Source organism: Pseudodesulfovibrio senegalensis (assembly GCF_008830225.1).
GTDB classification, from domain to species: Bacteria; Desulfobacterota; Desulfovibrionia; order Desulfovibrionales; family Desulfovibrionaceae; genus Pseudodesulfovibrio; species Pseudodesulfovibrio senegalensis.
In genome coordinates, this window is sequence record NZ_WAIE01000004.1 from 172,317 (window position 1) to 287,659 (window position 115,343).

Consider the following 115,343-nt stretch of genomic DNA (forward strand, 5'->3'; position numbering starts at 1 on the left):
TGCATTGTCCCGCGTGCGCGGATTGAAAGGGGTGTTGGAAAAGCATTTTGATTGCCGTGTGCGCCTGTGGGCCGAGGAGTGCGCGCCTGCCGGAGCCTATGATTCCGTGGCCGAAAGGTGCGGATACATGCGTGCGCACGGTCTGGCCAACAGTCTGGGGCGCTCAGGGCAGAGCTTTGATTTTTGCCGGGGCGAATTTGCGCGCTCCGCGGGCGTGACTCTGGGGAGTTCCGCCGTGCGGCGGGCCGCGGTTTTCGGCGGCGGGATGGCGCTGGCCTTTCTGGCGCTGGCACTGGCCACGGCCCATTCGCGGTCCCGGCGTGCGGACGAATTGCAGCAGCAGGTGGCGCTTGTGTACAAAAAAGCGCTGGGCAGCGTGCGCGCCGGCCTTTCCCCCATGCAGTATGAGAGCATTGTGCGCCAGCGCATGGCTGCGTTGAATGCCAGCCGCAATGCGGACGGGCAGGGTTCGGTACTGGATGTGCTGGCTGCGGTGCATGGTGCGGCCGGTGCGGCTCCTGCCGTGCAGTTGGGTGAATTGACGCTGGACCGGCGGCGGGTGGCCTTCAAGGGCACGGCTCCGGGATTTGACGCGGTGGAGCGTTTGCGCGCGGCCCTGCAGGAAAGTGACCTGTTTGCGGTGGCGGCCATCAAGGAAAGCACGGCCGTGAACAAGGGCGAGGGCATTCGTTTTGCCATGGAACTGGAGCGTGTCCGATGATTGCACGCCTGTTTACCGGCGAGCACGGGCGGGCCGTGACTCTGGGCGCAATCGGCATAGGTCTGCTTTTGCTGGTGCAGTTTGTTGTTCTGCCGCTGGCCCGCAGTGTGTCGGATTCGGAAAAGCGGCTGCGTAGTGCACACAAGGCCCTTGTCCGGGCCGAGCGTCTTGCCGGCGAGTACGTGCAGCTTCGCAGCGTGGCTTTGCCTGACGACGATATCGGCGCCGGGTCGGAGGGTACGTTGTTCGCGCGCATGGAAGCGGCCGGACGCCGGTTGAAGCTCGACTCCATGGTGGAATCCATGCGTCCGGAAAACAGGACTCTGCCGGACGGATCCAGGCTGCAGCAGGTGCGTGTGCGTCTGGGCGGGTTGGGCATGCGGGAGCTGCTGGACTACCTGTACGAGTGCGAAACCTCCGTGGGCGGACGGGTGGACAGCCTGAGCCTGCGGCGCAACCGCGACAAACTGCTGGACGTGGACATGGTCATTGCCCGGCCGGAGGGATCATGAGCGGCCTTGAACAAACTCGAACCGGGGCCATGCGACCCGGAACAGCAGATCCCGGCCGGATGCGACTTGGAGACGGGGCCAACCCGTTCAGCGATTCTTCCAAATCCTTTCATTTCTATCCCTCCCCGAGCCACCGCAAGGGGGTCCACCGCATCACCCGCGGTCTGCGTTCCGGTTGCGGCCTGATTCTGCTCATCGGCGAGATCGGCATCGGCAAGACCACGCTGGCCCGGCATATCCAGTCCACCTGCCGCCGGGAGTACGCCTTTGCCGAGCTGGCCAATCCCTATCTCACACCCAACGAGCAACTGCATTTTTTGTGCTCGCGTTTCAGGGTGGGCACGGACGGGCTGGCCTCCACGGACGACTACGTGCAGGCCCTGAGCCGTTGTTTCGCGCGTCTGGTTGAGCAGGGACGGCCCCCGGTTGTGGTGCTGGATGAAAGCCATCTGCTGGACCGCGCCCATTTCGGGCTGCTGCTCATCCTGTCCAACCTGCGCCACAAGGGGCGGCCTCTGGTGCAGATTCTGCTTGTGGGGCAGGTGGAGCTGCTCAAGCGGCTGGCCGAGCCCGGACTGGAAGCCATGAATCAGCGCATCGGGGTGCGTTGCGAACTGGCCCCTCTGAGCCGGGAGGATACCGGTCGTTATATCGAGTTCAAGCTTCGCAAGGCCGGGCATGAGGGACGTTCGCCGTTCACGGACCGGGCCGTGCGCCGCATTTGGGATATTTCCGGCGGCCTGCCGAGGCTTATCAATCACGCCTGCTCGCACGCCCTGGATCATGCGGGCTTTTCCCGCAAATCACGCATCACCCCGGACTGCATCGAGCGCGTGTATCGCGATCCCCTGTATTCCGGGCTTTTTCGCATTCGTACGCGACCCGACCGCACGGGCCGCAGGCGCATGTTCATGCTGGCGGCAGCCGGCGTGTTGCTGCTCGTTGGCGTGGCTGTGTTTCTTGTGGTGCATCAGGGGCTTCTTTTTCAGGAACGGACCAATGCCGTGTCGCGCAATGCCGTGCGCATGGTCCCGGCCCCGGTTCCCGTTGCCGAAGATGCGGCCGCCCGGCCGTCGGCCGAGCCCGGGCTTGGCGGACAGGACTCGGTAACCTTGTCCGAGCCGGTGGAGGTTGTGGAGCCCGGATTATCCAGCGGTTCACAATCCGTGCGAACTGATATAGGTTCACGAATGGATGAACCCGCTGATTTCGATGGTGATTCGGATGGAACAACAGGGAACGGCCTTTTTGCCGAACCGGCCCCGGATTCACCCGTGGCCGCCCTGAGCGTGGCCGCCGTGGCCTGGGATGAAAATCCGGACAAGCGCATGGCCATCATCAACGGCACAATCCTGCATGCCGGAGACTCCATTCTCGGCATCCGTTTGCAGGCCATCGAGCCGGACGGGCTTGTGCTTGAGCACGGCGGCATATTGTATGAGAGAAGAATGCCCGCAAACGAAGGGCAGTGACAACGGAGGAACAATGAACGGCAGAAAGGGTGCTCGCAGCGGTTTCACGCTTATCGAACTGATGGTCGTGGTGGTCATTCTCGGCGTTCTGGCCGGGTTGATCGTGCCGCAGTTCATGGACGAACCGCAAAAGGCGCGGGTGGTCAAGACGCAGCTGCAGATGGAAAACGTTTCCACGGCGCTCAAGAAGTTCTATCTGGACAACGGGTTCTATCCCACGACCGAGCAGGGGCTGGAAGCCTTGGTGCAAAAGCCGACTTCCGGTAGGATTCCCAAGAATTTCGCAGCCAACGGGTATCTTTCCAAGGTTCCCAAGGACGCGTGGGGCACGGATTTCGTGTATATTTCTCCGGGCAGCCACGGCCCGTTCGACATCATCAGCCTTGGTGGCGACGGCGAAGAGGGCGGCTCAGAATATGACGGCGACATCAATAGCTGGGAATTGGAATAGGCGCGGCTTCACGCTGTTTGAGCTGCTGGTGGTCATAGCCGTGGCCGGGATCATGCTGGCCGTGGCCATCCCCTACCTCGGGCAGGACCGGGGCGGTTCGCAGCAGGCCATGGACGAGGCCCGCAAGACGGTTTCCCTTGCCGTGGGCAGCGCCCGAAGCCGGGCCATGCTTTCCCGCACGACCGCGGAACTGGCAATGAATGAGCACTCCCTTGTGCTTTCCGGAAAAAAAAGCTTTGACCTGCCGGACGGGGTTGGCGTGAACGGATACGAGGTGCAGGGACGCGATTCGGAAGCGGCCGGGCAGCCGCTGCTTTTTTCGCCGCGCGGCCGCACTGACTGGGCCGTGCTCTGGCTGGAAAGCGGTGATTTGCGCAAGAGCCTGCTCATACGGCCTTTCGGTGGAAAGGTGGTCATGGTCGACGATTTTATCCCGTTGTCCGAGCTTCTGGACGAGGGGTTTGCCCGCGTGCAATAAAGGTGGAGTTATGCAACGTACCACGGCTTTTCTGATCATGCTTCTGCTCGCGCTTTCCGGATGTTCTGCCCGGCAGCAGTCTGCTGCGATGACGGCGGAATCCGGTTCCGCATCCGTTTCCGGTGCGGATGCCTACGAGCAGGGGCAGTACGCCAGCAGCGTGGCCTCCTTTTCCGCCCGGATTCGCGAGAACAGTGCCGACCACAAGGCGTTCAACGGCCGGGGCGCGGCCCTGCTGGCCATGGACCGCGCTGGGCAGGCGCTGGCCGATTTCAATCGTGCGCTGAGCATTGCTCCGCGCATGCCCGGCTACCATCTCAACGCGGCCATTGCCCTGTTGCGGCTCAATCGTCCGGAAGACGCGCTGGATCAGGCCGGGGAGGCTTTGCGCCTCCAGCCGGATTTTGCGGACGCCCTGCTTGCCCAGGGGATCGCCTTCATGCATCTGCAGGAATATGAAGTGGCATTGGGCCGCATCAACCGGGCTCTTGTGCTTGCGGAAAAAGCACCCGAACAGAATGCGCAGTCGCCGGAGTCGGCCCTGCGCCGTTCCCTTTTGTATTACCGGGGCATGGCGCAGCAGCATGTGGGCCTGTTTGACGATGCCATTGATGATTACACCGACTATATTGCGCTGGTGAAATCGGATCAGCGCAAGGCCTCGGCCCATGCCAACCGGGGGTTGTGCTTTCTGGAAAAGGGCGACACGGGCAGGGCGCTGGACGATTTGGACGCTGCCGTGGTTCTGAATCCGCACGACGCCATGGTTTATTATGACCGGGCCATCGTGCGGCAGCGGCGCCATGAATTGGAAATGGCCGTGCAGGATTACACGCGGGCCATTTCACGAGAACCGGAATTTCCCGAGGCCTATCTCGGACGGGGCGAGGCCCGGCTCGTGCTGGAGCAGAATCCGCAGGCGTGCCACGATTTCGGGCGGGCCTGTTCCATGGGATTTTGCGACCGGCTTGAGACGCTGCAAGACAAGGGCACGTGCGAGTAGCGCGCTGCGTTTTTTTACAGGGAAAATGAATGGTATATTTGAGCAAGAAATCGGAAAAGAATATTTGCAAATTTCGCGGGCAGGTGAGCCGTGAACAACGGGAAGCCCTGAACGGGCATCGTTCGGCGGTGTTCTGGTTCACCGGACTGTCCGGTTCCGGCAAATCCACCATTGCGCACGCCGTGGAAAAACATCTGCACGACCGGGGTATCCGTTCCTATGTTTTTGACGGCGACAACGTGCGCCATGGCCTGTGCGGAGACCTGAGCTTTTCCCCAGTGGCCCGTTCGGAAAACAATCGGCGCATTGCCGAGGTCTGCAAGCTGTTTGCGGATAGCGGCACGGCCTGCCTGTGCGCCTTTATTTCGCCCTACGCGGAAGACAGACAGCATGTGCGCGACATCGTGGGCGAGGACGATTTTCACGAGATATATATTGCCTGCCCCGTGGAAACCTGCGAGGAGCGGGACTGCAAGGGCTATTACAAGTTGGCAAGGGAAGGAAAAATCAAGAATTACACGGGGATCTCCGCGCCCTACGAGGAGCCGGAAGCGCCGCAGTTGCGGGTGAATACTGCGGGGCAGTCCGTGGAACAGTCCGTTGGTGTTGTTCTGGAATACGTTTTGGGCGTTTTGCAGCCCACTGCGTAGCGTGCATGCGGGTAATCCGAAAAAGGCAGTAGCGACATGGCAAGATTCGATCGCAAGCGGGTTGTGGTGACCGGAGGGGCCGGTTTTCTCGGTTCGCATTTGTGCCGGGTTCTTCTGGAAGACGGCTGCGAAGTTGTCTGCGTGGACAACTATTATACGGGCAACAAGGGCAATATCGTTGATTTGCTGGGCAATCCCTATTTCGAGCTCATGCGTCACGACGTGACCTTTCCGTTGTACGTGGAGGTGGACGAAATCTATAATCTCGCCTGTCCTGCCTCGCCCATCCATTATCAGCACGACCCGGTGCAGACCCTGAAGACCAGCGTGCACGGGGCTATCAACATGCTGGGCCTTGCCAAGCGCATCGGCGCCAAGATCATGCAGGCCTCCACGTCCGAGGTTTACGGCGATCCGGAGGTGCATCCCCAGACCGAGGATTACTGGGGCCATGTGAACCCCAAAGGCACGCGCTCCTGCTACGACGAGGGCAAGCGGTGTGCCGAGACCCTGTTTTTCGACTACCGCCGGCAGCACGGGCTGGTCATCAAGGTGGCCCGCATCTTCAATACCTACGGCCCCAACATGCTTCCCGGTGACGGGCGGGTGGTCTCCAATTTCATCGTCAAGGCCTTGCGAAACGAGCCGGTCACCGTGTACGGCGACGGCTCCCAGACCCGGTCCTTCTGTTATGTGGACGACCTCATTCGCGGATTCAAGATTCTCATGGACGATACGCCGGACGAATTTTCCGGGCCGGTCAATCTTGGGAATCCAATGGAATTTACCATTCTGGAACTGGCGGAAAAGGTCATTGAAATGACCGGTTCCAGATCGCGGATCGAGTTTCTGGATTTGCCCTCGGATGATCCACGGCAACGTCAACCCGACATATCTCTCGCCAAAAGGGAGCTTGGCTGGCAGCCGGAGACGACCCTGGAACAGGGGCTGGTCAAAACCATCGAATACTTCAGGAAGATGTTGGAACAATGAGCAGGAAGATATTGATCACCGGCGGCGCGGGATACATCGGTTCCCACGCCAACCTTGAACTGGCGGCCAAAGGCTACGAGACCGTGGTGCTGGACAACCTCGTGTACGGCCACCGGGAGTTCGTGCAAAAAGGCGAATTCGTGCTGGGTGACATCAGCGACCCCGCCTGTCTGGACCTCGTATTTGCAAATCATGACATTGATGCGGTCATGCATTTTGCCGCATATACCTATGTGGGTGAATCCGTTCAGGATCCGGGCAAGTATTACGCCAACAACATGGGCGGCACCCTGAATCTGCTGGCGGCCATGCGTCGGGCCGGAGTGAACCGGTTCATTTTCTCCTCCACCTGTGCCACCTATGGTGTGCCGCAGGAAATGCCCCTGACCGAGTCACATCCGCAAAAACCCATCAATCCTTATGGCTGGACCAAGTTCATGATCGAACAGGCCCTGGCTGATTACTCCGCGGCCTACGGCATGCAGTACGTTGCCCTGCGCTATTTCAACGCGGCCGGAGCCGACCCGCAGGGCCGGGTGGGCGAGGATCACGACCCGGAAACCCATCTGATTCCGCTGGCCATCGAGGCGGCCGTTGATCCCAAGCGGGAGCTTTCCATTTTCGGCACGGACTATGACACTCCGGACGGCACCTGCGTCCGGGACTATATCCATGTTACCGACTTGGCTCAGGCGCATATTCTGGCCTATGAGTATCTGCGCGATGGCGGGGAAAGCCAGTATTTCAATCTGGGTAACGGCCTGGGCTTTTCCGTGCGCGAGGTCATCGACTGCGTGAGCCGGGTTTCGGGTCGCGCCGTGCGTGCCAAGGAAGCGCCGCGCCGGGAGGGGGATCCGGCCCAGCTGGTGGGTTCGTCCGAGCGTATTCGGTCCGTGCTGGGCTGGGAGCCGCAGTATGCGGAACTCGAGACCATTGTCGAGCATGCCTGGAACTGGCGCATGAAGCGGGCGTAGGCGCCGATGGTCGAACGCAACCGTACAAACGGCAGGGAATCCTGAAGTGCCAAGCGAAGAATCCTGTTTCAAGGCCAACGATATTCGCGGCCAATACCCGGACCCGCTGCATGAAGACATGGCCCGGCGCATCGGCTCGGCATATGCCCGTGTGCTGCGTCCTCAAACCGTTGTTGTGGGGCGCGACATGCGCCTGAGCAGTCCGGCCTTGTCGCGATCCGTGGCAGAAGGACTGGCCGCTGCCGGGGCCAATGTGGTGGACATCGGCCTGTGCGGCACCGAAGAAGTCTATTTTGCCACGTCGCACGGGGGGTTTGACGGGGGCGTCATGATCACGGCCAGCCACAATCCCGCCGAATATAACGGCATGAAGTTCGTGGGGCCGGACGCGCGGCCGATCCACGGCGAAAACGGACTTGCCGACATTCGGGACCATGCCCTGTCCGGAGATGCTTTTCGTGCCGACTCCCCGGGAACCGTGATACAACAATCCTTTCGCGAGGCGTATGTTCGCCATGTGCTCGGGTACGTGGACACGGAATCGCTTGCCCCTCTGAAGATCGCCTGCAATGCGGGCAATGGTTGTGCATCCCTGGCGCTGGATGCCTTGCGGCCGCATTTGCCGTTTTCCTTTGTGACCATGCACCACCAGCCGGACGGCAGCTTTCCCAACGGCGTGCCCAACCCGCTTTTGCCCCACAACCGGGAAGAGACCGCAGCATTGGTGCGGGAGCATGGCTGCGACATGGGTGTTGCCTGGGACGGGGATTTTGATCGTTGTTTCTTTTTCGACGAAACCGGCATGTTCGTGGAAGGGTATTATCTGGTGGCCCTCATTGCCCGTGCCATGCTGGCCAAAAGTCCGGGCAGCGCCATCGTGTACGAACCCCGGCTGGTGTGGAACACCCGGGAGGTGGTGAGGGCCTGCGGCGGCCGTGCCGTACAGTCGCGCACCGGCCATGCCTTTATCAAGGAAATCATGCGGCGCGAGGATGCAGCCTATGGCGGGGAGATGAGCGGACATCATTATTTCCGTGATTTCGCCTACTGCGACAGCGGCATGATCCCATGGTTGCTGGTGGCGGAGCTGATCGGCAGGGAAGGTCGGCCGCTTTCCGCAATGGTGCGGGAATACGCGGCGCGGTATCCGGTCAGCGGGGAGATCAATTTCCGGGCCGACCCGGACACGGTCTTGGCCGCGGCCCTGGAAAAGTATGGCGACGAGGCCTTGTCCGTGGACAGGACGGACGGCATCGGGCTGGAATTCGAGGATTGGCGGTTCAACCTGAGGGCTTCCAACACCGAGCCTCTGGTGCGGCTGAACGTTGAGACGCGTGGCGATGCGGTCTTGATGGCGGAGAAAACGTCTGAACTTTCGGAGTTGGTCAAACGATGAAATCGGAGACAGGCATGGTTGATGTTGAAGCGGTCGAGTATGGCAATGTCGTGCCCGTGGTACTGTGCGGTGGAAATGGGACACGCCTGTGGCCGCTTTCGCGCAAGGCGCTTCCCAAGCAGTTCATGGAAATTTCTCCGGGCAGAACGTTTTTGGGAGATACGCTGCTACGCACAAAGACCATGAAGGTCAGGAAATACATGGTGGTGTGCAATGAGGCGCATCGGTTCATGGCCGCCAAGATCATGCAGGAGCATGACTGCATCGGGGACATCCTTCTTGAGCCGCAAGGAAGGAATACGGCTCCGGCGGTAACGTGTGCGGCGCTGAATGCAGAAGAGTCGGATATTCTTCTGGTGCTTCCTGCTGATCATGATTTGAGAGATTCCGCCGTATTTGCGGACGCGGTGAAAAAAGGAATGCAGGCGGCGGCGGCCGGTAATCTGGTGTGCTTCGGAATTGTTCCCGAACGGCCTGAAACCGGATACGGCTACATGCGTGCCGGTGCGAAAAACGATGTCGGTTTTGACGTGGATTGTTTCGTGGAAAAACCGGACCTGGCAAAAGCCAGGGAGTACTGCGATGCAGGTGACTTCTACTGGAACAGCGGCATGTTCATGTTTCGGGCCGACGTGTTTCTTCAGGAGATGGCTGAACACGCCCCCGAGATTCTCGCAACCTGTACTGACGCCGTGGATACGGCAGTTGAAGACCTCGATTTCATGCGACTTTCGCCCGAAGTCTTTTTGAAATGCCCGTCCGACTCCATCGATTATGCCGTGATGGAAAAGACCGCCAACATCTGCATGGTCCCCCTTGATACTCCGTGGACGGATATGGGTTCATGGAATGCGTTCCACGATTTTTCGCAACAGGATGAACGAGGCAACGGAAGCGTGGGTGATGTTTTCCTTTCGGATGTGGACAATTCCTATGTTCATTCGTCTAAACGTCTTGTGTCCGTTCTCGGAGTGCGCGATCTTGTGGTTGTCGAGACGGCGGACGCCGTGATGGTCAGCTCCAAAGAGCAGGTACAGAGTGTTGGTGGCATTGTAAAAGCGTTGACCGACATGGGAAGGCGCGAGGCCAGCCAGCATCAGGTTGAATACAGGCCGTGGGGAAGCTTTGAGTCGCTGGTGGTCGGCGATCGTTTTCAGGTCAAGCGGATAACCGTGAAACCGGGGGAAGTGCTGTCATTGCAAATGCACCACCATCGGGCCGAGCATTGGGTCGTGGTGCGCGGCATGGCTTTGATTGTGAACGGTGAGGAACAGATGCTTCTGCATGAGGATCAGTCCACGTATATTCCTGTGGGCCAAGTGCACCGACTGGAAAACCCCGGCAAGATCCCGCTCGAAATCATCGAGATTCAGACCGGGAGCTACCTTGGCGAAGACGACATCGTTCGCCTTGAAGACAAATACCGGCGTTAGGGATTCATGGTTGGTGGACTGAAACGTTTTTTGTGGCACAATGTGCCGATACCCGGTTGCTTGCGCCGCCGGGTGGAAGAATATTATTTATACCCGCGCCTGCCTCGCCCCAAAGCTTCTCTGCGCACAGGACGAGGGAACGTGTTCGTGGCCGGGTGCCTCCAGTCCGGATTGGGGCTTGGAGAGGCCGCGCGTCTGTCTGTTCAGGCGCTTCGTGAGCAAGGGGTTTCCTTGCAGTGTCACGATTTGAGTCGATTTTTTGGTATTCTTGACCTGCCGAACCCTGACTTTGCGGACACGGATTCAGGTGAGGGCGACGGGGTGTTGCTGTTGCACATGAATGCGCCCGAGACCGGCAGGGCATTGAAGCACCTGGGGACCGACACGTATGACCGTCGCCATGTGATCGGTTACTGGGCCTGGGAATTGGAAAATGCCCAGCCCCACTGGCGCCGGGCATACCAGTATTTGGATGAGCTGTGGGTGCCCACCGCACATGCGGCAAAGGCTTTCTCCGATTGCCCCGTTCCGGTGAACGTCGTTCCGTATCCGGTTCGTGAACCGGCGTCCAAGGGGCTGGGTCGGGAGGCGTTCGGCCTTGATGATCGCGAGGTCGTGTTTTTGTGCATGGGAGATTCCCGCTCCGATTTCGAGCGCAAGAACCTGCCCGGTACCATCCGGGCATTCAAAAAGGCCTTTGCCGGGAATGATTCTGTACGGCTTGTGGTCAAGGTGCATCACGAGCAGGAAGACAGCCCGGCCATGCAGAGGATGCGTGCTGAGTCTGTGGGTTGCAACGTGTCATTCATGGCGGAGATGCTTGAGCGGGGCGCCGTGGGCGATCTGTTGCGTGCCTGTGATGTTTTCGTGTCCCTGCACCGGGCCGAAGGGTTCGGATTGCCCATGGCCGAGGCCATGTGGCTGGGCAAGCCGGTGGTGGCTACCAATTACTCGGGCAATGTGGATTTCATGACCACGGCATGCTCCATGCCCGTTGAGTATCGGCTTGTGCCTGTGCAGAATTGCAGCAGGAATTATGCGGAAGTACCGGATGCCCACTGGGCCGAACCCGACATCGATCATGCCGCACGTTGCATGCAGAAATTGGCTGAATCGGACGATATGCGCCGAAGCATGGGAGAAGCCGGCAGGCAGCAGGCCGCCAGCTTTTTTTCTCCGGCCAGGTTTGCGGAAAATTTCACTCAGTTTTTCGAGTACGAGCACTTTTGATGAAAAAAGCACTGATTACCGGCGGGACCGGACAGGACGGAGCATATCTGGCTCGCCATCTGCTGAAGCGTGGGTATGCGGTTACGGTATCCACCCGTCGCAGGAATCCCGGCAACGAGGTCAATCTTTCTGCACTGGGCATTGCCGCTCAGGTCGCGTTTGTCGAGCTTGATCCCTGCTGTCGCGACCACGTTTCCGATTGTGTGGAAGAGGGCGGGTTTACCGAGATATATCATTTGTCGGGTCAGTCTTCGGTGGGTTTTTCATTCGAGGACCCCGCAGGCACGGCCGAGAGCATAACGCAGAGCACACAGAACGTGCTTGAGACTGTCAGGCGAAAATCACCGGACACGCGCGTTTTCATTGCCGGTTCCGGAGAAATGTATGGCGATACCGGCGGCGAACCTGTGCATGAGGGCATGTTGCCGAATCCTGTGAATCCATATGCCTGCGCCAAGGCTGCAGCCTATTTCATGACCCGTTCCTATCGCACGTGTTTCGGGATTCATGCCTGCACAGGGATACTTTTTAACCACGAATCCCCGTTGCGCCCGGACCGGTACGTAACCCGGAAAATTGTGAAAACAGCTTGCCGGATAGCCAAAGGGCAGGAAAAAGAATTGGTGCTCGGCAATATCGGGGTCGCACGAGACTGGGGGTGGGCGCCGGAATTCGTGGAGGCCATGCATGTCATGTTGCAGCAGGAGGCTGCAGCGGATTATGTCATTGCTACCGGGCAGGTTCAAAAATTGTCCGACTTTGTTTCGGATGTTTTTTCCGCCCTTGGCCTGGATTGGCGAAAACATACGAAAACAGGCAGTTCAAATTTGCGGCCGACCGATGTCCCGATCTTGTATGGGCGGCCTTCGGCAATTGCACGCGATCTGGGGTGGAAGGCCCGGACGCTTGCGCCTGATGTGGCGCGGAAGATGGTTCGATTCGAGATGCAGGAAAATGGAGAAGGGTAAATGAAAAAGGCTTTGATTACGGGGATAACCGGTCAGGACGGTGTGTATCTGGCTCAGTTGCTGTTGTCCAAGGGGTATGAGGTGCATGGCATGATTCGCATGGCTTCCACGCCGAGCACCACCCGGTTTGATGATATGGATAGCTCTCTGTACGACAGTATACAGTGGCATTATGGGGATCTTACCGATTCGCCGAGCCTTGTTCGGCTGGTTGCCGAGATCAGGCCCGATGAGATTTACAACCTTGCTGCACAGAGCCATGTGAAGGTCTCGTTCGAGGTTCCCGAATATACGGCAGATACCAATGCCTTGGGAACGCTTCGTCTTCTGGAGGCCATCCGGCTGGCCGGACTGGAAAAGCATACCCGTTTTTATCAGGCCTCCACCTCGGAGTTGTTCGGCAAGGTTCGGGAGACCCCCCAGACCGAAGCCACGCCCTTTCATCCGCGTTCCCCGTATGCTGTGGCAAAGCTGTATGCCTATTGGATTACGGTGAACTACCGTGAATCCTACGGCATGTATGCCTGCAACGGCATCCTGTTCAACCATGAATCCCCGTTGCGCGGCCATGAGTTCGTGACCCGCAAGATTACCTTGGCGCTGGCGCGCATCAAGTGCGGACTGCAGGACTGCCTCATGCTCGGCAACCTCGATGCCCGGCGCGATTGGGGGCACGCCCGGGATTATGTCGAGATGCAATGGCGTATGCTGCAACAGGACGAAGCAGACGATTTTGTCATAGCCACAGGGCAGCAGGCCACGGTGCGCGAATTCGTGGAGTTGGTCGCCAAAGCCCTGGACATGGAGATTACCTGGAAGAATCAGGGCCTGGACGAAGAGGGCTTCGACGCCGAGGGCAACCGCATCATTGCCATTTCTCCGGAGTTCTTCAGGCCTGCGGAAGTTCAGAAATTGCTGGGTTCCGCGAAAAAGGCGCATGAAAAGCTCGGCTGGACGGCCAGCACCACCCTTGAGGAACTGGCGCAGGAAATGGCATTGGCCGATTTGGAAAGAGTCCGCAAGGAACAGGCCTGATTCTGTTTTGCGGGCATGAACCGTTGCAGGATTCAGAGGGAGTTTTTGTTGTGAATGCAGTCCGTTTTCAGGCTGATCGGCTTGGTTTTTTCGACTCCCGGCAACCGACGCACAAGGGGATTTCCGCCTTGCTGTTCCCGGCTGCCGGAGCCCGTTTCGTGGTTTCCTGCTTGAAGAAGTCCTTTTTTGGACAGCCCGTATGGGGTGTCCCCGATGAAGATGGGGCGGCGGAACCGGCAGATGCCATGATCCGGATTTCTCTTGCCGCGCAGTCGGCTGCCCCTGCTTTTGATGGTGATCTGCGTGTTGTTCTGCTTCGCAACCCGGTCAACCGGGTCATGGAGTTGTTCATGCGCTTGCAGAAACCGCTCGACAGGAGGATCGAGGTCGTTTTTGGCGCCCATGAATCGGCAGATTTGCTGGAGACAATCCGGGGCATGACCCTGCATGAATTTGCGACAAGCGATGATCCTCGAATCGTCGCGATGGTTCGCGACGTCCAGAGCCGGGCCATGGCTGCATGGATGGGTGCGGAGTACGGGAGTTTTGACAATCCCGGACAGTCGATTCCGGAGTTGCTTGAAACGGGGCCGGATTTTGTCGGCGTCTATGAACATATGCCGCTTTCCCTGCATTTGCTGCATTTGCAGTTGGGGTCGAAGCTTTCGGAAGGATTTTCGCTGCCGCCGCGGGACCGTTTCTGGACGGACATTCCCGCTTCCAAGAAAGTCCGTGCGGATATCGAGGCCTGCAATCCCGTGGACATGGCTTTGTGGAACAAGGCCACGGCCCTGTTCATGGACCGTTTCGATAAGTTCTACAAGCAGATGATCGAAGACGAGTACATTCGCATCAGAGAGGAAGAGATTCGTGCCTCATAGCAAACGGAAGGCGGCTGCATTTCCCGCTTTTGTGCGGACATTGGACAACCCGCACGGCGTCCGGCTCAAGCCCGGGGATCGCCGCATGGCGTTTTATCATATCCAGAAGACGGCGGGGTCAACGTTTCGCACCATGTTGAACGATCTCTTCGAGCCGGAGGCCATATGTCCGGCCCTGACTCCCATCGACCTGATGGATTATTCCGAAGAGCAGCGGGACGGCTTTCGTTTGTTCATGGGGCATTTCCTGCCGGAGACATTGGACGAGCATTTTTCCGGCATGCAGTGGGTGACCTTTTTGCGCGATCCGGTGCAGCGTTTTCTTTCCGAATTCTACATGGACAGAAACCCCGGGCGCCTTGCCTCGGAGTGGGTGGAGCTTGCCAAACGCAGCAACAATCAGGCGCCGTGGCTGTGCCGTTACACCGAACGGGTGCACGGCATGGAACTGGAGGAATATCTGAACTGGAACAACCCTGCTGCCAATGCCCGGCTTGTGAACCGCCAGACCCGCTGGCTGGCCGGGCCTTCGGAGTTGGCCTTTTCCTCTCCGGACTGGGATGACGACATCTATGAGGCGGCCAAGAAGAATCTTCGGGAGCGGTTTACCTTTTGCGGGGTTGTGGAGCATTTCGACCTGTCCATCAACCTGTTCTGCCTGACCTTCGGAATCATGCCCTATGCTTCCACGCGGGCTTATATCCAGAACATCAACCCGGCCAAGAAGATCGGCAACAAATATGAGGTTGACCCCGAGTTGCGCTCCTACATCGAAGATCGCAACCGCATGGACATGGCCCTGCACAATTACGCCAAAAAGTTGCTGTTTGAACGCATGAGCGCCTTTGGCGAAGCCGTGCTGGAAGAGCGGGGCATGGACCCCAAGGCCCTTGACGCCCTGCGCCCGGAGCCTGAGGACGAAAGCTTCGAACTGAAAGCCGACGCCATGTACGGGATGCGGGGGCTGCATCTGCTGGAACACGACGGGCTCGGACGTTCTTTCCGTTGGACAGGGGCGGCGAGTTCGGTCTGCATCGAGCTGCTTTTGCCGCGTACGCCCGATACCGCCGCGTTTGAGGTTGAAATACGGGCAGTTGCCGTGATTTCGAAAAATGTTGCGGATGCGTTGACCTTCACGCTGGACGGCATGGAGCCGGAGTCCGTGAAGTGTTCAAAAAAAATCAACGGCATAACCGTGTTCAAGGGCACTGTCCCGGTTTGCCCGGAACGGAAAGCGGGAAGCGTGCGGGTGTTGAAGGTGTTCGCGCCGGTGGAGCCTGTGCCCAATGACGACCGCAAGCTCGGTGTGGGTCTCCATGCCGTTCGCATCCACCGCAAGGGCAAATGAGCTAGGGCAGATCAAAGGTTTTCCGGGGAGTTGCGCAAGGGGCAATCATGGTATTCAGTTCCGTAGTATTTTTAGACTTTTTTTGCATTTGATCCAATTCTGTCCATTTCGTCTATGCGGAATTGAATGGCGAGATCGAGTTTAGAATTTATATCTGAAAAACATTTTCCCGATGTATATGAACGAGTTATAACTTTTGCGCACGGAGTGAACATGAATCCAAGAGGCGATTTTTGCAGCATTGACCTAACTCAATATGGGCATGTTTATTTAGATACGAATAGGCATAGGTATGCGCGAATGGTGCATGATGTCTCGTTGATTGTTAGCAGTAATGCCATTGCCCTTGATGTTGCTGGTGTCCAGGGTGAGCAAAATCCGTTAGTCAAATCAGGGCTTTTCAAACGTGTTGACGTGCTTGGCGATTTTGATTGCGAAAGAGATGAATGGTCTGCTCGTAGCGATTCATTATATGATGTAGTGGTGATGACAGAGGTTATAGAGCATCTTTCCTATCATCCAGCTCATGCATTGGTGCAATGCAATAAATCGCTCAAGATGGGTGGCTTTCTCTATCTTACGACACAGAATATTGCAAAATTAAAATCAATATATGCGTTGACGGAAGGTCTAACGCCCTACAATTTCGGTGAATACGCTTTGGAGAAGGAAGGGGCTATTCGTCACCATAGAGAGTATGCTTTAAAAGAGTTGGCCCGCTTTATTGCCGCGCACGGGTTTCAGCTTGTTGCCTATACAACAGATTGTTTCGAGCGTTTTACTTATGATGATGGGTGGATTGCGGAACTGACTGGATTACATCTTGATATGCGCTTTCATGGGCATGATAATGTGATCATGGCAAAAAAGACTGAAGAAGTGACCGAAGGTGTGATGTTGCCTCCCATTTATACGAATCACGCCGGTAGAGTGTATGATTTTGAGGCGATAGACAGAAAAATTAATTATGTCGAATATTTTAAGGGCGTCAGTCAGATACCCAAATAAACGAGCCCTTTCGACATTTTGTATGAAGTTGGTTGTGGGCAAGAAATCAGGTGGTTCTTGCGTGTGGATGTTCTGTCATGATTGTCCACTAGTTCCAGTTTTTTTGGAGTATGTTTTTTGATCAGGCCTGATGTTCGGAACGTACTTTTGCACTCAGTCATCCAGTTTGTAGTAGAAATATATAAAAATATGTTTATATTTTTATTTTGGCAAGATTATACGACATAAATTTAAAGTATGCTTGCTGCACTTTTGTTCTTATAAAAGTCTTTAAGAAATTTTACGCATGGAGCAAATATGAATCCAAAGGGTGATTTTTGCAGTGTTGATTTAACTCAATATGGGCAATTTTATTTAGATAAGAATAAGCATAGGTTTGCACGAATGGTGCATGATGTCTCGTTGCTTGGTGTCAATAATACCATTGCCCTTGATGTTGCTGGTATTCAGGGAGAGCAAAATCCGCTAGTCAAATCAGGAATTTTCAAACGTGTTGACGTGCTTGGCGATTTTGACTGCGAAAGAGATGAATGGTCTGCTCGTAGCGATTCATTGTATGATGTAGTGGTGATGACAGAGGTTATAGAGCATCTTTCCGACCATCCAGCTCATGCATTGGTGCAATGCAATAAATCGCTTAAGAAGGGTGGATTTCTCTATCTTACGACACAGAATATTGCAAAATTAAAATCAATATACGCCTTGACGAAAGGACTGACCCCCTACAATTTTGGCGGGTATTATCCAGATACAGATGATATTCGCCATCATAGAGAATACACATTGAAAGAGTTGGCCCGTTTTGTTGCAGCTCACGGATTCAAGCTTGTTGCCTACACAACAGATTGTTTTGAGTACTATGCTTATGACGATGAATGGGTTTCTGAACTGGATAATTTGCAGCTTGATATGCGTTTTCATGGGCATGATAATGTGATCATGGCTAGAAAGATTGAAGAAGTGACCGATTGTGTGATGATGCCTCCTATTTATACGCATCATGTTGCTAAAGAATATGATTTTGAAAAAATTGGTAAAAAAATCAAATTTGTAGATTATTTTAGGCACGTCAGCCAGATTCCCGAGTAGCCGTGTTTTTCTGACCTTTTTGTTGCATCGGTTGGAAGCATGAATTTGGGGGCCCTTCTGTGTTGACCCTCTTGTCGTGATTATTGAGTTGTGCTTCTTGAGCATGCTTTCAAGACATTTTTTACATCCGGATCGTGTGCCAAAGAATATGTCCCCGGTTCGCTTGCATGGCCTTGGAACGAAGGTGATAATGGAGATGTTGTCATGAGTGAAGCTGGCATATTTGGCCTTCCGGCTTTTGTGTATCACCATCTGCCCAAAACCGCCGGGTCCACTTTTCGCACGGTCATGGAGAGTTACTGGGAACCGGAGGCGGTTTGTCGTTTCGAGGTTGAGGACGAGTTTGCGGGCAGGGATGAATCGTGGCGTGCGGCCCGTTTTTTTGCCGGGCATTTTTCCTATGGCTTTGTGCGGGATTTTCCGTTGGATGTGCAGCGGGTGGTTTTTTTGCGCAATCCTGTTGAGCGGGTTGTCTCGCAGTATTACAATTTTCACGATGCCTCGCGCAGGCCGCAGCATTGGGATGACCGGACCAGGGAACATCCGGAGATGCGTTTGCTGCTTGATGCAGTGCGCACGATGAGCCTTTCCGATTTTATCGGGAGCAGGGAACCCTTTATACAGAACGTGGTCCGCAATTATCAGACCCGGTATTTGACGGACCATTCAACAGACCCCGCCCGGATGTTGCCGCAGGATTGCGTGCTTGAGGACTCGCCGCACATGCTGGAAGAGGCAAAAGGGAATCTGCTGCATTCCTTTGATTTCTTCGGGGTTCAGGAATTGTTCGGCATGTCAATGAATTTGTTTTGCGCCCAGTATGGGCTGCCTCCCCTTGGCACATTCGGCGCCATGACCCGAAACATCAACCCGCGCAAGCACGGGTTGGGCAGGTACGAACTCTCGGAAGCGGTTTTGGAGCGTTTGCACGCACTGAACAGCCTGGACATGGAGCTTTGGCGGTTTGCGCAGAACGTATTGCTGGAACGGGTGGAGCAGAGCGTGCGTTCTCTTACGGCTTCTCGGAGCCGGGAAAAAACTGTGGCTCCGGATGTCCCTTGTTGCTCGTGGCCGGTGGTGTTTCCCGTGGAAACGTTGAAGCGGTTCCGGGGACTGTATTGGCTGGAAGAAGACGGGCTCGGGCGCAAGTTTCGCTGGACCGGCTATGAGACCCCGGCCGTGCTGGAGCTGGAATTTCCCGTGAACGGTAATGATGCATTGATGATTGCGCTGGACATATTGAGCGACGCGCCCCCGGAAAAGTTCACGGCTCCGTCCCTTGCGTTCGATTCGTTGGAGTGCCGGCTGCTGCGTGCCGATCGTGTTGGGCCGATGCAGTATTCTGTAAAATATTCAGTAACGGTTGCAGATTATCATTGGCCTAGACGAATTCATTTGCTTAAGGTAAATGAACATTTGTTTACGGAGCCGTATAAGGCTGCCGGAAGGCTGCTGGGATCGTGTGTCCACCGGGTGGCCGTTGATAGGGTTGTTTGAATTTTTGGTGGTGGGGAAAATGTGAGGGAGGCCTGCATCGGCCTGCTGAATTTTCAGGATTATCAGGAGAATACAATGAAGAAAATGTTGATTGCCATGGTTGTGTGCGCTTTTCTTGCCGTGTCTGTAGCGCCTTCGCAGGCCGCTTGGTTGTGGAATCAGTCAATATTGAAAGTGCAGGCAGGTGCTACCAGCACAATTCTTACCCTCAAGAATTCTGACGGGTCCGGTGCAAACAGGAATTACGCCATTGATAGCAATTTTGAAAAGAACGCCCTTGCCGTTGCCTTGACGGCCATTTCTCTGGGCAAGAACGTCCATGCCAACGTCAACGGCAGCGGTGAACTGGATCAGCTGATTCTTTCCGACGAGTAAGGGGCAGCTGAAGACAGGGGCGGCGCAGGCCGCCCTTGACCATTATACAGGGTTTATTTATGCCTTTGAACATACGCCTTTGCGGCGTATGTTTTTTTGTCCTGACCTTGATCCTGCAACGGGGAAACGTGAATGCGATCCGGCAGTTTTTGGAGTTTGGTGTTGGTCAAGACCCGCGCCAACCTGCGGGCGGAGGTTTCCCGGTATTATCTCAACTACCTGTGGTGGGGCGGCGAGCCGGTCCTGACCATGCTGGTTTTTTACGTTGTGTTCGGCATTTTCCTGAACAGGGGAACCGAGCACTTCGTGGCCTTTCTGCTTGTGGGCCTCACCGCGTGGAACTGGTTTGCCAAAAGCGTCCTGCACGCCGCTTCCAGCATCATGAACGGGCGCGGCCTGATGCATCAGGTGGACATTCCCAAGATATTTTTTCCGGTGGAAGTGCTGATGCAGGATTTGACGAAAACACTGTTTTCCTTTTCCCTGCTCGTTGTTTTTCTGCTTGCGTATCCCACTCCCGTAACCGCGACATGGGCGGCCCTGCCCGTGCTGTTTTTCGTGCAGTTGCTCCTTGTGGCGGCCGTTGCCGTGTGGTGCGCCGCGCTTGTGCCGTTTGTTCCTGATCTGCGGATTGTTCTTGATACCCTCATGGTGCTGGCCTTTTTCGGCTCGGGAGTCTTTTACCGCATCGATGAAGTGGTTCTGCCGGATCACCGGTTCATCATGTATCTGAACCCCATGGCCGGATTGATCCGGGGCTATCGGGAGGCGTTGATATGGAATCAGTGGCCCGATTGGCAGTATCTTTTCTGGGTGCTTGCCGCATCCCTGTTTCTGCTTTGGTCCGGTATTCTGTTCATCCGGCGGATTGATCGCGTTTACCCGAGGATTTGCCAATGAGTACGGCGGAAACGCTCATTTCAATGCAGGATGTGGGCTGCAGCTACAACGTTCGTGAAGGATTGTTCCGTACCGGCGAATACACCGTGCTGAGCGGCGTGAATCTGGATGTCTTTCAGGGCGAGACCCTGGGAATCATCGGCAGAAACGGCGTGGGCAAGTCCACGTTGCTGCGCCTGATGGCGCGGATAATCCTGCCGGATCAGGGGCGCATCGTTGCCGATGATGCGCTGACCATTTCCCTGCTTACGCTGCAGTTGGGTTTTTCCACCGAGCTTTCGGGATATGAAAACGCGATCCTGAGCGCCATGCTGCTTGGGCATTCACGCAAGCAGACTTTGGAGATGCTGCCGGCCATTACCGAGTTCGCCGGGCTTGAGGAATGGATGGACAAGCCGCTGAAGGTGTATTCCACGGGTATGCGTGCCCGGCTTGGTTTTTCCGTGGCCATACAGATGAGCCCGGACGTTTTGCTCGTGGACGAGATGCTGGGCGTGGGGGATCAGGATTTTCGCAAGAAGTCCACGTGGGCCATGAAGCACAAGATGCGTTCCGACCAGACCGTTGTCTTTGTCTCACACAATCAGCCCGTGCTGCGCGAGCTTTGTTCCCGGCTTGTGTGGCTGGATCAGGGTCGGGTGCGCATGATCGATTCCGTGGACACGGTTCTGGAAGAGTACAACAAGTGACAGCCTGTGTATCCTGTTCCTGTTTGCCGGGATGCTCCCGGACAGGACGTTCGCATACCTGCAACCGGTGGACCGAGCATGAGTGAAAACAAATATTACGACAAGTCTGCGGAAGATATTTTGAACGAGCTGGAGCACGAGCTGCGCGCCAGAGATACCAGAACGCAGGGCGAACAGCCCGTTTACGAGATGCAGACCCGCGCCTTCCCCCGGCTTCAGGCCGTGGCTCCGCTGGAATTGGGTAGGGACGAATACCATCTCAATGAATTTCTGGTTTTTTGGGACCGGGATTTTTTGGTCAACGCCTACGGAGTCATTCTGGGCAGGTGTCCGGATCAGGCTGGGCTGGGGTACTATCTGGAGCGCTTGCGCTCCGGCGGGCTTTCACGCGTGGAGGTTGCCGGACGGTTGCGTTACAGCCGCGAGGGGCGCAAACGCGGCGTCACAGTGAAGGGGTTGCTGCGCAGTTTTGCGGCGGCCACGGTTTTCCGGATTCCGCTGTTGGGTCCCGTGCTCCGGCTCCCGTTTTATTTGCTGCCGCAGTCGCCGAGGACGCGGCGTCTGGATCGCACGGTGGGTGGAGCTTTTTCGAACATGGACCATCTGTGCGGCGTTATTGCCCACGAGGGGCGTTATTTGCGGGAGCTGCACCATGATCAGGCCGCGACGATATCCGGGATCGAAGCGTTGAGAGCGGAGGTGGGGTCCCTGCAACAGGAGGTCGGCCACCTGCGTGAGGCTGTTCAGGATAAATTCGAGCAGGTGGACGTGCAAATTTCCGAGCAGCGTTCCTCCTTTGAGCAGTTGGGCGATTCCGTCAGAAAAGACGGGCAGGCCCTGCTTGATGAAGCTCGCCGGAGTATCTCGGATCAGCAGGGCGCGGTGGAGCAGTTTGTGGAGCAGTTCCGGGTGGAGCGGCAAAAGACTCTGGACGGCATCATGCGTCAGTTCACGGATCAGCAGTCTGCCCTGGACGAATTTGCAAGCTCCTGCGAGCGTCGGCTTGGAAAGGCCGAACAGGTCGCAACGTTGCTGGATAGACGCCTGCAGGCCCGGGATTTCGTGACTTCGGACCAGTTTGACGCGGACGCGTTCTATCGGAATTTCGAAGAGGAATTCAGGGGCAGCAGGGAATCCGTCATGCAACGCATGGCCGATTACCCCGCCGTGTTCGAGCCTGTGCGGACTGTTTCGCAGGAAAAGCCCATCGTTGATTTGGGTTGCGGACGCGGCGAACTGGTCGAGGTGTTGCGTTCAAGCGGTTTCGGTGTGCGCGGTGTGGACGGCAATCCGCACATGGTTCGGACCGGGACCGACCGCGGACTGCCCGTGATGCAGGGTGACATTTTCGAATATCTGGAAAATGCCGAGCCCGAAAGTGCCGCCGGGATTTCCCTTATCCATGTTGCGGAGCATTTCCCGTTTGAAGAATTGACGCACCTTTTGGGGCTGTGTTTCCGGGTTCTGGACAAGGGCGGGGTTCTGGTGCTGGAAACGCCGAACCCGGACAACATCGTCATGGGCGGGGCATGGTTTTATACGGACTTTTCCCATGTGCACCCCTTGCGCAGTTGTGCGGTGTCGAATCTGCTTTCGTTCTTGGGCTTTGATGTGCAAAAGCCGACCCTCCGACAACCATATCAGGATGTTGTGGGCGAGGTGGATTCTCCGTCCGAGCTGGAAAAGAAGTGGTTCTTGACCGGACTTGATTATTGCCTTGTGGCCGTGAAGGCGGGGCAGGATCAATGAGCGTACGCATAGCCACCATTTGTCCCTGGCCAGAGCAGCCGAGCGGCATTGCCGACAGCGCCTATGCCCACGTCAAGGCTCTGGTGGACCATTGTCCCTGCGAGGTGGTCATTTATACGGAGAACCCAAACCCCGTCGCCATGGACGGGGTGACCATTCACGCGCTTGAAGATTTTCATGCGCATGAACAGCAAAGCCCTTACGACGCAATCGTCGTACACATGGGCAACAACGAGTTTCACGTCAATTATCTGGAATATCTGGAACGCTACACGTGTATCGTACATCTTCACGACATGGTGCTGCACCATTTGGTCACCAAGATGACGCTGGTCGAGAACAAGACGCAAGAATACTTTTCCATCCTTGAAAAGCACTATGGCACCAATGTTCGCGAAATGGTCGAAGCCTTGGTGGCCAAGGGCTGCGGGGTTTGGGATTTGCCGTGCGTGATCGACATGCCCCTGTTCGAACCTTTTCTGGAGCACGCTTCGGCCTGCCTCGTGAGTTCGGATTTTGTGGCCGGGCGGGTCAGGGCGGCCATGCCCGAACTTCCGGTGCATAGAATCGATCTTTTGCTGCATACGTCGGAACGTATCGCAGCGAGCTGCCGCAAGCACGCCGATGTTGACGATACCTGTTTCAATATCGGCGTCTTCGGGATCGTTTCCCCTTTCAAGAAGGTCGATGTCATGGCCCGCGTGGCCGAACGTCTTTTGAGCGAACATGACAATGTGCGTCTTCATGTTGTGGGCAGTGTTTCAGAGCCGTGCAGGGATTTGCTGGAATTTGAACGCAGGACCGATGGTCGCATTCGATTCTACGGCAGGGTGAATGAAGATGATTTCATGTGCCTGCAATCGAGCATGCATGTGAACTGTGCACTGCGGTATCCGACAATGGGGGAGACCTCCGGGGTTGTCGTTGATTCCCTTTCCGTGGGCGTGCCTCTGGTTGTTGTCGATGTGGGGTCCTACTCCGAAACTCCGGAATGTGTGAAAAAACTATCCGTGCAGGACATGGAAGAGGAACTGTATTCGTATCTTCGTAACCTGTTGCGTTTCCCGGAACACTATGCGCATTTGAAGGAATTGTTTTCATTATATTCTTCCTGCATGGATAGCAGGGCGCAAGGGATTGTTTATTTCAAAGCCATAATGAAAGAGATAAGCCTGCAAGCTCCTTTTTAAAAGATGCGCCTGTCTTAGCCCTTCGTTGTTTTTATAGTGTTGGTCAAATACAACGTTTTCGCATACATTTCGTGCGAGGGGTTTGGGGCGAAGTCCATCCGTACATTTGCGAGGAGTCATCATGTTGCGTGTTCTTGTTTGCGCGTGTCTCATGTGGGGCATGGCCGTATCCGCTTTTGCATTTACTGTAACGGTTGGTCCGGTCGATCCGGATTTTTCCGCATGGCGATCCGACATTGCCGAGCGCGCCGCTGCAGGCGCACAAGTCTCCGGCACGGTGTCTGCCGGGCATCCTTTGGGCTACCGACCGTCGCCGCTCAATCTTGAGCATTTGCACGGCACATCCATCGTGCCGACAGCCGAGGCCGCGCAGGACATGGCCTGGAATCCGGTTCCCACGGAAGCGTCCTACAGCCTTGTGGATCTGGGCATGGTCACGCCCATACGCGACCAGAACCCCTACGGCACCTGCTGGACGTTCGCGGCCATGGCCTCGCTGGAGTCCACGCGGCTCATGAGTGACGGCGTCTCCATGGACCTTTCGGAAAAGTACCACGCCTATTTTGGCTACAACGACTTCAACGCCGAATACGTGGCCTATGACAAGCATGTAGTCGATCCTGGCGACGACGAGACCTACGATCAGGGCGGCAACAACGAAATCAGCATGGCGCTGTTTTCCCGCTGGACTGGCCCGGTCAGCGAGGCCGACGTGCCGTACGAGGATTTTTCCACTGCGCCGGGCACGGACGTGCAACCAATGCGCCATCTTTCGGCCGTGTGGATCGTTCCGGGCGGCAGTACGTTCACGGACAACATGAAGTACGCCATCAAGAATATCGGCGCGGTCTCTACCGGCATGTATTGGGATGACGGCAGCTACAACGCCGCCACAGCCTCGTTTTATTACAACGGCGCGGAGGAACCCAACCATCAGGTGACCTTTGTCGGCTGGAACGACGATTATCCGCGCACCAATTTTACCAGCCAGCCCACGGCAAACGGCGCATGGCTGGTGCGCAATTCATGGGGAACAGGCTGGGGCCAGAGCGGCTATTTCTGGATTTCCTATGAGGACGCTGCGATTTCCTTGGAAGACGGCGCGGTTTTCGTTTCCTCGGATACCGACGAGTATGACGCGGTCTATTGTTATGATCCCTTGGGACCCACCGGGGAGATTTCCCTGAGTTCGGACACGAGCTGGATGGCCAACGTGTTTACAGCCTCGGACGACCACGCGCTCGAATGCGTGAGTTTTTTCAATCCGGGCGTGGACAGCACCTATGAAATCTATGTGTATACCGGTGTGAGCGGGGCTCCGAACACCGGAATCTTGGCCATGGGACCCCAGAGCGGCGATGTTTCGGCTCCCGGCTATGTGTCGCTGCCGTTGGATTCCCCTGTTTCCCTGACGCAGGGTGAGGACTTTTCCATCGTGATCAAGCTGGGCACGGCCAACGTGGTTCATCCTGTTATCGTGGAGTGTCCGGAAGCGGACTATTCCTCAAAGGCCACGGCCTCGTCCGGGCAGAGCTATGTGAGCCTGGACGGAACGACCTGGAGCGATCTGGTGGCCGATCAGGGACTGACAAACTACAATCTGTGCATCAAGGGTTTTGCCGCGGAAGAATCCGACATGATCAATCCGGGAATTCCGCTGCTGCTTTTGCAGTAGTTTGATCAAAATGTCATGAACAGGGCCGCGTGCGAAAGCATGCGGCCTTTTTTTTGTCAGCGTTTTTCCAAAAACAGGATTCGGGTTTGGGCCGTGGGCTGGTTGTGCATGGTGCAACGCATGATGCGTGCCGTGTCCATGGGCAGTGATGCGCAGTGGCTTTCCACACTTCGGGCCTCGTCCTCGCCGCCCGGATGCCCGGTGTAGAGCACCGTGGAGATCACGCCGCCCTTGCGCAAAAGCCCCAGCGCCGCGTCAATGGCCGCGCAGGTCGAGGCGGGGCGCGTGATCACGCTCTGGTCGCTGCCCGGAAGGTAGCCGAGGTTGAACATGGCTCCGGCCATTGAGCCGTGAAAACGGGACGGAATGTGTTCGGCCATGGTCTCGTGCCCGGCAAGGAACAAGCGCACGTTATCCGGGGCCGGCTCTGAAGCAAGGCGTTGCGCAGCCTTGTCCAGCGCATGTTGCTGCACGTCGAATCCGAAGACAGTACCCTGCGGTCCCACTGCTTTGGACAGGAACAGGGTGTCCAGCCCGCCGCCCACGGTGGCGTCGATAACGGCGTCGCCCGGGCGGATCACGTTTCCCATGGCGTTTTTCACGAAACTGACGGTATGGCTGATGAACATGGCGGCTCGGGGTTGGGGTTGCCGGACCACGATTGTGTATCCCGACCCCGGAGCCGTGGCAAGTCTGGACGATTCGCGTTTCTTGGGGCATGAAGGGCCGGTCATGCCCGAGAACAACGAATCGTCCTTTGCCCATGTGGCAGATGTGTCCTGCAGCGGCCCGTGCGCACGTTGCGGGGTTGAGCACACCCTGCCGGGGCGCCCGGCCATCCGGGCCGCGCAGCAGCTCATGCGCGATCTGGAAGCCCATGGCCGCATCGATTTCTGCCGCCCTGCGCATGAGGCCGACCCCGCGTACTCCACGGCCCCCCTGTTCGGCGAGGCCCGGGGCCACATGTTCGGGGTCATGGCTTTTCGCAATGCGGACGGGAGCACGGGTTTGGTCAAGGCCTTTTCCGGTCAGTTCAACGGACAGTGGCTGGCACCCGGCTGGGTTGGCCCGCTGGTGGACGTGGACGAGTTCGAGCGCGTGAATACGCCCGGGGAACGCCGCGTCAAGGAACTGGGCCGGATGATGCGGGAACACGAACCGGGCAGTGAAACGTATGCGCGCCTGCGGCGTGAACGCCGGGAGCTTTCCCGCTCGCTCATGGCCGAACTGCACGGACTGTACCGGCTGCGTGATTCCCGGGGCAACGAGCGTTGTCTTGCGCAGGTCTTTGGCCCGGACAGGGGCATTCCCACGGGCACCGGTGACTGCTGCGCGCCCAAGCTGCTGCACCACGCCGCGCGCAACGGTCTGGTGCCGCTGGGCATTGCCGAATTCTACTGGGGCCGCAGCAACCGTTCCGGAACCCGCGAGCATGGCCGGTTGTATCCTTCCTGCCGGGAAAAATGCCGTCCCATCCTCGGGTTCATGCTCTGCGGGCTGGAGGAATTGTATGTCTGACGCCGGACTGGACATCCTGCACCACGACGAATCCGTGGTCGTGCTGGTCAAACCTGCGGGCCTGCTTTCCATCCCGGGGCGCGGTCCGGACAAGCAGGACTGCGTGTCCTCGCGGCTGCGCGCCCTGTTCCCCGCATGCATTGAACAGCCGTCCGTGCACCGGCTGGACATGGCCACCTCAGGGGTCATGGTCTACGCCCTGACCACCGAAGCCCACCGCAATCTTTCCATCCAGTTTCAGAACCGGAAGGTCACCAAGAAATACACCGCCGTGCTGGAAGGCGTGCCCGAGGGCATGATGCCGGGGCAGAGCGGGCAGCTGGAGCTGCCCTTTCGTCTGGACCCGGACGACCGCCCCCGGCAGGTGTTCGACCCGGAGCGCGGCAAGGTCGGCGTCACCCGCTGGCAGTGCCTTGGCGTGGAGCGGGGCCGGGCGCGCATGCGCTTTGTCCCGCTCACCGGGCGCACGCACCAGCTGCGCGTTCATTCGGCCCACGAGCGCGGACTGGGCTGTCCCATCGCCGGAGACGGGCTGTACGGCAACGCGCATTCTGCCGGACGATTGCTGCTGCATGCCGATTTTCTGGAGTTCGCACACCCTCGCGCTGGGAAAACCGTGCGTTTTGCGGCCCCGGTACCCTTTTAAGCGGATTGCGTACACCCCTTGACCGGCGCGGCACAATGATCTACCCAAAAGGATTGCCTGTCCGTGAAACTTTTGTTGTCGGGCAGGCATAATACGACACAAGGTAAGGTACGACCATCATGGAAAGGATTCCCATCTCCGTTCAGGGTTACGAACGGATCGAAAAAGAGCTGGCACAGCTCAAGAAGGAACGGCCTGAAGTCATCAAGGCCATTGCCGAGGCTCGCGAGGAAGGCGACCTCAAGGAAAACGCCGGATACCACGCCGCGCGTGAACGGCAGGGATTTCTCGAGGGCCGCATCAATCTTCTGCAGTCGCGCATGCCCTATTTCAATGTCGTGGATCTCGACACGCTGGAGCAGGACGACGTCATCGGATTCGGCGCTACCGTGGAGCTGGAGGACCTCGATACCGAAGAGGTCAAGAAATACACTCTGCTCGGCGCGGACGAGGCGGATTATGCCCGGGACGGAAGCATTTCGGTGCAGTCTCCCGTGGCCCAGGCCCTGCTGGGCAAGGAAGTGGGCGACGAGATCACCGTGGACGCCCCGCGCGGTCGCATTGAATACGAAATCATCTCCGTGAAATACCTGGGAACCAAGTACTAGGTTTTCACCATACGAGTGAACGCGAGGCGCGGGCTGTTCGGCCCGCGCCTTTTTTCATGTGCATTGCCGTCGTCTAGTTGGAAAGCAGCAGCAGGGTGTTGGCAGCAGTGGGCAATGCCGTGGGAGCGGGGTGCTCGATGCCCGAAGTTCCCAGATAAGTGATGCTCAGGCTGACGGAGCTGTCATGCACCTGTGAATTGGCCACGGGAAGGTGGAACCACGGCCGCGTCATCCAGCCGAGCAGAACCTCGTTTCCCTTGGACAGGATAACCCGCTCATAGGGGATGGCGCCAAAAAAGGAATGGGTGGGGTCCACCTGCACCCATTGTCCGCCGGGGAGCATGAATTCCGCCCAGACGTGCGTGGAAAAGCCGCGGGGGGCCTGCAGGCAGTTCCATGTTCCTTCCCTGAACTGGGTCGCCACGTTGAAATACTGGTCGTGCGCCAGGAATCCGGAGATGTTTCTGGCCGGAATACCTTCGGCGCGGCACAGTGCGACAAAGAGGATGGAAAAGGCCGCACAGTCGCCCTTGCGCTCGCTGAGCACGTTCAGTGCGTCCTGTCGCACGCCGTCCTGATAGCTGATATTGTTCTTCACCCACGTATAGATGTCGTTGGCCTTGTTGTAGGGATTGGTCTCGCTGCCTACAATGCTTGAAGCCTGGTCGATGATCGTCTGGTCGTCACATTGGACCCAGCTGGTTGCCGACGTGTTGAACTGGTATTCCTGCGTACCTGTGGCGTAGCTGCCCCATGTCGCATTGGGGTCCACGGGCAGGGTGACCGGCGCCAGTTCCACATCGAATGTTACCGAGAGGTTGTTGTCCAGTTCCGAATCCGGCCAGCTGACAGGTTTGTTTCCCGATTGCTCGTTGGACCGGGCGCCTGTTGCCGGAGATATTTCCACGATTTCCGCGTCCACGGTTCCCTGTCCGTCCCATTTCACGGGCACGGGAACCCACAGCCTGTTGTCTGTTCCGGTTGTGGGAGTGAAAGAATACACCATTCTGTACGATCGATCGGCACAGGCGTTTTTGGCCTGCAGCAAAGGCAGTATCACCGCAATGACCAGAAGCAGCGCAAGTCCATTACGGTCGAGTCGGACGAAGTTCATGACGAGTTTTCCCTGTGTTGATGTTGAAGCTTTGTGCGCCGTGTAGATCGATGCTTTTGGCATTTTTAAAGCCTTATTTCAAGATGTGTAGTCTGGATAGATGCAGGGTGTCGTTAACTGGCGTTTATCATCTGATACCGCCTGTCATCGATTGAAAGGGGCGGGGATGTCGTCTTTCGGGGCCATGTGTATTCCGGGCTGCGTAGCCAATAAACCGGCCGAAAAGGGGGCATGGGCACGGGACTGTTTTTTGTGTCGACCGGAGGAGCGGCACTGTTTTTTTGGGTATAAAAAAACGCCGCCACTCTCGGAAGAGGGGCGGCGTGGAGTGCCTGCTTTCGCAAACTGTCGAACTACCAGCGGGGGCGTTCGGCGCGGGGCTTGGCGATGTTGACCTTGAGGGTGCGTCCGCCAAAGTCCTTGCCGTCGAAGTTGGCGATGACTTCGTCCGCTCCGGCGTCATCCATTTCCACGAAGCCGAATCCGCGCGGCCGGCCGGTTTCACGGTCTTCGATGAGCTTGATGGAGGTGATTTCACCGTATGCTTCAAAGGCGGTGCGGATGTCAGCTTCAGTCGTTGTCCATGCGAGGTTGCCCACGTATAAGTTTTTAGCCATGATTGTCTCCTGAGTATTGGTTTTGTTGGTCGATGCAGCGCTACAATGGCTGTCCCGACATTATTAATTGCTTTGTAAACGGCCGATTTTCAATGTTCACCGCGGTGCGGCAGGGATGAAAAACGGCAATGCCATTGAACTATTGGTGTTATGCAGCGGCGTTGTTCATCCGTCCGTGGCTGCGTCTTCCGGGGCGCACGGGCCTTTTCCCGGAAGGGGCGGCATGATTCCGGCCCATGCCGGCAGACTTCTTGAAATCTCCGGCCGAATGCTGCTCGATGGTTATTTTCATGACCCGTTCGATGGTCCGAACCTGGGTCTTGTCCTCTCTGGTCACGAAACTGACTGCGTTTCCCGATCTCCCGGCTCTGCCTGTACGGCCGATGCGGTGCGTGTATGTCTCGACGGTATCGGGCATGTCATAGTTGATGACATGGGTGATGCAGTCGCAGTCGATGCCGCGGGCGGCTATGTCCGTTGCAACCATGATGTTGAAGCGTCCCTTTCGGAAACCGTCCAGGGCGCGCTGGCGCTGTCCCTGATTCATGTTGCCTTGCAGGGATGTGCTTTCGTAGCCGCTGTTGAGCAGTTGCTGCGAAAGCTTCTTTGCCTTGTGTTTTGTGCGGGTGAAGATGAGCACGCTTTCATGGGCATTTTTGGCAAGCAGGGTTTCCAGTATGCCGGTCTTGTGGTTGTTCTGCAGCGTATAGAAGGAATGTTCCACACTGGTGACCGGTTCGGTGTTGGACACCTGAACTGTTTCGGGATCCACAAGGATCCTGTCGGCAAACTTGCGAATTGCCGTGGGCATGGTGGCGGAAAAAAGGAGATTCTGTCGTTGTTTCGGCAGCCGGGCGATGATTCGTTTGATGTCCGGCATGAAACCCATGTCGAGCATGCTGTCCGCTTCGTCAAGAACCAGGGTGTCGATGTCGTCGAGACGAACGGCTCCCTTGCTGATAAGCGCGACAAGTCGTCCGGGGCAGGCGACGATGATTTTGGACTGCCAAAACGCCTTGATCTGCGGCCCCATGCCAACGCCGCCCATGACCACGGAACTGCGAATGCCCGTTTGCTTTCCGAGGGAAGCAAAGTTCTCCTGGATTTGCATGGCCAACTCGCGGGTCGGTGCCAGGATCAGTACGCTGGGTGCCTTTTTGGTATTTCCGGCATCCAGCAGGCGCTGCAGGATGGGGAGTGCGAACGCCGCGGTCTTGCCGGTGCCGGTCTGGGCAAGGCCCAAAACGTCGCGGCCCTGAAGGACCTTGGGAATGGCGCGTTGTTGAATGGGAGTGGGGGTCTCGTAGCCGCAGGCCTGGATGCCAGCGACAATGCGCTGATCAAAGGAAAAATTCGTAAAAGTCATAAAACCTTGGGTAAGAATAAAAGCAAACGACGGCGCGTGACAGCTGTCGATCCTGGTGTTGCCAGGACTGGATTAGGATGGCTCTGGTACGGGGGGAGTAAATCTTTTGACTGACGCGAACGTGAGTTGCCCGAATGGGGCGAAGAAGTATTCGTGCGTCCAGTCACGCTGAGTTGTGCCCCCTTGTCTACCAATGCGGAGGCAAAGTAAAGCATTATATTTTTTTTATTGTCTCTTGGTGCTTTTTGTCGGGATCGCGGCGGTTCGGAAGCCATACCCTGTCCCTGCCGGATTGTGTCGGTAATAATTGAAACCGATGTGAAAGTGTTGCCTTATGGTATATTGGGAATGTGAAGTATTCGGTGCGCATGGACAGGAAGGCAATGAAACAGAGCGGCAGCAAATACACAGGACGGCCCGAGGACATGGGACAGGCCATGGAGCGGATTCGGCAACTTGAAGCCGAGCTGGACCAGAGTGAGAAGCGGTTTCGCCTGCTGTTCGACGGCGTGGAGGATGCCGTTTTCGTGTTTCGGGTTCTGCCGGACGGACGCCGCGGCCCGTTCATCGACGTGAATCAGGCCGCGTGCGCGCGCCTCGGCTACGACCGCGAGGAATTGCTGACCATGTCCGTTCGCGACATCGACGCCGCGGACCAGCGCAACCTTGTGCCGGAGATTGCGGAGCGCTTTGCATCCCGTCCCAACGCCGTGTTCGAAATAACGCATACGGCCAGCGACGGCAGGCGCATTCCCGTGGAGGTGAGCGCCCGGAAATTCATGTACGACGGTTATCCCACCATATTGTCCATTGCCCGGGACATTTCTGAGCGCAAGCGCAGGGAAGAGGAGCAGGAACACGCTCTGGCCGGAATGGAAGGGCTTGCCGCCGAGCGTGCCCGGGAACTTTCCGCGGTCAACCAAAGGCTGCGGGACGAGATCGGGGAACGGGCACGGGCACAGGAGGCCCTGCAACACAGCGAGGAGCGGCATCGCAGGTTTTTCGAGAGCAACATGCTCCCCATGCTCATGGTCAACACGGAAGACGGCCGTATCGAATACGCCAACCCCGCGGCCATGCGTTACTACGGGTATCCGCGCGAACAGTTGTTGGCAATGAGCGTGCATGATCTCAATCCTCTGTCGCACCGCCGTGTTGCCGGGTTCATCAGGGAAGTCCTCGACGGCAGGCCGGAGTCGTTTCTGTTCCAGCACCGATTGGCGTCGGGCGAACTGCGCGACGTGGAGGTCTTTTCCTGCCCCATGGAGCTGGACGGGCAGGTCAAGCTGTTTTCCATTATCACGGATGTCACGCAACGCAGGCAGGCCGAGCGGGATCTCACGCTGGCCAAGGAGCAGGCAGAGTCGGCCAACCGCGCCAAGAACGAGTTTTTGGCCACCATGAGTCATGAAATACGCACGCCGCTCAATGGTGTGCTGGGCATGTTGCAGCTGGTTCTGGGCACGGAGCTCACCGATGAGCAGCACGAATTCGTGAACACGGCCATTCTTTCCGGCCGGAGCCTGCTCAGGATTTTTTCCGACCTTCTGGATCTTTCAGCCATCGAGGCAGGCAAGCTGTCCATCGTGGATTCCGAGTTCCGCCTGCGCGACACGGTGTATCCCGTAGTCGGGTCATTTGCCCATGAAGCTTCGGCCAAGGGGCTTGCGGTGGACTGGAATGTTTCCGGCGGCGACGATTTCATGCTGCTTGGCGATGTGACCCGCATCCGGCAACTGCTCTACAACCTCATGGGCAACAGCATCAAATACACCGAAGCCGGGAGCGTTTTCATCGATGCCTCGATTATGCGTACATCGGAGGACGGCCACAGCGCGGAGGTGCTTTTCACCATTTCGGACACCGGAATCGGCATACCGGATGACAAGCTGGAGTACGTGATGCAGAGCTTCACCCAGGTGGACGGCTCCTATGCGCGCAAGTACGGCGGGGCAGGGCTGGGCCTGAGCATTGTGCGGCGGCTGGTGCTCATGATGGGTGGCAGCATGAGCATTGCCACGGAAGAGGGAAAGGGCACTGAGATTTGCGTGTTGCTGCGCCTTGGGATCGGGAGTGCCGTTGCCGCGGGACCGGAGGAGGAAGACAGGGGGCCCGCGCCTGTTCCCACCAACCGCAAGGACGCCCGTATTCTTCTCGTGGAGGACGAACGGGTCAATCGCATGGCGGTTTTGCGCATGCTGGAACGGCTCGGCTATTCCTCGGTTATGTGCGCCACCAACGGCGCCGAGGCGGTGAACATGGCTGACGAACATGATTTCAGTTGCATTTTCATGGATATGCAGATGCCCATCATGACCGGGGAAGAGGCCGTGGCCGTCATTCGGGAATCCGGTAGCCGCAACGAACAAACGCCCATCGTGGCCATGACCGCCCACGCCATGCCCGAAAGCCGGGACCGCTTTATTGCCATGGGCATGGATGCCTACATGGCCAAGCCCGTGGACATGCACGAGCTCGGGGAACTGTTGGACGGCCTTTTTGCCCAAAGGCCCTCTGTTGCCGGGTGCTAGGCTTCAGTGCACGGAGATGGAACCGGACCATCCCATTTCACGCATGCAGCCTGCGGCCCATTGCACGGCCTGCCGGGGCGAGAGTTCCCGGCTCAGGCAACGTGTGATCATGGCCGGGAGTATGCCTTCGGCCGATACCTCGAAAGCCTGTGGCACTATGAGGCCGTTCCTGAGCCCGAATGACTCGATGCTTCCCAGTCCTGCCACGATCTGGCGCATGTGGCTGTGCGTGTAGCGGCGGAACACGCCCTGTGTGTCGCGGTAGAAGTCCTTGCTGTTCGCCACGTCGCGCAGCACGGGCAGCATGCCGCCCGGAACCATGTGCAGCCACGTGATGTAGGCATCCGGCCGGTACAGAAAGCGGACGAAACGCCGCGCCGCCTGCCTTTTCCTCTCGTTGTTCATTGTGGCTATGCCCAGCGCCTGTATCACGCCGTAGCTGGCCGGGCGGGCTCCGGTGATGACCGAAACCATGCCGGTATTGCCCAGCAGGGCCGGGTCGAAGTCGCTGCCTCCGAGTTCCGGAAAATTGTCCGGGGTCAGGGAATCGGCGGCGATGGTGGGCAGGGCCAGGTCGTCCATGATGAATGTGGAATAGAACATCATGGCCAGCTTTCCCTGCAGGTAGAAGTCGCGTCCCCGCCAGTATTGCGGTCCGGGCGGTGAATAATTCGCCAGTTCCCGGTAGAGCCGCAGGGTGTTTACGGCCTCGGGCGAGTCGAACAGCACGCGTCCGTCCGGAGAATATTCTTCCACGCCGTTGGCCAGGGCAAGATGGGTGAAGACCTGTTCGGCATAGACGTCCTCACGCTTGCCCAGGAGGATGCCGTATCTGTCGTTGGCCGGATCGTGCAGGGTCTTTGCCGCGGCCAGGATCCGTTCGGGCGTATCCGGTGCGGCGAGTCCCGCCTTTTCAAACCAGTCCTTGCGGTACCAGATGCCCTGCACCCAACCGCTTATGGGGATGCCGCAGGGCGTGCTCCGGCTGTTGGAAACCCGTTGCAGGATTCCCTTGGAAAAACGGTTGATGCCGATATCGCGGACCATTGTCCCGGTAAGCCGGAGGTCGAATTGCCCCTTGCAGGCCATGGCCATGATCATGCCGGACTCGCAGGCCAGTATGTCCGGTGCCATCTCCTGCCCTGCCATGTCGCCCATGTGGCGCACCGCGTTTTCGTCAATGCCGGTCACATCGATATGTATATCCGGGTTGATGGCGCTAAAGGCCTGCGCAAGGTAGCGAATGGTGGCCATGCGTTCGGGCTGGGTTTCCGTGGTCCACAGGTTGAGGGTGCAGACCGTGTTTTCGGCATGGACGGGACGGGAAACCGCCATGGCCAACAGGCCGAGCATCACGCACGCCATTGCCGTCCTGATCGCGTGGTGTGTGGTCGGCGTTTTGTTTCGAGTGAACATGTTTCCCTCTTACTTGTCGGAAAATTTGAGGATTCCGTTCCAATCCGGTGCGGGCGGCGATTCCATGTATTGCCGGGCCAGATCGCAGTATACGGCGGCCAGGCCGTCGTCCGGGTTTTTCTGCAGCACTGCGCATATGCGCTGTTCGGCTTCCTTGAATTTCCATCGATTGAACAGGTCCAGCGCGCTCTCCCATTGTCCGGCTGTTTGCCGTTTCCTTGTGTCGGCCAGCAGGTCGTCATGCATGTCCGTGTTTGCTTCGTGACCGGGCTGCAACCCCGCCAGTTCGGCGATGGCCACCGGCTGGCTCACGCCCTTGGGCAGCACCTTGCCCGCAGTGCGGAACAGGAACCGGTCTCCGGCCTTTCGGGCCGTGGTCTCGCTCACAAGGATGGTGGTGCCGTAGTACTTGTTCAGCCCTTCAAGGCGTGAAGCAAGGTTCACGGCAGCGCCCATGACCGTGAAATTCATGCGGTCCGATGAGCCCACATTGCCGACCACGGCTTCGTCCGTATGCAGGCCGAAACGGGTGGTCAGCGGCGGCAGGCCGTTTGCCGCGCGTTGTTGATTGAGCCTTTGCGCTGCCCGGCGACAGCGAAGGGCCGTCAGGCATGCCCGTTCCGCGTGGTCTGGCTGGTGTGCCGGGGCGTTCCAGAATGCCATGATCGCGTCGCCCATGTATTTGTCTATGGTGCCGCCGCCATTGCTGATTCTGCTTCCCAGTTTCTGGAAGTATTCGGAAATGGTCGTTGTCAGTTCCTCGGGCGCCATGGTTTCGGCCATGGGGGTAAAGTCTTTGATGTCGCTGAAGAAAATTGTCAGTTCGCGGCGTTCTCCGCCCAGCGTCGGGTGTATGCCCAGGGTGATCATGTTTTTGACCAGCTTGCGGGGAATGTATCTGCCGAACGAGCGCAGGGTTGTGCGCATGGTTTCCATGGCCTTGCCCAGCCGGTGCAGTTCCGAAATATGGGTGCGCACGGCAATGGGCTTGTCCAGCCGGAAATGCCGCACGTCGTCAACGTGGCCCATGAGCGCATTCAGGGGCTTGGTGATCCGCCGCGAGACCCAGATGATCAGCGGTATATAAAGGGCGAGGATGATCAGCGATGCGATCATGCTCTTGCGTCCTGCGGCGGTGATGGGGCCGGTGAACTCCCGCGTGGGTACGGCCATGGCCAGATAGATCGGTTTTCCCAGTGATTCCGGCAGGGCGCGTACGGACCCCATGTAGTGCACGTTGTTCACGGTCAGGGGCAGGGCCGTGGAACTCCCGGCCTCTCGGGATAGAAATGCCATGTAGAGCTTTTCCAGAACCGGGCTGCCCAGCTCGGGGACGGTTGCCGGAACAATGGACGTATTGCCGTTTTTGGTTTTGCTGATCAGCATGGCCTTGGTGTCCGGGTGTACGAAAACCTGGCCGTTCGGTTCAAAGATCGTGAGCTCGCCGAGCTTGCCGACCCGTTGCGAATCCATGAAGTCGGCCAGTTTGGCCAGTGATATGTCCAACGCCACCACGCCGGGAACCTCCGCGTCGAATCTGCGGGCCACGGAAATGCCCGGCTCCCGGGAAAATGAATACATATATATGTCACTCAACATGGGTTGGGCAGAGCCTCTGGCCAAGGTGTACCACGGGCGTTTGCTCGGGTCGTAGGCGGGTTGTTTCTCCACGCTGGAACCCATGAGCGCAAATCCCTTGTCCAGATATTTTGTCAATGAATAGCGAAAACCGTCCGCGCGGTGGAAGATGGCCCGTGTGTACCACATGGCTTTGGCTGGCGCGCCGATGGCCGTGCGAGCGTCCGGCCTGTCCTTGAGCGAGGAAATCAGGAAGAAGTCCCCGTCCGCAAAGCCGATGTAGATGGAGGTCAGCCCGGGATTCTGTTCCAGCGTGCTGAAGAACATGGGCGCAAGCGGATGCGTCAGCAGGTTGGGTTTTTCCCCTATGTCCGTGGCTCTGGAAAAGGTGTCGGCAGCCATCAACGCCGGACCGAATACCGCCTGTGTTCGTTCAAGGATGGTGGTCCCCACCCTGTTCATGAACTGGTCTGCGGATTTCAGGGCGGATTGTGCGTTCATGTGCTGGTTGTAGAGGACGACCACGCCCACGGCGCTGGTGATGAGCAGGAAGAAGATGGTCAGGATGTTGATGTAGAGCGGGATGATGACGGTCTTTCTGCTGCTGGACATTGAGGCTCCTGCACGGAATTGTTCGATTATGCTGCTGTGCGCAAGAGATACGGTATGTATGATTGCTTTTTTTACATATTATAAATGAAAAGGCGGGTGACGTGTTGCATGCATGATTTGTTGCCAAATTGTTGCAAGACGTTTATTGTGACAGATGTTATTTTTGGATTACATTAGTTCGGCTTTACGGCGAGGAGTTCTTACCGTTTTTCAATAAAAAGGGAGTTTTCCGATGAAAAAGTTGATCGTGCTGATGATGCTTGCCGTGTTTGCCGTGGCGGGGACCGCCCAGGCCGACACCCTGAAGCTGCTGACCTGGAAAGGATACGCGCCTCAGGAACTCATGGACAAATTCGAAAAGGAAACCGGAATCAAGGTCGAAGCCACCTATTCCAACAACGAGGAAATGATCTCCAAACTGCGCGCCACGCGCGGCGCCGGATTCGACCTCGCCCAGCCCAGCCAGGACCGCATCTCTTCGGTGCAGGCCAAATTCAAGATCTACCAGCCGCTGGATTACTCCAAGATCAATGCCGACCTGTTCGTGGCCTCCATGCTGGACGCCGTGAAAAAGAATACGCTGGTCAAGGGCGAATCCTACGCCGTGCCGTTCTGCTGGGGCACCTCCGGTCTGGTGGTCAACAGCGAAAAGGCTCCGGGCGCAAAGTCCTACAAGGCCCTGCTCGATCCCAAGTACAAGGGCCGCGTGAGCTACCGCGTCAAGCGCCCCACGCTCATCGCCACCGCATTTGCGCTGGGCTACAATCCCTTTGATCTTTACAATGACACCGCCGCCTACAAGGCCATGCTCGACAAGGTCGAGGCCGCACTCATCGAAGCCAAGCCCGTGGTCAAGAACTACTGGGCCAACGGCGACGCCCTGCTGGAATCCATGCGTTCCGGCGAAGTGTTCGTGGCCATGGCCTGGGACAGCGGCGGATGGAAGCTCCACGCCGACAATCCCGCCATCGATTTCGTGGCTCCCGAAGAGGGCGCGCTGGGCTGGATCGACACCTTTGCCATTCCGGCCAAGGCCAAGAACGTGGATGCCGCCTACAAGTGGATCAATTTCATCATGAAGCCCGAGAACGCCGGTTACTTCACCTCCAAGGAAAAGTACGGCACTGCCTCCAAGGGCGCCAACGAATTTGTGGACCCGGCCGTGGCCGCCAACTTCAAGCGCTCCTTCCCGCAGGCCGACGTGGACAACATCAAGTGGTATCCGCCGGTTCCTTCCGTGCTGGAAAAGCTTGAAGGCAAGGTGCTCGACAGGATCAAGGCAGCGCAGTAGGCTGCATATTTGCTGTTTGAATTGAAGGCAGGGGAACGGCTTTGGCCGTTCCCCTGCAATCCGTGGAATCCCCAACAATGTGGTAACGATGGACAACGATCTTTCGGTTCGTAAGCTGGTCAAGAAATTCGGTGATTTCACCGCCGTGCAAAATGTCGATTTCGATGTGCCCACGGGTTCGTTTTTTTCCATTCTCGGGCCTTCTGGCTGCGGCAAGACAACGCTTTTGCGCATGGTGGCCGGGTTCGAGGAACCTACGTCCGGGCAAATAGCCATTCGCGGAAACGACATGCTGGGTGTGCCGCCCAACCAGCGGCCTGTGAATCTGGTCTTTCAGCATCTGGCGCTTTTTCCCATGATGACCGTGGCCGAGAACATCGCCTTCGGCCTCAAGCGCCGCAAGGTGGACGGCCCGGAAATAGCCCGGCGCACGCAGGCCATGCTGGAACGCGTGGGCCTGCCCGGGTACGGGGACAAGCGCATCGGCCAGCTTTCCGGCGGCCAGAAGCAGCGCGTGGCCATTGCCCGCTGTCTGGTGCTGGAGCCTTCCGTGCTCCTGCTGGATGAGCCGCTCGGCGCGCTGGACCTCAAGCTGCGCGAGCAGATGAAGGTGGAACTGAAAAAACTGCAGGCCAAGGTGGGCACCACGTTCATCTATATCACGCACGACCAGTCCGAGGCCTTGGTCATGTCCGACCGTGTGGCGGTCATGAACAACGGGCGTTTCGAGCAGGTGGGCACGCCGCAGGAATTGTACGGCGAGCCGGCAACCCCTTTCGTGGCCCGGTTCGTGGGCGACAACAACACCTGGGCCGGCAGTGTTCTGGAATGTAGCGACGGCCGCGCCATGATCCGCACGGACGACGGCTTTGAATTCAATGCCCGCGCCCGCGAAGGCTGCATCAGCGGCAAGCGCGCGGACCTCTATCTGCGGCCCGAGGCCATGCGCATCAATCCGCAGCGTGTGGAGGGGCAGAATGTTTTCGGAGTCACGGTCAAGGCCATCCTCTTTGACGGCGCCAACAGCCGACTGCTCACGGTCACCCCGTCAGAGCACGAACTGCTGGTGACCCTGCCCCAGAATCGCAAGTTCGACTACATCCGCCCGGGCGACGAGATCACCGTGGGCTGGGACCCGGAAGCGGGCCTGTGTTTCGGCGGGGAGTAGGAGTACGCAATGCAAAAATCCCGCCTCGGCCTCTGGCTGTTTTTGACCCCGGTCCTGCTTTGGCTCGTGCTGCTCATCGTGCTGCCGCACCTCGACCTCTTGATAATGAGCTTTCGCGGCGAGAACGATCTGGGCGCCCCGGTCTGGACCATGCAGAACTACATGAATTTTTTCACCGAGCCCATCTACTGGCTCACCTTCGTGCGCACGGCTCTGTATTCCATCATCACCACGGCCATCACACTGGTGCTGGGACTGCCCGTGGCCTTCTACATCGCCAAGCTGGCGCGCACGCGCACGCAGGGCACCCTGACCCTGCTGCTTTTGCTGCCTTTCTGGGTCAGCGAGCTGGTGCGCATCTATGGCTGGATGATCCTGCTGCGCGAATCCGGGGTGCTCAACCATCTGCTGGTGAGCAGCGGCCTGCTTTCCCGGCCCGTGGAGATGCTTTACAACGACGCCACCATGATCATGGGGCTGGTCTACACCTCCATGCTGTTCATGGTCGTGCCGCTCATCTCGGTCATGGAAAGCCTTGACGATTCGCTCATCGAGGCGGCCCACGACCTCGGGGCCAGCAAGCTGGTCATCTGGCGCGATATCATCATCCCGCACTGCAAGCCGGGCATAACCTCGGGCTGCATCGTGGTCTTTATGCTCGCGTTGGGCAACTACCTGACCCCCAACCTCATGGGCGGCAAGAACTCACTCTGGTTCACCGAGCAGATCTACAACCAGTTCATCGCCAGCTTCAACTGGAATCAGGGCTCGGCCTTCGGATTCCTGCTGTTGCTGCTCAGTTCACTGATCATCTGGGCGGGGCTGAAAATCTCGCGCCAGAAACTCGGGGAGGTGGCATCATGATCCGTTCCCTGCCGCGTTCCCGCCGCTATACGTGGGGCTTCAACCTGTTCATCGGCGCGTATTTCCTGTTTTTGTTCGCGCCGCTGGTGGTCACCTGCGTATTGGCCTTCAACAACTCGGATTTCCCGTCCCTGCCGTGGCAGGGATTCAGTCTGGACTGGTTCCTTGCGGACGGACCGGACAGGATCGGCATTTTTCACGACGAGCAGAACCTGCGCGCCATCTGGACCAGTTTCCAGACCGCGTTCTTCGTGTCCATTTTCTGCGTTCTCGTGGGAACCTGCGCCGCGTTCCTGTTCGAGCAGGAGGAGTTTCGCTTCAAGGGCGCACTCTATTTCCTGATGCTGGCCCCGCTGGTCATTCCCGGCGTCATCCTCGGCATTTCCCTGCTGTTGGCATCCAACACCGCGGGCATGTACGTGGAGAACAATTTCGGTTTGGATTTCGACCTGTTCCGGCCCAGCTTCTGGTTGGTGGTATTGGGGCAGTTCTCGTTCATCACCACGTTCGTGTGCCTTGTGGTCTCGGCACGGCTCAGAAAGTTCGACCGCACGCTGGAAGAGGCGGCCCTGAACCTCGGAGCCAACCGGCTGGAGGTCATATGGCACATCACGCTCAAGTTCTTGCAGCCGGCCATTGTCGGCGCCGGGGCCGTGGCTTTTCTCATGAGTTTCGAGAACTTCAACACCACGCTCTTTCTGGTGGGTTCCGAACCGACCTTGCCCATCAACCTGTACCTGCAGGTGCGCGACGGCAGCACCCCGGTCATCAATGCGGTGTCCCTGCTGCTTCTGGTGGGCACGTCGATTCTGGCGCTGGTCAATCTCTATTTCAGCAAGGAAGAGGCTGATTAGACGTTTTGCCTCTGGCGGCCAAAGAACCTTTTAAAAAAGGTTCTTTGGAATCTCCAAAATTTTTTGGCGCTGCGGCCTGTCCTGCAAAAGCAGGACAGGCCGCAGTTGTTTGTGGTGTGTGAAACGAAAAGTGCATTTTTATCTTTAGCCCGTTCCGCATTCGCAGAATGCGGAACATGTCAGGGATGCAAGGGACACGTCCCTTGCCCGCCGGAGGCGAAGTCATCCATGAAATCCACCGAAGGCAGTTTGTCCTGTTTTGAAATCAATCAACGCACAACGGCCCGGAGCGGATGCTCCGGGCCGTTAATTTGTAATCGTATGATGAGTCAGTTGGCGCGCTAGCTAGCGTCTGCGGGGTCTGCGCCTTCTACGGCGTTTTTTTGGCTCGCCGTCCTGATCGCCGCCCTGATTGGCGGAACCTTCGGACGCGACCTGCTGTTCACGCGGCGGACGCGGTTCGGAGCGCGGTTCGGAAGGCTTTGGAGAACGGGCCTGCCGGCCGTTGTTTTCGCCACGGTTTTCCTCGGCATTGCGGGGCTTGCGCTTGCGCGGCTGCTTTTTCCTGGGGCTGGCCTTTTGTTCCGGGGCCGGTGCGGCCTGCTCGGGTTCGGCCGGGGCAAGGCGCATGGAATCCTGATACATGACGTCCAGAAGCATGGCCAGTTGCAGCACGCCGTCTTCGTCGTCGGCAAGGCGTTTGGCCATGGGAAGCAAACGCATGATGCGTTCGCCCTGCAGGGCATCGAGCTTGCGGCGTTTGGCATCCAACAGGGCCGTGATGCGTTCTTCGATGACTTCGGTCACTTCGGAATCCTCCGGGGCCTCGCGTTCCACGAGGTCTATTTTGTAGCGCATGGCGATTCGTTTCATTTCCGGCACCTGTGCGATGTCCGCAAAGGTGATGACCGTGCCGGATGCTCCGGCGCGGCCCGTGCGGCCCGCCCTGTGAATGTACGACTCCGGGTCGTCGGGCGGTTCGTAGAGAAAGACGTGGGAAAGCTCGCGGATGTCGATGCCGCGCGCGGCAACGTCCGTGGCCACCAGAAAGCGCAGCTTGTTGGCCCGGATTTTTCCCAGCACCTTTTCGCGTTTGTTCTGGTTGAGGTCCGAGGAGATGGCCTCGGCCTCGTAGCCGAAATTCTTGAGCACCTCGGCAATGTAATGCACGTCGCGCTTGGTGTTGCTGAAGATGATGGCCGAACTGGGATTTTCCAGCTCGATGAGGCGCATGAGAATGCGTTCCTTGCCCATGCCCGGCACCTTGCACATGACGTGTTCGATGTCGGCCACGTGCACCTGGTCGCCGGACAGGCTGAGCATTTCCGGCTTGTTCAGGAATTCGTCCGCAAGGCGCAATACGCTGCCCGGGTACGTGGCCGAGAACATGAACGCGGAATAGCCGCCTTCCTTGGGCAGATAGGTCTGGATGTCGCGCATGTCCGGGTAGAATCCCACGGAAAGCATGCGGTCCGCCTCGTCGAAAATGAGCACCTTGAGCGAATCGAGGTTCAGGTTGCGCTTGAGCAGGTGGTCGAGGATGCGTCCGGGCGTACCCACCACCAGTTGCGCCCCGGCCTTGAATGCGTCCAGCTGTGCGCCGTAGCCCACGCCGCCGTATACTTCCACCACGTTGATGCCCGAACCGCCTGCCAGCATGCGGGCTTCTTCGGCAACCTGCCGGGCCAGTTCGCGCGTGGGAACGAGCACCAGCGCCTGGCATTGGAGCAGGGCGGGGTTGAGCTTGTCCAGCAGGGGCAGCACGAACGCGCCGGTCTTGCCGCTGCCGGTTCTGGCCTGAACCATGATGTCGCGGTCTGCCAGCACATAGGGCAGGGCCTTGCACTGCACAGGGGTAAGCGACGGCCACCCGGCATTGTTGCATGCTTCCCGCAGAGTTTCGGAGAGTTCGGAAATGCTGGTTTGCGGCAGTTTGTTGTTGGTGGGTTCCTGATCTGTGTTCTGGTTTGTCGTGTCAGACATGAGTGCCTTTTTGAAAAATGAGTGATTTACTTTTTTCAAACTAGCCCTTTCAGGTGGTTTGTGCAACCGCAGCCGGGAAGGAGGAAATTATTGCACGGCCGGCACTGCGTCGGCGTTGAGCATGGTCCAGCCTTCTGTGGCGTCGTTGAAGAAACCCACGTCCGTGAGCAGCTTGCGGATCACGCCGCGTTTGCGCAGTTTGGCCAGCCCCTTTTGCAGGGCACAAAATGTTTTCTGACCCATGGGATGGGTGCGCGAAACCATGAAGTGGCGGCTTTGCAAAAGGCTGAAACGTATGCCCGGGATGGGCACGAGGGTCACGCCGAACTGCTGGCGCGAGAGGTCATCGGCCCGGGAAAAGGAGAGCGGCACCCAGGCGGCCCGTTCGTTTGCGACCATCTTGATCAGGGAATCGAATCGCGGGCAACGCAGGCACGGTTTCAGCCCCATGTCGGCCAGTACTGTGGCGTCGTTTGTCCAGTGCAATCCGATGACTCCGGGCTTGAGCCGGTTGATTGCAGCTATTGTTTTGGCCTGGAGCGCCTTTTTGTTGTCTGCCAGACAGTAGAATCCCTTGCAGAATTCACCGGGCCTGGTAATGGGGGCGCTCATGTAGGTGTTGCGTTTGTATTTGTCTTCTTCAAAGGTTTTGATGTTGAATTGCTGCGAGGCCATGACCGCGTTGCCTTCGATCACCTCGTGGGTTTCGCGGCGTGCGTTGGGCACGATGATGAACTTGAAGCGCGGGTTCATGCCGCCCAGCTGCAGGGCTTTGGCGATGATGACCATCTCTGCCACAACCCGGAAATTTTGTTCTGACGGTATGGAGTCAATGCGCGCGGGGTCGTTGTCGTGTTCGGCCATGATGTGCATGAATTTCCGGCAGGGATCCTCGTTTACGGTCATGGTGACGATGTCGTATGCCAGTGTGCTTTTCGGCAGGGCCGGGACAAGCGCAAGCAGGAGCAGCATCACGGGCAGGCAGAAATACTGCCTGCCGATACCTGATTTGCCGTCTTTTTTTGTCATGCAATCATAATGTGTCATTTCGGGGGCAAGGTAAAGGGGCCAACGCGTTCTGGATGGATAAAGAACGCTGTTGTCAGTATGTGAAACAAGATGATACGAGCGTAATATGGTGCGGTTATTCCCTGTGGCCCCGAGTGGAGCGTGTTTCCGGAGCATGTGTGGGGTTTGTGCCGTTGCCCGATGCTGCACCGCAATTTTTTTTCAAGGAGATTTTCATGCGCAGAGTGTTGATGCCGATGGTGCTGGCCGCATTCGTCATGCTTGTGTCCTCCGCGGGGGCGCGAGCCTTCGAACTGACTGTTGTGCATGTCAACGACACGCATTCCCATCTTGAACCCTGTCCTGCCAAATTGTCGTTTGACGACCAGAAAACGTATGTGAAGCTGGGAGGATGGGACCGTCTCAAGACCAAGGTGGACGCTGTGCGGGCCAAAAATCCCAACGTGGCCCTGCTGCATGCGGGCGACGCCGTGCAGGGCACCCTGTATTTCACCAAGTATCTGGGCAAGCCCGAAATGGAGTTCATGAACCTGCTGGGCTTTGACGCCATGGTTCTGGGCAATCATGAATTCGACAAGGGACCGGACGTGCTGGCCCATTTTCTGAAATACGCGCATTTTCCGGTGCTGTGTGCCAATCTTCGCCCGGGTGCAGAAAGCGCGCTGGCCGACGAGGTGCGGCCGTACGTGATCTTGGAGTTCAACGGCGAACGCGTGGGCGTCATCGGCCTGACCCTTGAGGAAACCCGGGTCATTTCCCGGCCTGCTCCGGCAACGTTTGCCGATGCGTTCGAAACAGCGAAGCAATGCGTGGCCGAACTGGAAGGCAAGGGCGTGAACAAGATCATTGCCCTGACACACATGGGCTACGATGCGGACAAGAAGCTGGCTGCCAGCGTTGCGGGCATCGACCTTGTTGTGGGCGGCCATTCCCATACCCTGCTGGACGACGGCAAAAGCCTTGCCGCCCTCGGGCTGCACAGCGGCGGCCCGTATCCCACCAGGGTGACGGGACCGGACGGTTCGGACGTGTATGTGGTGACATCGTGGAAATGGGCCATGGCCGTTGGCGTGCTCAGGACGGTTTTCGACGATGCAGGGCATGTGACCGAATGCGGCGGCAATGCCGTGCTGCTGCTTTCCGACAGTTTTCAGCGCAAGAACGGCACGGGCGAAAAGGTGGAATTGCAGGGCGCGGCCCGCAATGCGGTCATGGATGCGGTGGTCAAGAGCCCCATGGCCGAGGTGGTCGGCCCGGATGCGGATGCGGACGCATTGCTGGCCCCGTACAAGAAGGGGCTGGAGTCCATGCGCAACGAGGTCATAGGCCGGGCCGCACAGAGCCTGCCGCACATTCGCGTGCCGGGCGTCACCGAGTCGGGCCAGGACTTGCCGCAGGGCAGCATGATCGCGCCCATTGTCTGCGATTCCATGTTGTGGAAAGCCCAATCCGTGGGCCTCAAGCCTGATCTGGCCCTGCAGAACGGGGGCGGCGTGCGCACCGGCGTGGAGCGGGGCCCCATCACCGTGGGCACGGCCTATACGCTCATGCCGTTCGGCAATACGCTTATGGTGCTGGACCTCAAGGGCGCACAGGTACAAAAGGCGCTGGAAAACGGGGCGACCCGGCAGGGCGGCGCATTCGCCTATGTTGCGGGTGCGCGTTACACCGTGGACATGAACCGGCCCGAGGGCGAACGAGTCACCAGCGTGGATATCCGCAGGGGTGACCGGTGGGAGGCGCTGGACAGCGAGGCCACCTATCGCATGGTGACGATTTCCTATCTCGCGGACGGAGGCGATGACTATCAGGTTTTGAAAAACGCTGTGGGCCATCGTTACGACACCGGGTTTGTGGATGCGCAGGTGTTCATGGATTACGTGCGCATGAAAAAGACATTGCAGCGTCCCGAATCCACGGGCATCACCTTCATCCCCGCCAACTGAAGCCGAAACAGTGCAAGGAACGGGGCCATCCTGTAGGAATGGCCCCGTTTTTCGCTTCACTGCTTATGCGCATGGACAGTTTTGCCTGCATATGGCAGGAAATCGGCTAGCGAGGAGGTAGCATGAGCGGCAAGAGACCTTATTATCCGTGCGAGAACTGTCGGTTTCGAAAGTTCACGGAAGACGATCCCTTTTCTTTGTTGGGCTGGTTCTGGACGTGGCATACCAAGTGGTGCCCGGGATGGAAGAAGTATTTGCGGACGCTGAAGGAGCATGGCGAGAATCCGCCTGTTGCCGGTGACCTGCGGGGCGTCTGGGACGATCCCGAGCGCGAATGACATATGTGTTTTTAAGGGGATACGTATTTGGGGGATGAAACTTGTGAAAAGGTTTTTTCCTCTCGAGAAATTTCAGGGAGCGGCCCACTCGGCAAAAGCCGGGTGGGTCGCTGTTGTTTGAGAACCGTTTTTTCCCGCCCGCCCCTTGGAGCACGGCCTGTTTTTCTTGTGGGAGCATGGTGTTTCTTTGGACCTGACAAAATCCCCCCGGTGATGTATGGATATTGCAAAATTGTTGCAGGTACAGGGTGTATTTCATGGGAGGGAGTATGAAAGTGTTCAGACATGGCCTTGCATCGGTGGTTTTGCTTGTGTTGCTGGCCGCGGTGCCCGCACAGGCCGTATCCTATGGAACATCCGACCTTGCCGGTTCATGGCGCGGGCAATGGATGGAAGGCACGACCGGAAATGTCCGGTATTGGCTGAGCATCACCGTGACCCTTGATTCAGACGGCGATGTCACTTCGGGGACGTGGAATTCTTCGGCGGGTTTGAGCGGCACCATTTCCGGCGGAAGCATGGACATGGACGGGCTGGGTTCCATTTCCGGTTCAATGACCTACGTGGGAGATCAGGCCGGAACAATCACCGTGCACCACGGCTGGATGGATGAATCCAAAGACATGGTCTACATGGTCACCAAAAAGGGCGGAGGCCAGCTGGCAGCGGGCATGCTCTGCAAGCAGGAGAACAGCGGTTTTTCCACGGCCGATCTCGAAGGCGACTGGAGCATGTTCATGCAGGACTGCGGACTGGGTGCCGGAGACGACACATACTGGATAAAAACCGACCTGACCCTGAACGATCAGGGCGCGGGGTCGGGCAGTTATGATTTTCAGGGGGTTTTTACGGGATCCATCTCTTCAGCGTCGCTGACACTTGGTGCGACCGGAGGGATCGCCGGATCCATGACCGATGATTTTGCCAACACCATAGTTGTGGGCGCCGGGCAGGTGAATCCGGACCTTTCGTGCGGCACCATGGCCATAACAAAAAGCAATGATCGGCTTGGGGCCGGATTTTTCATCTGGTCCACGCCTACCGGTTTTTCCACGGCGGATCTGCACGGAACGTGGGCCGTTTACCATACCTACGTGGTCGACGAGAACACCATGCTCTGGATTGCCGGGTACATGACCGTGGACAAGGCCGGAAATATAACCGGAGGCGAATGGGAAGGGCCGCCCCCGAGCGATCCGGAAGACCCGACTCCCAGCGGCACATACGTGGGCGGGACCATGGCCGTGGCCGACGATGGAACAATTTCCGGGGATTTCATCCTGAGCAATGCTCCGGGCAAGACCATTGACATCGAAGGCGGCCAGATGGGCGCTTCCAAGACCTTTGCCGGAATTGTCGGCAAGTGGGGCGAGCGAGTGGACCCCGGCCACGTGCTGGACACCGTGTTCATGGTCAAGCGGGCGGGCGCGGCCGCCGGCCTGAACGGTCCTTTGTTGCTGTTGCTGCAGTGACGTTGTTGTTTTTTTGCCTTTTGACGCAAAACCCGGCCTGCATTTGCAGGCCGGGTTTTGATTGTATGGCTGATTGTCGTCGCTCGTTTTGTGTCCCGGCCGCACGTGCGTGATGGCGGAACATGAAGCGGGACGCGGTCCCGCGGTTGCAGGGAAGCGCGCCCTGCGTTGGCTTCTGCAGCCTGTTACCGCTGTGCGCGGCGGCGGGAGCTTCTGCCGCGACCCGAAGGCTTTTGTCCCTGTCGGTGGTTCGAACCGGCGTCCGAACGGGGGGAGCGGGCCTTGGCCGGACGCGGCTGGTTGCGTGCCGGAGATTTCTGGTCGTAGTCGAAGCCTTCCAGCGTGTTGCGTGCAATGCGGGCATCCACAATGCGTTCAATGCTGCGCATCATGGGCTTGTCTTCGCCGGTCACGAAGCTGAGTGCGGTTCCGGTGCGGCCGGCGCGGCCGGTGCGCCCGATGCGGTGCGTGTAGGTTTCTGCCGTGTCGGGCACGTCGAAGTTGACCACATGGGTGATGCGGTCGCAGTCGATGCCGCGTGCGGCAATGTCCGTGGCCACCATGACCCGGAAGTCGCCCTTGCGGAAACCGTCCAGCGCGCGCTGGCGCTGGTTCTGGCTCATGTTGCCCTGCAGGAATGTGGCGTCGTGCCCGATCCTGTCCAGCTTGCGGGCCAGGTTCTTTGCGCGGTGCTTGGTGCGGGTGAAGATGAGCACGCTTTCGTGATTGGTGGTTTGCAGCAGGGCCTCGAGCAATTTGCCCTTGAGGTGCTGGGCCACCGGATAGAATGCGTGGCTCACGCTGGCGGCCGGGGCCGTGTTGGCCACCTGCACCGTGGCGGGGTTGCGCAGTATCTTGTCCGCGAGCTTGCGGATGTCGTTGGGCATGGTTGCGGAAAAGAGCAGATTCTGCCGTTTGACGGGCAGGCGTTTGATGATGCGCTTGATGTCCGGCAGGAAACCCATGTCCAGCATGCGGTCGGCCTCGTCCAGCACCAGCGTGTCCACGCTGTCCAGCGTGATGACGCCCTGGTTGAGCAGGTCGAGCAGGCGACCCGGGCAGGCCACCACCACGGTGGAGCGGCGCACGGCCTTGATCTGCGGGTTCTGGCCCACGCCGCCGAAAACAGACGCGCAGCGGATGCCGGTCTGGCGGCCGAGTTCCACGAAGTTTTCGTGGATCTGCAGGGCCAGTTCACGGGTGGGGGCCAATACCAGCACGCGGGCCGGTCCCTGTTTGGGCGCTTCCGCGTCGATCAGGCGTTGCAGGATGGGCAGGGCGAACGCGGCGGTTTTGCCGGTGCCGGTCTGGGCGAGGCCCATGACGTCGCGGCCCGTGAGCACTTCGGGAATGGCTGCCTGCTGAATGGGGGTGGGGGTTTCATACCCGCACGACTTGATGCCGGACGCAATACGTCCGTCAAACGAGAAATGATCGAAATTCACAAATGATCCTATGGTGATAATAAATATATGACGACAGCGCGTGACAGCGGTCGTTTCCGGTGAAACCGGGGGGTATCAGATGGGCTCCGGGACGTGGGGTTATCGGTGTTCGGTCTGGCCGAACCGGTTTGCCGCGAAAGGGCAAAAAGGAACGTTCGCGCGTCCGGTCACGCTGAGACACATGGTTAATTACGCATTTGAGAGCAAAAGTAAAGGGGCGGCCCGCGAAATGGAATTTTTCAGGGCCGCGCCCGCCGGTTTGGGCAAGCGGGCACGGTCCCATGGGAGTGTGACGGTTATCCGGGATCAGGCAGCCGTACCACGAGCACCGGGATCGGGCTGTGCGTGGTGGTGTGCCGGGCCACGCTGCCCAATACGAGGTCCATGAACGTGCTTTGGCCGTGCGTTCCCATGACCACCATGTCGTACTTGCCGCTTTGCGCCTCGGAAAGGATGCGTTCGGAAGCGTCTCCCTGTGCCACGATGATTCTTTTTTCGGAGAACGGGGAGTTTTCCGTCCGACCGTTCATGGCTGCGACGCATTCCTCGGTGATATCCCGCACGCGTTTTTCGAGGGTGGCCTGCGCCTCGGATATTTCCGGGGCCGCGAATTCGTTCAGGCCGTTCTGGTCCAGCCCGTGCTTCATGTCGGTTCCGGCCTGTTCGCTCATGTATTCCAATGTGTCCGGAACCACATGCATGACGGTAATGTCCGCGCCGTATGCCTGCCCCAATGAGGCCGCATAGTGCAGGGCATGGAGCGCGCAGTCGGAAAGATCGGTCACGTAGAGGATGTTCTTGATAATGGGAAGCATGGTTTCCTCCTATGCTTTTTCGGCTGTTGCCGGGCCGAACAGGCGGCTCGTGAATTTCACATACCATGCCGCGGACTGCACCTGGATGATGTAGGCCACGGCCACCACCAGTGCCGCGTCCGAGCCTTTTTCTCCGAACGCGTTGATGGCGATGGCCAGCGCGATGGACAGGTTGCGCATGACCGAGCCGTAGACCATGGCGATGGCGTCGCCGCGCGGCAGGAAGCGTTTGCCCACCAGCGTGCTCAGGGTGAAGTTCAGGGCGTAGATGATGACCAGCGGCACAAGGATGCGCAGCAGCATGTCCGGGGCCGCCGCAATGGTCTTGGCCTTGAGCGCCAGCGCCACGAACACGATGCCCAGTACCCCGAGGGTGGACATGGGCGGGAACCGCGGCGCGATGCGCTGCTGGAATTCCTTTTGCCCATAGGTGCGCAACAGGAACCGCTGCGTGGCGTAGCCAAGGGCCATGGGCAGGAATACGATGAAGAATATCTGCTTCATGACCGCCATGATGTTGACCTCGATGGACGCGCCCATGAGTGCCTTGACGTAAAAGGGTGTTGCCAGCGAACCGACCACAAGGCCGATGACCGTCATTTTCACGGCTGCAGCCATGTTGCCCTTGGCAAAGCCGGTCCACGAAATGGTCATGCCGCTGGTGGGCACCAGCCCGGCCAGTAAAAGTCCCAGCGCCATGTACGGCCTGTCCGCGAAGAACAGGCTGCCTATGCCGAAGGCCAGGAACGGAACCAGCGCGAAGTTGATGAACTGGGTGATGAGTTGGGCCCGGGTGTCGCCGCCCTCCAGCACCTTACCTATCTTCAGGGTGACCATCATGGGGTAGACCATGAGAAAGGTGAACGGCAGGATCAGTGATTTGAGCCATGCGGCCGGGGCCGACATGCCATAGGCGAATCCGGCGGCCATCATGATGGGGATGGCCACGATCAGGTTTTTTGTGATGCGCTGTATGAGATGCCACATGGGCGGTTCCTCCTGTGGGACGTTTGAAGCCGGGCGGTTTTCATTGTTCTGTCCTATGGTGTAGTCTGTCTGCCGTGGCGTGGCATTGATGTGTGGTAATGCGGAAGAGAAAGGCCGCCTTTTCGTGCTCCCGTTTTCAATACCGTTTGCTGTACCATTTGTACTGTAGTGGATTTATTATAATTTCAAATGCTTCTAAAACAGTAGAATGTGAGCGGAATTCAACTCAATGTTCGTTTATTCGGTCCTGCGGGGCGGGAGGATTTGTATGGGAAGCAAGAAAATGTCGGTATTCACCCTGAGCCTGATGACCGTGGCGGCCGTGGTCAGCCTGCGGGGACTCCCCATGATGGCCAAGGAAGGGCTGTCCATGATCTTCTATATTCTGTTCGCCTCGGTCATGTTCCTGATCCCGGCCTCGCTGGTGGCCGCGGAACTGGGCGGCGCGTTCAGCGACAAGGGCGGCGGCGTGTACACCTGGATCAAGGAAGCATTCGGCTCCCGCTGGGGGTTTACGGCCATCTGGCTGCAATGGATCCAGAACGTGGTCTGGTATCCCACGGTGCTGGGTTTTGCCGCGGGCGCGCTGGCCTATCTGTTCATGGATCCGGGGCTGGCGGACAACGGTACATACACGGGCGTGGTCATTCTGGTCTGCTATTGGGCCGCAACGTTCCTGACCCTTGCCGGTTCCGGGGTTGCCGGGGCCGTGACCCGCTACGGCGTGCTGCTGGGAACCGTGCTGCCCGGCGTATTCATCATCGTGCTGGGCGTCATGTGGGTGGTGCAGGGAAACCCCATTCACTTTTTGGTGCCGGACGCAGCCACCGCAGCTGCCGAACATCTTGCGCACCCGCACGCACGTCTTTTTCCGCATTTGACGGGGTTGGGCAGTGTGGCTTTTCTGGCGGGCATCATCCTGCTTTTTGCCGGCGTGGAGGTGCACGCGGTGCATGCCAATGAGCTGAAAGACCCGGCAAGTGAATTCCCCAAGAGCATGTTTCTGGCCGCGGGCATCATCTTCTCCCTGTTCATGCTCGGCTCCATGGCCGTGGCTGCGGTGATACCTGCAGAGAAGATCAGCCTCACGGCCGGTTTGATGCAGGCCTTCAAGCAGTTGCTGGCCACGTTCAACCTTTCGTTTTTGACCCCGGTCATGGGCCTGCTGGCCGCGTTCGGGGCCATCGGCGGGGTCATGTCGTGGGTGGGCGGCCCGAGCCGGGGCCTGCTGGAGACCGCGCGGCAGGGCGAGATTCCGCCGTTCATGGCCAGGACCAACAAGAACGGCGTGCAGGTCAACATCCTGATGATACAGGCCGTGATCGTCAGCGCGCTGGCAACGCTCTATTTCATCATGGACAACGTGAGCGTGGCCTTTTTTGTGCTTTCGGCCATGACCGTGACCCTGTATCTGGTCATGTACATTCTCATGTACGCCGCAGCCATCAAGCTGCGTTTCACCCGGCCGGACCTGCCGCGCTCCTACAAGGTGCCGGGCGGCAACTTCGGCATGTGCCTTGTGGCGGGCGTGGGGCTTGCGGGCGTGTGCTTCGCCCTGCTGGTGGGATTTTTCCCGCCCAGCAACCTGCCCGTGGGTAATCCGGCCCTGTACGTCGGCCTTGTGGCTGCGGGCATGATCGTGTTCATCGGCCTTCCCCTGCTCATTCACGCCCGCAAGAAGCCCGAGTGGCGTCAGGGCGGCAACGAATAACTTTCAGGAGACAATCATATGGCATTGCATAAACAGAATGATCTCAGGGACGAGATGCTGGACGACGTGTTCGCTTCCGACGACCTCTCCACGGGGCTGCCCAAAAAGCGTTTCCCGGAACCGGAGCGTGAGGCGCGGCACGTGTATCAGGCCGTGCACGACGAATTGATGCTGGACGGCAATTCGCGACAGAATCTGGCCACGTTCTGCCAGACGTGGCTGGAACCCGAGGTCCACAAGCTCATGGACGAGTGCGCGGACAAGAACATGATCGACAAGGACGAATACCCGCAGACCGCCGAGCTTGAAGCTCGGTGCGTGCGCATGCTGGCCGACCTGTGGAATTCGCCGGACGCGGTCAACACCATGGGCTGCTCCACCACCGGGTCCAGCGAGGCCGCCATGCTGGGCGGCATGGCCCTGAAGTGGAAGTGGCGGGAACGGCTGCGGGAGCAGGGGGTGAGCGAAGATGAAATCAAGCTGCGCCAGCCCAATCTCGTGTGCGGGCCGGTGCAGGTCTGCTGGCACAAGTTCGCCAAATATTGGGACATCAAGCTACGTGAAGTGCCCATGAAAAAAGGGCAGCTGATCATGAGCGCGGAAGAGGCCGTCAGCCAGTGCGACGAAAACACCATCGGGGTCGTGCCCACGCTGGGCGTGACCTTTACCTGCCAGTACGAGCCGGTCAAGCAGATCAGCGACGCGCTGGACGAATTGCAGCAAAAGACCGGGCTGGATATTCCCATCCATGTGGACGCGGCCAGCGGCGGCTTTCTTGCCCCGTTCGTGGACCCGGACCTTGTCTGGGATTTCCGGCTGCCGCGCGTCAAGTCCGTGAACGCATCGGGCCACAAGTTTGGGCTTGCGCCGCTGGGCGTGGGCTGGGTGGTCTGGCGCGACAAGGACGACCTGCCCGACGACCTGATTTTCTGGGTCAACTATCTGGGCGGCAACATGCCCTGCTTTGCGCTGAATTTCTCCCGTCCCGGCGGGCAGATCGTGGCCCAGTATTACAATTTCCTGCGGCTCGGGCGCGAAGGATACCGGCGTATTCACGAGGCCTGCTACGGCACGGCCCAGTATCTGGCCCGGCGCATCGGCGAAATGGAACCGTTCACCATCATCTATGACGGCGTGGGCGGCATCCCGGCCCTGAGCTGGTCCCTCACCGAAGGGCAGAAACACAACTTCACGCTGTACGACCTTTCGGACCGGCTGCGCAGCCGGGGCTGGCAGGTGGCGGCCTATTCCCTGCCCAAGGACTGCGAGGACCTCGTGATCATGCGTATCCTCGTGCGCCACGGATTCAGCCGCGATCTGGGCGAGCTGTTCATCAGCGACCTTGAGCGCTGTCTTGAATACTTCAGGAAAAACCCGGTGACCACGCCGCTTACCGAAGACGAGGCCGGCGGCTACAGCCACGCAAAGTAGCTCCGGCAATCCGCAAAAAAAGGAAGGGCCTCGGTGGAATGCGGGGCCTGTTCCTGTCAGGTGCATGGCTGTCGGCGCAGAGACGAATACCGTTGCAACCCGACACCGGACATACTAGAAAATGGAATAACGTTTTTTGAACAGGAGGGAGCCATGGAAATCATTCGCATCATCATTTCGATTCTGGTGCCGCCCATCGGGGCGTTTCTCAAGGTGGGGCTGGGACTGCAGTTTTGGGTCAACCTGTTGCTGACCATTCTTGGCTATTTCCCGGGGCTGGTGCATGTTATCTGGCTGCTGGCCCGCAAAAGGTAGGCATACGAAAAGCCCGGCCGCATTGCTGCAGCCGGGCTTTTTTTCGATGTTGTGAGTCCGGATCGTTCCGGATTTTTTTTTACACCAATCCGAGTTCGTTCATGGCCAGATATATTTTCCGGCTGACCCATGCGTCCGTGGCCGCGTAGGTGACCTGCTGGCGGGTCAGGTTCTCTTTGGCCCAGTTGGAACATTGGGCAGACTTGGAAATGCGGAAGCCCAGCAGGTTGGCCGCGAGGTTGCGCAGGCCGTGGGTCTGCATCTGGTGCTTTTGGGAGATTTCACCCAGATCGATGAAGTTGGCGGCCTTGAATTTGGCCAGCTTGTTCAGTCCGATGATGTCGTCGTGCACGGAGACGCCTGTCTTGATGACCTGCTTGCTTGAGAGCAGGTCCAGAAGGCCGTTGTCCATGGGCAGAAGGTTGATCTGGAAGATATAGACATTCTGCTCCCCGGCCAGTTGGATGAGCGAAGGCGGATTGGGCTTTCTGCCCTTTTTGAATACCGGGCGGGTTTCCGTGTCGAATCCGAGCAGTGCTTCGTTTCGCAGGACCTTGATGGCCGCATCGCGCTGCTTGCGGGTGCGCACCACATGAACGGGGCCGTCATAGCGCCGCAACGGCAGTGCGTTGATTTCTTCCTTGGGAAAGGCTCGTAAATGTTCTTCTGGTATTTCGACGACAGTCATACAAACGCTATTCGTGTTCTCTGGTCTTGTGAAAGGAGATGTTCGGCCATGTCTCGACCGCATCATCCAGCCTCCACCGGCTCGGAGCAAGGTAAGTGAGATTTTCGTCCGCGTCCAGTGCCAGATATCTGGCGGCTCCTTTTTTGAACCGCGCCAGCTCGATTTTGTCCTCGCAGGATATCCAGCGGGCCGTGTACAGCTCCACAGGTTCGTAAATGGCGTCCACTCCGTATTCGTCCTGAAGGCGCGACTGGATCACGTCGAACTGCAGCATACCCACGGCCCCGAGAATATAGTCGTTGTTCTGGGTGGGGCGGAAAAGCTGCACCGCGCCTTCTTCGGCCAGCTGGGTCAGGCCTTTCTGCAGCTGCTTGGCCTTGAGCGGGGTCTTGAGGATCACGCGCCGGAATATTTCCGGGGCGAAGTTGGGGATGCCCGTGAATTTGAGCGGTTCCTTTTCCGTGAAGGTGTCGCCGATCTTGATGGTGCCGTGGTTGTGGATGCCGATGATGTCGCCGGGCCATGCCTCTTCCACGCCTTCGCGGTCCTGCGCCATGAAGATGGTGGCCTTGGATATCTGCACGTCCTTGCCGATGCGGTGGTGGCGTACCTTCATGCCCTTGGTGAATTTGCCGGAGTTGATGCGTACGAAGGCGATGCGGTCGCGGTGCTGGGGGTCCATGTTCGCCTGGATCTTGAAGCACACGCCCGAGAAACTGGTCTCGAAGGGTGAAACCTCGCGCTCTACGGCCGGGCGGGACTGCGGATGGGGCGCAAGCTGCACAAAGCTGTCCAGAAGTTCGTGCACCCCGAAATTGTTGATGGCCGAGCCGAAAAAGACCGGGGTCTGTTTTCCGGCAAGGTAACGCTCTGCGTCAAAGGGATAGCCCGCGCCCTCGAGCAGTTCGAGGTCTTCGCGCAGCTTGTCCGCCTGCAGGCCGAGTTCCTTGTCCAGGGTGGGGTCGTCCAGCGAATCGATGACCATGCCCTGATTGATGCCGCCGTTGTGCGTGGCCGAGAAAAGATGCAGGCGTTTGTCGTGCAGGGAATAGACGCCCTTGAACTCCTTGCCCATGCCCACGGGCCACGACAGGGGCGCACATTCGATGTTCAGGGTTTCCTCGATGTCTGCCAGTACGTCGAAGGGGTCCATGCCTTCGCGGTCCATCTTGTTGATGAAGGTGATGATGGGCGTGTCGCGCAGGCGGCAGACTTCCATGAGCTTGCGGGTCTGTTTTTCCACGCCCTTGGCCGAGTCGATGACCATGAGCGCGGAGTCCACGGCCGTGAGCACGCGGTAGGTGTCTTCGGAAAAATCCTGGTGGCCGGGCGTGTCCAGCAGGTTGATCTCGAAGTCCTCGTAGTTGAACTTCATGACCGAAGAGGTGACCGAGATGCCGCGCTGCTGCTCCATGGCCATCCAGTCCGAGGTGGCGTGGCGCGCGGCCTTGCGTGCCTTGACGGTTCCGGCCATCTGTATGGCGCCGCCGAAGAGGAGCAGTTTTTCGGTCAGGGTGGTCTTGCCCGCGTCCGGGTGGCTGATGATGCCGAAGGTGCGGCGGCGCTCCACCTGTTTCTGTATCTGTTTTTCCACGTTCAAATCCTTGTGCAAAAAAATGGGGCCGCAAGCCAGCGGCCCCGCACGTCATACCCGTTATGGGGGAAAGGTCAAGTTTCGGGCCTGCGTTCAGTCGCGCAGGAGCAGGGTGTCCTGGCAGCGGGATTTGGCGTAGCGCCACCAGAACCGGCCGGAGCATTTGTTCTGTGCGGCCAGCGACCGTTGGGACACGGAGTGTTCGTTGCGCGAGAATTGTTGCAGCATGGCCGCTTCCACGGCCTCGGCGGCCTGTTGCGGTGCGATGGTCTTGTCTTGCAGCCCCGTGATCTGTGCGGCCAGGGCTTCGCCGATCATCCGCTGGCCCGCATCCGGTGAAAATCGCTGCCACATGGCTGCTGCCTCGGCGGATTTGCCCATGCGCGCAAGGGCCAGGCCCGCATACAGGGGCGCTTCCCATGCCGTGGAGTCGTTTGCGGCCGCGCTCATGATTTTTTCAGCCTGCTGCATGTTCCCTGCGTGGTAACTGCTCATGCCCGCCATGAGCAGGCGCGAGAGGCGCGTTTTCTTGCCGGCTTCGGCGTTGTTGGTCATGAGTTGGGCAAAGGCGTCGGCCGCGCGCTTGAAGTAGCCCGCAGCGGTTGTGGCGTCGTTGTTGCCGCGCAGGGCGATGATGGCGCGGCCGAAATTCTTTTCGCCCACCGATCCGGGCGGGGTGGCCATGGCTGCAGCGGGAACGAGCAGGCTCGCCCCCAGGAGCAGGGTGCAGACAGCGATGTTTTTGCGTATGGCGAAGAAACGCATGAAAACCTCCGGGTGCTTGCGGCCGGTCCGCGTCATGCGGACATGTAGGCCTTGGCAATGCGAAACACATCGTCGTAGGCCATCTTGTTGCGGATGCCCATGGCCATCTCCAGCGACATGTCCATCTTGCGCCGGGTTTCGGCAATGGTCTGGTCGCGGATGCCCTCAAGGTGGTAGGCCAGAAAATCCGGCTCGAAATTGTCGATGGCCAGTGAAAGGCCTTCGGTGAAATAGCGTGAATGCGAGTAGGGCAGCAGTTTTTCCAGCCGCCGCTTGTCGGGCCGCGCGTAGATGACGTAGAAAAGCAGCTTCACCACCAGCCGGTCGAACGGCATCTTGTGGTCTACGGCCAGCAGCGTGTGCAGGTCGGCCCCGCGTTCCTTGACCGCCGTGGTCAGGCCGTGGGCCATGTCAAAGGCCGCCTTTTCGGTCATGGGTGCGTGGGAAAATTTTGAGTCCATGCGTACCATGGTGATGCGCGGGTTTTCCGCAGCCGCAATGGCGAACAGGGCAAGACGCATGAGGTCGATCTTGCGGCGATAATCGTCCAGCAGGGCGTCGCGCTTGACCTCGGCCAGCCTGCGCACGAGGTCCGGTTCCATCCTGGCGAACACCGTGTCCAGCAGGTGGCTGATGTAGCTTTCCTGCGTGGTCTCCAGTTCGTCCCGGATGATGTTTTTGCCCTTGCGTGTGTCGATGACCTTGCGGATGGACAGCCAATAGGCGGCCAATCCCTCGAAGGGCATTTCGAGTATGTCCAGTTCCTGCCGTGCGTCAGCGGCGTGCCCGTTGGTTTGATTCATGGACGAACTGTAGCCCAATCCGTCGAAAAAACAAAGACAAGGGCGTGAACGGTGTTGCCGTCGGTGAGCAGAACCCGCCACGCTTGTCATGCGTTCGGCTTGGGATTATGACAGGCTCTTTGGCAAGCCCTGCGCAACCACCTGTTTCCCGGAGACGTTCCCCATGCTGCATTACCCGGATTTCGACCCGATCATTTTTTCCGTGGGACCGTTTCAGGCCCGCTGGTACGGCATGATGTACGTGTTCGGCGTGGTGGCGGGCTGGCTGCTGGGCCGTTGGCGCGCATCGCGTCCGGGCAGCGGCTGGACCGGCCCGCAGATGGACGATTTCGTGACATACCTGATTCTGGGCATCATTCTGGGCGGCAGGCTCGGATACGTGCTTTTCTACAACCCGGGTTACTATTTTTCCCACCCGTCGGAGGTCGTCGCCATCTGGAACGGCGGCATGTCCTTTCACGGCGGCGTGTTGGGCGTGATCCTGGCCTGTTGGCTGTTCGCACGCAAAACCGGCAAGCACCTGCTGGACGTGGGTGACTTCGTGGCACCGCTGGTGCCGCCGGGCATCATGTTCGGGCGCTTGGGCAATTTCATCAATGGCGAGCTGTGGGGTCGGGTCACGGACGGCTGGTGGGGCATGGTTTTTCCCGGAGCCGGTTCGCTGCCGCGCCATCCTTCCCAGCTGTATGAATCCGCGCTTGAAGGGCTGGCCCTGTTCGCGCTGTTGTGGTGGTATTCTTCCAAACCGAGACCGCGCGGCGCGGTGGGCGGCATGTTTTTGCTGGGCTACGGCGTGGCCCGGTTCATCGTGGAATTCGCCCGGCAGCCGGACGCCCAGCTCGGATTCGTGGCCATGAACTGGATGAGCATGGGACAGGTTCTGTGCCTGCCCATGATGCTTTTGGGCGGCTGGCTGGTCTTTCGTTCACGGTAGCAGGCCGGGCACGCGGATTTCAAACAGCTTTTCCCAGAGCTTGCCCGTGGCAAACAGGCGGTCGTTTTTTGCATCGTAGGCCAGCCCGTTGGCCACGCCCGCGCTGCTGCGCACCCGGTCAAGGAGCGGTTTCAGGTCCACCCATGCTTCGACCAGCCCGGTCTTCGGATTGATGACCGCCACGCTGGCGCATTTCCAGATGTTGGCCCAGATGCGGCCGTTGATCCATTCCAGCTCGTTGATGTTGCGCACGGGGCGGCCATTTTCGTGCACGCGCAGGGATCGCACGGGCCGGAATGTTCCGGGTTCCCGCCATGTAAGCATGTCCGTGCCGTTGCTCATGATCAGATACCTGCCGTCGTGGGTCAGTCCCCATGCCTCGGCTTCCCCCTTGTCGCCGCGCACGTAAAAATCCCCGGCAAGGAGCAGTTCAAGAGGATTTTCCTCAAGGTCCGGAGCCCGATCCGGGTCAAGGTCGGGCAGGGAAAAGACATAGCCCTGCCCGGAACGCCATGTGAGCACGTACGCGGCTTGGTTGAGAATCGTCAGCCCTTCCCCGAACCTGCTGTCCGGCAGGTGCGCCAGCCGAAGCACCCGGCCTGTTGCCGGTTCCACGGTGCGCACCGTGGATTGTTTGTATTTGCCCGTGGATTCGACAAGATACGGCCCGTAAAAGGCCAGTCCCTGTGTGGACGCGTGGGGATCGTGGGGATGTTCGGCCTGTATCGCAGCCGTGTAGTGTTTGATTGTTTCGGGCTGCTGCGCCAGACAGTTGCCGGCGAAAGCTACAGCCAGCAAGGTCCACGGCAGCAGGGCAGCAATGGCCCGGCATGTGCGGATTCCTTGATGTAAAAAGCGTTTCACGGTAGTATTTCCGGCGGCTTGCCGCTGACGGGATCAGCCGTGCTTCATGGCGTGAATGCCGCCGAGGGTGAAGCGCACCAGATGTTCTGTGAATTGTTCGAGATTGTCCTGCACATGCGGTCGTGGCGGGTCCATGCGGTCCGTGAGCGGCATCATCACCAGCGGGTCCAGCAGCTGGCCCCATATGCTCAGGGCGCAGTTCAGCACCACCGGGTCCGTGGGCGGGGTCTGCAGTATGTCGGCCACGATGGAGCGCAGTTCGTCGGCCGGAGCCTGAACATAGTGCTCCACCAGAAAATCGAGGTTGGTGCTCGGATTGGCCACTTCCATGAGAAAGATGGCCCAGTGCGCGGCCACGGGGCCGCCGTCGTTGTCCGAGTTGTAGATGTCTTCGACCTTTTGGCGGATGTATGCCTCCAGCCGTTCCTCGGGCGATGCATCCGGATTCCGTTTCAGGTCGGCACGGTTCTGTTCGGCCTGCACGCGCACGAATATGTGCTCCAGAACGGAACGATACAAAGGCTCCTTGCCGCCGAAATGGTAGTTGACCGCGGCCACGTTGGCCTGGGCAAGGCCGCATATTTCCCGCACTGTTGCCGCGGAATAGCCTTTGTCCGCAAAAACGCGGACCGCGGCGGCCAGAAGGGCGTTCTTGGTGCCTGCATCGTTGTTGTGCATGGATGATCCTTGAGGCTTGAATTTTGTTTGAAACGGTCGTTTTAAGTCCGGTGGGGAGTCTTCCTTTTCGGGTGGGTTTTGTCAAGGCCGTGAGTCGTTTTTGGCCACAGGGCCGGCACGACTCGTGAAATAATATTGAAAACATGGAAAACAATATGAAATCCCTGAAAGTGCAACTGGCCGAGCGGGCCGGTTTCTGCATGGGCGTCGACCTGGCCCTGCAGCGTCTGGACAAGGTCATCGAGGAGAGGCCCGGCGAGGCCATTCACATTCTCGGCCCCATAATTCACAACCCGCAGGTACTGGAGCGCTATGCGCGCAAGGGCGTGATCATTGCCGAAAGTCCGGCGGATGTCCCCGAGGGTGGCTGCGTGGTCATCCGGGCCCACGGCATCACCCGGCAGGTGGAGCAGGCGCTTGAAGAGCGCATGGTGACCATCAAGGACGCCACCTGCCCCAAGGTCAAGAAGGCGCAGATTCTTATTGGCCGCCACACCCGCGACGGGCGCTGCCTGTTGCTCTACGGCGAGGCCGACCATCCGGAGGTGCGCGGGCTGGTGAGCTACGCCCATGACGAGGCCATTGTTTTCGGTTCTCTGGAGGAGCTGGAGCAGTGTGCGCTGGAAAGGGACGGTCGGTACGTGCTGGCGGCCCAGACCACGCAGGACAGGGCCATGTTCGACGTGATCGCCGAGCGGCTGGAAGGGGCTCAGGCTCTGGACGTGGTCGTGCTGCACACCATTTGCGACGCCACCAAGGAGCGCCAGCGCGAGGCCATGGCCATGGCCCGCGAGGTGGATTACATGGTGGTGGTGGGCGGCAAGAACAGCGGCAATACCCGCAGGCTCGCACAGGTGGTTGCGGATCAGGGAACGCCCGTGGTGCACGTGGAGACTGCCGCGGAGCTGCCCATGGAAGATTTCATGGACGTTGCCAGCGTAGGCGTGACTGCCGGGGCATCCACCCCCCGCGACCTCGTGGAAGGCGTGCTGGAGCGGCTGGGCAGCCTTTGAGCACGAAAAAGGGGCCAGGAGGTTCCGGGACGGGCATCCCGAAAGCTGACCTGACCCCAATTTCCGTTGCGTTCCGCAAGGCGACTGCCGGCAAGGGCTGTTCTCGCGGTCATATTGCGGCATGCCTGGTGGAGGTCAGGCAGAGGGGTCGCCTCAATAATGATTGACCGATACGGTTCAGCCGCCTCTACCCGGCATGTGTTCTCCGCGCGAACTCGGGCCTTGTTCGCTAATGAGCGGAAGAACAGGGCTGGCTGTGCCGGGCCGGAACGCGCATGAGGGAGGAGTTGTCGTAGAGCGGATTGTTCCGAAAATCCTGAATTGGAAGCGGAAAACGCCTATACCTGACTTCCAGTATAGGCACGTCAAGTCTTTCTAGTATTATTTTTGCCGATTATAACCCGATAAGATTATGCCCCGGGGCATGAAATCAAGGAGAAGCCATGGATATCAGCGCAACCATTGCGGAAATGAAGAAGGACCCGGGTTTTGCGGAAAACGTGGGCATGGTGTTGGTGCACAACGGCGTGGTGCGCGGCTGGTCTCGCGACGACCACGCCACGGTCACCGGCATCGAGATCACTCCGGACTATGAGCGCATGGAGGAAATCCGGAAGGAGATCGAAGGGCGCGACGGCATTTGGCGCGTGGTTGCCGAAGCTCATGAAGGTCCCATGAAGCCGGGCGACGATGTGCTTTTTCTGATCGTGGCCGGGGATATTCGTGAAAACGTGAAGCCCGCGCTGGCCGACCTGCTGGACCGCATCAAGTCCGAAGCCGTGACCAAGCGCGAGATTTTCGACTAGGCACGGGCAGGCGGCAACGCGGGATCAGGCTGCGCCATAGCGCATCATCAGGTGGAACACGGCCTGCACGTAGCGGCCGGAGACGACGTCGGCCAGAGCAAACCCGGGCAGGTCTTCGTGGGCCATGACCCCGGTGTAGGCGAACCACGTTTCCAGCGAGAGCTTTTCCAGCCCCGGCGCCAGCACCGTGTTCCAGAGGTCGCTGGCCGTGTCCTGCGCCAGTTCATAGGTGCGGCACTGCAGCGGGCGGTGTTCCCAGAGCATGCATGCGCCCTCATGGAGCAGAGGGCAGGTGGCTCCGGCCTCGGACAGGCAGTATTCGCCCGCGTCCGCACCCTGATCCACGTTTTGGGCCGTGCTGCGTTCCTTTTTTGCGGTTTCCACGGCCCGGCCGATGGCCTGCAGGCGTTCGTCGCTGGAAAGCCGTGCGTTCATGAAGTGGGTCAGGTGCACGGCCTCGATGAGCGACAGGGTGATGGGCGTGCTGCAGCAGCGCGTATGGTCGCGGCCGCAACGCTGGTCGTTGCCCAGTTCGTAGGCAAAAAGGTCTTCGGCCCGAGCTTCGAGGATGGTGTAGTCCTTGAAGAACGGCGCGAGGTCCACCGCACGTTTCATTTCAAGGGACGGTTCGCGCAGGGTCAGTTTGCGGCTTGAGCGTCCGTATTTGCGGATGGTCCACCACTGGGCGAAGTTGGCGGGCTTGGAGCGCAGCTTCTTGAGTTTTTTCCAGGCACCCTGATGCCCGAGCCCGCGCCGCAGCAGGTAGGCGTTGAGCACGGTCCCGGTGCGCCCGATGCCGTGCCGGCAGTGGATGAGCACCTTTTTTCCCAGATAGATGGCCTCGTCCAGCCAGGCCAGCGCCTTTTCCAGTTCGGCCAGTTCCGGCGCCTCCTCGTCGGCCAGGGGCATGTGGTAGACCTCGAATCCGGCCTGGCATTCGATGTCGTGCAGGTCGCAGAATTCGCCGCACAGGTTGAGCACCGCGTCCACGCCCGCCGCGTGCAGGGCGTCGAGCTGTTTGTCGCTCATGGGGGCGGCTCCCACCGCGAGCTGGTCCGTGACCCAGGTGAGCTGGTATGCGGGAACGGTCATCAGTTCTTGTTCTCGAAGCTTTGGATGAATTCTTCGGCCTTTTGGTCCACCTGTTCCTCATCCCTGAGGGCCATGTCCATGAGCCGGGTGGCGGCCAGCAGGTAGCCCAGCCGGGCCAGCAGTCGCTGGATGGCGCTTTCGTCCAGCCGGGTCACGCTGGCGTCGATCATGTCTCCGGTGGATGATGTCTCGAATCCGCAATATTCCAGTACTTTGCGAATGAAACGCAGCCGGAGCAGACGCTGGTCGAACCCGGCGCCGCCGCCCTTGAACCGGAAGTTGATGTAGTTGCTGCCGGTTTCCGGTCCGCAGACCGAGTCCACCACGGAAAAATGGTAGCCGAAACGCACCATGAGGTGCAGATAGTCGTCGGAAATGATGGCGTAACTGGCCAGCAGTTGCGAGTCGAACTTAAAGATGCCGCCGCTGATGCGGTCGAATTCCTCCCAGTCCATGTGGGTCTGCTTGCGGTCCCATGCGATGCGGGAATCGGAAAGCCCGAACCACAGGGCCCACATGGGACGCCCCACGATGTCGTCCGGGGTGATGACGTCCTTGTCCCCGGCCATGCCGAACAGCCCGCCGCCCAGATCCAGCACGTACATGACCAGCGGCAGGTCGGTCTTGAGCTTTTTGGCCCGTGTCATGCCCCGGCCGCGTTTGTCCACCAGCGAGAACATTTCGGCCACGCTTTTTTCATGGGCGAAACGCACGATGTCGTGCAGGGACCGGCAGCCCTCGGGCGTGAAGTTGTCGGCTTCCGGGTCGGTCAGGGTCAGCTTGACCGTGTGCGGGATGACGGACTTGTAGGGTCGGGTGGCCGCTTCCGGTGCCTTGGTCTCCTGGTTGGCCCGGCGCAGCACCTCGGAAACGCAGCCCTCCATGATGGCTCCGCTGACCGCGTCCACGGTCACGGTGCGTCCTTTTGTCAGTCCCTGCGCCGCGGTGCTGTCCACCAGAACCGGCACACCGTGCTCCCGCGCCACGGATGCAAAGTGGCTGGCGCGGCTGCCCTGTGCGGCCACCAGCGCGGCAATGCGGTCCATGAACTGGGTCAGGGCAGGCCGAAGCGTGGGCGTGACTACCACGGCTCCCTGCGGAATGGCCGCGAATTCTTCGCCCGTGGCCGCGGGAAAGACCTCGCCGCAGCCCGCGCCGCCCGAGGCGCGTTCCAGTCCGGAATAGAGCACGGTTCCAAGATCCTTGGCATCGTGTTCGGGCACTTCGTCCTTTTCCTGTTGCAGGGGGCGGGTCTGCAGGATGGAAATGCCGCCCCCGGGCATCATGACCCATTCCACATCCTGTGGGGCGTTGAAAATGGTTTCCAGCGACGAGCAGTATTCGCCCAAACGCAACAGTGCGGGTTCGGGCAGCAGAACACCGCCCTGTGCGCAGCCTTCCAGCAGCCGCGGTTTTTCCTCGCGGCTCAGGAAATATTTGTCCGGGGTGCGGCTGCCGTCCACCAGTCCGTCAGCCAGCCCCTGTACTGCGTAGACCCCCATGGCGTCTCCGCCCAGAGCCGGGCAGGCCGGGTCGTCCGTGTAGACCACCCCGGCAGCTTCGGCATCCAGCATGGGCAACACCAGTACTGCCATGGCCGTGTCCGCGTCCGAAAGGCCGTTGCGGATGCGATAGGTTACGGCGCGCGGGCAGTATTTGCCAGCCAGCACCCGTTTGTAGGCGTCCAGCACCTCGTCCGGAGAAACGTTCAGTTCGCTGGCGTATTGTCCGGCAAACGATACGTTGCCGTCCTCGGCCAGCGCACTGGAGCGCACGGCCAGATGGCAGCCTTCGGGCATGAAATCGTTCACGGCTTCAAGGATGTCGTGGGCAATGTCCTCGGGCACTTCAGCAGCCAGTATGAGTTCCTGAAGTTCCTGCATGGCCTGCAAAAGGCCGTCGCTGTCCGAGAGAACCACCGAAGAAAGGATATCCTCGACGCGCGGACGCAATTCGTTGCTTTCCATGAAATAGTGGAATGCGTTGGCCGTGATCACGAATCCGGGCGGCGTGGGAATGCCTGCCGTTCGCACGGCCGCGAGGTTGGCGGCCTTGCCTCCGGCCTGATCAGCCCGGTCCGCCACTTCGTCCAGTTCCAGGACATAGGGCGGTGCCAGGTCCGGCTCGTCCAGCTGCAGGTTCATGCGCGCGTAGAAGTCGATCTTCTTGAAGAATTCCGGAAGATCCACGTACCGGGCCGGGCTCATGGCGGTCAATGCGTCCACCACACCTTTCACTTCTTGGGAAAGCTCGGCGGCCATGCGGTTGATGCGTGCCCGGTCCGCCAGCTCGTGACCGTAGAAGAATCCTTCCAGATCGGCGATGAGTTCAAGGGCGCGGGTGTCGTGGCGCAGCAGGTCCTTGAAGGCGTTGTACTTGGTGCGCAAAAGCGCACCCGGTGAAAAAACCTGATAGGTCCAGTGCTTGAACAGTTCCTTGTTGAACACGTCGCCCCTCCTGCGCTTGTTCCCCGCGTTTGCGCGGCCGGTGCGGTCGGCTGGTGTCCGGATTATCCGGCCAGTATTTCCTCGACCTTGGTTTCCAGCTCCTGCTTGTCGATGGGTTTGACGCAGTATTCGTCTGCGCCAAGCTTGAGGGATTCGCGGGCCGTTTCCAGCGTGGGATAGCCCGTGAGCATGATCACCCGTGTGGCCGGGCTGATTTTCTTGATTTCCTCAAGCACCTCCACTCCTGTCATCTTTTTGAGCTTGATGTCCAGAATGGCGAGGTTGGTTTCGTTGTTTTCCATGTGCCGGATGGCTTCTTCCTCTTCGGTGAACGCGTTTACCTGATGGCCCTTGCGTTCCAGTATGCGCTTGATGAGGATGCCGGCGTCCGTTACGTCGTCCAGTACCAGTATATTAGCCATTATCGTGCTCCGTTAGTTTGGTGGTCATGCCGGTTGGTCGGCAGGGCAATGATCCAGCGGCAGGTTGACGGTGAAGACCGTGCCCGGTCCCGGCAGGGGCGCATCGGGCGTTTCCGGAAAGGGAAATCCGTCCGGCAGGGGGCTTTCGGCCTCGATGTTTCCCATATGGTCTTCTATGATGCCGAAGGATACGGAAAGGCCCAACCCTGTTCCCTTGCCCACGGATTTCGTGCTGAAAAACGGATCGAAGATCTTCTTGAGGTTGGCGGCCGGAATTCCGGAGCCCGTATCCGCCACCTGCAGGGTGACGATTCCTTTGGGAGTATCCAGCCGGGTGCGGATCAAAATGGTCCCGCCATCGTCGGTAAAGGCGTCCTTGGCGTTGTTCAGGAGGTTGATCCACACCTGTTTGAGCTTTTCCGGGTCACCATAGATGATGGGGAAACGATCGTCGAGGTCCGTGAGTATGGCCACCCGGTCGAGACTGAATGCGTGCTTGACCAGACTGGCCGCTTCCATGACCGAGTTGTTGAAGCACATCTCGCGCTTGGCGGACTCGGTCTGCCGGGAGAACCCCAGCAGGTCGGCCACGATCTTGCGGCAGACCTTGGTTTGCTTTTCAATGGTGGCCAGGTCCTGATGCAGCTGCGAGCCTTTATCGACGTCGTCCTGCAACAGTTGCGCGTAGCCGAGAATGATGCCCAGCGGCGTGTTGATTTCATGGGCCACGCCGCCCGCAAGCTTGCCGATGGATTCCATCTTCTGAGCCTGGATGAGCTGTTCCTCGTAGGCCTTGATGTCGGTGATGTCCCGGTCCGTGCGCAAAAGGCCCGTGGTATTGCCCTTGTCGTCGTACACCGGAATCTGCACCACATGGAACCACTGCTCGCTTCCGTCCTCGTTTTCCATGCGTTCCTGACGGTCCACGCGTTTGCTGGTGCGCAGCACTTCTCGGGCCTCGAGGTTGCGGCTTTCGGCTTCGTCTTCCGGGAAGAGATGAAAATCGGTCTTGCCGGGGATGCGCGAGGCGTCCATGCCCACGAATTGGGCAAAGGCGCGGTTGGCTGCCTGATAGATCATGCGCGTGTCCACCATGGAGACCCTGTCGGGGTTCACGTCCATGACCGTGCGCATGAGGCGCTGCTGGTGGGTGAGGTTGCTTTCGGCCTCGCGCAGTTCCTGAATGTGGTTCTTGAGCGTCAGGGCCATGAGGTCGAAGGTTTCGGCCAGATCCTGTATCTCGTCCCCCACGTTTTGCTGGAAGACCTGACAGTTGCGGCAGGAGTCGAGATTGTCGCTCTTGCCTTTTTGTCCGTGGTATTCGCATTGCGTGCCCGCGATGTACCAGCAGCGGCGGCGCTTGTCGTGGTAGGCCGGGCAGTCGGCCATTTCGCAGTTCATCATTTCCCAGCAGTGGGCTTCGGGCGGGCTGGCCGTGGTGCTGTCCAGATTGCCCTTGACCATTTCCTCGGCATGTTTGCGCAGTGTGGCCAGCCGCCTTGTCACGGTGCGTGCGAATACGGTCCCCAGCGCCGTGACCAGAAAGAGCGCGCCTCCGAACATGCCCGCCAGCGTGGTGGTCAGCTGGTTGATGGTCATGTTGATGCGTTTTTTGGAAAGCCCGATGCGCACCGTGCCCATGCGCTGGCCCGCCACCATGACCGGGGCCGCGAAGTCATAGATGTGTTCGGTCCCGGTATCCAGCAGCTGGATGTGGACCTTGCCATCCCTGCCTACCCGGTTGGCGCCGGTCAGTTCCGAAGGAAATCCCTTGTGAAACGAGTGGGTCAGCACGCGTCCGTGCTGGTTTTCGATAAAGGCGTAAACCACGTCGCCCACGCCGCTGGCTTCATCCGCCATGTTGCGCAGGCGCAGGTAGTCCTGCGAGAGCATGGGGTCCACGGCGCGCACGGCAAGGCTTTCGGCCAGCGCCACACCGCGCTGCTTGTTTTCCTTGATCAGTGCGCGGGCCGTCATGCTGCCCACCAGCGGCAGCAGGGTCACGGCCATGCCCACCACGATGGCGATGATGCCCAGGTTCAGTTTTGTGTGGAAACGCAGGCGACTGAACATGCGCACGTCAGAACCCTCCCGACAGCATGCCGATTTTCTTGGCCAGGGCGCGCACCGGATCGTAATCCTTGTCCTGCGCGCTGATGATGCCGCGCATGCCCGCAGTGCGCAGGATGTCGGCCTGGTCCTCGCGGGCCATGGTCAGGCGGAACATGGCCCGGCGGATGCGTTCGACGATGTCCGGGTCCAGCCCCTTGCGTGCCGAGTAGACCCAGCCCGGATAGGGACGGGTTTGTGCCAGCACGCGGATCTGGTCGAGGTCGATCTTGTTGCGCACGATGTCGAGGGTTCCCTTGCGGATGGTGCCGATGTCGTATGCACCGGCATTGACGGCCAGCACCACCTTTTCCTGCTTGCCGCCCGGTCCGGGAGCAAAGACCACCTCGTCGAAGTCGGCAAGGTCCAGCCCGTGCTCCATGAACAGGCCCAGCGGAAAGAGGTAGCCGCCGGCGGAACCCGGGTCCACGGCGATCCAGCGCTTGCCCCGGCAGTCGTCCAGCGAATCGATGAGCGGGTTGTCGCGCCGGATGATGATCTGGCCCCGGAAGTCCGGGCTGCCCGTGGGTTCGATGATGCGCGCGAATGCCCGGGAGCCGAGCCGGGCCAGGCGGATGTATATGAGCGGGTTGGTGTAGGAAATGTCGATTTCCCCGCGTTCCACCATCTTGATATGTTCGTCGAAGGTGTCCGGGAATATCTGGCGCAGGGGAAGTCCGGTCTCGTTGCGCAGGTAATCGAGAAGTTTTCTGTGGCGCTCAAAGGATATGGTGTGCGAGTATTGGGGCAGATAGGCGTAGGTGATGGATTCGGCCGGTTTGGCCGCGGTGATGGGGGCACGCTTGTTCATGTCCACCTTCACCACGGTTTCCTCGTCCGAGCATGCCGAGCACAGCAGTGCGGCCGCAAGGAGGAGTATGGTGACGACGGTTCGGATCAGTTGCATGGCATGCCTCGGTAAAGGTCAAATGTAACCTGAAGAATATACACCAAATTACGCGGTCTTCCAACGGGATTTTGCTTGAGTGCGCCCTGAAATGGCGATACACCCGGGCAGAGCGAGCAAACAAGGGAGTTTACAATGCACAAATCATATCGCGTCCCCATGAATCCGGTGGTCATCGTCATGTTTCTGCTGGTGGCCGCGGCCGTGGCTGCATTAGTGGCCTGGAGCTTCAATTCCGGATTCAAGTGGACGGGCATCTGCCTGTTGGTGGTCACCGTGCCCATGGGCGGCTTTTACTGGTATATGCTTTACGTGAACCCGGCCCGGTCCGAGATCACGCTCAGCAGTGAAGGGGTGCTGGTCAATGCCCCGCCGTTCATCGAGGCCGCCATCCCCTGGGGCAACATCGAATCCGTTGCCGTGGCCGACCTTGAAAACGACGACCGCCTCGCCGTGCAGAAGGCGAAGCGGATCATGAAATTCGGTGCATACCGTTCCGGCGTGGTCACGCTCAAGAGCGGGATCGAAGCCGTGCTGCTTGCACGAAGCAGCCGCGTCGTCTGCCTGAAGGCCGGGGACAGGGCCTACCTGCTCGGGCCCATCAATGTGGACTCCCTTGCCGAGGAGTGTTCCTCCAAAATCAACTAAACCCAGCCTGACGGCTTGGGCGGACCAATCCGTGGCCAGTTTTCTGGCTTCGGCTGTCGATACAGGCCCGATGGCGGCGCTGACGTAAAACGATCAAACCCTCGCGTACCGGATCATTTCCCGCGGTCTGTGGACAGGCTGTCTTATCCGGCCTGTTCTGCTTCCTTCTTTTCGGAACCCTGCATCAGGTCCGCATAGCTGAGCATGGTTCCGCCCGCGTTTTCGTTTTCCGTGATTTTGCGTTTGATGGTCCTGAATACGGGCAGCCACGGCTTGAGCTTGCCGAACAGGTAGCGAAAGAGAATGTACGCGGGAATGAAAATGAAGGACGGCCCCACCTCGCCCACATAGGGCACGCTGAAATCCACGCCCGCAAAGCGGTAGTAGAGCCAGCCGATGGCAAAGGGCACGGGCCAGAGCGACGAGGCGAACAGGGCGATGTGCGAAAAGAAATTCTTGCCGAATGCGTCGTTGGCCAAGTGGTTGCAGGCTTTCCAGGCTTCCTTGTTCTTGCAGCCCAGCGCCTGCACCGAAAGATTGTGGTTTTGCACCATGTCCGCACTGTGGTTGGCGAAGTGGCGCTTGTTGAAGAAATAGGCGGCGGCCATGCTCAGCTCGCCGATGACCGTGGCCAGCAGGCATATCCAAGTGATGCCGAGGGCAAAGCCCAGCCATGCCTGGCCCGGGATGCGGAACATCCAGATCAGGAACGGGTCGAGAAAGGAATACACTTCAGTGCCGGTCACGTTATTTTTCTCCCTTGCATTTGCTTGAAAGGGGAGACCGCCCGAAAGCGGCCTCCCACCAATGGTCTTTCTTGTTCCTGTTGCGGCCTAGAACGGGGGCACGATGCTGTAGCCAAGGAAGCCCTTGGAGCAGTAACGCAAGCCAACGTAGACAGCCAGCACAACGAACAGGCGCTTCAGCCAGATGTCCGGGATGTACTTGGAAGTCCGGGGCCCGATCATGGAGCCGATGACGATACCCACGAGTTCCGCGCCGATCAGGGACCATTCCACCGGGGTCTGCTTGAGCAGCATGTAGGAGGCGATGGAGTTGATCATGCCCACGAACACGGCCAGGGCGGATGTTCCGGCGACAAGGTACATGGGCAGGCCTGCCACGGAGGTCAGGAACGGCACCAGCAGGAAGCCGCCGCCGACGCCGAGGAAGGAGGCCAGCGCTGCGATGAAGAAACCACCCACCAGCGGGATGATCGGGTTGAAGGAGAATTCAACGCCGAAGAAGGTGAACACGCACTTGGTCAGGGTGAAGGTCACGACCTTGACGCCCTGATCGGAAGTGTCGGCGGTTTCGTTCTTCACGGAATCCTGGAAAGCCTTGGCAGCTTCCTTGGCGGCCTTTTTCTTGTTCTGGCCGGCCGGGGTGGTTTCGTAGAAGAGGTAGCAGCCCAGGAACAGCACGAACAGGCCGAAGTAGCCCAGGTACGCCTTGAGGCTGATCTTGCCTGCGGTCAGGATGGGGATGAGCCAGGAGCCGCCCACGGAACCGATGGCCAGGGCGATGCCCAGCGGGGCCACCAGACGTCCGGCCTTGAAGTAGTTGAAGGAGGACAGGGCCGCCGAACAACCCACGAGCCACTGGTTGGACACGCGGATGGAGTCGGTGACGACCTTGTTCAGCTTCATGGTCTTCTTGAAGCTCTTGGCGTAGTCGCCCAGACCGTAGATGGTGATGTGGCCGACGCCGGCCATGATGCCGCCGAACGCGCCGACGGTGGAGAATATCCAGCCGACCCACACGGCCCAGACCAGGCCGATGATGACGTTGAGCTGGGGTGCTCCGGGAATCTGCAGGTAGCCGGGCTCACCGGCGGGCTTGGCCTCGGCAATGGCCTCTGCCAGCCTGTCGGCCAGCGCGGGGGTCGCCATGAGGCATACGAGTGCAGCCAGCATGGCTGCAATGGCGAAATACTTCTTGTTTTTCACCGCTTCCTCCTCTCGGGTTCAAGTTGCTCCGTTACGGGACACGATCTCATCCGCCCGGATGAAATGATACAGACCTAATTTACCTATAAGCGCACGAACGTCAGCGCCTTGGCTGTGCAGCCGGTGACGCAGGCCGGTTCGAGCCCCTGCTCGACACGGTCGATGCAGTAGTCGCATTTGACCACCTTGCGCGTGCCGGGAATCTTGACGGGCACCTGCCACGGGCATGCGGCGATACAGTTGCCGCATCCGCAACAGGCATCCTGATCCAGATGCACGATGTTGTCCTCGGGACTGACGTGGAGTGCATTACACGGACAAACCGGTACGCATTTGGGATCGGTACACTGTTCACACGGCTGATACCGCGTCATGAACTTGGGCTTTCCATCCGATCCCTGAACAGGGCCGTAGCTGCCCAGCCAATTCAGGCTCACTCCTTCCGGAATGTTGTTCTTCACCTTGCAGTGCACCATGCATGCGTAGCAGCTGATGCAGCGTTCCTTGTCGAAAATGATCTTGTAGGCCGCCATGGCGTCTCCTGTTTCATTGCAGATATGACGGGCCCCCCCGTGGCAGGAGGGTTTTCCAGCTACGCCTAGGAATCATGTACCACAAAGTGATGTCAATTAATTTTGCGCTCGTTATTTTTTTCACCACTTTTTTGCCGGGAAGGCCATTTTTCATTCATACTGTACGGAATCTCATGTGATGAATTTCACAAGTCTTGACGTATCTGGCGGGGATGGTGTGGATTCCGGCACGCGGAATCATGTTCGGTTTTTCACGTGGCCCGTTTTTGCTTGCTTTTGCTGGTTGTGGCTGCGTATATCGCGTATTGGTAAAAAACGTCCGTCAGCACGGCGAGGAATAGAGTCAGGAGGAATCATGGCAAAAAAGAACGTTTACAGCATCTGCGGCATGTGTACGGTGCGCTGTCCCATCCTTGCCGAGGTGGAAGACGGGCGCGTGTCCTATATTCAAGGCAACCCGCACGCCTCCGGCATTGCCGGGGCCCTGTGCGCCCGCGGCGCAGCCGGAACAGCTCTTACATATGATCATGAACGGCCCCAGTGTCCCATGATCCGCGAAGGCGAGCGCGGAGAGGGCAAGTGGCGCGAGGTCAGCTGGGACGAGGCCCTGGACTATGTGGCCGAAAAGCTCATGGCCATTCAGGAGAAGCACGGCAAGGAATCCGTGCTGTTCTCGGACCGCGGCGGACCGTTCCGCGACCTGTACCGCGCCTTTTTGCGCGGCATCGGCACGCCCAACTACAACAACCACGACTCCGCCTGCGCGCGCAACGTGCAGAACTCGGCATTGTCCCTGTTCGGATTCGGGCGCAAGGGCGTGGCCTACGACCTCAAGAACGCCAAGCACGTGGTCCTGCAGCAGCGCAACCTGTTCGAGGCCATCAACGTGGCCGAGGTCAACAACCTGCTGGACGCCAAGGAAAACGGCTGCAAGATCACGGTTATCGACGTGCGCGCTAACGTGAGCGCCGGCAAGGCCGACAACTTTTTCATGATCCGTCCGGGCACGGACTACGCCTTCAACCTTGCGGTCATCAACGTGCTCATCAACGAGGAATTGTACGACAAGAAGTACGTTGCCGACTGGTTCAAGGACTTTGAGGCGCTCAAGGATTTCGTGCAGCCGTACACCCCGGAATGGGCCGAGGAGGAGACCACGGTTTCCGCGGAAGGCATTCGCAAGCTGGCCCGCCAGCTGTCCGAGGCCGCACCCTCGGTGCTCTGGCACCCCGGCTGGATGACCGCCCGTTATTCCGATTCCTTTTACATGTCCCGCACCGCCTACATCATCAACGCGCTGCTGGGTTCCATCGGCGCCAAGGGCGGCCTGCCTTTCATGAACAAGCCCGGCGACGTGGGTGCCAAGGGCCTGAACAGCTTCATGAACCTGTATCCCAAGCCCGAGGCCAAGCGTGCGGACGGCGTGGGCTGGCAGGAAGGCCGCACCCATCTCGACGCCGGTCCCGGGCTGGTGCATCTGTCCTACGACGCCATCGTCACGGGCGAGCCCTACCCCATCAAGGCCTACATCGTGCATCGGCATGATCCGCTCATGGCCTACCCGGACGTGGCCGACGTCAAGAAGCTCTGGGAAAAGCTGGAGCTGCTGGTTTCCGTGACCTTCTCCTGGTCGGATACGGCATGGTTCGCGGACGTGGTGTTGCCCCTTTCGCCTTATCTGGAGCGCGACTCCGTGCTGGCCGCCAAGAACGGCCTGCGTCCCTCGTTCATTCGCAGGCCCCGTTGCGTGGAACCTGTTTACGACACGCTCTCCGAATGGGAAATCTACTGTGGGCTGGCCCGGCGCATGGGCCTCAAGGAACTGGATTACAATAATATCGAGGATGTCTGGAATTTCCAGTTGGAAGGAACAGGCGTCACCCTTGAGGACTTCGAGGAAACCGGCATGGTTTCGCTGGCGGACGAGGCTCTGTACCGTCCGGTCAAGGAAGGTTCGTTCAAGACTCCCTCCGGCAAGATCGAGATGATCAACGAAAAGCTGGAGAACAGCGGCTACCTTTCGCTCAAACCCTACGAATCACCGGAACGTCCGCCCGAAGGGACCTTCCGCATCACCTTCGGTCGTTGCGGCGTGCACACGCAGGGCCATACCCTGAACAACAAGCTGCTGTTCGAGCGCGTTTCCGAAAACGTGCTCTGGATCAACACGGAACGTGCAGCGGAGTTGGGCATCGAAAACAACGACTACGTCAATGTCGGCTCCCGCACCCATCGCGGCAAGATTCGCGCATTCGTCACGGACTACGTCCATCCGGAAGCCATCTTCATGCTGCACGGTTTCGGGCACACCCTGCCCACGGAATCCCGCGCCCGCGGACGCGGCGTGGCCGACAACGAACTCATGCCCCAGGGCATCCGCAAGTACGACAAGGCCGGCGGAGCCGTGGCCATGCAGGAGCATTTCGTCACCGTCACCAAGGAATAGCGGTTTCGCGTTCCACGGTGTCACCGTCACCAGAGAGGGCCCGTTTTCGGGCCCTCATCGGTATTGTTGAAGAATGCCGACAACCCGCCGAACTCCATGAGCTCTCGGCGGGTTGATTTTTCAAGGCGGGGTGGTACGATGCAACCGTGCTGCCCACTGTTACCCCCGAATGGAGAACATAATGAACATCGGAGAATTGACGTTTGAGGAATTCAAGGCCTGGGCCGCTGAATTCCATGGGTATCCTGCGCCCGGGCTGCTGATCGGCGCCTACATGGTCGAAATGGCCAAGCGCGAAATGCCCGAGGGCACGCTTTTCGAAGTGGTGGTGGAAACGCACAAATGTTTGCCGGACGCCGTGCAGATGCTGACCCTGTGCAGCACCGGCAACAGCTGGATGCGTGTGAACAATCTGGGCCGCTACGCCCTGAGCATGTTCGACAAGTTCACGGGCGAGGGCGTGCGTGTCTGGCTGGATGCGGACAAGATGGAAAAATTCCCCGAGACCCGTTCATGGTTTCTCAAGGAACGGGCCAAGAAGGATCAGGATACGGATCTCCTGTTCCGGGAGATCAAGGAAGCCGGGGAGAGCACCTGCTCCATGGAGCGCATCATCATCCCGGAAAAGCATCTCGGCCACAAGCACATGCGCACCATCGGCCTGTGCCCGGTCTGTGGCGAGGCCTATCCCACCAACGACGGTGCCATCTGCCGAGGCTGTCAGGGTGAGGCCACCTATATTTCCCTTGAACGCCGTCCTGTTGCGCAGGCAAGCCCGGAACTCAAGGCCGTTTCCGCCAAGGAGGCTGTCGGACGCACCGCACTGCACGACATGACCCGCATCGCTCCCGGCGAATCCAAGGGAGCCGAGTTCAAGGCCGGACAGGAATTTTCCGCCGGCGACATCTGCCGGCTGCACCGCATGGGCCGTCAGCGAGTCTTCGTGGAGGAGCTGACCGACCCGGGCGCTGAATGGGTTCATGAAAACGAGGCGGTCAAGCATTTTGCGGGCCGCATGGCCGGCGACGGCATCGACTACGACCCGGACCCGTCCGAGGGCAAGATCAATTTCAGGGCCGCATGTTCCGGCCTTCTGACCATTGACAGGGACAAGCTGGAAGCCTTCAACCTCGTGCCGGACGTCATGTGTACCACGCGTCAGGGCGACATCGTGGTGGAAAAGGGCAAGAACGTGGCCGGAACCCGCGCCATTCCCCTGTATATTTCCCGCGAAAACTACAGCCGCGCCATTGCCGTGCTGGGCGAAGAGCCCCTGCTGGAGCTTCTGCCCCTGCGCAAGGCAAAGGTGGGCGTGTTGGTCACCGGGACCGAAGTGTTCAAGGGGCTTGTGGAAGACAAGTTCGCGCCCGTGATTTCCAGCAAGGTGCAGCACCTCGGCTCCGAGGTGGTCACCACGGCCATCGCCCCGGACGACCGCAAGGCCATTGCGGACAGCGTGTATGCCATGCTTGATGCCGGGGTGGACCTCATCGTGACCACGGCCGGTCTTTCCGTGGACCCGGACGACGTGACCCGCCCGGCCCTCATCGACGCGGGCCTGAGCGACTATGTGTATGGCGCACCCATCCTGCCCGGAGCCATGACCCTTGTGGGCCGCATCGGCGACGTGCAGGTGCTGGGTGTTCCTGCCTGCGCGCTTTTCTACAAGACCACGAGCCTTGACCTGCTGCTGCCGCGCCTGCTGGCCGGAAAGGACATCAGCCGGCGCGATCTCGCGCGCATGGCCGAAGGCGGCTTTTGCCTGGGTTGCAGAACCTGTACCTTCCCCAAGTGTCCGTTCGGGAAATAGGAGGATGCCATGCATTCCGATTCCTTGCAGGACGGCCATGGTCGCAGGGTCAGTTATCTGCGTGTGAGCGTCACGGACCGATGCAACCTGCGCTGTACCTATTGCGTGAGCCAGGACATGCATTTCATTCCGCATCCGAACATCCTTCGGTATGAGGAAATCCTTCGCGTCATGGAACTGGGTGTTTCCATGGGCGTGGACAAGGTGCGTTTTACCGGCGGCGAACCCTTTGTCCGCAAGGGGTTCACCGACTTTCTGGTGGAGGCGGCACGGCAGTTTCCTGATCTGGAACTGTGCGCCACCACCAACGGCACGCGCATCGGCGAACACCTCGAAAGGTTGGCCGGAACCGGGGTCCGGCTGAACGTGTCTCTGGATACGCTGCAGCCGGACAAGTTCCGGGCCATAACCGGTCGCGATCTCTTTCATGAGGTGCGGGCCAATATCGACCGCTGCCTTGATGCCGGAATCAAGCTCAAGGTCAACGTGGTGGCCATGGGCGGCGTGAACAGTGACGAGCTGGCCGATTTCGTGGCCTTTGCCGAAGCAAATCCCCTGGACCTCAGGTTTATCGAGTTCATGCCCATCGGCGACGGGACCCGCTGGTCGCGGGATTCCGTGTGGCTTGCCGCTGACATCGTGCGGGACATCAGGGCGCTGACAGCCGTCGAGCCTTTGGTGGGCAAGGGCCGTAACTCCGGCCCCGCACGCATGTTCAATCTGGTGAACGGTCAGGGACGCATCGGTGTGATCTCTCCCTATAGCAACCACTTTTGCGCCACCTGCAACCGGCTGCGCCTGACTTCGGACGGGGATTTGCGTACATGCCTGTTTTCTGACAAGGTCTTTCGCCTTCGTCCGGCCCTGCGCAACCCCCGGTTGAACCGGGATTCCCTGGAGCGCATCGTGCGGGCGGCCACTGTGGGCAAGCCCATGGGGCACCGACTGCTGGAAAACATGCACGGCGAGGACGGTGTCTGCCACACACGCATGTCCGCCATCGGCGGATGAACCGTTACAGGATTATACTTGTCTGATTTCGTTTGCCGTGTTGCCTTGTTTCATAAGTGTTGTAAGGTGACAGAATGATACGAAGGTTTTTGCGAGGAAAGTCCATAGGCACCCGACTTGTGGTCGGGTACTCCGTTCTTTTCCTTTTGGTCATGTCGCTGGTGGGCGGAATGTCCTACCTGCTGGTGCGCGGCATTGTCGAGCGGGATGTCCGTGATGAGTTGCGCGTAACCACGGATTCCGTGGCCGGCATGGTACGGGCTGCCACAGCCGCTTCCATCAGGAACAGGCTGCGCGCCATCGCCGAAAAGAACGTGCAAATCCTGTCCTCCCTTGAAGCAGGTGTTCGGTCCGGAAAGATGACGGCCCGTGAGGCGCGTCGGGATGCCCGGATGATACTGGACAGCCAGACCGTTGGCCGTACCGGATACGTGTATTGTCTGGACAGTTCCGGTGTGGTGCGCCTGCACCCCGAAAAGAGCGTTGAAGGAACGGATGTCTCCGGCCGTGAATTTGTGCAGCGCATGCAGAAATTGAAGCAGGGATACCTTGAGTACGCCTGGCAGAATCCCGGCGAAAAACGTCCCCGTGAAAAGGCTCTGTATGTGGAATACTTCAAGCCCTGGGACTGGTATGTGGCCGTGACCTCGTATCGCGATGAGTTCTCATCCCTTGTGGACTCCGCTGATTTTCGCGACAGCGTGCTTTCCATTCGCCTCGGCCAGTCCGGGTACGCCTATGTGTTGGACACCAAGGGTAATCTCATCATTCATCACCGGATATCGGACAATGTTCTGGATGCCAGAGATGCCAACGGAAAGCAGATTGTCCGTGAAATGGTGCGCCGGAAAAACGGCCTTTTCGAATATTCATGGAAGAATCCCGGCGAATCACGAGCACGGGAAAAGGTTGTGGCTTTTCGGTATCTGCCGGAATTCGACTGGATTGTTGCGGCATCCATCTACCGTGACGAGATGTACGCTCCCCTCCATACGCTGAGTTGGCTGTTCGCGGGGAGCGGACTTTTGGCCATGTTGCTGATCATCCCCCTGAGCGCATTGGTTGCCCGCAGTATTTCATCGCCGCTGCAACGGCTCATGCTCATGCTCCAAAAGGCCGCGGACGGCGATTATTCCGTGCGTGGAAACGGAGATTCCGAAGACGAACTCGGGCGGCTGACCCTCCGGTTCAACCAGTTCATGGACGTGTTGCAGCAGTCCCGGGAAAGGCTGGACAGCGAAATGGGCATTCGCCGTCAGGTGGAGCACAAGCAGGTGCTTTTCGAGGAGGTTTTCCAGAACGCGCTGGAGGGTATCGTCATAACCGATGTGAACGGCCGCATCGTGACCGTGAATCCGGCCTTCACCGTGATCACGGGGTACGAGCGGCATGAGGTGGTGGGGGAGAATCCCCGCGTGCTCAAGTCCGACAAGCATTCCGAAGAATTTTACCGCGAGATGTGGCAATCGTTGAAGGAGAACGGGCATTGGGCCGGGGAAATATGGAATCGCCGCAAGAACGGGGAACCGTATCCGGAATTGCTGACCATCAGCGCCATCCATGACGAAAACGGCCAGGTCAGCCATTATGTCTCCATGTTCCATGACCTGACCGACATGAAGCGTCAGGAAGAGGAACTGCATTACCAGCACAACCACGACGCATTGACAGGACTCCCCAACCGGGTGTTGCTGCTGGACCGCCTTTCCGTGGCCATGAATCATGCCGCCCGCGACGATGGACGGGTTGTTGTGCTGTATATTGATCTGGATAATTTCAAGAACGTGAACGATTCCATGGGGCATTCCATGGGAGACCTGCTGTTGCAGCAGGCTGCGGAACGTTTCGGCGCCACCCTGCACGAGGAGGATACACTGGCCCGGATCGGGGGAGACGAGTTCGTGGCCCTGCTCGAAGGCCGTTTTGACGAACGATATGCCGTGGACGTGGTCCACCAGCTGCTGGCAGCCATGGAACCGCCGTTCATTCTCGGCGGCGAGGAAGCCTATATCACGGCCAGCGTGGGCATGACTTTCTACCCCGAAGACGGCAAGGACCCGGACACGCTGATCAAGAATGCGGACATGGCCATGTCCGGGGCCAAAAATCTGGGCAAGAACTCCTACCATGTGTTCACCCGCGAGATGGATGACAGGGTCAATCGGCGCATGCAACTGGAGCGCGACATGCGCCAGGGGCTCAAGCGGGACGAATTCATGGTCTATTACCAGCCCAAGATCGACCTGGCCAACAAGAAGATTTCGGGCATGGAGGCTCTGGTGCGCTGGGTGCGGCTGGACGGAACCGTGGTCAGTCCCATGGACTTCATTCCTCTGGCCGAGGAAAACGGTCTGATCATCGACATCGGTGCGCGCGTGCTGGACAAGGCCTGTGCATTCCTGCGCATTCTGGACGAAGGCCCGCATGCCGGTCTTAATGTGGCCGTGAACCTGTCGCCCGAGCAGTTCCGGCAGGAAGACCTTGTGGAAATGGTGCGGCGCACCCTCGATATTCATGACCTTTCGCCGGACCGGCTGGATCTTGAAATAACCGAGTCCACCATCATGCGGGATATCGACGATACCGTGTACAAGCTGAATCAGCTTGTGGCCATGGGCATCCGGATTTCCATCGACGATTTCGGCACCGGGTATTCTTCAATGTATTATCTCAAGAAATTCCCGATTGATACGCTCAAGATCGACAGGTCGTTCGTACGCGATATCTGCGAGGACCCCAACGACGCCAACATCGTGCAGACCATCACCGTCATGGCGGACAATCTGGGCATCAAGGTCGTGGCCGAAGGCGTTGAAACAGTGGAACAGCAGGAGCTTCTGACTTCGTTCGGCTGCCAGCAGGTGCAGGGTTTCCTGTTCAGCCCGCCGTTGCCTGCACCCGGGTTCGAGGAGTATCTTACAGGCTTTGAAACGAGGAGCGGGGAAGGCTGAGAGTCTTTTCCGGCTTTGTCGTGACGGCGGCTTCGTCTTGTTCGGGGTTGTCCTGATTGGTTTGCGCCTTTTGTTCGTACAGCATCGAGGAGTATTCATGCGTTGGAAAGTTGCGGCCGCAACGATTTTGCTCGTGGCTTTTGCGCTCTCGGGCCGTGTGCAGGCCCAATCCTTGCCCTTGCCGCAGCAGGCAAAGGCTTCGCAGCAGTCCGTCGTCATCCCGGAAAACGCCACTCCGGATCAGGTTGCGGGAATACTCGGTGCCATGAGCGACGAACAGGTCCGATCCGTGCTGCTCGATTACCTGCAAAAGGATGCCGCAGCGCGGCAACAGGCGGAGCGCAAACACGGGCTGGGGGCTGCTCTTCACCATATCCAGAAAAAAGTTCTGCATATCAGGGATCGTTTTGCATATGTCTTTTCCGGTGCGCGCCTTGTGCCGCACATTCTGCCCCGCCTGTTTGTCGGTGACGAGACGGGCGCGCATCCCGTATCTGTGCGCCCCATGGTTGTGGGGCTTGCCGTGCTTACGGCCCTGTGGACCCTGCTGTTGTGGGGATTCGGCCGCCTGTGCCGGCCATTGCGGCAGCATATGGACGCCACTCCTGCCGAGGCCGGACTGTTCTACCGCATGACGCGCATGTTCACGCGTCTGGGCGTGGAACTGGGCATCGTTGTTCTGGCTATGCTGGTGCTGGCCTGCGTGTACGTGATTTTTCTGCACGAGCCCGGCCGGCAACGGCCCATGCTCATGGTCTGGATTGTTGCCGTGCTTTTGTTCGAGGCTGTGCGGCTGGTTGCGCGCCTGCTTTTTGCGCCCAGTGCCCCGGGCCTGCGTCTGCTTCCCCTGCGTGATGAAACAGCGCGGACCCTGTCCCGGTATTCCTGTGTGATCGCTGCGGAACTCGGCCTCGGCATTCTGGTGCTCGGCGTGGTGCAGTTGTTCGACACGACCCTGGCGTTGTACCTGCTGGCCACCGGACTGGCCGGACTGCTGGTCAGCCTGACGCTGGTGGCCATGGCTCTGGCCAACGCGCACACCGGAGCCGAGGTGCTCTCTCGCGCCTTTCTGCCCGGAACACTGCGCTACCGTCTTGCCGGAAGCTGGCATGTGTTCTTTTCGCTGTACGTCCTGTTCTTCTGGGCATTCTGGGTGGTCAATCTGGTGGCCTTCGGCTACACGGCCATGCTTTCCGGCCTGCTGACGCTGCTGGTGGTTCCCGCCTATCTTTTGCTGTCCTGGGTGGTGGACCGCATGGTGGTTTATGCCGGCGAGATTGCGGGTCCGGCCCTGCTGGAAAAGGACCAGCCTCCGTCTGATCCGAAACGGGATTTCGTGGTGGACGAACATGGCGCTCCGTTGGAGACTGGGTGCCCCGTGGCCCGGTTGCGGCGGTTCCTGCACAAGATGTTCAGCGTGGTGCTCTTTTCGCTTTTCGTTCTGGTGATGCTGGAAATCTGGGGCATTAACCTGCCCGTGGCCCGTCGAGTCGCCGAAGGTGCGCTCAGCGTGCTTGTAACCCTTGTGTTGGCCTATATTTTCTGGACCGTGGCGCGTGCGGCCATCGAGAAAAAACTGCGCGGGCAGGCCGAGGCGGACGAGGAATCCGAGGAAGGCGGGCACGGCGGAGACCGTCTGGCAACGCTGCTGGAACTGCTCAAGCGGTTCACTTTTGCGGTGCTTGTCGTTGTTGTGGTGCTTATCGTGCTTTCGTCGCTGGGCGTGAACACCGGGCCGCTGCTGGCGGGTGCGGGCGTGTTCGGCATCGCCATCGGATTCGGTTCGCAGACGCTGGTCAAGGACATCATTTCCGGCGTGTTCTTTCTCATGGATGACGCATTCCGGGTGGGCGATTATATCCAGCTGTCCCATGCCAAGGGAACCGTGGAGGAGATTTCCGTGCGCTCCATGAAGCTGCGCCACCATCTGGGCATGCTCTACACCGTGCCCTACGGCTCCATCCGCGAGGTGCGCAACATGACCCGTGACTGGAGCGTCATGAAGCTCGAATATCTCGTGCCCTTCGACACGGACATCCAGCACGTGAAAAAGATCGTCAAGCGCATCAACAAGGAGATCAAGGCCATTCCGGAACTGGCGGGCGGCATGCTGGGCGACATCAAGTCGCAGGGCGTCAAGGCCATGGAGGAATACGGCATGCGCATGCGCATCAAGTTCATGACCAAGCCCGGCCACCAGTTTACCATTCGCAAGCTGGTGCTGGCAAAGCTGCGCCGCTATTTCGAGGAAGAGGGCCTGCAGTTCGCCTATCGGAAGGTCTCGGTGGCCCTGCCGTCCGATGCCCGGGACGACCGGCAGTTCAAGGAACAGGTGGGCGCCGCGGTGGCCCAGGCCGTGGAGGAAGAGGAAAAGGGTCAGGACAAGCACTGATCCGCAACAAGCAAAACAGGGAGACGTCATGAAGATCGTGAGATTCGACCGGGACGGCCGGGGAACGTGGGGTATAGTGGAAGGTTCTCTTGTGCGCGTCATGGGTGCCGGCTTCAAGCCTTCGGATGAAACGCTGCCCCTGGCCGATATTTCCCTGTTGCCTCCCTGCGTACCTACCAAGGCGGTGTGTGTCGGACTCAACTATCGGGAACACGCTGCCGAGCTTTCCATGGAAGTGCCCGAGGAACCCGTGCTGTTCATGAAGCCGCCGTCCAGCCTGTGTGCGTCCGGCGGCGTGATCCGCTATCCTTCCCAGACGCAGAATCTGCATTACGAGGCCGAGCTGGCCATCGTCATCGGTACGCAGGCCAAGGACGTTCCCGAAAGCGAGGCCCACAAGCACATCCTCGGCTATACCTGCGCCAACGACGTGACTGCCCGAGACATTCAGGCCAGGGACGGGCAGTGGGTCCGGGCCAAGTCGTTCGATACCTTTTTGCCGCTCGGTCCATGCATCGAGACCGAATTCGATCCCTCCAACGCAGTCATTTCCCTGCGCCTGAACGGCGAGACATGCCAGCATTCGACCACTGCGGATTTCATTTTTCCGGTTTCCTATCTGGTTTCCTTTGTCTCGCAGGTCATGACGCTGATTCCCGGAGACGTGATCCTGACCGGTACGCCGCCCGGCGTGGGGCCCATGGAAAAGGGCGACCGCGTGGAGGTGGACATTCAGGGGATCGGCGTGCTGGAAAATGTGGTCGGTTGATTGACCGTTTCATGGCCCGTTTAGCTTGAATCGAATGATAAACGCCCCTGTCCGCGCATGCGGACAGGGGCGTTCGGTTATCGGTAGGCGACGGATAAACTAACCGATCATGTCGTTGAATTCCTTGATCAGTTCATCCATCTGATCGGCCTGGCTGAAGGTGTTGCCCCAGTAGTTCTCGGCATCGTACCACTGGTCGTTCAGTTCGGAGAGCTCGCGGCCCTGCTGCTCGATCCAGGTGAAGTACTTGAGGTTGTGGATGCGCTTCTTGTCGTAGTGGGTCAGCTCCAGAGTGTGGTCGTAGGTGGTGTCCTGCATGAGCTGCAGGTCGCGCCACGCGTCGGACTCGGAATATGCGCCGCGCTCGGCTTCCAGCTCGGCCACGCGGGAGCCGTAGAGTTCCATGGAGTCCGTGGCGATGGTCATGACCACGTCGTCCTCGGTCAGTTCCGCGTACTTGGCGTACTTGATGGCGGCCAGCGTGTTGCCGATGCTGGAGATGCCCAGCAGGTCGAGGGTTTCCACCAGCTCGGGATTCACGCCGTGCTTCTTGAGCACGTCGCGGCCCGTGGCGTCGTTGAAGAGCCGCAGCAGGCGCATGGGCTTTTCATCGTCCACGGCAATGACCACGTCCGTGTCGCGGCAGTGGTGCACCCACGGCACGTGCTTATCGCCGATGCCTTCGATGCGGTGGTCGCCGAATCCGTTGAGCAGCAGGGTCGGGCACTGTTGTGCCTCGGCCACCACGATCTTGGACTTGGGATAGCGGTTCTTGAGGTAGTAGCCGCCGCCCAGCGTGCCGCCCGAGCCGGAGGAGGACACGTATGCGGCAAAGCGCTTGCCCTGTTCCAGCAGCGGATCCAGCACCTCGGCGCAGGCCGGGCCGGTCACGTTGTAGTGCCACAGCGGGTTGCCCATCTCGTCGAACTGGTTGAAGATGCGCAGGTCCTGTCCCGAGGCTTCCAGCTCGTTGCATTTGTCGAAGATTTCCTTGACGTTGGACTCGCAGCCCGGCGTGGCGATGACGTCGCCGGCCACGGTGCGCAGCCAGTCGAAACGTTCCTGGCTCATGCCCTCGGGCAGGATGGCGATGGCCGAGCAGGCCAGCAGGGTGGAGATGTATGCGCCGCCGCGGCAGTAGTTGCCGGTGGAGGGCCACACGGCCTTGGTGGTCTTGGGGTCGAACTGGCCGGTGATCAGTCTGGGCACGAGGCAACCGTACGTGGCGCCCACCTTGTGCGCGCCCGTGGGGAACCACTTGCCCACCAGCAGCACGATCTGCGCCTTGCAGCCGGTCAGTTCCGGCGGCAGCACCATGTGGTTGACCCCGCCGTACAGGCCGCCGGAGGCCTTGGGTTCGTTTTTCCACGTGATGCGGAACAGGTTGGCCGGGTCAATGTCCCACAGCCCGGTTTTGGTCAGCTTGTCCTTGATGGCTCCGGGCACCGTTTCCGGGTTGCGCATCATTTCAAAGGTGGGCAGGGTGATGCCTTTTTCGCGGCAGTAGGCCGCGTTCTGTTCCATCATGGCGCGGTTTACGCTCAGGTCGATCATGGTCTTACTCCTTGATGTCGTCGATAGATTGTATGGCCCTGCCCGGTTCGTGCACACCCTGCATGGCCGTTTTGGTATCCTTGAGTCCGTTGCCCGTTGCCAGCACCACCACGGTCTGGTCCGGGGAAATGTGTTTGCGCGCGGCCAGCATCCCGGCCATGGCCGCGGCTCCGGCCGGTTCGGTGAACAGCCCGGTGCTGGAGGAAAGCTTGGCCTGCGCCTTGAGAATGGCCGCGTCCGGCACGGTCACGGTCCTGCCGCCATGCTCGCGCATTTGGCGCACCACCGCGTGCCCGTTGGCGGGCACGTCCACGGAAATGGAATCGGCCAGCGTGGTCGCGCTGCGCTTGGCAAAGGTTCCGTCGCCGTCAAGCGCGCGGTTGATGGCGTCGCTGCCCTCGGACTGCGCGCACCAGATCACGGGCATGCGCTCGGCAATGCCCAGCCGCACCAGATCGGCAAAGCCCTTGATGACCCCGCCGATGATGCAGCCGTCGCCCGTGGGCACGAACACGTGGTCCGGCACCCTGCCCAATTGGCGGAACAGTTCCAGCGACACGGTCTTCTTGCCTTCCAGCGTCATGGGGTTGTAGGCGGTGTTGCGGTTCATGCCGCCGTGTCTGCGGCTGTATTCCTGCGAGAGCGCATAGGCGAAATCGTAGTTGCCGCGCACCTTGAAAACGCGCGCGCCGTACTGCATGGCCTGAATGATCTTGGCCGGGGGCGCTGCCTCGGGCAGGAACAGGGTCACGCGCTGCCCGGCGGCGGCGCCGATGCCCGCCATGGACGAGCCCGCGTTGCCTGTGCTGGCCAGTACGATGTCCTTGATGCCGTGCTGTTTGGCAAAGGCCGATACCAGAAACGAGGCGCGGTCCTTGAACGAAGAGGTCGGGTTGGCCCCGTCGTCCTTGATGAACAGGTTGGGCAGCCCCAGTTCCGCGCGCAGGTTGCGCGGCTCCCAGAGCGGGGTGTCACCCACGGGCGCGGGCGGAAAGTACTCGGCCGGAACCGGCAGCAGGTCGGCCACGGTCCAGTTCTGCGGCGGCTCGCCTTCCAGCATCACCTCCAAGACTCCGGCAAGGGGTTGGTCCGGCTGCTGCGTTTTGGCGCAGTCCGGGCAGACCGTGAGTTCCGGCGTGATTTCATAGCGTTTGCCGCATTCGGTGCAGCAATAGGAAAAATTCATGCTTCGTGTCCTTGGTCTCGAATTCGATAAAAGGCCAATAGGCCGTGAATCCGTGTAGGCAAGAACAGTGCCGACCGTATCAGAATGAGAAAGTATTTTTTAGTGTGTTGGTTTTATTGCGGAAATGAAAAGTAGAAAACGAATGCCCGGCATTGTCCGGGGAGATCCGGACATGCGGGGCGTTCCAAGAATGATTCGATACGGTCTTGAATTGATAAAATTATCATTTTGATATATTGTTTCCGGCGTTCGGGATATCGTCGGAGGCTGAGCTTTTCGCTAGCGCCATTGTGCGGTCAGCTCGTGCGCGGCCTGGGTGTGCCGGTGCATGATGTCGGCCATGTCCGCATGCGCAAGCTGTCCGTCCTTTACTTTCCATTGCCCGGCGATCATGACCCGGTCCGCGCGGTGGTGGCCGCAGACCACAAGGGCGGCCAGCGGGTCGCCGGCCCCGGAAAAGCGCGGCTCGTCCAGTTTGAACAGGGCCATGTCCGCCTGTTTGCCGGGCGCGAGTGTGCCGAGGTCGGTTCGGCCAAGACAGGCGGCCGAGCCTTGCGTGGCGCGGCGCAGCACGTCGAAATGCGTGACCTCGTCCGCATCGTAGCGCAACCGGGCGATGAGCAGGGACATGCGCACTTCCTGCATCATGTTGGAACAGTCGTTGGAGGCCGAGCCGTCCACGGCCAGCCCCACATGCACCCCGGCCTGTTCCAGTTCGTTGGTGGGGCAAATGCCCGAGGCGAGGATCATGTTGGACGAAGGGCAGTGGGCCACGCCGACCCCTGCTGTGCCCATGCGCCGCATTTCCCCGGGCGTGAAGTGGATGCCGTGGGCGAACCATACGTCCGGGCCGAGCCAGCCCAAGGATTCCATGTAGTCCAGCGGACGCTGCCCGGCGAACTGGTTGCAGAAATCGTTTTCGTCATTGGTTTCGGCCAAATGAGTGTGCAGGCGCACCTGTTGTTTTCGCGCCAGCTCGGCGGATGCGCGCATGAGTTCGGCGGTGACGGAAAAGGGCGAGCACGGGGCCAGCGCAATGGTGGTCATGGAGCCTTCGCTTGGGTCGTGCAGCCGGTTCACGAGCCGTTCGCTTTCGGCCATGATGGTGTCCTCGTCCTGCACCACGCTTTGCGGCGGCAGCCCGCCCTGATCCTGCCCGAGGCTCATGGAGCCGCGCGTCAGGGCCACGCGCATGCCCATCTTTTTGGCCACGTTCGCCTGAATGTCGATGCCGTCCGGCACGGCCTCGGGAAATACGTAGTGATGGTCCGCCGCCGTGGTGCAGCCCGAGAGCATGAGCTCGGCAAGGGCCAGCTCCGTGGAGACGGCCACGTGTTCGGGCCTGAGCCCGGCCCAGATGGGATATAGGGTCTGCAGCCACGGAAAGAGTTTCTTGTTCAGGGCCGAGGGAAAGGCGCGGGTCAGGGTCTGGTAGAAATGGTGGTGCGTGTTGATCAGCCCGGGGATGACCACGTGTTGGCTCGCGTCCAATGTCTCGTTCACGGGTGCGGATGGTTTCCCGCCTGCGGGAACCAGTTCGGTGACGACCGAGCCCGCAACCACAAGGCCGCCGCCCGCGTCCTGTTCGGTTCCGGTGAAGATTGCCAGCGGGTTCTTGATCCAGATACGCGTGCTCACGGTCAAACTCCTTGCTTTCCTGTTGCGTGCCCTTTGTGATGGCCGGACGTTCCGTGATGTTGAAGCAAAATGCGTACCCGATTCAGCGCATGGCGGTCACCGAAAAAAACGGAGCGCATGCCATGGCGGTGGCGTGCGCTCCGTTTTTTGTTTCCATAGGCTGCTAGCCGTTCATGCGCGGCAGCTCGAATTCGCCCTTGGCCACCATTTCCTCGATCTGGGCAACGTCCTTGTCGCCGCGGCCGGACAGGTTGACCACGATGATGGCGTCCTTGTCCATGTCCGGGGCGATGCGGACGGCATGGGCCAGCGCATGGGAGGATTCCAGCGCCGGGATGATGCCTTCCATCTGGGAGAGCTGGAAAAAGGCATCCACGGCTTCCTTGTCCGAGGCATATACGTATTCGGCACGGCCCAGATCCTTGAGCATGGAGTGCTCGGGACCCACGCTGGGGTAGTCGAGCCCGGCGGAAATGGAATAGACCTCGGCAGGCTCGCCCTTTTCGTCCTTGAGCATGTAGGAGTTGAAGCCGTGCATCACGCCCGGCTCGCCCAGGCACAGGGTGGCCGCGTGTTCCCCGTATTTCAGGCCGCGGCCGGACGGTTCCACACCGATGAGCGCCACGTCCTTGTCCTCGATGAATTCCGAGAACAGGCCGATGGCGTTGGAGCCGCCGCCCACGCAGGCGATGCAGCAGTCGGGCAGGCGTCCTTCGGCTTCAAGAATCTGCTGTTTGGCTTCGCGGCCCACGATGGACTGGAATTCGCGTACCATGAGCGGGTACGGGTGCGGCCCGACTGCCGAGCCGAGCAGGTAGAAAGTGTCTTCCGCGTCTTGGATCCATGCGCCGAGCGCTTCGTCCACGGCTTCCTTGAGGGTGCGCTGGCCGGACTGGGCGGCAACGACCTTGGTGCCCATCATTTCCATGCGAAAGACGTTGAGCTTCTGGCGTTCCACGTCCACGGCCCCCATGTATACGGTGCATTCCATGCCCATGAGCGCGGCCGTGGCCGCGGTGGCCACGCCGTGCTGGCCCGCGCCGGTTTCGGCGATGATCTTTTTCTTGCCCATGCGTTTTGCCAGCAGGATCTGGCCGATGGTGTTGTTGACCTTGTGCGCGCCCAGATGGTTGAGGTCTTCGCGCTTGAGGTAGATCTTTGCGCCGCCCAGTGTTTCCGTAAGGTTTTTGCACAGGTAGAGCGGGGTTTCGCGGCCCGAGAAGTGTTTGACGTAGTATTCGTATTCCCTGATGAATTCCGGATCGTTGCGGTACTTCTCAAAGGCCTCGGCCAAGGTGTTCAGGATGGGCTTGAGCGGTTCGGGCACGAATTGTCCGCCGTATTCTCCGAAAAATCCCTCTGCGGTGATGCTGGTCATGGTTTTGCTCCTCTCTCTTTTTTTCTGCGGACACGCACCGGGCACAAAAAAACCGCGGCCAGTGCTTACTGCCGCGGTTCTCATTGTGTCTTTTTGTCCAGATGTCCGGACGTGACGTTCCACGGCGCCTGTTACCAGCGCCACCACCAGTTGCCATCGGTGAGGAAAGTCGTTGCGAACATGTGCATGAAAAATCTCCTAGCGCGAAGTCGAACGGGTGTCAATGCACTGCCTTGGCTCATGGGTATATCTGTTTCCATTTTGCCACGCCTGTGTTGATGAACCCGCATTGTTCAAGCGCCTTGCGAATCCGCCCCTGCTTGCGCAGTTGTTTCATGCCGCAATTGACGGCCTTGGCCAGCCGTGCGCCCATGGGGTGTTTTTTCGAGAACATGAAGTGCCTGCTGTGCGGGATGACGATCTTTACGCCCGGAACAGGATACAGCTTCACCCCATATGCCGTGAACGAAAAGTCGTGGTTCACATTCGCGAATTCCGCGATGATGAAATCTGTCCTGTGCCCGCCGACCACGCGGATCATGAGTTCATAGCGGGGGACCTTGGTGATCGTGTGTATGCCCATGGCGGTCAGGGTTTCGATGTCCCGTTGCCATGTCAGGTCCACGGCCGTGCTGAAAGTGCGTAGTTCCTTGAGCGAGCGGACGGCCATCAGGGCGGAGTTTTCCCGCAGCCCGTAGATACCTTTTTCAAACTCGCCCTTTCGCACCACCGGGGGAGACATGATCACCGTGTCGTCGAATTCGTTTTGCCACATGTCGCTGGCAAAGGCCGCGGCCTTGCCCTGCTTGACCAAAAGCATCGCCCTGCCCGGGTTCGGAGACTCCAGCACGTTGACCTCAAAGGGCATGCCGCCGATTCTGGCGGCCTGTTGCATGAGCACCAGCGAGGTCACGCCACGGGTCGTTCCCGCAAAATCGTCAATCGAATAAGGAGAGCCGCCGTGCCTGTTCAGAAAATCCTTGTAGCTGTATGCATAGTCCTGCGAAGCGGCAATGGGTAATACGAGAGGCTCGGCAGATGCCGAAATTGACGCTGCAAGGATGAGCAGTGCGAGTATGCAGGCGCATGGTTTGAACACCCAATCGGCATAGCACGGCTTTTTGGAATTCGCCATAGGTCTATTCGACGATGAAGGTGTCGGGTCAGCCCTGTGCATTGCGTCGCTTTGCGGCCCGTTTTTCCAGCGCGTGGAGCCGGGTTCTGGCCTTCCACGACAGGGGGCTGAGCCGCGATTTGATGCGTCTGCGGATGGTGTGCAGGGTTCCGGCCTTGTCCAGCGCCTTGGGCTTGGAAACGGCCGAGGGTTTGGGCATGTAGGATTCCAGCAGGGCCATGGCCGCGGATTCGTCGCCCCGGATGAGCGCGTCGGCCAGTTCGGGCATGTGCTTGCGGCATTTGAGTTCCGGGGCCATGAACTGCGGGGTGAACCATTGCGGGTCCAGACCGTTGAACGCTGCAAGGCTGTGTTCAAGCCAGCGTTTTGCCCAGTGGTCGTCCGTGGATTCGATGCGGGCCGCGAACTTCAAGGTGTCGCGCAGGTAGTTTTCCTGCAGGTATTTGACCATGGGCTTGATACGGCCCTCGTTGCTCAAAAACGCGGTCACGTCCTTGAAGTGGGCGAACTGGTGTTCCACCAGCCCTTCCATGCTCACGGAATTGCTCTTGTGTTCCTGACGGAAGTAATAGAAGAAGTCCGGGCATTGGGAAAAATGGCCCACGCGGCTCAGGGCCTGATACATGAAACAGACGTCCTGACTGTATTTGTAGTGGGCGTGGCGGAAACCGTTGCGCCGCAGGAAGTCGAGGTTGAATATCCAGCGCCAGACCACCTTGCATTTCCAGTAGTCCGGGTTGTCGAAAGTGGTGCGCGCCACGGGCTTGAGGTGGAAATAGCGGCGGGTGTTGAAGGTCGTGTCCGAAAACACGACGGCATTACCGCAGACCATGTCCACGTTGTCGCGCTCGGCCACGCCGAGCATGTTTCTTGCGGCGTGGCGGTCCAGAAAATCGTCCGCGTCCAGCCAGGTGATGAATGTGCCGTTGGCGTTGTCCTGCCCGGTCTGGCGGGCCTTGCCCAAGCCCCCGTTGGGCTGGTGGATGACCCGGATTCTGGGGTCGGCCTTGGCGTAGAAATCCGCTATTTCACCGCTGCGGTCCGTGGAGCCGTCGTCAATGACCAGCGCCTCCACGTCGGGTTCGCTTTGTTGCAGGACGGATTCGAGCGTGACCGGAAGCCAGCGCTCCATGTTGTAGCAGGGTATGGCAAAAGTGATTTTGGGCATGTTTTCGTTGTGGTCGCGGTTTATCGTGCTAGGGCTGGATTGCACACAATCCGATGAAAGGCAATGGCCGGAGCCGTTGCGGACCGGGCGGAGCTTCCTGTTGCCTTCGGTCACGGACAAGGGTAGGCCATGAAGTGAAAATTGGTGATAATAGCGGGCAACCGGTTTTATTTGCGGATGAACTCTTTTTTCGGGAAAATGCATGAACGGCAGTGAACGAACCCTGGCCGAGTTGGGTTGGACGGATTATTTCAAACAACAGTGTACCGGGCAGGAACTGGAAGACATGCTGCCTGCGCGCGTGGTCTCCATGCACCGGGGCCACGTGGTGGTTTCCACGGGCCAAGGCGAACACCTGCTGCCCGTGGCAGACAAGGGCATTCTTAAGCTCAACGAGCAGCCCGCCGTGGGCGATTGGGTGTTGCTGGAAAAGAGCACCATGCTGCCCGCCCGTCTTTTGCCGCGCGCCAGCGTGTTCAAGCGCCTTGCGCCGGGCGCAGGGCGGGGCGTGCAGCCCATTGCCGCCAACATCGACACCGTGTTCATTGTTTCCTCCTGCACTGCGGAGTTCAATCTCAACCGGCTGGAGCGGTATCTGTGCCTTGCGCTAGATTCCGGGGTCGAGCCGGTGGTGGTGCTGACCAAGGCCGACCTGGCGCGGGAGAGCGGTGGCGACAGCCCGCAGGATTACTGCCGCCGGGCCGAAACCATTCGTCCGGGCATGCCGGTGGTGGCCGTGAACGGCCATGACCTCGAAAGCGTGAAGGCTCTGGAACCGTGGTGCAGACCCGGGCAGACCATTGTGCTGCTCGGTTCCTCGGGCGTGGGCAAGACCACGCTGGTCAACGCCCTGAAGGGAAAGGGCGAGCACAGGACCGGGCATGTGCGCAAGGGCGACGGCAAGGGCCGCCACACAACCACCCGGCGCACCCTGCACGTGCTGTCGTCAGGTGTTTTGCTGGTGGACGTTCCCGGCATACGCGAACTGCAGTTGCACGACTGCCGGGACGGCATCGAGCGCGCCTTTGCCGACATCGTGGAACTGGAAGGGCAGTGCCGTTTTGCGGATTGCAGGCATGAAAACGAGCCGGATTGCGCGGTGGGCGCTGCCTTGAAACAGGGCGAAGTGGATCCGAGAAGGACAGAGAATTACCGCAAGCTCCTTGAAGAAGCGGACGAGGGCCTGCAGGCCGCATCGGGCAAGCAGCGCCGCAATGCCGCGCGGGCTGCGGCGGCCAGACGCAGGGGTGCTGGCCGGAAACCGGCGAAAAAGCGCCGCTGATATTTTTCATGAACGGAGACCACGCATGAAGATCGCTGTTCCGAGCACAAAGCCGGATTTGACCGGACAGGTGGAGCACAAACTGGGCACGGCTTCCCACCTGCTGCTGGTGGATTCCGAGGACATGTCCTTTGAGGCCGTGGACGGCCCCGGCGATTCTTCGGGACCGGGGGCCGGGGTGGAAGCCCTGTCCGTTATGGTGGGCATGGGCGCGCAGGCCCTGCTGGTGGGCCACATTGCCCCGCACATTGCCGCGGCCCTGCAAAAGAAGGGCATTGTGGCCGAGGTCCGCGTTTCCGGCCCGGTGCGTGAGGCGGTGGAACGTTTCATGAGCACGCGTGGTGAATGTACCGGGCCGGAAAATGACGAATCCGGCCAACAGGCTTCACGGCCCGGCAGGGGCGACGGGCGCGGCGAAACCCCGAACCTGTGGCAGGACGCCTTTGTGCGCGGGCTGCGCCAGTTCACCACCATGCTGCCCATGCTCGTGGGCGTGATCCTTTTGCTGGGCCTGTTTCGCGGCCTGTTCCCGGACCGGGCCATTCTGGAGCTGCTGTCCGGCTCCATGCTGCATAACTCCTTTGTGGCTGCCTGCATGGGCAGCCTGCTGACCGGCAATCCGGTCAACAGCTACGTGATCGGCGAAAACCTGCTGGGCATCGGGGTCAGCGTTTCCGGCGTTGCCGCGCTCATGCTGGCCTGGGTCAACGTGGGGCTGGTGCAACTGCCCATGGAGGCTTCGGCACTGGGCTGGCGTTTTGCGGCCGTACGCATGGTTGCGGGCTTTTTCATGGCTGTGGGCATGGGAGTGGCCGTGGCCGTGGTCATGGGCCTTTTCCCGGGAGCGGCATCATGAATATTTTGTCCTCCATGCCCAAATGGCTGCGCGGTTGGCTGTTCCCGCTGGGTGTCTGCGTGCTGTATGGCATTGTCATGGCTGTGGACCCGGAAGCCGCGCGCCGCGGCATGCACATGAGCGGAACGCTTTTCCGGCAGGTGGGCAGGCCCATTTTCATGGCGCTGGGCATCATGGTGCTGCTGAACCGTTTTCTGTCGCCGGTGATGATTTCCCGGTTCATGGGCAAAAGCTCCGGGGCGTGGGGCATGTTTCTCTCCACTACCGCGGGCGTGTTGTCCATGGGGCCGATCTATGCGTGGTATCCCCTGTTCAAGGCTCTGCGCGACAAGGGGGCTTCCGCCTTTCATGTGGCCAACTTCATGTCCTGCCGGGCCATCAAGCCCGTCTTCTTTCCGGTGATCGTGGCCTATTTCGGCGTGCGGTTTTCCGTGCTTTTCGTGCTGGCCAACCTGTTGGGCGCGTGGCTTGTGGCCTGGGTGGTGAACATGGCCTGCGCGGGGCGCTGGGAGCCGCCGCAGGAGACTGAATAGCGGCCCTGATTTTGAATCAATCGGTTATGACAACGCCGTCCCTGAATGAATCCGGGACGGCGTTGTTGTTTTGCGGCTGGTTTTTTGAACGATCAGATTTCGCTGAGGGGCCATGAACAGGTATAGATGTTCATGGTGTCTTGGCGTATGCGGCCCACAAGGGTGATGTCGCGCTCCAAGGCCCGATGCACCGCGGAACTGGTGGCTACGGAAAAGCCGCACAGGATGGGTATGCCCACGGTGTCGGCCTTGTTGACCAGTTCCAGCGCCAGTCGCGACGAGAGCATGGCGATGCTGGCCCTGTGCAGCTGCCCCTCGTGCATGGCCCGTCCCACGGCCTTGTCGAACGCGTTGTGGCGGCTCACGTCCTCGCCGAATGCCACCAGTTCCCCGTTCAGGGAGAACAGGGCCGCAGCATGGGACGCGCCCGTGTTGCGGAACAGCTGCTGGCGGCGTTCGAAGGCGTGCTTGAATTCAAAGAAACGGTGCATGTCCACCGCTCCCCGCCGTGGGCGGGGCGGCATACATCGTGTACGGTTGCCGGGCGGAGTGAAGAGCACGTCGGCCCGGTCCGGACCGGCCGTGATGGTGATGTCCAGAACTTCTTCGCGGCTTTGGATGATCCCCCGGCACAGCAGGTGTCCGGCCACGAGATTTTCGTCGTCTCCGGGCGTGCGCTCCAGCTGCATGGTTTCCATTCCGGGAACATGGATGCGCAGGGGTTCCTCAACGGCCACCATGTCCGGCACCCGTTGCAGCATGCCGCAATCATAGCGGTGCAGCGTGGTGGGGCGCAGGAAATTCGAGGCCTGATGCGCTGGGAAACCCGTGTGTCGTATGCCGGGAGAATTGCTCATGCGATTGCTCCGTTGCTGTGCTTCAGGATTCGATGCTGTTCCAGGTGGTCTTGACCATGGGGGCCAGCTTTTTGTCCCGAGCAATGACGTTCAGGTGGATGAGCCCCAGTTGCACGGCGTCCATCTGCGGCACGGGATCACATTCGCGCAGGTCGATGCACAGGCAGTATGTGCCGCATTTCTGGCAGGCCTCGATGCGTTCGTGTTTGGCGTCCTCGGCATAGAACAGTTCGCGTGTTTTCGAGTCCGTATTGCCGCAGGCCGGACAGGTGTCGCGGCGGAAGGCCCAGTCGTGCCCGCACAGGGAGCAGTGCAGATGCTTTTTGCCGCCGCCGCCCACCAGCTGGTCCAGCCCGAGCTGCTCCTTGCGGGAAAGATAGGCAATGGACGGCAGGGAGCCGCAGATCGGACAATGTCCCTTGTCCCACGGTACGTCGGACAGGGATTTGTTGAGCTTTTTGGCCACCCCGGAAAGCACCGGGCCGAGAATGTTTTCCGCAATGGCGAACAGCACGGGCGCGGGTGTTTCCTCCATGGTTTTGGCAACGTCGTCAAAGGTCTTTTGGTCACCGCCCAGACGCGCTTCGGCCAGTCGTGCCAACGTGGCCCCGTCCAACGGGTCCGTACAGTCCTTCTTGCCGGGCCATGCCTCGTCCGGAATCATTTCCTTGAGCAGGGGCAGCATTTCCTTGGCGGCCGTTTCCAGCTGGGGAATCCAATGCTCGCAGGAAATGCCTGCCAGCACGTGGACTTCCTGGCCAAGCCGGGCAGCGTCGACTTCGGGAACGAAAATGTCCTGCGCAGCAAATGTTTCGGCAAGTTCGGCCTGTTTGGCCATGAGCGGCGAAAATGTTTTCACGAGATCGGCATAGGCCGGTTTGGTGCGTGCGATGGATTCGAGGGTGGTTGCAACGGCTTTGCTTGCGGGGGCGGCCATGAGATTCCTCCGGTGGTCATCTGTTCCCGAGGGGGGGGGGCGCGGACCGCCGACCCGTTGCCGACGGCCCGCGCGATTACCTTGATCGGTAAACGTGCTGCCTTTTTCAGTAACGCCCGAATCCGTTGTTTCGGTCCGGGCCTTCAAATCAGTCAGTCCGGCATGTCGTGTTGCGCCAAAGACATGTCTTCGGAAAATTTGTCCGGCACAAAGGGCAGGTAGCGTCGGCTGCTCAGCAGCGCGAAGTCTTCCACTTCCCGGAACCACTGGGTGAACTGCATGACCAGCTCGTGGGCGAAGGGGGTCAGGCTCGCGCCCGACCTTCTACAGTTGCCCCGGTCAATGAGGTCCGTGCCCAGCAGTTCTTCGGTCTTTTTTATTTTTCCCCATGCCCCGCGGTAGGACATGCCGAGCTCGGCGGCCGCGGCCTTGAGCGAGCCGTGGCGTTCGATCTCGCGCAGGAGCATGAGCCTGCCCATGCCGAAGAGCACTCCCTCGCCCGTTTCCAGCCACAGGTGCATGCGCATGGTCGGCGGTTGCGGTGCCATTTGCGTGCCGTGTTGTTTGTCGACTGTTTTTTTCGTCATGATGCCTGCCTCCGGGAGACCGCTTGGCGCCGGTTTGGGGTGCTTGGGGCGACCCTGATTTTGAAATAGGTTTTCAGGTATTTTTTCACAACAAAACGGTATTTGCCCTCGATTCGGCACCATCTTGCTGTAAGGGTGGTTTGTCTGCCAGACTGAGTTTGTTACTCAACCTGCGGGCCTCCCGCCCGATGCGGGCGACCTCAGGCAGCCGATAAAGGCCCGATTGCAGCGTTGTTGCAAAAAGACCAATCCCTCGCGTACGCGGGGTACGCGTCGGGCCTGTTCTTTTTTTTCGCCTTGCTCTCGGACCTTTCTCCACTGCCAGCCAGATTGAGTTTTTTACTCAATCTGCGGACCGCCCGCCCGATGCGGGCGACCTCAGGCAGCCGATAAAGGTTCGATTGCAGCGTTGTTGCAAAAAGACCAATCCCTCGCGTACGGGGGGTACGCGTCGGGCCTGTTCTTTTTTTTTGCCTTGCTCTCGGACCTTTCTCCACTGCCAGCCAGATTGAGTTTTTTACTCAATCTGCGGGCCGCCCGCCCGATGCGGGCGGCCCTGTGAGGGAGGGGTTCTTCGCCGGTCATGCCTGCTTGGTCATCCGCGAGAAGGGACGCGCGAATTTGGCCAGGAACTCCTTGCGGTCCATGCCCGTTCCGGCCGCGGAAGCGACCGTGAACTCATGGTAGTTCTCCGGCTCGTCGATGAGCAGGTAGATGACGTTGACATCTTCGGGGTCGGCCAGTTGCGCCTTGGGCCATTTCTTTTTGAGCAGGGCCAGGCGCTGCTCGGCCAGCTTGAGCATTTCTTCCCGGTCGCCGAACATCATGGTGCCTGTGGGACAGGCCTTGACGCAGGCCGGGATCATGCCGTTGTGGATGCGGTCGTTGCACATGGTGCATTTGGACATGAGCCCTGTGGATTCGCTGCGGCGCGGGATGTTGTAGGGGCAGGCCTCGCGGATTTCCTCGAAAACCTCCTTGGTGAACTTTCGGGTTTTTTCCGTAAAGAGCACGGCTCCTGTTTCCTCGTCCTTGAGGATTGCACCTTCCATGTACATGTCGGCGGTTTCCTTGCAGGGCGCCACTTCGCAGTGGCGGCACTGGTCCGGGAAGAAGTTCCAGCGGACCACGCCGTTTTCCAGATGTTCGCTGAAGCGCACCAGCTTGTAGTTGTTGGGGTTCAGATCCTGCGGGTTCTGGTGGCTGCCCCAGCCTACCTGATAGGTCTTGTTGGCGGGCAGTTCGTGCCATTCCTTGCAGGCGATCTGGCAGCCCCGGCACGCAGTGCATCGGGATGTATCAATCAGAATCGTTTTCGGCATGATGTTCTCCTCTTTTCTAAGGGGTTGCCAGTTCGGTGAGCTTTTCGGCCTTGCGCACGTTCACGCAGCAGGCCTTGTATTCCGGGATGGTGGTGTTGGGGTCGCCCACCGACGGCGTGAGCCTGTTGGTGGAGTCGCCGCAGCCCGGAGTGGTCCAGCCGAAGCAGTACGGCATGCCGATTTCATGGATGATGCGGCCCTGCACCTTGAGCGGGCGCATGCGCACCGTGACCATGGCCACGGCTTCCACGCGTCCCCGGATGCTTTCCACGATGATGCCGTCACCGTTTTTGATGCCCTTTTCCTTGGCCAGTTCCGGGCTCATTTCCACGTAGAGCTGCGGTTCCGCTTCCAGCAGGTTGGGCACGTTGCGGGTTTCGCCGCCGCCGCACCAGTGTTCGGTGAGGCTGTAGGTGGTCAGCACGATGGGGTAGTTGGGGTCTGCGGGTTTGGCCAGCACGTCCGGCGCGCTGGTCACGAACTTGTAGCAGGGGCTGTGCAGCTGCTTGGAGAACAGGTTCGTGCTCACCGGGGTTTCGGCGGGTTCGTAATGTTCGGGGAACGGGCCGTCCTGCCTGCCCGGGCCGAAGAGGTGCCCACGGCCGTGCGGGTGCATGATGAAGGGCAGCTTGCCCTTGCCCGTTGCCAGTGGCGGCCATCCGCCGTCGGGCACGTCGCCGATCCACTTGCCGTTCTTCCATTCGATGACGGCCTTGTCCGGGTTGAAGGGCTTGCCGTTCTTGTCCACGGAGGCGCGGTTGTAGAGGATGCGCCGGTTCACGGGCCAGCACCACGACCAGTTGGGATACAGCCCGATCTTGGCCTGCATCTTGGTCTGGGAGGCATCGCGTTTCAGGGACTTGTTGCCCTCTTCCTCGGTCCAGCTGCCTGCATAGAGCCAGTTCAGGCTGGACGTGGAACCGTCGTCGGCAAGGGCCACGAACGTGGGAACCTGCTGTCCTTTCTTGTATTTCTTGCCCTTGTACACGGAGTCGCGGGTAAAGCGTCCGTTGATGCGCTGGCACAGGTCCTCGGGATCATACGTTTCGGGCCAGTCCATCTGCAGCACCGGATCGGGGTATGTTCCGCCGTCCTTTTTGTACATTGCGCGCACCGCGTTCATGATGGGCACGTACATTTCGCCGAAGGGCCGGGCCTTGAACTGCGGGGCCACACACTCTCCGTGCCAGAGCAGCCAGCGTCCCGAGTTGGTCACGGAGCCGCTCTTTTCCAGCCGGTGGGCCGAGGGCAGCAGGAAGAACTCGGTCTTGATTTTCTTGGGGTCCGCGCCCGGGCGGTGCCAGTTTTCCGTGGTCTCGGAGTTGTGCAGTTCGGCGCAGACCACCCAGTCGAGGTTGTCCATGGCCTTGCGGATCTTGTTGGTGTTGGGCACGCTGTTCATGGGGTTCAGGCCCATGAAGAAGCCGCCGGTGACGTTGCCGCGATACATGCGGTCGAACAGGAACAGGTAGGAGTAGTCCTCGTTCTTTTCGACCTTGGGCAGCATCCCGTAGCCAAAGCCGTTTTTGGCCGTGGCATTTTCACCGAACCAGGCCTTGAGCAGGCTGGCAAAGTATTGGGGCTTGTGCTGCCACCAGTTTGCGGATTCCGGATCGTTGCTGATGGGGGTGTTGGCCTTGTTGTATTGGTCGTAGGTCTGCCACTGCGCCTGCGGCATGGCCATGTATCCGGGCAGGATGTGGTAGAGCATGGCGTGGTCCGTGGAACCCTGCACGTTGGGCTCGCCGCGCAGGGCGTTGATGCCGCCGCCCGCGATGCCGATATTGCCCAGCAACAGCTGGATGATGCCCGAGGTGCGGATGTTCTGCACCCCCACGGTGTGCTGGGTCCAGCCCAGTGCATAGAGGATGGTGCCTGCCTTGGTGCCCGTGCCCGTGGCCGTGTAGGCCTTGTACACGCGCAGCAGGGTTTCCTCGGGCACGCCGGTGGTGGCTGAGACCTTGTCCAGCGTATAGCGGGAATAGTGCTTTTTCAGCAGCTGGAACACGCAGCGGGGATGCTTGAGGTTCTTGTCCCGCTTGGGAACGCCCCTGGAGTCCATCTCCAGATCCCATTTGCTCTTGTCGTACCGTCTGGTCTTGGGGTCGTAGCCCGTGAACAGGCCGTCCTTGAACCCGAACTCCTTGCCCACGATGAGCGAGGCGTTGGTGTAGTCGACCACGTAGTCCCTGAAGTATTTTTCGTTGTCGATGATGTATTTGATCATGCCGCCCAAAAAGGCGATGTCCGTGCCCGAGCGAAGGGGTACGTGGAAGTCGGCGCGGGCCGAGGTGCGCGAGAATTTCGGGTCCACGTGCATGACCGTGGCTCCCTTGTCCTTGGCCCGCAGCACCCACTTGAACGAAATGGGATGGTGCTCGGCCGCGTTGGAGCCCATGATCAGGATGGAGTCGGCGTTTTTGATGTCGATCCAGTGGTTGGTCATGGCGCCCCGGCCAAAGGACTCGCCGAGCGCGGAAACCGTGGAGCTGTGGCAGACGCGGGCCTGGTGGTCCATATGCACGATGCCCAGGGCGCGCGCGAACTGGTGCGTCAGGGCGCACTCCTCGTTGCTGGCGTGGGAGGTGCCCAGCAGGAACATGGATTCAATGCGGTTGACGGTCTGGCCCTTGGCGTTCTTGGCGATGAATTCCTTGTCGCGGGTTTCCTTGACGCGCTTGGCGATGCGCCCGATGATCCAGTCCCAGCTCTTTTCTTCCCACTTGTCGCTGTAGGGCGCGCGGTACATGGGCTTTTGCACCCGGTGGTCGCAGGTGGTCATGGAGAACATGGCCGCGCCCTTGGCGCACAGAGCTCCCTCGTTGACGGGATAATCCGGGTCGCCTTCCACGTTCACCAGTTTGCCGTTCTTTTCATAGCCGATGGCGAAACAGCTCACCGAGCAGAACGGGCAGACCGTGAAAACTTCTCTGGCTCCGTCGATCTTCAGCCCGTCCGCATACGCCTTGACCGGCGTGAGGTTCACGCCGAGTTGGGCCAGCGAAAGACACGCTGCCGACGAGCCTGCGAGCTTCAGAAAGCTCCGGCGGTTACATTTCATGAAAGCCTCCTTGTTGGTGCGAAACGTTGCATGCCGCTGGTCCGGCACGAATTCCAGAGACTTTATGATGACATTAAACCTCATGATTTCAACGTGTTAATTTTAGCACGGGCGGGAACTCGGGCCGTTTTTTTGCTCGGCGGATGCACTGGTTTTTCGCATCGTTAGCGCGGCTGCGCGCTCTGTTGGCAAAGAGAAAAGCAGCGGACCGGGCAGGGCACGCATGGGCCGTGCGTCACAACAGACAGGGAAAGACAGCGTGTTACTTTTGCTGCTTTTTTGCCGATGTCGTGTGTGTTTGATTTGAATCGTGATGCTTTTTTTTCGAAAAATGTGTTCGGTCAATCCGGAAATCATGGGCGAAGCCCAGAAAACGGCGGTCCGCGCTCTGGGATTCAGGCGCGGTTATTGGTTGGGGCAGATCAGCGATTGCGCGTGCAAGATGATGGTTTTGTTGGTGTTTTCAGTAGCGCACGACAAAGCGTCCGTTTCTGGAACGGTGGTGTGTAGTCTGCGTGCGCCACAAGGCAAAACAGTGCGCGCACGCAAACAACACACCTGTGTTCAACAGGCGCGTAAGGAAAGACTTCCTCAGGATCTGGCACCACGTCTGTTCAGAGGCGGGCCGCCCGCCGTAGCGGGCGGCCCTGTCGGGTGGACTGAACAGAGGTGTCCTGTTCTTCGGCTATGCGCGTTCGGTCATTCGGGTGAACGGCCGCGCGAGTTTGGCCAGGAACTGCTTGCGGTCCATGCCTGTTCCGGCCGCCGAAGCGACCGCGAACTCATGGTAGTTCTCTGGCTTGTCGATGAGCAGGTAGATGACGTTGACATCCTCGGGGTCGGCCAGCGTCGCGTCCGGATAGCTCTTCTTGGCCAGGGCCAGACGCTCGTCGGCCAGCTTGAGCATTTCCTCCCGGTCACCGAACATCATGGTACCCGTGGGGCAGGCCTTGACGCAGGCCGGGAGCATGCCGCTGTGGATGCGGTCATTGCACATGGTGCATTTGGACATGAGTCCGGTGGCTTCGTCGCGCCGGGGAATGTTGTAGGGGCAGGCGTCGCGGATTTCCTCGAACACCTCCTTGGTGAATTCCCGGGTCTTGTCCGTGAACAACACGGCACCGGTCTTTTCGTCCTTGAGGATGGCGCCTTCCATATACATGTCGGCGGTTTCCTTGCAGGGCGCCACTTCGCAGTGGCGGCACTGGTCCGGGAAGAAGTTCCAGCGGACCTTGCCGTTGTCCAGATGCTCGTGGAAGCGCACCAGCTTGTAGTTGTTGGGGTTCAGGTCCTGCGGATTCTGGTGGCTGCCCCAGCCCACTTGCGTGGTCTTGTTGGCGGGCAGCTCGTGCCATTCCTTGCAGGCTATCTGACAGCCTCGGCACGCCGTGCAGCGTGATGTGTCTACCAGAAACGTCTTGGGCATGATGATCTCCTTGAATCCGGGCGGGGATTTCCCCGCCCGGTTTGCCATTTAGGTTGCCAGCTCGGTGAGCTTTTCGGCCTTGCGGATGTTCACGCAGCACGCCTTGAATTCCGGGATGGTGGTGTTGGGGTCGCCCACCGACGGCGTAAGCCTGTTGGTGGAGTCGCCGCTTCCCGGAGTGGTCCAGCCGAAGCAGAAGGGCATGCCTATTTCGTGGATGATCCGGCCGTGAACCCTGAGAGGGCGCATGCGGATGGTGACCATAGCTATGGCTTCCACCCGGCCGCGCACGCTCTCGACAATCACGCCGTCGCCGTTCTTGATTCCCTTTTCCTTGGCCAGTTCCGGGCTCATCTCCACATAGAGCTGCGGCTCGGCTTCCAGCAGGTTGGGGATGTTTCTGGTTTCACCGCCGCCGCACCAGTGTTCGGTGAGGCTGTAGGTGGTCAGCACGATGGGGTACTTGGGGTTCGCGGGCGGCGACAGCTTGTCCATGTCGCTGTCCACGAACTTGTAGCAGGGGCTGTTGAGCTGGCCGGAGAACAGGTTGCTATTGACCGGCGTTTCAACGGGCTCGTAGTGCTCGGAGAACGGTCCGTCAGCCCTGCCCGGGCCATAGAGCTGGCCCATGCCGTGCTTGTGCATGATGAAGGGCAGCTTGCCCTTGCCCGTTGCCAGTGGCGGCCATCCGCCATCGGGCACGTCGCCGACCCACTTGCCGTTCTTCCATTCGATGACGGCCTTTTCCGGGTTGTAGGACTTGCCGTTGAGGTCCACCGAGGCACGGTTGTAGAGGATGCGCCGGTTCACGGGCCAGCACCACGCCCAGTTGGGATACAGGCCGATCTTGGCCTGCATGGCGGTCTGCTTGGTGCTGCGACGCTTGGCCTTGTTGCCGTCCTCGTCGGTGTAGCTGCCCGCGTACAGCCAGTTCAGGCTGGACGTGGAACCATCGTCGGTCAGGGCCGTGAACGAAGGCACCTGCTGGCCCTTCTTGTACTTCTTGCCCTTGATGACCGTGTCTCTGGTGAAGTAGCCGTTGATCTCGGCGCACAGCTTTTCGGGGTCGTACTTTTCAGGCCAGTTCAGCTTGGTCACGGCCTCGGGGAGTGTGCCGCCTTCCTTGTTGTACAAGGCGCGCACGCGGTTCATGATGCCCACGAACATGTCGCCGAAGGGCCGGGCCTCGAACGCGGGTTTCACGCACTGGTGGTGCCAGAGCAGCCAGCGTCCCGAGTTGGTCACGGAGCCGTCCTTTTCCAGGCGATGGGCCGAAGGCAGCAGGAAGACTTCCGTCTTGATCTTCTTGGGGTCCGCGCCCGGGCGGTGCCAGTTGTCCGTGGTCTCGGAATGGTGCAGTTCGCTGGTCACGAGCCAGTCGAGGTTGTCCAGCGCCTTTCTGAGCTTGTTGGTGTTGGGCACGCTGTTCATGGGGTTCAGCCCGATGATGATGCCGCCGCGGATCTTGTTGTTGTACATGCGGTCGAAGAGGTAGAGGTACGAATAGTCCTCGTCCTTTTCGATCTTGGGCAGCAGCTCGTAGCAGAAGCCGTTTTCCTTGGTGGCGTTTTCGCCGTACCAGGCCTTGAGCAGGCTGGCGAAGTACTTGGGCTTGTGCTGCCACCAGTTGGCCGACTGCGGGTCGCTGCTGACCGGGGTGTTGGCCTTGTTGTACTGCTCGTAGGTCTGCCACTCGTTGTGGGGCATGGCCATATAGCCCGGGATGATGTGGTAGAGCAGGGTGTGGTCCGTGGACCCCTGCACGTTGGGCTCGCCGCGCAGCGCGTTGATGCCGCCGCCGGCCACGCCGATGTTGCCCAGCAGCAGCTGGATGATGCCTGCGGAACGGATGTTCTGCACGCCCACGGTGTGCTGGGTCCAGCCCAGTGCGTACATCACGGTGCCGGCCTTGTCGCCGCGTCCGGTCGCCGAGAATGTCTTGTACACGCGCAGCAGGTCTTCGGGGGCCACGCCCGTGGTGGCGGAGACCTTGTCCAGCGTGTAGCGCGAGTAGTGTTTTTTCAGCAGCTGGAACACGCAGCGGGGATGCTTGAGGCTCTTGTCCCGCTTGGGAACGCCCTTGGAATCCAGCTCCAGGTTCCACTTGCTCTTGTCGTATTTTCTGGTTTTGGGATCATAGCCCGCGAACAGGCCGTCCTTGAATCCGAATTCCTTGCCCACGATGAGCGAGGCGTTGGTGTACTCCACCACGTACTGCTTGAAGAAGCGGTCGTTGTCGATGATGTACTTGATCATGCCACCCAGAAAAGCGATGTCCGTGCCCGAACGGAGGGGGACATGGAAATCCGAGCGGGCCGACGTGCGCGAGAACTTCGGGTCCACGTGCATTACCGTGGCGCCCTTGTCCTTGGCCTTGAGTACCCACTTGAATGAAATCGGGTGGTGTTCGGCAGCATTGCTGCCCATTATGAGGATGGAATCGGCATTCTTGATGTCGATCCAGTGGTTGGTCATCGCACCGCGTCCGAACGACTCTCCCAGAGCCGCAACTGTGGCGCTGTGTCAGATACGGGCCTGGTGGTCCATGTGGACGACGCCCAGGCTTCTCATGGCTTGATGCGCGAGCGCGCACTCTTCGTTGCCCGCGTGGGAGGTGCCCAGCAGGAACATGGATTCGAGACGGTTGACCGTGTCACCCTTCTCATTCTTGAGGATGATGTCCTTGTCGCGGGTGTCCTTGATGCGCCGCGCTATGCGGTCCATCACCCAGTCCCAGCTCTTTTCTTCCCACTTGTCGCTGTAGGGAGCGCGGTACATGGGTTTCTTGAGCCTGTGGTGGCTGGTGGTCATGCTCAGCATGGCCGCGCCCTTGGCGCACAGGGAACCTTCGTTAATGGGGTAGTCCGGGTCGCCTTCCGTGCCCACGAGCTTGTCGCCCTTCACATAGCCTATGATGTGGCAGCTCACCGAGCAGAACGGACAGACCGTGATCACTTCCCTTGCCCCGTCGATCTTCAGACCGGCGGCGTACGCCTTGACCGGCGTGAGATTCACGCCGAGCTGGGCCAGGGAGAGACATGCTGCGGACGAGCCTGCGAGCTTCAGGAAGCTCCGGCGGTCACATTTCATGAATGGCCTCCTTGGTTTGCGCAGGGCCTCGGGCCGCTGCGATATTGGGTTCAGCTAACAATTTTCAGTGGCCTCCATTATTGCACGCGCAGGTCTTTTTTCAACGTGTTAATTCAAACACGTCAGGGTGTTTTCACCTGTTGTGCGCCCTGTTTGAAATGTGCTCTCCGCCCTTTGTTCATGCGGATTCTCCGCGTTTTGCGGTTCCGGTGATTTCGTGCGGCAAAGTGGGTCTTGCCAAGGATTCGACACCACATGGAAAGAGCAGGCGTCCGATGCCGTTGTGCGGGCAAGTGGGTGTTTCTTGTTTTTTTTGATGCGGGCACGTACCTTGGGCGAAATCATGGATTCATCCAGCCCGTGGAGGCGGCTTGAAGTACTTGCTTTCCATCCTTTTCGTCCTCGTATTCGCCTGTGGCGCCTGCGAACCCGTGGATAGAGACGACCTTTCCGCGCGCGAAACGCCCGGCGTGAGCGACACCGAGATTCGCCTCGGGTCGTCGCTGGCCCTTTCCGGCCACGCCGGGTATCTGGGAACCCAGACCCTGCGCGGGGCCATGAGCTATATCCGCTATGTGAACGAATCCGGCGGCGTGCACGGACGTACCATCCGCGTGGTGGCTCGCGACGACGCCTATGATCCGCCCACTTGTCTGGCCAACACACAGCAATTCATTCTCGGCGGCCGCGTGTTTGCCCTGTTCTGTTACGTGGGCACGCCCACCACCGTGAAGATACTGCCCATGGTGCAGGAGGCACGCATTCCGCTGCTGGGCATGTTCACCGGGGCCAACGCCCTGCGCGAGCCGTTCAATCGCTACGTGGTCAACATCCGCGCCTCCTACTATCAGGAGACCGAGGCGGCCGTGCGGCATCTGGTGCAGGGCCTCGGCATTCGCGACATCGCGGTTTTTTATCAGTTCGACGCCTATGGGTTCGACGGGCTTGTGGGCACGGAGCTGGCGCTCAAGCAGTATGGACTGGAGCCTGTGGCGCGCGGTTCGTATATCCGGGGAACCCGTGACGTGGAGGAGGGGCTGAACAAGATTCTTCATTCCGGGGCCGAGGCCGTGGTCATGATCGGCACGTATGACGCCTGCGGCGAGTTCATCCACCGCTCGGTGGAACAGGATTACTGCCCGCTGTTTTACAACGTTTCATTCGTGGGCGGCGAAGAACTGGCGCGCCGGGTGGCGGACACGGGCCAATGCGTGGTGGTCGTGTCGCAGGTGGTGCCGCCGCCGCAGACGTTTTCCACACAGGGTGGCGAGCCGGATTACGTGACTCTGCTCAAGCGCTACTATCCCAGTGAAGAGCCCAGCGACGTGGGGCTGGAAGGCTACCTGAACGCGCGCGTCATGGTGGAGGGGCTGCGCAAGGCGGGCCGCAAGCTCACGCGCATCGGGTTCATCCGCGCCATCGAGTCCCTTTCCGATTTTCCGCTGGGCCGTTCCCTGCGCGCCTCGTTCGGTCCCGACGACCATCAGGGCCTTGACCGGGTTTTCTTTGCCCGGCTGACCGGCGGACGCATGGAGCCTTTCCACGATTGGAGCGCGTTGGTGTCCAGACATGGGGCAGACTGTTCAGGCGCCGTCACGGGGGCCGGTCCCGTATCCGGAGTCGGTCGGGCGGGTGGCCCGGCAACGGAGACGCAGCCCGACGGGGGCGGCACATGAGCCTGATTCGGGCTATTGAACGCCGTTTCGGCGCGGCCAGCTTCCAGAACAAGATGGTGCTGTCCATGCTGGCGGGCATCATGTTCATCTCCGTGATGATCGCGCTTGTGGCGCGCTGGATTCTGGTGTCATCGCTCACGGACGAACTGGAGCAGCGCGGCAAGAGCATCGCCCATTCCATTGCGGATCGTGGGGGCGTGCACATTCTGGATGACGACATTCCCCAGCTGCTGGCCCTGATTTTCGACGAGGTGCGCTTGCAGGAACGCCGACATCTCATTTCCTACATCATCGTCGAGGACCAGGAAGGAACCGTGCTGGCGCATACCATGACCCGCCAGCTTCCGGACGAGTTGCTTGATCACAAGCTGGCCGAGGAAGGACGCGACAGCGTGCGGCTGGTGCGGGTGGGACACACGCAGGTCTACGACATCGCCGCGCCCATCAACGAGGGGCTGTACCGCATCGGCACCGTGCACGTGGGCCTGAGCAAGACGCACATCGACAGCCTTGTTTCCAAGCTGCGCGTGGCCTTTCTGGGTTTTATTTCCGGTGTGGTGCTCATCGCCTTTTACCTTTCGCACCGGCTTTCGCGATCCATCACCCGGCCCATTCACGACCTCACGGTCATTGCCGACGAGATCAGCCGCGGCAACTTCGACACCCCCGTCAAGAACTCGGACGGCAACTGGGACCCCACCCAATGCCCGGCCTACAAGGATACGGACCTGCCGTGCTGGCATTTCGACCTGAGCTATGACCAGACCCCGGGGCACATGGCGGACGAATACCGCAACTGCAACAGGTGCCTGTTTTACCGCAAGCGGCAGGGCGACGAGGTTGTGCAGCTGGCGGATTCGTTTCGCAACATGGTCTGGTCCATCCGGCTGTACCGCCACCGTTTGCGGGAATCCGAGGAAAAATACCGTTCGCTTTTCGATTCCGGGCCGGACCCGGTTTTCGTGGTGGATTGCTCGGACGGAACCATTGTGGACGCCAATCCGCGCACCGAGGAGCTGTACGGGTATTCCCGCAGCGAGCTCAAGGGCATGCCGTTTGAGGCCCTTGCGGCCGAAGACGGCACGGTCTGCGCCCAGCAGCTGGACGGCGAGGGCGGGTGTGCGTATTTTCCCAAGGTCATTCACTACCGCAGGCAGGGCGAGCCGTTCTTCGTGAACATGCATGCCTGTCCCATTTCCTATCGCGGCAGGCATGCCATCATCGTGGGCGTGACCGACATCACCGAGATGATCGAAAAGGACGCCCAACTCATACAGGCCGGAAAGATGAAATCGCTGGGCGAAATGTCCGCGGGCATAGCCCATGAGCTGAACCAGCCGCTCAACGCCATCAAGATGGGCAGCGAATACCTGATGATGATGCAGGAGCAGGGCAGGGAAGTCCCCGAGAATCAACAGCGCGAGGTCATCGCGGAAATCAGCGCGCAGGTGGACCGCGTTTCGGAGATCATCAGGACTTTGCGCGGGTTCGGGCGCAAGGCCGACATGGTGCGGGAAGACGTGGATGTGAACCGGGCCGTGCAGGCAGTGCTCTCGCTGCTGCGCCGCCAGTTCGAACTGGACGACATCCGTTTCGTGCTGGATTTCAATGAGGTCCCGCCCATACTCGCCCAATCCAACCGTCTGCAACAGGTCATCCTGAATTTGCTGACCAATGCGCGCGACGCCATCAACGACATGAGCAGCCCGATCGCGACCAAGGCGGACCGGCGGATTACCATCCGGTCCGGCGCGGCAGACGGCCATGTCTTCGTGTCCGTGGAAGACACGGGGCAGGGTATTCCCGAGCACGCGCGGCACAAGGTCTTCGAGCCGTTCTACACCACCAAGGAAGCCGGACATGGCATGGGGTTGGGACTTGCCATATCGTACGGAATCGTGAAGGATTACGGAGGGGAAATGCACATCGACAGCACGCCGGGACGCGGCACCTGTTTCCGGCTGGAATTTCCGGTCCATGAAACGGGCGCGTCCAAGAGGGAGGGACACGCGTGATGCAGAAAATCTTGGTCATTGATGATGAAAAACCGACCCTGAAGATGTTCGGCCTGTTGCTGGGCGCTTTGGGCTACGAGACTCTGACCGCGGAAAACGGCCGCGAAGGCGTGGACGCGTTTCGCGAGCACCGGCCCGAGATCGTGCTCACGGACATCAAGATGCCGATCATGGACGGCATCGAGGCCCTGCGCGAGATCAAGCGCATCGATCCCCACGCCGAGGTGGTCATCATCACCGGCCACGGCGACATGGAACTGGCCATCGAGGCCCTGAATCTGGACGCCACGGATTTCATCAACAAGCCCGTGCAGCGGCAGACCCTTGCGCAGGCCCTTGAGCGCGCAAAACAGCGTTTGGCCCTTTCCCGCAACGAGCAGACCCAGATAGCCGTGGAGCAGGACGGGGATACCGTGGTGCTGGCCTTGCGCGGCAACCTGACCGGGTTGAGTGAAAAGGCGCTGCGCAACGGTTTTGAACAGGCCGCAAACAAGGGCGGCAAGGCCATGAAGCTGCGTTTCGACGCCAACGCCTCCATCAACGGGGCCGGGATTTCCGCGCTCGCGGAACTGCTGACCGGCTACTGCGAAAGCGGTGGACAGGTAGCCGTGGAAGGGCTTTCCGACAATTTCCGCACTGTGTTCGACATGGTGGGCATATCTCGTCTGGTACGCTACATTTCCTAGTCAGGCTGGCGATAAAGGCCCGATAGCGGCGTTGCTGCATAAAGACCAGATTCTCGCGTACGTTTTGTACGCGTCGTCCCTGGTCTTTTTTTGCGCCTGGCTCTCGAACTTTTCTCGCCAGCCTGCATGAATGGTTGCCCCGCCCGATAGCGGCCGTTGCTGCATAAAGACCAGATTCTCGCGTACGTTTTGTACGTGTCGTCCCTGGTCTTTTTTTGCGCCTGGCTCTCGAACCTTTCTCGCCAGCCTGCATGAATGGTTGCCCCGCCCGATAGCGGCGTTGCTGCACAAAGACCAGATTCTCGCGTACGTTTTGTACGCGTCGTCCCTGTTCTGCTGCTGCATCCGCAGGATGCAGCGGCATGCCAAACGAGGAGAATGTCTCCGTCATGCGCTTTTAACGACACCTGCGTCCGGACCGCGAAGCGGGCCAGACGCAGCACAAACGGTTTTGGAGATTCCAAAGAACCTTTTTCCCAAAAGGTTCTTTGGCCGCCGGAGGCATTCTTTTCCTACTGATTTGTCGCGCTAAATCCCGACTCCGGGCCGCACCAGCGCGCACAGGTAATTGTCCAGCATGGGCAACAGGTCTTTGCCCCGGTTGTTGTATCGGAATTCCAATTCCTTGAGATAGAGCGGAAACCGCTGGCAGGAAATGCCGCGCAGCCGTTTGAGGTTGTTCAGCAGATAGCCCCAAAACGGTGTCTCGGCCTCGTCCACATGCACCTTTCCCCTGCGGCGGCGGATGCAGTCGTAGGGCAGGGTGTCGTTGCCGCAGAGCAGCAGCGTGTCGTAGTTCTTGTATTTGTCCGAATAGACCAGATGCCCGGAGCGCACGATCTTCAGGTGGAAGTTGAGATGAAAATGGAAGAGCGTTTCCGCACGGAATCCCGGGATCAGGTCGATGAAAACCCACTGGTCGGTTTCCATGATGCCGTAGACCGGGATGGAATCCATGCGCATGCAGGCCGGGCCGCCCGTGAGCCGTGTGCCCTTGAGGTAGGAATCCAGCCGTGTGTCCGGTCCGAGAAGCTGGGCGCTGTCCGTGGCGTGGGCCAGAATGGCGAAACGGATGGCCGTGGTGGCCTTGAACGCGGTGTTGTAGGAAAGACTCAGGGTTTCCATGATTTCGGCCATGGGCGTGTCGTTTGCAAAAAGCCGCAGCAGGGTCAGCCATTGGGAGCAGTTCAGGGCGCCGTTGTCCAGCCAGCGTCCCGTGAACGGGCGAAAGGTGTACTTGCAGGCCGCGCAGCGCAGGCGGTCGTTGCTCAGGGAATAGATTTTGGCGTTGGCGCAGCGCGGACAGCGGGGCGTTTCATCCGGCCAGCACAGGGATCGCAGATACCGGCGGGCGGCCTGTTCGTCCTGCTCCAATGCGGCGCGTTCGCCGGGGGCGGGCTTGTGCGCGCCCGAGGCGGACAGAACCGGTGCGGCCGTATCGAGCGTATGGTGCGGCGTGGCCGTGTCCGGCATGGTTTCTCCCTGTACGGTTTTTTGATCATCCCATGATAGGGGGCACGCACCACCCTGCCAATGAACAGGGTATTGCGCAAGGTTCGGCACCGGATTTGTTGCGTGTCCGCATGGAGGCCGGATGTTGACGCCACGGATTTTTGGTGGTTGAGTTCCTGCGCGACATGCCGGATTGTCGCGAATTGAACGCAACAACATACCAGAGTCGGAGAAAAATAATGCCGCAACGCACTGTGGAAGAGCTGGAAAAGGAACTGGGAACGCTGCTGGGATCGGACTGCCCTGCCTGCGCCGCGCAGGACATCAACGCGGCCTTGCAGGTCTCCGGCCTGCTGGAGGCAAAGGGCTTTTCCTTTGCCATGAAGGACTGCTGCCCCAAGAGCATGACCGACACCCGCTGGCGCGCCGTGTTTGCGCGTGGTGACGAGGAATACGCGGTAGAGCACGAAAGCTCGGCCAAGGCCGTGTGCGCCGCAGCCGTGGCCGCCCTGCAGGTGTAATCATTTTTGATCCATTGAGTTTCGACGGAAACCGCGTGCCACGATCACGGCGCGCGGTTTTTTTGTGTCTCCCAATAGGTATTTTCATATTTATCGGCGTTTCGTTTTCGGATAGTCTTTTGCGGTGGAGGCTCCCATGGATGACGACGTTGAAATTTTCATTGCCGAGGAATACCGGACCATGGCGGCGTTTGCCGGGCCGTTGGCGGGCCGGATTTCCCGGCGGCTGCATGGACGGCCGGACTGTTTCGAATATGACGTGAAAACGGTTTCGGATTGCCCGGGGTTCATCGACGGCATGCTGGAACGCCTGCGGGAGAGCGCGTCCGAAGTTGCGGCTGCGCTCAACCGGTTGGGCGGGACCGTTGACGACGTTGCCATTGAATTGGTCATGGATGACCTTGAGCACGCCTTGAGCGAGATTCTCGATTCCGTGGACGAGGTCAAATGTGCCGAGCTTGAAGGAGCCGAAGAGGCCGGACCGCTGCTGGTTGCCGTGCAACAGCGCGTGGTGCGTGACGTGCTGCGGGTTTTGCAGACTCTTGTGGATGCGGTGAATCATCCCGAACGGTTCATGGATGCAAGCGGCGAGGACGTGGAATTGGATCTGTTTCTTGAATTGGACGTGAGCGCGGAAATGGCGGCCCTTGAGACATGGGCCGAAAGACAACAACAGACACGGCCCGGCTTCGGCTGGGGCGGGGTGTTGGCCGCCTTTGGGCTGGGCTGGTGGCTGGGCCGCAATTGACGCGAAGGATTTATGCCTGCTGCATGGCCGCGAGCGCCTCGCGGTCAAGGATGCGAACGGTTTTGCCGCTGGCTTCCAGCAGGTTTTCGCGTTTGAATTTCTGGATGGTGCGCGAAAGGGTCTCCGGTGTGGTGCCCACGATCTTGGCCAGCTCGCGGTGGGAGATGGGCAGGCTGAACGGCTGGCCCGGCTCGGATTGCGACCCGGCTTCCGCGTGCAGCAGGTAGCAGGCGATGCGTTCCTGCGTGCCCAGCAGGGCCAGTGATTCGACCATGTTCATGGACTCAAGCAGGCGGGCGGAGAGGGTCTGCATGATCTTGAGCAGCAACAGCGGCTCCCTGCGGGCGAGGTCTTCCATGTCCGCGGCCGGAATGTCCGCCACCCGGCTTTCCTCCAATGCGGTCACGTTGACCGGATACGGCCTGTCCGTGAACGCGGTGCAGAAGCAGAACGGCTGTCCTTCCTCCACCAGATAGAGAATCTGCTCCTTGCCTTCCGCAGTGCTGCGGAAGATTTTTACCCGTCCCGAAAGCACGATGAAGAAGGCCTGCCTGTCGTCCGACTGGCTGATGATACGCTCCGAGGCTTGGTACACGCGGGTGCGCGCCCTTTTTGCCAGCGCGCCCAGTGCGTCGTCGTCAAGGTCCGCGAACAGGGGGATGCCGCGCAAATGTTCATGCGTGTTCATGACTTGATTCTTTCCATAAAAATTGACGGTTATCAATGCACTAACGCCATGAGGCAGGTATGGTGCAGGTACTCATGTGTGACAATCGTGTTTGAATAGGGAGGAGATAATCATGAGCATTCCCCGCAGAAAGTTTTTGGGGGCGCTGGGGGCCGCAGGCATGGCCGTCGCGATGCCCGGCAAGGCGCAGGCGTGGGAGTCCAAGGCTCCGCCGGACCCGTTCGGGTGTCTGGTGGACCTGACCCGTTGCGTCGGCTGCCGCAAGTGCGAGCAGGCCTGCAACGAGGTCAACAAGCTGCCCGAGCCCGAGACAAAATTTGACGACCTGACCATCCTCGACGCCAAACGCCGACCCGATGACAAGGTCTATACCGTGATCAACCGGTATTACCCGGGCCGCATGGACGACAGGAACAAGCTCGCGCCCACGTTCGTGAAGGTGCAGTGCATGCACTGCCAGGACCCGGCCTGCGTTTCGGCCTGCATTACGGGCGCGCTTTCCAAGCGTCCCGACGGTGCGGTGCATTACGACGTGAGCAAATGT

General features: G+C 59.4%; 99 protein-coding genes (2 of these 99 cut by a window edge). 58 read left to right on the plus strand and 41 right to left on the minus strand.

Features of this window, described 5'->3' with window-relative positions:
- The 14 genes from F8A88_RS10795 to gmd form a co-directional block, all read left to right on the plus strand.
- Positions 1–721: the 3' portion of a GspL/Epsl periplasmic domain-containing protein gene (locus tag F8A88_RS10795; RefSeq protein ID WP_151151166.1), read on the plus strand. It extends 857 nt beyond the left edge of the window; 721 of the gene's 1,578 nt are visible here — the last part of the coding sequence; the start codon falls outside the window, past its left edge; it ends in the stop codon at positions 719–721.
- Positions 718–1,233: a hypothetical protein gene (locus tag F8A88_RS10800; RefSeq protein WP_151151167.1), complete on the plus strand. Its 516-nt coding sequence runs from the start codon at positions 718–720 to the stop codon at positions 1,231–1,233. The genes F8A88_RS10795 and F8A88_RS10800 overlap by 4 nt, the downstream gene beginning before the upstream one ends.
- Positions 1,230–2,705, plus strand: coding sequence for an AAA family ATPase (locus tag F8A88_RS10805; protein WP_151151168.1), 1,476 nt, complete (start codon positions 1,230–1,232; stop codon positions 2,703–2,705). Before F8A88_RS10800 ends, F8A88_RS10805 begins: the two co-directional genes overlap by 4 nt.
- Before the next feature lie 13 nt (positions 2,706–2,718).
- Complete coding sequence (gspG, locus tag F8A88_RS10810; RefSeq protein ID WP_151151169.1) at positions 2,719–3,156, plus strand: type II secretion system major pseudopilin GspG; 438 nt, start codon at positions 2,719–2,721, stop codon at positions 3,154–3,156.
- The gene (locus F8A88_RS10815) at positions 3,122–3,634 is read left to right on the plus strand and encodes a prepilin-type N-terminal cleavage/methylation domain-containing protein (protein WP_151151170.1); all 513 of its coding nucleotides are present in this window, start codon (positions 3,122–3,124) and stop codon (positions 3,632–3,634) included. The genes gspG and F8A88_RS10815 overlap by 35 nt, the downstream gene beginning before the upstream one ends.
- 10 nt (positions 3,635–3,644) lie before the next feature.
- Complete coding sequence (locus F8A88_RS10820; protein WP_151151171.1) at positions 3,645–4,637, plus strand: tetratricopeptide repeat protein; 993 nt, start codon at positions 3,645–3,647, stop codon at positions 4,635–4,637.
- Positions 4,638–4,666: 29 nt separating this feature from the next.
- On the plus strand, positions 4,667–5,287 hold the full coding sequence (gene cysC, locus F8A88_RS10825; RefSeq protein WP_151151172.1) for an adenylyl-sulfate kinase: 621 nt from the start codon (positions 4,667–4,669) through the stop codon (positions 5,285–5,287).
- Positions 5,288–5,323: 36 nt separating this feature from the next.
- Positions 5,324–6,280 (plus strand): UDP-glucuronic acid decarboxylase family protein, encoded by a 957-nt coding sequence (locus tag F8A88_RS10830; protein WP_151151173.1) that lies wholly within the window; start codon positions 5,324–5,326, stop codon positions 6,278–6,280.
- The gene (gene galE, locus F8A88_RS10835) at positions 6,277–7,254 is read left to right on the plus strand and encodes a UDP-glucose 4-epimerase GalE (protein WP_151151174.1); all 978 of its coding nucleotides are present in this window, start codon (positions 6,277–6,279) and stop codon (positions 7,252–7,254) included. Before F8A88_RS10830 ends, galE begins: the two co-directional genes overlap by 4 nt.
- Before the next feature lie 46 nt (positions 7,255–7,300).
- Positions 7,301–8,650: a phosphohexomutase domain-containing protein gene (locus F8A88_RS10840; RefSeq protein ID WP_206666406.1), complete on the plus strand. Its 1,350-nt coding sequence runs from the start codon at positions 7,301–7,303 to the stop codon at positions 8,648–8,650.
- Between the two features lie 14 nt (positions 8,651–8,664).
- Entirely contained in the window at positions 8,665–10,083 is a 1,419-nt protein-coding gene (locus F8A88_RS10845) for a mannose-1-phosphate guanylyltransferase/mannose-6-phosphate isomerase (protein ID WP_151151175.1), read from the plus strand.
- A 147-nt stretch (positions 10,084–10,230) separates the two neighbouring features.
- Positions 10,231–11,313: a glycosyltransferase family 4 protein gene (locus tag F8A88_RS10850; RefSeq protein ID WP_161598393.1), complete on the plus strand. Its 1,083-nt coding sequence runs from the start codon at positions 10,231–10,233 to the stop codon at positions 11,311–11,313.
- A complete protein-coding gene (locus tag F8A88_RS10855; protein WP_151151177.1) occupies positions 11,313–12,281 on the plus strand; it encodes a GDP-mannose 4,6-dehydratase in 969 nt (322 codons plus the stop codon). Before F8A88_RS10850 ends, F8A88_RS10855 begins: the two co-directional genes overlap by 1 nt.
- On the plus strand, positions 12,282–13,316 hold the full coding sequence (gmd, locus tag F8A88_RS10860) for a GDP-mannose 4,6-dehydratase (protein ID WP_151151178.1): 1,035 nt from the start codon (positions 12,282–12,284) through the stop codon (positions 13,314–13,316).
- Positions 13,317–13,348: 32 nt separating this feature from the next.
- Here gmd and F8A88_RS10865 read toward each other — a convergent pair whose 3' ends face one another.
- Positions 13,349–13,720, minus strand: coding sequence for a hypothetical protein (locus tag F8A88_RS10865; RefSeq protein WP_151151179.1), 372 nt, complete (start codon positions 13,718–13,720; stop codon positions 13,349–13,351).
- Between the two features lie 33 nt (positions 13,721–13,753).
- Here F8A88_RS10865 and F8A88_RS10870 point away from each other — a divergent pair, with 33 nt between their 5' ends.
- From F8A88_RS10870 to F8A88_RS10920, 11 genes are all read left to right on the plus strand, one after another.
- A complete protein-coding gene (locus F8A88_RS10870) occupies positions 13,754–14,197 on the plus strand; it encodes a hypothetical protein (protein ID WP_151151180.1) in 444 nt (147 codons plus the stop codon).
- An 85-nt stretch (positions 14,198–14,282) separates the two neighbouring features.
- Positions 14,283–15,545, plus strand: a complete 1,263-nt coding sequence (locus tag F8A88_RS10875) for a sulfotransferase family 2 domain-containing protein (RefSeq protein ID WP_151151181.1) — start codon at positions 14,283–14,285, stop codon at positions 15,543–15,545.
- Between the two features lie 213 nt (positions 15,546–15,758).
- Entirely contained in the window at positions 15,759–16,553 is a 795-nt protein-coding gene (locus tag F8A88_RS10880; RefSeq protein ID WP_161598394.1) for a methyltransferase domain-containing protein, read from the plus strand.
- 297 nt (positions 16,554–16,850) lie between these two features.
- A complete protein-coding gene (locus tag F8A88_RS10885) occupies positions 16,851–17,642 on the plus strand; it encodes a methyltransferase domain-containing protein (protein ID WP_151151183.1) in 792 nt (263 codons plus the stop codon).
- A 204-nt stretch (positions 17,643–17,846) separates the two neighbouring features.
- The gene (locus F8A88_RS10890; protein ID WP_151151184.1) at positions 17,847–19,139 is read left to right on the plus strand and encodes a sulfotransferase family 2 domain-containing protein; all 1,293 of its coding nucleotides are present in this window, start codon (positions 17,847–17,849) and stop codon (positions 19,137–19,139) included.
- A gap of 75 nt (positions 19,140–19,214) precedes the next feature.
- The gene (locus tag F8A88_RS10895; protein ID WP_151151185.1) at positions 19,215–19,514 is read left to right on the plus strand and encodes a fimbrial biogenesis chaperone; all 300 of its coding nucleotides are present in this window, start codon (positions 19,215–19,217) and stop codon (positions 19,512–19,514) included.
- Positions 19,515–19,646: 132 nt separating this feature from the next.
- Positions 19,647–20,414, plus strand: coding sequence for an ABC transporter permease (locus F8A88_RS10900; protein ID WP_151151186.1), 768 nt, complete (start codon positions 19,647–19,649; stop codon positions 20,412–20,414).
- Positions 20,411–21,103, plus strand: coding sequence for an ABC transporter ATP-binding protein (locus F8A88_RS10905; protein ID WP_151151187.1), 693 nt, complete (start codon positions 20,411–20,413; stop codon positions 21,101–21,103). Before F8A88_RS10900 ends, F8A88_RS10905 begins: the two co-directional genes overlap by 4 nt.
- A 78-nt stretch (positions 21,104–21,181) precedes the next feature.
- Positions 21,182–22,852 (plus strand): methyltransferase domain-containing protein, encoded by a 1,671-nt coding sequence (locus F8A88_RS10910; protein ID WP_151151188.1) that lies wholly within the window; start codon positions 21,182–21,184, stop codon positions 22,850–22,852.
- Positions 22,849–24,042 carry a glycosyltransferase gene (locus F8A88_RS10915; RefSeq protein WP_151151189.1) on the plus strand — a complete coding sequence of 398 codons (1,194 nt, stop codon included), beginning with the start codon at positions 22,849–22,851 and terminating at the stop codon, positions 24,040–24,042. The genes F8A88_RS10910 and F8A88_RS10915 overlap by 4 nt, the downstream gene beginning before the upstream one ends.
- Positions 24,043–24,163: 121 nt before the next feature.
- Complete coding sequence (locus F8A88_RS10920; protein WP_151151190.1) at positions 24,164–25,717, plus strand: lectin like domain-containing protein; 1,554 nt, start codon at positions 24,164–24,166, stop codon at positions 25,715–25,717.
- A gap of 56 nt (positions 25,718–25,773) precedes the next feature.
- Here F8A88_RS10920 and mnmM read toward each other — a convergent pair whose 3' ends face one another.
- A complete protein-coding gene (mnmM, locus tag F8A88_RS10925) occupies positions 25,774–26,346 on the minus strand; it encodes a tRNA 5-(aminomethyl)-2-thiouridylate-methyltransferase MnmM (protein ID WP_241667425.1) in 573 nt (190 codons plus the stop codon).
- Here mnmM and F8A88_RS10930 point away from each other — a divergent pair.
- The 3 genes from F8A88_RS10930 to greA all read left to right on the plus strand — a co-directional run bounded on the left by F8A88_RS10930 (position 26,339) and on the right by greA (position 28,489).
- Positions 26,339–27,235: a hypothetical protein gene (locus F8A88_RS10930; protein WP_241667426.1), complete on the plus strand. Its 897-nt coding sequence runs from the start codon at positions 26,339–26,341 to the stop codon at positions 27,233–27,235. The genes mnmM and F8A88_RS10930 overlap by 8 nt on opposite strands.
- Positions 27,228–27,881, plus strand: a complete 654-nt coding sequence (locus F8A88_RS10935) for an RluA family pseudouridine synthase (RefSeq protein ID WP_151151191.1) — start codon at positions 27,228–27,230, stop codon at positions 27,879–27,881. Before F8A88_RS10930 ends, F8A88_RS10935 begins: the two co-directional genes overlap by 8 nt.
- A 119-nt stretch (positions 27,882–28,000) precedes the next feature.
- A complete protein-coding gene (gene greA, locus F8A88_RS10940; protein WP_151151192.1) occupies positions 28,001–28,489 on the plus strand; it encodes a transcription elongation factor GreA in 489 nt (162 codons plus the stop codon).
- Positions 28,490–28,562: 73 nt separating this feature from the next.
- Here the strand turns inward: greA and F8A88_RS10945 are convergent, their stop codons facing one another.
- The 3 genes from F8A88_RS10945 to F8A88_RS10955 all read right to left on the minus strand — a co-directional run bounded on the left by F8A88_RS10945 (position 28,563) and on the right by F8A88_RS10955 (position 31,586).
- Positions 28,563–29,603 (minus strand): transglutaminase-like domain-containing protein, encoded by a 1,041-nt coding sequence (locus F8A88_RS10945; protein WP_161598395.1) that lies wholly within the window; start codon positions 29,601–29,603, stop codon positions 28,563–28,565.
- Between the two features lie 353 nt (positions 29,604–29,956).
- A complete protein-coding gene (locus F8A88_RS10950; protein WP_151151194.1) occupies positions 29,957–30,220 on the minus strand; it encodes an RNA recognition motif domain-containing protein in 264 nt (87 codons plus the stop codon).
- A gap of 148 nt (positions 30,221–30,368) precedes the next feature.
- Positions 30,369–31,586, minus strand: a complete 1,218-nt coding sequence (locus F8A88_RS10955) for a DEAD/DEAH box helicase (RefSeq protein ID WP_151151195.1) — start codon at positions 31,584–31,586, stop codon at positions 30,369–30,371.
- A 383-nt stretch (positions 31,587–31,969) separates the two neighbouring features.
- On the opposite strand from F8A88_RS10955, the gene F8A88_RS10960 reads away from it, so the two are divergent.
- Positions 31,970–34,117, plus strand: a complete 2,148-nt coding sequence (locus F8A88_RS10960) for a PAS domain S-box protein (RefSeq protein WP_161598396.1) — start codon at positions 31,970–31,972, stop codon at positions 34,115–34,117.
- A 3-nt stretch (positions 34,118–34,120) separates the two neighbouring features.
- On the opposite strand, the gene F8A88_RS10965 is transcribed toward F8A88_RS10960, so the two are convergent.
- The gene (locus F8A88_RS10965) at positions 34,121–35,533 is read right to left on the minus strand and encodes an ABC transporter substrate-binding protein (RefSeq protein ID WP_151151197.1); all 1,413 of its coding nucleotides are present in this window, start codon (positions 35,531–35,533) and stop codon (positions 34,121–34,123) included.
- Positions 35,534–35,542: 9 nt separating this feature from the next.
- Complete coding sequence (locus F8A88_RS10970; protein ID WP_151151198.1) at positions 35,543–37,723, minus strand: adenylate/guanylate cyclase domain-containing protein; 2,181 nt, start codon at positions 37,721–37,723, stop codon at positions 35,543–35,545.
- Between the two features lie 232 nt (positions 37,724–37,955).
- On the opposite strand from F8A88_RS10970, the gene F8A88_RS10975 reads away from it, so the two are divergent.
- From F8A88_RS10975 to F8A88_RS10990, 4 genes are all read left to right on the plus strand, one after another.
- Positions 37,956–39,014, plus strand: coding sequence for an extracellular solute-binding protein (locus F8A88_RS10975; RefSeq protein ID WP_151151199.1), 1,059 nt, complete (start codon positions 37,956–37,958; stop codon positions 39,012–39,014).
- Positions 39,015–39,102: 88 nt separating this feature from the next.
- Positions 39,103–40,182, plus strand: coding sequence for an ABC transporter ATP-binding protein (locus tag F8A88_RS10980; protein ID WP_151151200.1), 1,080 nt, complete (start codon positions 39,103–39,105; stop codon positions 40,180–40,182).
- Positions 40,183–40,191: 9 nt separating this feature from the next.
- Positions 40,192–41,046, plus strand: coding sequence for an ABC transporter permease (locus tag F8A88_RS10985; RefSeq protein ID WP_151151201.1), 855 nt, complete (start codon positions 40,192–40,194; stop codon positions 41,044–41,046).
- A complete protein-coding gene (locus F8A88_RS10990) occupies positions 41,043–41,900 on the plus strand; it encodes an ABC transporter permease (protein WP_151151202.1) in 858 nt (285 codons plus the stop codon). The genes F8A88_RS10985 and F8A88_RS10990 overlap by 4 nt, the downstream gene beginning before the upstream one ends.
- 345 nt (positions 41,901–42,245) lie before the next feature.
- On the opposite strand, the gene F8A88_RS10995 is transcribed toward F8A88_RS10990, so the two are convergent.
- Both F8A88_RS10995 and F8A88_RS11000 read right to left on the minus strand, forming a co-directional pair.
- A complete protein-coding gene (locus F8A88_RS10995; protein ID WP_151151203.1) occupies positions 42,246–43,883 on the minus strand; it encodes a DEAD/DEAH box helicase in 1,638 nt (545 codons plus the stop codon).
- Between the two features lie 87 nt (positions 43,884–43,970).
- Positions 43,971–44,912: a hypothetical protein gene (locus tag F8A88_RS11000; protein WP_151151204.1), complete on the minus strand. Its 942-nt coding sequence runs from the start codon at positions 44,910–44,912 to the stop codon at positions 43,971–43,973.
- Positions 44,913–45,127: 215 nt separating this feature from the next.
- Here F8A88_RS11000 and F8A88_RS11005 point away from each other — a divergent pair, with 215 nt between their 5' ends.
- The 3 genes from F8A88_RS11005 to F8A88_RS11015 all read left to right on the plus strand — a co-directional run bounded on the left by F8A88_RS11005 (position 45,128) and on the right by F8A88_RS11015 (position 48,668).
- Complete coding sequence (locus F8A88_RS11005) at positions 45,128–46,858, plus strand: bifunctional metallophosphatase/5'-nucleotidase (RefSeq protein ID WP_151151205.1); 1,731 nt, start codon at positions 45,128–45,130, stop codon at positions 46,856–46,858.
- A gap of 122 nt (positions 46,859–46,980) precedes the next feature.
- Positions 46,981–47,196: a hypothetical protein gene (locus tag F8A88_RS11010; RefSeq protein ID WP_151151206.1), complete on the plus strand. Its 216-nt coding sequence runs from the start codon at positions 46,981–46,983 to the stop codon at positions 47,194–47,196.
- A gap of 269 nt (positions 47,197–47,465) precedes the next feature.
- The gene (locus tag F8A88_RS11015) at positions 47,466–48,668 is read left to right on the plus strand and encodes a hypothetical protein (protein ID WP_151151207.1); all 1,203 of its coding nucleotides are present in this window, start codon (positions 47,466–47,468) and stop codon (positions 48,666–48,668) included.
- A gap of 185 nt (positions 48,669–48,853) precedes the next feature.
- On the opposite strand, the gene F8A88_RS11020 is transcribed toward F8A88_RS11015, so the two are convergent.
- From F8A88_RS11020 to F8A88_RS11030, 3 genes are all read right to left on the minus strand, one after another.
- Positions 48,854–50,113 carry a DEAD/DEAH box helicase gene (locus tag F8A88_RS11020; RefSeq protein WP_151151208.1) on the minus strand — a complete coding sequence of 420 codons (1,260 nt, stop codon included), beginning with the start codon at positions 50,111–50,113 and terminating at the stop codon, positions 48,854–48,856.
- A gap of 296 nt (positions 50,114–50,409) precedes the next feature.
- A complete protein-coding gene (locus F8A88_RS11025; RefSeq protein ID WP_151151209.1) occupies positions 50,410–50,928 on the minus strand; it encodes a universal stress protein in 519 nt (172 codons plus the stop codon).
- A gap of 9 nt (positions 50,929–50,937) precedes the next feature.
- Entirely contained in the window at positions 50,938–51,915 is a 978-nt protein-coding gene (locus F8A88_RS11030; RefSeq protein ID WP_151151210.1) for an arsenic resistance protein, read from the minus strand.
- A 268-nt stretch (positions 51,916–52,183) separates the two neighbouring features.
- Between F8A88_RS11030 and F8A88_RS11035 the strand changes: the two genes are divergently transcribed.
- The 3 genes from F8A88_RS11035 to F8A88_RS11045 all read left to right on the plus strand — a co-directional run bounded on the left by F8A88_RS11035 (position 52,184) and on the right by F8A88_RS11045 (position 55,372).
- On the plus strand, positions 52,184–53,626 hold the full coding sequence (locus F8A88_RS11035) for an amino acid permease (protein WP_151151211.1): 1,443 nt from the start codon (positions 52,184–52,186) through the stop codon (positions 53,624–53,626).
- 18 nt (positions 53,627–53,644) lie between these two features.
- Complete coding sequence (gene gad / locus F8A88_RS11040) at positions 53,645–55,057, plus strand: glutamate decarboxylase (protein WP_151151212.1); 1,413 nt, start codon at positions 53,645–53,647, stop codon at positions 55,055–55,057.
- A 153-nt stretch (positions 55,058–55,210) separates the two neighbouring features.
- Complete coding sequence (locus F8A88_RS11045; protein ID WP_151151213.1) at positions 55,211–55,372, plus strand: YqaE/Pmp3 family membrane protein; 162 nt, start codon at positions 55,211–55,213, stop codon at positions 55,370–55,372.
- A gap of 79 nt (positions 55,373–55,451) precedes the next feature.
- Here the strand turns inward: F8A88_RS11045 and F8A88_RS11050 are convergent, their stop codons facing one another.
- The 4 genes from F8A88_RS11050 to F8A88_RS11065 all read right to left on the minus strand — a co-directional run bounded on the left by F8A88_RS11050 (position 55,452) and on the right by F8A88_RS11065 (position 59,222).
- Positions 55,452–56,060: a 3'-5' exonuclease gene (locus tag F8A88_RS11050; protein WP_151151214.1), complete on the minus strand. Its 609-nt coding sequence runs from the start codon at positions 56,058–56,060 to the stop codon at positions 55,452–55,454.
- A gap of 7 nt (positions 56,061–56,067) precedes the next feature.
- Positions 56,068–57,654: a peptide chain release factor 3 gene (locus tag F8A88_RS11055; protein WP_151151215.1), complete on the minus strand. Its 1,587-nt coding sequence runs from the start codon at positions 57,652–57,654 to the stop codon at positions 56,068–56,070.
- A gap of 93 nt (positions 57,655–57,747) precedes the next feature.
- Positions 57,748–58,419 carry a tetratricopeptide repeat protein gene (locus tag F8A88_RS11060; RefSeq protein WP_151151216.1) on the minus strand — a complete coding sequence of 224 codons (672 nt, stop codon included), beginning with the start codon at positions 58,417–58,419 and terminating at the stop codon, positions 57,748–57,750.
- Between the two features lie 32 nt (positions 58,420–58,451).
- The gene (locus F8A88_RS11065) at positions 58,452–59,222 is read right to left on the minus strand and encodes a hypothetical protein (protein WP_151151217.1); all 771 of its coding nucleotides are present in this window, start codon (positions 59,220–59,222) and stop codon (positions 58,452–58,454) included.
- Between the two features lie 163 nt (positions 59,223–59,385).
- Here F8A88_RS11065 and lgt point away from each other — a divergent pair, with 163 nt between their 5' ends.
- Complete coding sequence (gene lgt / locus F8A88_RS11070) at positions 59,386–60,156, plus strand: prolipoprotein diacylglyceryl transferase (RefSeq protein ID WP_151151218.1); 771 nt, start codon at positions 59,386–59,388, stop codon at positions 60,154–60,156.
- Here lgt and F8A88_RS11075 read toward each other — a convergent pair.
- Together F8A88_RS11075 and F8A88_RS11080 are read right to left on the minus strand one after the other, a co-directional pair.
- A complete protein-coding gene (locus tag F8A88_RS11075; RefSeq protein WP_151151219.1) occupies positions 60,148–61,020 on the minus strand; it encodes a glutaminyl-peptide cyclotransferase in 873 nt (290 codons plus the stop codon). The two genes, lgt and F8A88_RS11075, sit on opposite strands and share 9 nt — an antisense overlap.
- Before the next feature lie 33 nt (positions 61,021–61,053).
- Positions 61,054–61,698, minus strand: coding sequence for a TetR/AcrR family transcriptional regulator (locus tag F8A88_RS11080; RefSeq protein ID WP_151151220.1), 645 nt, complete (start codon positions 61,696–61,698; stop codon positions 61,054–61,056).
- A 164-nt stretch (positions 61,699–61,862) separates the two neighbouring features.
- On the opposite strand from F8A88_RS11080, the gene ispH reads away from it, so the two are divergent.
- Both ispH and F8A88_RS11090 read left to right on the plus strand, forming a co-directional pair.
- Complete coding sequence (ispH, locus tag F8A88_RS11085) at positions 61,863–62,711, plus strand: 4-hydroxy-3-methylbut-2-enyl diphosphate reductase (protein ID WP_151151303.1); 849 nt, start codon at positions 61,863–61,865, stop codon at positions 62,709–62,711.
- 443 nt (positions 62,712–63,154) lie between these two features.
- Entirely contained in the window at positions 63,155–63,517 is a 363-nt protein-coding gene (locus F8A88_RS11090; protein WP_151151221.1) for a molybdenum cofactor biosynthesis protein MoaE, read from the plus strand.
- A 24-nt stretch (positions 63,518–63,541) separates the two neighbouring features.
- Here F8A88_RS11090 and F8A88_RS11095 read toward each other — a convergent pair whose 3' ends face one another.
- The 5 genes from F8A88_RS11095 to F8A88_RS11115 form a co-directional block, all read right to left on the minus strand.
- The gene (locus F8A88_RS11095; RefSeq protein WP_151151222.1) at positions 63,542–64,609 is read right to left on the minus strand and encodes a protein-tyrosine phosphatase family protein; all 1,068 of its coding nucleotides are present in this window, start codon (positions 64,607–64,609) and stop codon (positions 63,542–63,544) included.
- A complete protein-coding gene (locus F8A88_RS11100) occupies positions 64,609–67,056 on the minus strand; it encodes a PEP/pyruvate-binding domain-containing protein (protein ID WP_151151223.1) in 2,448 nt (815 codons plus the stop codon). The genes F8A88_RS11095 and F8A88_RS11100 overlap by 1 nt, the downstream gene beginning before the upstream one ends.
- 62 nt (positions 67,057–67,118) lie before the next feature.
- Positions 67,119–67,478 (minus strand): response regulator, encoded by a 360-nt coding sequence (locus F8A88_RS11105; RefSeq protein WP_151151224.1) that lies wholly within the window; start codon positions 67,476–67,478, stop codon positions 67,119–67,121.
- Between the two features lie 24 nt (positions 67,479–67,502).
- On the minus strand, positions 67,503–69,551 hold the full coding sequence (locus F8A88_RS11110; RefSeq protein ID WP_151151304.1) for an ATP-binding protein: 2,049 nt from the start codon (positions 69,549–69,551) through the stop codon (positions 67,503–67,505).
- Positions 69,552–69,558: 7 nt separating this feature from the next.
- A complete protein-coding gene (locus F8A88_RS11115) occupies positions 69,559–70,494 on the minus strand; it encodes a phosphate/phosphite/phosphonate ABC transporter substrate-binding protein (protein ID WP_151151225.1) in 936 nt (311 codons plus the stop codon).
- Between the two features lie 135 nt (positions 70,495–70,629).
- Between F8A88_RS11115 and F8A88_RS11120 the strand changes: the two genes are divergently transcribed.
- A complete protein-coding gene (locus F8A88_RS11120) occupies positions 70,630–71,142 on the plus strand; it encodes a PH domain-containing protein (RefSeq protein WP_151151226.1) in 513 nt (170 codons plus the stop codon).
- A 143-nt stretch (positions 71,143–71,285) separates the two neighbouring features.
- On the opposite strand, the gene F8A88_RS11125 is transcribed toward F8A88_RS11120, so the two are convergent.
- The 3 genes from F8A88_RS11125 to F8A88_RS11135 form a co-directional block, all read right to left on the minus strand.
- Positions 71,286–71,888 (minus strand): hypothetical protein, encoded by a 603-nt coding sequence (locus F8A88_RS11125; RefSeq protein WP_151151227.1) that lies wholly within the window; start codon positions 71,886–71,888, stop codon positions 71,286–71,288.
- 87 nt (positions 71,889–71,975) lie between these two features.
- Positions 71,976–73,058: a sulfite exporter TauE/SafE family protein gene (locus F8A88_RS11130; RefSeq protein WP_151151305.1), complete on the minus strand. Its 1,083-nt coding sequence runs from the start codon at positions 73,056–73,058 to the stop codon at positions 71,976–71,978.
- A gap of 116 nt (positions 73,059–73,174) precedes the next feature.
- The gene (locus tag F8A88_RS11135) at positions 73,175–73,624 is read right to left on the minus strand and encodes a 4Fe-4S dicluster domain-containing protein (RefSeq protein ID WP_151151228.1); all 450 of its coding nucleotides are present in this window, start codon (positions 73,622–73,624) and stop codon (positions 73,175–73,177) included.
- Positions 73,625–73,979: 355 nt separating this feature from the next.
- On the opposite strand from F8A88_RS11135, the gene F8A88_RS11140 reads away from it, so the two are divergent.
- The 6 genes from F8A88_RS11140 to F8A88_RS11165 all read left to right on the plus strand — a co-directional run bounded on the left by F8A88_RS11140 (position 73,980) and on the right by F8A88_RS11165 (position 85,003).
- Positions 73,980–76,070 (plus strand): molybdopterin-dependent oxidoreductase, encoded by a 2,091-nt coding sequence (locus F8A88_RS11140; protein WP_151151229.1) that lies wholly within the window; start codon positions 73,980–73,982, stop codon positions 76,068–76,070.
- Positions 76,071–76,251: 181 nt separating this feature from the next.
- The gene (locus F8A88_RS11145) at positions 76,252–77,880 is read left to right on the plus strand and encodes an FmdE family protein (protein ID WP_151151230.1); all 1,629 of its coding nucleotides are present in this window, start codon (positions 76,252–76,254) and stop codon (positions 77,878–77,880) included.
- A 9-nt stretch (positions 77,881–77,889) separates the two neighbouring features.
- A complete protein-coding gene (gene moaA, locus F8A88_RS11150) occupies positions 77,890–78,891 on the plus strand; it encodes a GTP 3',8-cyclase MoaA (RefSeq protein WP_151151231.1) in 1,002 nt (333 codons plus the stop codon).
- A 74-nt stretch (positions 78,892–78,965) separates the two neighbouring features.
- Positions 78,966–81,842, plus strand: coding sequence for a bifunctional diguanylate cyclase/phosphodiesterase (locus F8A88_RS11155; protein ID WP_151151232.1), 2,877 nt, complete (start codon positions 78,966–78,968; stop codon positions 81,840–81,842).
- A 97-nt stretch (positions 81,843–81,939) separates the two neighbouring features.
- A complete protein-coding gene (locus F8A88_RS11160; RefSeq protein WP_151151233.1) occupies positions 81,940–84,234 on the plus strand; it encodes a mechanosensitive ion channel family protein in 2,295 nt (764 codons plus the stop codon).
- Positions 84,235–84,262: 28 nt separating this feature from the next.
- On the plus strand, positions 84,263–85,003 hold the full coding sequence (locus tag F8A88_RS11165) for a fumarylacetoacetate hydrolase family protein (RefSeq protein ID WP_151151234.1): 741 nt from the start codon (positions 84,263–84,265) through the stop codon (positions 85,001–85,003).
- 99 nt (positions 85,004–85,102) lie between these two features.
- Here the strand turns inward: F8A88_RS11165 and F8A88_RS11170 are convergent, their stop codons facing one another.
- The 6 genes from F8A88_RS11170 to F8A88_RS11195 form a co-directional block, all read right to left on the minus strand.
- Positions 85,103–86,557: a pyridoxal-phosphate dependent enzyme gene (locus F8A88_RS11170; protein ID WP_151151235.1), complete on the minus strand. Its 1,455-nt coding sequence runs from the start codon at positions 86,555–86,557 to the stop codon at positions 85,103–85,105.
- Between the two features lie 4 nt (positions 86,558–86,561).
- Entirely contained in the window at positions 86,562–87,743 is a 1,182-nt protein-coding gene (thrC, locus tag F8A88_RS11175) for a threonine synthase (protein ID WP_151151236.1), read from the minus strand.
- A 279-nt stretch (positions 87,744–88,022) separates the two neighbouring features.
- The gene (locus tag F8A88_RS11180) at positions 88,023–89,381 is read right to left on the minus strand and encodes an 8-oxoguanine deaminase (RefSeq protein ID WP_151151237.1); all 1,359 of its coding nucleotides are present in this window, start codon (positions 89,379–89,381) and stop codon (positions 88,023–88,025) included.
- A 163-nt stretch (positions 89,382–89,544) separates the two neighbouring features.
- Entirely contained in the window at positions 89,545–90,759 is a 1,215-nt protein-coding gene (gene trpB, locus F8A88_RS11185; protein ID WP_151151238.1) for a tryptophan synthase subunit beta, read from the minus strand.
- Positions 90,760–90,997: 238 nt separating this feature from the next.
- A complete protein-coding gene (locus F8A88_RS11190; protein ID WP_151151239.1) occupies positions 90,998–91,894 on the minus strand; it encodes an amino acid ABC transporter substrate-binding protein in 897 nt (298 codons plus the stop codon).
- A 28-nt stretch (positions 91,895–91,922) separates the two neighbouring features.
- Positions 91,923–93,062, minus strand: a complete 1,140-nt coding sequence (locus F8A88_RS11195; RefSeq protein ID WP_151151240.1) for a glycosyltransferase family 2 protein — start codon at positions 93,060–93,062, stop codon at positions 91,923–91,925.
- Between the two features lie 202 nt (positions 93,063–93,264).
- On the opposite strand from F8A88_RS11195, the gene rsgA reads away from it, so the two are divergent.
- From rsgA to F8A88_RS11210, 3 genes are read left to right on the plus strand one after another with little or no spacing between them, the layout of a single operon-like run.
- A complete protein-coding gene (rsgA, locus tag F8A88_RS11200) occupies positions 93,265–94,344 on the plus strand; it encodes a ribosome small subunit-dependent GTPase A (protein WP_151151241.1) in 1,080 nt (359 codons plus the stop codon).
- 25 nt (positions 94,345–94,369) lie between these two features.
- Positions 94,370–95,200, plus strand: coding sequence for a NifB/NifX family molybdenum-iron cluster-binding protein (locus tag F8A88_RS11205; RefSeq protein WP_161598397.1), 831 nt, complete (start codon positions 94,370–94,372; stop codon positions 95,198–95,200).
- Positions 95,197–95,733, plus strand: a complete 537-nt coding sequence (locus F8A88_RS11210) for a hypothetical protein (protein ID WP_151151243.1) — start codon at positions 95,197–95,199, stop codon at positions 95,731–95,733. The genes F8A88_RS11205 and F8A88_RS11210 overlap by 4 nt, the downstream gene beginning before the upstream one ends.
- Before the next feature lie 92 nt (positions 95,734–95,825).
- Here the strand turns inward: F8A88_RS11210 and F8A88_RS11215 are convergent, their stop codons facing one another.
- From F8A88_RS11215 to fdnG (F8A88_RS11245), 7 genes are all read right to left on the minus strand, one after another.
- Positions 95,826–96,590 carry a formate dehydrogenase accessory sulfurtransferase FdhD gene (locus tag F8A88_RS11215; RefSeq protein WP_151151244.1) on the minus strand — a complete coding sequence of 255 codons (765 nt, stop codon included), beginning with the start codon at positions 96,588–96,590 and terminating at the stop codon, positions 95,826–95,828.
- A gap of 22 nt (positions 96,591–96,612) precedes the next feature.
- A complete protein-coding gene (locus tag F8A88_RS11220; RefSeq protein ID WP_151151245.1) occupies positions 96,613–97,527 on the minus strand; it encodes a formate dehydrogenase accessory protein FdhE in 915 nt (304 codons plus the stop codon).
- A gap of 152 nt (positions 97,528–97,679) precedes the next feature.
- Positions 97,680–98,114: a winged helix-turn-helix domain-containing protein gene (locus F8A88_RS11225; RefSeq protein WP_241667427.1), complete on the minus strand. Its 435-nt coding sequence runs from the start codon at positions 98,112–98,114 to the stop codon at positions 97,680–97,682.
- A gap of 581 nt (positions 98,115–98,695) precedes the next feature.
- Positions 98,696–99,436 (minus strand): 4Fe-4S dicluster domain-containing protein, encoded by a 741-nt coding sequence (locus tag F8A88_RS11230; RefSeq protein ID WP_151151246.1) that lies wholly within the window; start codon positions 99,434–99,436, stop codon positions 98,696–98,698.
- A gap of 16 nt (positions 99,437–99,452) precedes the next feature.
- Positions 99,453–102,497 carry a formate dehydrogenase-N subunit alpha gene (fdnG, locus tag F8A88_RS11235; protein WP_151151247.1) on the minus strand — a complete coding sequence of 1,015 codons (3,045 nt, stop codon included), beginning with the start codon at positions 102,495–102,497 and terminating at the stop codon, positions 99,453–99,455.
- A gap of 685 nt (positions 102,498–103,182) precedes the next feature.
- Positions 103,183–103,923 carry a 4Fe-4S dicluster domain-containing protein gene (locus F8A88_RS11240; RefSeq protein WP_151151248.1) on the minus strand — a complete coding sequence of 247 codons (741 nt, stop codon included), beginning with the start codon at positions 103,921–103,923 and terminating at the stop codon, positions 103,183–103,185.
- Positions 103,924–103,971: 48 nt separating this feature from the next.
- Complete coding sequence (fdnG, locus tag F8A88_RS11245) at positions 103,972–107,013, minus strand: formate dehydrogenase-N subunit alpha (protein WP_151151249.1); 3,042 nt, start codon at positions 107,011–107,013, stop codon at positions 103,972–103,974.
- A gap of 371 nt (positions 107,014–107,384) precedes the next feature.
- Here fdnG (F8A88_RS11245) and F8A88_RS11250 point away from each other — a divergent pair, with 371 nt between their 5' ends.
- The 3 genes from F8A88_RS11250 to F8A88_RS11260 are packed head-to-tail and all read left to right on the plus strand — an operon-like array spanning position 107,385 to position 111,390.
- Positions 107,385–108,689 (plus strand): ABC transporter substrate-binding protein, encoded by a 1,305-nt coding sequence (locus tag F8A88_RS11250; protein WP_151151250.1) that lies wholly within the window; start codon positions 107,385–107,387, stop codon positions 108,687–108,689.
- Positions 108,686–110,704 (plus strand): ATP-binding protein, encoded by a 2,019-nt coding sequence (locus F8A88_RS11255; RefSeq protein ID WP_151151251.1) that lies wholly within the window; start codon positions 108,686–108,688, stop codon positions 110,702–110,704. Before F8A88_RS11250 ends, F8A88_RS11255 begins: the two co-directional genes overlap by 4 nt.
- On the plus strand, positions 110,704–111,390 hold the full coding sequence (locus F8A88_RS11260) for a response regulator (protein WP_151151307.1): 687 nt from the start codon (positions 110,704–110,706) through the stop codon (positions 111,388–111,390). The genes F8A88_RS11255 and F8A88_RS11260 overlap by 1 nt, the downstream gene beginning before the upstream one ends.
- Positions 111,391–111,918: 528 nt before the next feature.
- Here the strand turns inward: F8A88_RS11260 and F8A88_RS11265 are convergent.
- Positions 111,919–112,863, minus strand: a complete 945-nt coding sequence (locus F8A88_RS11265) for an IS1595 family transposase (RefSeq protein ID WP_241667428.1) — start codon at positions 112,861–112,863, stop codon at positions 111,919–111,921.
- A 218-nt stretch (positions 112,864–113,081) separates the two neighbouring features.
- Here F8A88_RS11265 and F8A88_RS11270 point away from each other — a divergent pair, with 218 nt between their 5' ends.
- Positions 113,082–113,363, plus strand: a complete 282-nt coding sequence (locus F8A88_RS11270) for a hypothetical protein (protein ID WP_151151252.1) — start codon at positions 113,082–113,084, stop codon at positions 113,361–113,363.
- Positions 113,364–113,499: 136 nt separating this feature from the next.
- A complete protein-coding gene (locus tag F8A88_RS11275) occupies positions 113,500–114,111 on the plus strand; it encodes a hypothetical protein (RefSeq protein ID WP_151151253.1) in 612 nt (203 codons plus the stop codon).
- A 10-nt stretch (positions 114,112–114,121) separates the two neighbouring features.
- Here the strand turns inward: F8A88_RS11275 and F8A88_RS11280 are convergent, their stop codons facing one another.
- Positions 114,122–114,799 (minus strand): Crp/Fnr family transcriptional regulator, encoded by a 678-nt coding sequence (locus F8A88_RS11280; RefSeq protein WP_151151254.1) that lies wholly within the window; start codon positions 114,797–114,799, stop codon positions 114,122–114,124.
- Between the two features lie 112 nt (positions 114,800–114,911).
- Between F8A88_RS11280 and F8A88_RS11285 the strand changes: the two genes are divergently transcribed.
- Positions 114,912–115,343: the 5' portion of a 4Fe-4S dicluster domain-containing protein gene (locus F8A88_RS11285; RefSeq protein WP_151151255.1), read on the plus strand. Its footprint extends 471 nt past the window's final position; 432 of the gene's 903 nt are visible here — the first part of the coding sequence; it begins with the start codon at positions 114,912–114,914; its stop codon lies off the right edge, out of view.

Bases quoted from the DNA above. Each gene is read 5' to 3' on its own strand.
- F8A88_RS11045 (WP_151151213.1), top strand. From the start codon at position 55,211: ATGGAAATCATTCGCATCATCATTTCGATTCTGGTGCCGCCCATCGGG.
- F8A88_RS11215 (WP_151151244.1), bottom strand. From the start codon at position 96,590: ATGAGCAATTCTCCCGGCATACGACACACGGGTTTCCCAGCGCATCAG.
- F8A88_RS10990 (WP_151151202.1), top strand. From the start codon at position 41,043: ATGATCCGTTCCCTGCCGCGTTCCCGCCGCTATACGTGGGGCTTCAAC.
- F8A88_RS11115 (WP_151151225.1), bottom strand. From the start codon at position 70,494: ATGCAACTGATCCGAACCGTCGTCACCATACTCCTCCTTGCGGCCGCA.
- cysC (WP_151151172.1), top strand. From the start codon at position 4,667: ATGGTATATTTGAGCAAGAAATCGGAAAAGAATATTTGCAAATTTCGC.
- F8A88_RS11130 (WP_151151305.1), bottom strand. From the start codon at position 73,058: ATGCTGGCTGCACTCGTATGCCTCATGGCGACCCCCGCGCTGGCCGAC.
- lgt (WP_151151218.1), top strand. From the start codon at position 59,386: ATGCTGCATTACCCGGATTTCGACCCGATCATTTTTTCCGTGGGACCG.
- F8A88_RS11155 (WP_151151232.1), top strand. From the start codon at position 78,966: ATGATACGAAGGTTTTTGCGAGGAAAGTCCATAGGCACCCGACTTGTG.
- F8A88_RS11120 (WP_151151226.1), top strand. From the start codon at position 70,630: ATGCACAAATCATATCGCGTCCCCATGAATCCGGTGGTCATCGTCATG.
- F8A88_RS11050 (WP_151151214.1), bottom strand. From the start codon at position 56,060: ATGACTGTCGTCGAAATACCAGAAGAACATTTACGAGCCTTTCCCAAG.
- F8A88_RS11275 (WP_151151253.1), top strand. From the start codon at position 113,500: ATGGATGACGACGTTGAAATTTTCATTGCCGAGGAATACCGGACCATG.
- trpB (WP_151151238.1), bottom strand. From the start codon at position 90,759: ATGACCAGCATCACCGCAGAGGGATTTTTCGGAGAATACGGCGGACAA.
- greA (WP_151151192.1), top strand. From the start codon at position 28,001: ATGGAAAGGATTCCCATCTCCGTTCAGGGTTACGAACGGATCGAAAAA.
- F8A88_RS10855 (WP_151151177.1), top strand. From the start codon at position 11,313: ATGAAAAAAGCACTGATTACCGGCGGGACCGGACAGGACGGAGCATAT.
- gmd (WP_151151178.1), top strand. From the start codon at position 12,282: ATGAAAAAGGCTTTGATTACGGGGATAACCGGTCAGGACGGTGTGTAT.
- F8A88_RS11140 (WP_151151229.1), top strand. From the start codon at position 73,980: ATGGCAAAAAAGAACGTTTACAGCATCTGCGGCATGTGTACGGTGCGC.
- F8A88_RS11270 (WP_151151252.1), top strand. From the start codon at position 113,082: ATGCCGCAACGCACTGTGGAAGAGCTGGAAAAGGAACTGGGAACGCTG.
- F8A88_RS10890 (WP_151151184.1), top strand. From the start codon at position 17,847: ATGAGTGAAGCTGGCATATTTGGCCTTCCGGCTTTTGTGTATCACCAT.
- F8A88_RS10945 (WP_161598395.1), bottom strand. From the start codon at position 29,603: ATGAACTTCGTCCGACTCGACCGTAATGGACTTGCGCTGCTTCTGGTC.
- F8A88_RS10830 (WP_151151173.1), top strand. From the start codon at position 5,324: ATGGCAAGATTCGATCGCAAGCGGGTTGTGGTGACCGGAGGGGCCGGT.
- F8A88_RS11145 (WP_151151230.1), top strand. From the start codon at position 76,252: ATGAACATCGGAGAATTGACGTTTGAGGAATTCAAGGCCTGGGCCGCT.
- F8A88_RS11205 (WP_161598397.1), top strand. From the start codon at position 94,370: ATGAAGATCGCTGTTCCGAGCACAAAGCCGGATTTGACCGGACAGGTG.
- F8A88_RS10805 (WP_151151168.1), top strand. From the start codon at position 1,230: ATGAGCGGCCTTGAACAAACTCGAACCGGGGCCATGCGACCCGGAACA.
- F8A88_RS11135 (WP_151151228.1), bottom strand. From the start codon at position 73,624: ATGGCGGCCTACAAGATCATTTTCGACAAGGAACGCTGCATCAGCTGC.
- galE (WP_151151174.1), top strand. From the start codon at position 6,277: ATGAGCAGGAAGATATTGATCACCGGCGGCGCGGGATACATCGGTTCC.
- F8A88_RS10920 (WP_151151190.1), top strand. From the start codon at position 24,164: ATGTTGCGTGTTCTTGTTTGCGCGTGTCTCATGTGGGGCATGGCCGTA.
- F8A88_RS11015 (WP_151151207.1), top strand. From the start codon at position 47,466: ATGAAAGTGTTCAGACATGGCCTTGCATCGGTGGTTTTGCTTGTGTTG.
- F8A88_RS10870 (WP_151151180.1), top strand. From the start codon at position 13,754: ATGACCCTGCATGAATTTGCGACAAGCGATGATCCTCGAATCGTCGCG.
- F8A88_RS11265 (WP_241667428.1), bottom strand. From the start codon at position 112,863: ATGCCGGACACGGCCACGCCGCACCATACGCTCGATACGGCCGCACCG.
- F8A88_RS10955 (WP_151151195.1), bottom strand. From the start codon at position 31,586: ATGACTTTTACGAATTTTTCCTTTGATCAGCGCATTGTCGCTGGCATC.
- F8A88_RS10900 (WP_151151186.1), top strand. From the start codon at position 19,647: ATGCGATCCGGCAGTTTTTGGAGTTTGGTGTTGGTCAAGACCCGCGCC.
- F8A88_RS10895 (WP_151151185.1), top strand. From the start codon at position 19,215: ATGAAGAAAATGTTGATTGCCATGGTTGTGTGCGCTTTTCTTGCCGTG.
- F8A88_RS11190 (WP_151151239.1), bottom strand. From the start codon at position 91,894: ATGGCGAATTCCAAAAAGCCGTGCTATGCCGATTGGGTGTTCAAACCA.
- F8A88_RS11210 (WP_151151243.1), top strand. From the start codon at position 95,197: ATGAATATTTTGTCCTCCATGCCCAAATGGCTGCGCGGTTGGCTGTTC.
- F8A88_RS10875 (WP_151151181.1), top strand. From the start codon at position 14,283: ATGGCGTTTTATCATATCCAGAAGACGGCGGGGTCAACGTTTCGCACC.
- F8A88_RS10885 (WP_151151183.1), top strand. From the start codon at position 16,851: ATGAATCCAAAGGGTGATTTTTGCAGTGTTGATTTAACTCAATATGGG.
- F8A88_RS11160 (WP_151151233.1), top strand. From the start codon at position 81,940: ATGCGTTGGAAAGTTGCGGCCGCAACGATTTTGCTCGTGGCTTTTGCG.
- F8A88_RS10930 (WP_241667426.1), top strand. From the start codon at position 26,339: ATGAACATGGCGGCTCGGGGTTGGGGTTGCCGGACCACGATTGTGTAT.
- thrC (WP_151151236.1), bottom strand. From the start codon at position 87,743: ATGAATTTTTCCTATTGCTGCACCGAATGCGGCAAACGCTATGAAATC.
- F8A88_RS11195 (WP_151151240.1), bottom strand. From the start codon at position 93,062: ATGCCCAAAATCACTTTTGCCATACCCTGCTACAACATGGAGCGCTGG.
- F8A88_RS10815 (WP_151151170.1), top strand. From the start codon at position 3,122: ATGACGGCGACATCAATAGCTGGGAATTGGAATAGGCGCGGCTTCACG.
- F8A88_RS11000 (WP_151151204.1), bottom strand. From the start codon at position 44,912: ATGACAAAAAAAGACGGCAAATCAGGTATCGGCAGGCAGTATTTCTGC.
- F8A88_RS11025 (WP_151151209.1), bottom strand. From the start codon at position 50,928: ATGCTTCCCATTATCAAGAACATCCTCTACGTGACCGATCTTTCCGAC.
- F8A88_RS11280 (WP_151151254.1), bottom strand. From the start codon at position 114,799: ATGAACACGCATGAACATTTGCGCGGCATCCCCCTGTTCGCGGACCTT.
- F8A88_RS11110 (WP_151151304.1), bottom strand. From the start codon at position 69,551: ATGTTCAGTCGCCTGCGTTTCCACACAAAACTGAACCTGGGCATCATC.
- F8A88_RS10905 (WP_151151187.1), top strand. From the start codon at position 20,411: ATGAGTACGGCGGAAACGCTCATTTCAATGCAGGATGTGGGCTGCAGC.
- F8A88_RS10880 (WP_161598394.1), top strand. From the start codon at position 15,759: ATGAATCCAAGAGGCGATTTTTGCAGCATTGACCTAACTCAATATGGG.
- F8A88_RS11225 (WP_241667427.1), bottom strand. From the start codon at position 98,114: ATGACGAAAAAAACAGTCGACAAACAACACGGCACGCAAATGGCACCG.
- F8A88_RS10960 (WP_161598396.1), top strand. From the start codon at position 31,970: ATGAAACAGAGCGGCAGCAAATACACAGGACGGCCCGAGGACATGGGA.
- F8A88_RS10910 (WP_151151188.1), top strand. From the start codon at position 21,182: ATGAGTGAAAACAAATATTACGACAAGTCTGCGGAAGATATTTTGAAC.
- F8A88_RS10965 (WP_151151197.1), bottom strand. From the start codon at position 35,533: ATGTTCACTCGAAACAAAACGCCGACCACACACCACGCGATCAGGACG.
- F8A88_RS11065 (WP_151151217.1), bottom strand. From the start codon at position 59,222: ATGAATCAAACCAACGGGCACGCCGCTGACGCACGGCAGGAACTGGAC.
- F8A88_RS10975 (WP_151151199.1), top strand. From the start codon at position 37,956: ATGAAAAAGTTGATCGTGCTGATGATGCTTGCCGTGTTTGCCGTGGCG.
- F8A88_RS10845 (WP_151151175.1), top strand. From the start codon at position 8,665: ATGGTTGATGTTGAAGCGGTCGAGTATGGCAATGTCGTGCCCGTGGTA.
- F8A88_RS11165 (WP_151151234.1), top strand. From the start codon at position 84,263: ATGAAGATCGTGAGATTCGACCGGGACGGCCGGGGAACGTGGGGTATA.
- F8A88_RS11095 (WP_151151222.1), bottom strand. From the start codon at position 64,609: ATGACCGTTCCCGCATACCAGCTCACCTGGGTCACGGACCAGCTCGCG.
- F8A88_RS11170 (WP_151151235.1), bottom strand. From the start codon at position 86,557: ATGATCGACCTGAGCGTAAACCGCGCCATGATGGAACAGAACGCGGCC.
- F8A88_RS11260 (WP_151151307.1), top strand. From the start codon at position 110,704: ATGCAGAAAATCTTGGTCATTGATGATGAAAAACCGACCCTGAAGATG.
- F8A88_RS11230 (WP_151151246.1), bottom strand. From the start codon at position 99,436: ATGCCGAAAACGATTCTGATTGATACATCCCGATGCACTGCGTGCCGG.
- F8A88_RS10980 (WP_151151200.1), top strand. From the start codon at position 39,103: ATGGACAACGATCTTTCGGTTCGTAAGCTGGTCAAGAAATTCGGTGAT.
- F8A88_RS10995 (WP_151151203.1), bottom strand. From the start codon at position 43,883: ATGTCTGACACGACAAACCAGAACACAGATCAGGAACCCACCAACAAC.
- F8A88_RS11010 (WP_151151206.1), top strand. From the start codon at position 46,981: ATGAGCGGCAAGAGACCTTATTATCCGTGCGAGAACTGTCGGTTTCGA.
- gspG (WP_151151169.1), top strand. From the start codon at position 2,719: ATGAACGGCAGAAAGGGTGCTCGCAGCGGTTTCACGCTTATCGAACTG.
- F8A88_RS11080 (WP_151151220.1), bottom strand. From the start codon at position 61,698: ATGCACAACAACGATGCAGGCACCAAGAACGCCCTTCTGGCCGCCGCG.
- F8A88_RS11005 (WP_151151205.1), top strand. From the start codon at position 45,128: ATGCGCAGAGTGTTGATGCCGATGGTGCTGGCCGCATTCGTCATGCTT.
- F8A88_RS11240 (WP_151151248.1), bottom strand. From the start codon at position 103,923: ATGCCCAAGACGTTTCTGGTAGACACATCACGCTGCACGGCGTGCCGA.
- F8A88_RS11105 (WP_151151224.1), bottom strand. From the start codon at position 67,478: ATGGCTAATATACTGGTACTGGACGACGTAACGGACGCCGGCATCCTC.
- F8A88_RS11090 (WP_151151221.1), top strand. From the start codon at position 63,155: ATGGATATCAGCGCAACCATTGCGGAAATGAAGAAGGACCCGGGTTTT.
- F8A88_RS11220 (WP_151151245.1), bottom strand. From the start codon at position 97,527: ATGGCCGCCCCCGCAAGCAAAGCCGTTGCAACCACCCTCGAATCCATC.
- F8A88_RS10915 (WP_151151189.1), top strand. From the start codon at position 22,849: ATGAGCGTACGCATAGCCACCATTTGTCCCTGGCCAGAGCAGCCGAGC.
- F8A88_RS10985 (WP_151151201.1), top strand. From the start codon at position 40,192: ATGCAAAAATCCCGCCTCGGCCTCTGGCTGTTTTTGACCCCGGTCCTG.
- F8A88_RS11060 (WP_151151216.1), bottom strand. From the start codon at position 58,419: ATGCGTTTCTTCGCCATACGCAAAAACATCGCTGTCTGCACCCTGCTC.
- fdnG (WP_151151247.1), bottom strand. From the start codon at position 102,497: ATGAAATGTAACCGCCGGAGCTTTCTGAAGCTCGCAGGCTCGTCGGCA.
- moaA (WP_151151231.1), top strand. From the start codon at position 77,890: ATGCATTCCGATTCCTTGCAGGACGGCCATGGTCGCAGGGTCAGTTAT.
- rsgA (WP_151151241.1), top strand. From the start codon at position 93,265: ATGAACGGCAGTGAACGAACCCTGGCCGAGTTGGGTTGGACGGATTAT.
- mnmM (WP_241667425.1), bottom strand. From the start codon at position 26,346: ATGTTCATCAGCCATACCGTCAGTTTCGTGAAAAACGCCATGGGAAAC.
- F8A88_RS10970 (WP_151151198.1), bottom strand. From the start codon at position 37,723: ATGTCCAGCAGCAGAAAGACCGTCATCATCCCGCTCTACATCAACATC.
- F8A88_RS10800 (WP_151151167.1), top strand. From the start codon at position 718: ATGATTGCACGCCTGTTTACCGGCGAGCACGGGCGGGCCGTGACTCTG.
- F8A88_RS10865 (WP_151151179.1), bottom strand. From the start codon at position 13,720: ATGGGCGCCAAAAACGACCTCGATCCTCCTGTCGAGCGGTTTCTGCAA.
- F8A88_RS10935 (WP_151151191.1), top strand. From the start codon at position 27,228: ATGTCTGACGCCGGACTGGACATCCTGCACCACGACGAATCCGTGGTC.
- F8A88_RS10820 (WP_151151171.1), top strand. From the start codon at position 3,645: ATGCAACGTACCACGGCTTTTCTGATCATGCTTCTGCTCGCGCTTTCC.
- F8A88_RS11030 (WP_151151210.1), bottom strand. From the start codon at position 51,915: ATGTGGCATCTCATACAGCGCATCACAAAAAACCTGATCGTGGCCATC.
- gad (WP_151151212.1), top strand. From the start codon at position 53,645: ATGGCATTGCATAAACAGAATGATCTCAGGGACGAGATGCTGGACGAC.
- F8A88_RS10950 (WP_151151194.1), bottom strand. From the start codon at position 30,220: ATGGCTAAAAACTTATACGTGGGCAACCTCGCATGGACAACGACTGAA.
- F8A88_RS11255 (WP_151151251.1), top strand. From the start codon at position 108,686: ATGAGCCTGATTCGGGCTATTGAACGCCGTTTCGGCGCGGCCAGCTTC.
- F8A88_RS11035 (WP_151151211.1), top strand. From the start codon at position 52,184: ATGGGAAGCAAGAAAATGTCGGTATTCACCCTGAGCCTGATGACCGTG.